95 protein-coding genes, 1 tRNA gene and 3 pseudogenes (1 of these 99 running past the window's edge) are annotated in these 115,343 nt (G+C 54.4%); 48 read left to right on the forward strand and 51 right to left on the reverse strand.

Annotated features, from left to right (window positions below):
• Positions 1-78 precede the first annotated feature (78 nt).
• The 4 genes from ABDK74_RS02165 to ABDK74_RS02180 form a co-directional block, all read right to left on the reverse strand.
• On the reverse strand, positions 79-1,533 hold the full coding sequence (locus ABDK74_RS02165; RefSeq protein WP_346002519.1) for a M20/M25/M40 family metallo-hydrolase: 1,455 nt from the start codon (positions 1,531-1,533) through the stop codon (positions 79-81).
• 77 nt (positions 1,534-1,610) lie between these two features.
• Positions 1,611-2,144 (reverse strand): Rid family hydrolase, encoded by a 534-nt coding sequence (locus ABDK74_RS02170; protein WP_346004136.1) that lies wholly within the window; start codon positions 2,142-2,144, stop codon positions 1,611-1,613.
• Positions 2,119-3,522 (reverse strand): cytosine permease, encoded by a 1,404-nt coding sequence (locus ABDK74_RS02175; RefSeq protein WP_346002520.1) that lies wholly within the window; start codon positions 3,520-3,522, stop codon positions 2,119-2,121. The genes ABDK74_RS02170 and ABDK74_RS02175 overlap by 26 nt, the downstream gene beginning before the upstream one ends.
• The gene (locus tag ABDK74_RS02180; protein ID WP_408874453.1) at positions 3,522-6,047 is read right to left on the reverse strand and encodes a TonB-dependent receptor domain-containing protein; all 2,526 of its coding nucleotides are present in this window, start codon (positions 6,045-6,047) and stop codon (positions 3,522-3,524) included. Before ABDK74_RS02180 ends, ABDK74_RS02175 begins: the two co-directional genes overlap by 1 nt.
• 402 nt (positions 6,048-6,449) lie before the next feature.
• Here ABDK74_RS02180 and ABDK74_RS02185 point away from each other — a divergent pair, with 402 nt between their 5' ends.
• Genes ABDK74_RS02185 through ABDK74_RS02195 form a run of 3 tightly spaced genes read left to right on the forward strand, consistent with a single transcriptional unit; the run spans position 6,450 to position 9,554 of the window.
• The gene (locus tag ABDK74_RS02185) at positions 6,450-7,604 is read left to right on the forward strand and encodes a histidinol-phosphate transaminase (protein ID WP_346002522.1); all 1,155 of its coding nucleotides are present in this window, start codon (positions 6,450-6,452) and stop codon (positions 7,602-7,604) included.
• A gap of 13 nt (positions 7,605-7,617) precedes the next feature.
• A complete protein-coding gene (locus tag ABDK74_RS02190) occupies positions 7,618-9,024 on the forward strand; it encodes an FAD-linked oxidase C-terminal domain-containing protein (RefSeq protein WP_346002523.1) in 1,407 nt (468 codons plus the stop codon).
• Positions 9,021-9,554, forward strand: a complete 534-nt coding sequence (locus tag ABDK74_RS02195; RefSeq protein ID WP_346002524.1) for a HutD family protein — start codon at positions 9,021-9,023, stop codon at positions 9,552-9,554. Before ABDK74_RS02190 ends, ABDK74_RS02195 begins: the two co-directional genes overlap by 4 nt.
• Here the strand turns inward: ABDK74_RS02195 and ABDK74_RS02200 are convergent.
• The 5 genes from ABDK74_RS02200 to ABDK74_RS02220 all read right to left on the reverse strand — a co-directional run bounded on the left by ABDK74_RS02200 (position 9,547) and on the right by ABDK74_RS02220 (position 16,240).
• Complete coding sequence (locus tag ABDK74_RS02200; protein ID WP_346002525.1) at positions 9,547-10,692, reverse strand: alpha-hydroxy acid oxidase; 1,146 nt, start codon at positions 10,690-10,692, stop codon at positions 9,547-9,549. The two genes, ABDK74_RS02195 and ABDK74_RS02200, sit on opposite strands and share 8 nt — an antisense overlap.
• A 22-nt stretch (positions 10,693-10,714) precedes the next feature.
• On the reverse strand, positions 10,715-12,262 hold the full coding sequence (gene hutH / locus ABDK74_RS02205; protein ID WP_346002526.1) for a histidine ammonia-lyase: 1,548 nt from the start codon (positions 12,260-12,262) through the stop codon (positions 10,715-10,717).
• A 7-nt stretch (positions 12,263-12,269) separates the two neighbouring features.
• Positions 12,270-13,955: a urocanate hydratase gene (hutU, locus tag ABDK74_RS02210; RefSeq protein ID WP_346002527.1), complete on the reverse strand. Its 1,686-nt coding sequence runs from the start codon at positions 13,953-13,955 to the stop codon at positions 12,270-12,272.
• 86 nt (positions 13,956-14,041) lie between these two features.
• The gene (hutG, locus tag ABDK74_RS02215; protein ID WP_346002528.1) at positions 14,042-14,857 is read right to left on the reverse strand and encodes an N-formylglutamate deformylase; all 816 of its coding nucleotides are present in this window, start codon (positions 14,855-14,857) and stop codon (positions 14,042-14,044) included.
• A gap of 21 nt (positions 14,858-14,878) precedes the next feature.
• Positions 14,879-16,240 (reverse strand): formimidoylglutamate deiminase, encoded by a 1,362-nt coding sequence (locus tag ABDK74_RS02220; protein ID WP_346002529.1) that lies wholly within the window; start codon positions 16,238-16,240, stop codon positions 14,879-14,881.
• A 128-nt stretch (positions 16,241-16,368) separates the two neighbouring features.
• On the opposite strand from ABDK74_RS02220, the gene hutI reads away from it, so the two are divergent.
• Together hutI and hutC are read left to right on the forward strand one after the other, a co-directional pair.
• The gene (gene hutI / locus ABDK74_RS02225; RefSeq protein ID WP_346002530.1) at positions 16,369-17,607 is read left to right on the forward strand and encodes an imidazolonepropionase; all 1,239 of its coding nucleotides are present in this window, start codon (positions 16,369-16,371) and stop codon (positions 17,605-17,607) included.
• Between the two features lie 99 nt (positions 17,608-17,706).
• Positions 17,707-18,447, forward strand: a complete 741-nt coding sequence (hutC, locus tag ABDK74_RS02230) for a histidine utilization repressor (protein ID WP_346002531.1) — start codon at positions 17,707-17,709, stop codon at positions 18,445-18,447.
• Positions 18,448-18,482: 35 nt separating this feature from the next.
• Here hutC and yghU read toward each other — a convergent pair whose 3' ends face one another.
• The 4 genes from yghU to ABDK74_RS02250 form a co-directional block, all read right to left on the reverse strand.
• The gene (yghU, locus tag ABDK74_RS02235) at positions 18,483-19,361 is read right to left on the reverse strand and encodes a glutathione-dependent disulfide-bond oxidoreductase (protein ID WP_346002532.1); all 879 of its coding nucleotides are present in this window, start codon (positions 19,359-19,361) and stop codon (positions 18,483-18,485) included.
• Positions 19,358-20,077, reverse strand: coding sequence for a glutathione S-transferase C-terminal domain-containing protein (locus tag ABDK74_RS02240; RefSeq protein WP_346002533.1), 720 nt, complete (start codon positions 20,075-20,077; stop codon positions 19,358-19,360). The genes yghU and ABDK74_RS02240 overlap by 4 nt, the downstream gene beginning before the upstream one ends.
• 96 nt (positions 20,078-20,173) lie before the next feature.
• Positions 20,174-20,851 (reverse strand): peroxiredoxin-like family protein, encoded by a 678-nt coding sequence (locus ABDK74_RS02245; protein ID WP_346002534.1) that lies wholly within the window; start codon positions 20,849-20,851, stop codon positions 20,174-20,176.
• A gap of 169 nt (positions 20,852-21,020) precedes the next feature.
• Entirely contained in the window at positions 21,021-21,656 is a 636-nt protein-coding gene (locus ABDK74_RS02250) for a glutathione S-transferase N-terminal domain-containing protein (protein WP_346002535.1), read from the reverse strand.
• A gap of 181 nt (positions 21,657-21,837) precedes the next feature.
• On the opposite strand from ABDK74_RS02250, the gene ABDK74_RS02255 reads away from it, so the two are divergent.
• Positions 21,838-22,734 carry a LysR family transcriptional regulator gene (locus tag ABDK74_RS02255; protein ID WP_346002536.1) on the forward strand — a complete coding sequence of 299 codons (897 nt, stop codon included), beginning with the start codon at positions 21,838-21,840 and terminating at the stop codon, positions 22,732-22,734.
• Between the two features lie 123 nt (positions 22,735-22,857).
• Here the strand turns inward: ABDK74_RS02255 and ABDK74_RS02260 are convergent, their stop codons facing one another.
• Positions 22,858-23,463, reverse strand: a complete 606-nt coding sequence (locus ABDK74_RS02260; RefSeq protein WP_346002537.1) for a DUF1826 domain-containing protein — start codon at positions 23,461-23,463, stop codon at positions 22,858-22,860.
• Between the two features lie 89 nt (positions 23,464-23,552).
• Here ABDK74_RS02260 and zigA point away from each other — a divergent pair, with 89 nt between their 5' ends.
• Positions 23,553-24,755, forward strand: a complete 1,203-nt coding sequence (zigA, locus tag ABDK74_RS02265; protein ID WP_346002538.1) for a zinc metallochaperone GTPase ZigA — start codon at positions 23,553-23,555, stop codon at positions 24,753-24,755.
• Between the two features lie 131 nt (positions 24,756-24,886).
• Here zigA and ABDK74_RS02270 read toward each other — a convergent pair whose 3' ends face one another.
• From ABDK74_RS02270 to ABDK74_RS02285, 4 genes and pseudogenes are all read right to left on the reverse strand, one after another.
• A complete protein-coding gene (locus tag ABDK74_RS02270; RefSeq protein WP_346002539.1) occupies positions 24,887-25,099 on the reverse strand; it encodes an MFS transporter in 213 nt (70 codons plus the stop codon).
• Between the two features lie 165 nt (positions 25,100-25,264).
• Positions 25,265-25,384: pseudogene (locus ABDK74_RS02275) on the reverse strand (LysR family transcriptional regulator); the annotation flags it as partial.
• Positions 25,385-25,760: 376 nt separating this feature from the next.
• Complete coding sequence (locus ABDK74_RS02280) at positions 25,761-26,306, reverse strand: SgcJ/EcaC family oxidoreductase (protein WP_346002540.1); 546 nt, start codon at positions 26,304-26,306, stop codon at positions 25,761-25,763.
• Positions 26,284-27,030, reverse strand: coding sequence for an SDR family oxidoreductase (locus ABDK74_RS02285; RefSeq protein WP_346002541.1), 747 nt, complete (start codon positions 27,028-27,030; stop codon positions 26,284-26,286). The genes ABDK74_RS02280 and ABDK74_RS02285 overlap by 23 nt, the downstream gene beginning before the upstream one ends.
• A 245-nt stretch (positions 27,031-27,275) precedes the next feature.
• On the opposite strand from ABDK74_RS02285, the gene ABDK74_RS02290 reads away from it, so the two are divergent.
• The 3 genes from ABDK74_RS02290 (at position 27,276) to ABDK74_RS02300 (ending at position 29,835) form a co-directional block, all read left to right on the forward strand.
• On the forward strand, positions 27,276-28,091 hold the full coding sequence (locus ABDK74_RS02290) for a DJ-1/PfpI family protein (RefSeq protein ID WP_346002542.1): 816 nt from the start codon (positions 27,276-27,278) through the stop codon (positions 28,089-28,091).
• 154 nt (positions 28,092-28,245) lie between these two features.
• The gene (locus ABDK74_RS02295) at positions 28,246-28,728 is read left to right on the forward strand and encodes a DUF4440 domain-containing protein (RefSeq protein ID WP_346002543.1); all 483 of its coding nucleotides are present in this window, start codon (positions 28,246-28,248) and stop codon (positions 28,726-28,728) included.
• Positions 28,729-28,755: 27 nt separating this feature from the next.
• A complete protein-coding gene (locus ABDK74_RS02300; RefSeq protein ID WP_346002544.1) occupies positions 28,756-29,835 on the forward strand; it encodes an NAD(P)H-dependent oxidoreductase in 1,080 nt (359 codons plus the stop codon).
• A gap of 105 nt (positions 29,836-29,940) precedes the next feature.
• Here the strand turns inward: ABDK74_RS02300 and ABDK74_RS02305 are convergent, their stop codons facing one another.
• The gene (locus ABDK74_RS02305) at positions 29,941-30,555 is read right to left on the reverse strand and encodes a carotenoid oxygenase family protein (protein WP_346002545.1); all 615 of its coding nucleotides are present in this window, start codon (positions 30,553-30,555) and stop codon (positions 29,941-29,943) included.
• Between ABDK74_RS02305 and ABDK74_RS02310 the strand changes: the two genes are divergently transcribed.
• Positions 30,554-31,909: an IS1380-like element IS1247 family transposase gene (locus ABDK74_RS02310; RefSeq protein ID WP_006473457.1), complete on the forward strand. Its 1,356-nt coding sequence runs from the start codon at positions 30,554-30,556 to the stop codon at positions 31,907-31,909. The two genes, ABDK74_RS02305 and ABDK74_RS02310, sit on opposite strands and share 2 nt — an antisense overlap.
• A gap of 13 nt (positions 31,910-31,922) precedes the next feature.
• On the opposite strand, the gene ABDK74_RS02315 is transcribed toward ABDK74_RS02310, so the two are convergent.
• Positions 31,923-32,993 carry a carotenoid oxygenase family protein gene (locus ABDK74_RS02315; RefSeq protein ID WP_346002546.1) on the reverse strand — a complete coding sequence of 357 codons (1,071 nt, stop codon included), beginning with the start codon at positions 32,991-32,993 and terminating at the stop codon, positions 31,923-31,925.
• Between the two features lie 76 nt (positions 32,994-33,069).
• Between ABDK74_RS02315 and ABDK74_RS02320 the strand changes: the two genes are divergently transcribed.
• Complete coding sequence (locus ABDK74_RS02320) at positions 33,070-33,645, forward strand: TetR/AcrR family transcriptional regulator (protein WP_194255568.1); 576 nt, start codon at positions 33,070-33,072, stop codon at positions 33,643-33,645.
• Between the two features lie 20 nt (positions 33,646-33,665).
• On the opposite strand, the gene ABDK74_RS02325 is transcribed toward ABDK74_RS02320, so the two are convergent.
• From ABDK74_RS02325 to ABDK74_RS02345, 5 genes are all read right to left on the reverse strand, one after another.
• Positions 33,666-34,613, reverse strand: a complete 948-nt coding sequence (locus ABDK74_RS02325) for a helix-turn-helix domain-containing protein (RefSeq protein WP_346002547.1) — start codon at positions 34,611-34,613, stop codon at positions 33,666-33,668.
• A 150-nt stretch (positions 34,614-34,763) separates the two neighbouring features.
• Complete coding sequence (locus ABDK74_RS02330) at positions 34,764-36,011, reverse strand: SLC13 family permease (protein WP_346002548.1); 1,248 nt, start codon at positions 36,009-36,011, stop codon at positions 34,764-34,766.
• 68 nt (positions 36,012-36,079) lie between these two features.
• The gene (locus ABDK74_RS02335; protein ID WP_346002549.1) at positions 36,080-36,916 is read right to left on the reverse strand and encodes a polyphosphate kinase 2 family protein; all 837 of its coding nucleotides are present in this window, start codon (positions 36,914-36,916) and stop codon (positions 36,080-36,082) included.
• Positions 36,917-36,945: 29 nt separating this feature from the next.
• Positions 36,946-39,570 (reverse strand): plasma-membrane proton-efflux P-type ATPase, encoded by a 2,625-nt coding sequence (locus ABDK74_RS02340; protein ID WP_346002550.1) that lies wholly within the window; start codon positions 39,568-39,570, stop codon positions 36,946-36,948.
• 382 nt (positions 39,571-39,952) lie between these two features.
• A protein-coding gene (locus ABDK74_RS02345; protein ID WP_346002506.1) for an IS5 family transposase occupies positions 39,953-40,716 on the reverse strand; the annotation gives its coding sequence in 2 pieces (ribosomal slippage) (positions 39,953-40,383 and positions 40,383-40,716; 765 coding nt in all).
• A 790-nt stretch (positions 40,717-41,506) separates the two neighbouring features.
• Here ABDK74_RS02345 and ABDK74_RS02350 point away from each other — a divergent pair.
• The 3 genes from ABDK74_RS02350 (at position 41,507) to ABDK74_RS02360 (ending at position 43,910) form a co-directional block, all read left to right on the forward strand.
• The gene (locus ABDK74_RS02350) at positions 41,507-42,238 is read left to right on the forward strand and encodes an SDR family oxidoreductase (RefSeq protein WP_346002551.1); all 732 of its coding nucleotides are present in this window, start codon (positions 41,507-41,509) and stop codon (positions 42,236-42,238) included.
• Positions 42,239-42,297: 59 nt separating this feature from the next.
• The gene (locus ABDK74_RS02355; RefSeq protein ID WP_346002552.1) at positions 42,298-42,957 is read left to right on the forward strand and encodes an MBL fold metallo-hydrolase; all 660 of its coding nucleotides are present in this window, start codon (positions 42,298-42,300) and stop codon (positions 42,955-42,957) included.
• Positions 42,958-43,028: 71 nt separating this feature from the next.
• A complete protein-coding gene (locus ABDK74_RS02360) occupies positions 43,029-43,910 on the forward strand; it encodes an SDR family oxidoreductase (protein ID WP_346002553.1) in 882 nt (293 codons plus the stop codon).
• A gap of 130 nt (positions 43,911-44,040) precedes the next feature.
• Here ABDK74_RS02360 and ABDK74_RS02365 read toward each other — a convergent pair whose 3' ends face one another.
• From ABDK74_RS02365 to ABDK74_RS02415, 11 genes are all read right to left on the reverse strand, one after another.
• A complete protein-coding gene (locus ABDK74_RS02365; RefSeq protein ID WP_346002554.1) occupies positions 44,041-44,895 on the reverse strand; it encodes a TonB family protein in 855 nt (284 codons plus the stop codon).
• Positions 44,892-45,377: a TonB system transport protein ExbD gene (gene exbD, locus ABDK74_RS02370; protein WP_346002555.1), complete on the reverse strand. Its 486-nt coding sequence runs from the start codon at positions 45,375-45,377 to the stop codon at positions 44,892-44,894. Before exbD ends, ABDK74_RS02365 begins: the two co-directional genes overlap by 4 nt.
• Positions 45,378-45,383: 6 nt before the next feature.
• On the reverse strand, positions 45,384-46,088 hold the full coding sequence (exbB, locus tag ABDK74_RS02375; RefSeq protein ID WP_346002556.1) for a tonB-system energizer ExbB: 705 nt from the start codon (positions 46,086-46,088) through the stop codon (positions 45,384-45,386).
• An 89-nt stretch (positions 46,089-46,177) separates the two neighbouring features.
• Positions 46,178-46,471 carry a DUF3325 family protein gene (locus ABDK74_RS02380; RefSeq protein ID WP_346002557.1) on the reverse strand — a complete coding sequence of 98 codons (294 nt, stop codon included), beginning with the start codon at positions 46,469-46,471 and terminating at the stop codon, positions 46,178-46,180.
• Positions 46,468-48,069 carry a PepSY-associated TM helix domain-containing protein gene (locus ABDK74_RS02385; protein WP_346002558.1) on the reverse strand — a complete coding sequence of 534 codons (1,602 nt, stop codon included), beginning with the start codon at positions 48,067-48,069 and terminating at the stop codon, positions 46,468-46,470. Before ABDK74_RS02385 ends, ABDK74_RS02380 begins: the two co-directional genes overlap by 4 nt.
• 295 nt (positions 48,070-48,364) lie before the next feature.
• Positions 48,365-49,048 carry a Fe2+-dependent dioxygenase gene (locus tag ABDK74_RS02390; protein ID WP_346002559.1) on the reverse strand — a complete coding sequence of 228 codons (684 nt, stop codon included), beginning with the start codon at positions 49,046-49,048 and terminating at the stop codon, positions 48,365-48,367.
• A gap of 6 nt (positions 49,049-49,054) precedes the next feature.
• Positions 49,055-51,376, reverse strand: a complete 2,322-nt coding sequence (locus tag ABDK74_RS02395; RefSeq protein ID WP_346002560.1) for a TonB-dependent siderophore receptor — start codon at positions 51,374-51,376, stop codon at positions 49,055-49,057.
• Complete coding sequence (locus ABDK74_RS02400) at positions 51,373-52,392, reverse strand: tetratricopeptide repeat protein (RefSeq protein ID WP_346002561.1); 1,020 nt, start codon at positions 52,390-52,392, stop codon at positions 51,373-51,375. Before ABDK74_RS02400 ends, ABDK74_RS02395 begins: the two co-directional genes overlap by 4 nt.
• Before the next feature lie 379 nt (positions 52,393-52,771).
• Complete coding sequence (locus tag ABDK74_RS02405; RefSeq protein WP_346002562.1) at positions 52,772-53,578, reverse strand: helix-turn-helix transcriptional regulator; 807 nt, start codon at positions 53,576-53,578, stop codon at positions 52,772-52,774.
• Positions 53,579-54,083: 505 nt separating this feature from the next.
• Positions 54,084-55,295 (reverse strand): FAD-dependent monooxygenase, encoded by a 1,212-nt coding sequence (locus ABDK74_RS02410; protein WP_346002563.1) that lies wholly within the window; start codon positions 55,293-55,295, stop codon positions 54,084-54,086.
• A gap of 373 nt (positions 55,296-55,668) precedes the next feature.
• Positions 55,669-56,478, reverse strand: a complete 810-nt coding sequence (locus tag ABDK74_RS02415) for a helix-turn-helix transcriptional regulator (RefSeq protein WP_346002564.1) — start codon at positions 56,476-56,478, stop codon at positions 55,669-55,671.
• Between the two features lie 229 nt (positions 56,479-56,707).
• On the opposite strand from ABDK74_RS02415, the gene ABDK74_RS02420 reads away from it, so the two are divergent.
• From ABDK74_RS02420 to ABDK74_RS02435, 4 genes and pseudogenes are all read left to right on the forward strand, one after another.
• On the forward strand, positions 56,708-57,163 hold the full coding sequence (locus ABDK74_RS02420) for a MarR family winged helix-turn-helix transcriptional regulator (RefSeq protein ID WP_346002565.1): 456 nt from the start codon (positions 56,708-56,710) through the stop codon (positions 57,161-57,163).
• Between the two features lie 130 nt (positions 57,164-57,293).
• Positions 57,294-58,372: pseudogene (locus tag ABDK74_RS02425) on the forward strand (IS5 family transposase).
• 570 nt (positions 58,373-58,942) lie between these two features.
• Entirely contained in the window at positions 58,943-61,333 is a 2,391-nt protein-coding gene (locus ABDK74_RS02430) for a TonB-dependent receptor domain-containing protein (protein ID WP_346002566.1), read from the forward strand.
• A 29-nt stretch (positions 61,334-61,362) separates the two neighbouring features.
• A complete protein-coding gene (locus ABDK74_RS02435) occupies positions 61,363-63,378 on the forward strand; it encodes a phosphocholine-specific phospholipase C (RefSeq protein ID WP_346002567.1) in 2,016 nt (671 codons plus the stop codon).
• Between the two features lie 454 nt (positions 63,379-63,832).
• Here ABDK74_RS02435 and ABDK74_RS02440 read toward each other — a convergent pair.
• Positions 63,833-64,191: pseudogene (locus tag ABDK74_RS02440) on the reverse strand (MFS transporter); the annotation flags it as partial.
• Positions 64,187-64,753 (reverse strand): hydrolase, encoded by a 567-nt coding sequence (locus ABDK74_RS02445; RefSeq protein ID WP_346002568.1) that lies wholly within the window; start codon positions 64,751-64,753, stop codon positions 64,187-64,189. The pseudogene ABDK74_RS02440 and the gene ABDK74_RS02445, both read right to left, overlap by 5 nt.
• A gap of 107 nt (positions 64,754-64,860) precedes the next feature.
• Between ABDK74_RS02445 and ABDK74_RS02450 the strand changes: the two genes are divergently transcribed.
• Positions 64,861-65,517 carry a TetR/AcrR family transcriptional regulator gene (locus ABDK74_RS02450; RefSeq protein ID WP_346002569.1) on the forward strand — a complete coding sequence of 219 codons (657 nt, stop codon included), beginning with the start codon at positions 64,861-64,863 and terminating at the stop codon, positions 65,515-65,517.
• Positions 65,518-66,369: 852 nt separating this feature from the next.
• Here the strand turns inward: ABDK74_RS02450 and ABDK74_RS02455 are convergent.
• On the reverse strand, positions 66,370-67,881 hold the full coding sequence (locus ABDK74_RS02455; RefSeq protein WP_346002570.1) for an FAD-dependent oxidoreductase: 1,512 nt from the start codon (positions 67,879-67,881) through the stop codon (positions 66,370-66,372).
• A 67-nt stretch (positions 67,882-67,948) separates the two neighbouring features.
• Here ABDK74_RS02455 and ABDK74_RS02460 point away from each other — a divergent pair, with 67 nt between their 5' ends.
• The gene (locus tag ABDK74_RS02460; protein WP_346002571.1) at positions 67,949-68,401 is read left to right on the forward strand and encodes a MarR family transcriptional regulator; all 453 of its coding nucleotides are present in this window, start codon (positions 67,949-67,951) and stop codon (positions 68,399-68,401) included.
• A gap of 129 nt (positions 68,402-68,530) precedes the next feature.
• A complete protein-coding gene (locus tag ABDK74_RS02465; protein WP_346002572.1) occupies positions 68,531-68,707 on the forward strand; it encodes a DUF2256 domain-containing protein in 177 nt (58 codons plus the stop codon).
• Here ABDK74_RS02465 and ABDK74_RS02470 read toward each other — a convergent pair.
• Positions 68,650-69,225, reverse strand: a complete 576-nt coding sequence (locus ABDK74_RS02470; protein ID WP_346002573.1) for a phosphate-starvation-inducible PsiE family protein — start codon at positions 69,223-69,225, stop codon at positions 68,650-68,652. The genes ABDK74_RS02465 and ABDK74_RS02470 overlap by 58 nt on opposite strands.
• Positions 69,226-69,402: 177 nt before the next feature.
• Between ABDK74_RS02470 and ABDK74_RS02475 the strand changes: the two genes are divergently transcribed.
• A complete protein-coding gene (locus ABDK74_RS02475) occupies positions 69,403-70,188 on the forward strand; it encodes an SDR family oxidoreductase (RefSeq protein ID WP_346002574.1) in 786 nt (261 codons plus the stop codon).
• Between the two features lie 255 nt (positions 70,189-70,443).
• On the opposite strand, the gene ABDK74_RS02480 is transcribed toward ABDK74_RS02475, so the two are convergent.
• Positions 70,444-70,518 (reverse strand) — tRNA-Val (locus tag ABDK74_RS02480).
• A gap of 74 nt (positions 70,519-70,592) precedes the next feature.
• On the opposite strand from ABDK74_RS02480, the gene ABDK74_RS02485 reads away from it, so the two are divergent.
• The 11 genes from ABDK74_RS02485 (at position 70,593) to ABDK74_RS02535 (ending at position 83,083) form a co-directional block, all read left to right on the forward strand.
• Positions 70,593-71,462 carry an N-formylglutamate amidohydrolase gene (locus tag ABDK74_RS02485; RefSeq protein ID WP_346002575.1) on the forward strand — a complete coding sequence of 290 codons (870 nt, stop codon included), beginning with the start codon at positions 70,593-70,595 and terminating at the stop codon, positions 71,460-71,462.
• Positions 71,463-71,914: 452 nt separating this feature from the next.
• Positions 71,915-73,561, forward strand: coding sequence for an FGGY-family carbohydrate kinase (locus ABDK74_RS02490; RefSeq protein WP_346004137.1), 1,647 nt, complete (start codon positions 71,915-71,917; stop codon positions 73,559-73,561).
• 74 nt (positions 73,562-73,635) lie between these two features.
• Positions 73,636-74,964, forward strand: coding sequence for a sugar ABC transporter substrate-binding protein (locus ABDK74_RS02495; RefSeq protein ID WP_346002576.1), 1,329 nt, complete (start codon positions 73,636-73,638; stop codon positions 74,962-74,964).
• A gap of 26 nt (positions 74,965-74,990) precedes the next feature.
• On the forward strand, positions 74,991-75,899 hold the full coding sequence (locus ABDK74_RS02500; RefSeq protein WP_194255662.1) for a carbohydrate ABC transporter permease: 909 nt from the start codon (positions 74,991-74,993) through the stop codon (positions 75,897-75,899).
• 1 nt (position 75,900) lies between these two features.
• Positions 75,901-76,728: a carbohydrate ABC transporter permease gene (locus ABDK74_RS02505; protein ID WP_211564215.1), complete on the forward strand. Its 828-nt coding sequence runs from the start codon at positions 75,901-75,903 to the stop codon at positions 76,726-76,728.
• 53 nt (positions 76,729-76,781) lie between these two features.
• Positions 76,782-77,885, forward strand: a complete 1,104-nt coding sequence (locus tag ABDK74_RS02510; RefSeq protein ID WP_346002577.1) for a sn-glycerol-3-phosphate ABC transporter ATP-binding protein UgpC — start codon at positions 76,782-76,784, stop codon at positions 77,883-77,885.
• 18 nt (positions 77,886-77,903) lie between these two features.
• A complete protein-coding gene (locus ABDK74_RS02515) occupies positions 77,904-78,677 on the forward strand; it encodes an SDR family oxidoreductase (RefSeq protein ID WP_346002578.1) in 774 nt (257 codons plus the stop codon).
• Positions 78,678-78,860: 183 nt separating this feature from the next.
• Positions 78,861-81,056: a TonB-dependent siderophore receptor gene (locus ABDK74_RS02520; protein WP_346002579.1), complete on the forward strand. Its 2,196-nt coding sequence runs from the start codon at positions 78,861-78,863 to the stop codon at positions 81,054-81,056.
• Complete coding sequence (locus tag ABDK74_RS02525) at positions 81,040-81,342, forward strand: hypothetical protein (RefSeq protein WP_346002580.1); 303 nt, start codon at positions 81,040-81,042, stop codon at positions 81,340-81,342. The genes ABDK74_RS02520 and ABDK74_RS02525 overlap by 17 nt, the downstream gene beginning before the upstream one ends.
• Positions 81,339-82,802 carry a PepSY-associated TM helix domain-containing protein gene (locus ABDK74_RS02530; protein WP_346002581.1) on the forward strand — a complete coding sequence of 488 codons (1,464 nt, stop codon included), beginning with the start codon at positions 81,339-81,341 and terminating at the stop codon, positions 82,800-82,802. The genes ABDK74_RS02525 and ABDK74_RS02530 overlap by 4 nt, the downstream gene beginning before the upstream one ends.
• 8 nt (positions 82,803-82,810) lie before the next feature.
• Positions 82,811-83,083, forward strand: a complete 273-nt coding sequence (locus ABDK74_RS02535; protein WP_346002582.1) for a hypothetical protein — start codon at positions 82,811-82,813, stop codon at positions 83,081-83,083.
• 13 nt (positions 83,084-83,096) lie between these two features.
• Here ABDK74_RS02535 and ABDK74_RS02540 read toward each other — a convergent pair whose 3' ends face one another.
• Both ABDK74_RS02540 and ABDK74_RS02545 read right to left on the reverse strand, forming a co-directional pair.
• Positions 83,097-85,580: a phosphocholine-specific phospholipase C gene (locus tag ABDK74_RS02540; RefSeq protein WP_346002583.1), complete on the reverse strand. Its 2,484-nt coding sequence runs from the start codon at positions 85,578-85,580 to the stop codon at positions 83,097-83,099.
• 141 nt (positions 85,581-85,721) lie between these two features.
• The gene (locus ABDK74_RS02545) at positions 85,722-85,889 is read right to left on the reverse strand and encodes a hypothetical protein (protein WP_194255671.1); all 168 of its coding nucleotides are present in this window, start codon (positions 85,887-85,889) and stop codon (positions 85,722-85,724) included.
• A gap of 351 nt (positions 85,890-86,240) precedes the next feature.
• On the opposite strand from ABDK74_RS02545, the gene ABDK74_RS02550 reads away from it, so the two are divergent.
• Positions 86,241-87,866, forward strand: coding sequence for an inorganic phosphate transporter (locus ABDK74_RS02550; protein ID WP_408874454.1), 1,626 nt, complete (start codon positions 86,241-86,243; stop codon positions 87,864-87,866).
• Between the two features lie 50 nt (positions 87,867-87,916).
• Here ABDK74_RS02550 and ABDK74_RS02555 read toward each other — a convergent pair whose 3' ends face one another.
• The gene (locus tag ABDK74_RS02555) at positions 87,917-89,182 is read right to left on the reverse strand and encodes a glycerate kinase (RefSeq protein ID WP_346002584.1); all 1,266 of its coding nucleotides are present in this window, start codon (positions 89,180-89,182) and stop codon (positions 87,917-87,919) included.
• Between the two features lie 375 nt (positions 89,183-89,557).
• On the opposite strand from ABDK74_RS02555, the gene ABDK74_RS02560 reads away from it, so the two are divergent.
• Positions 89,558-89,764 (forward strand): cold-shock protein, encoded by a 207-nt coding sequence (locus ABDK74_RS02560; protein ID WP_024717199.1) that lies wholly within the window; start codon positions 89,558-89,560, stop codon positions 89,762-89,764.
• Positions 89,765-89,818: 54 nt separating this feature from the next.
• On the opposite strand, the gene ABDK74_RS02565 is transcribed toward ABDK74_RS02560, so the two are convergent.
• Positions 89,819-90,724, reverse strand: coding sequence for a LysR family transcriptional regulator (locus tag ABDK74_RS02565; protein ID WP_346002585.1), 906 nt, complete (start codon positions 90,722-90,724; stop codon positions 89,819-89,821).
• A 109-nt stretch (positions 90,725-90,833) separates the two neighbouring features.
• Here ABDK74_RS02565 and ABDK74_RS02570 point away from each other — a divergent pair, with 109 nt between their 5' ends.
• Positions 90,834-91,880 carry a putative sulfate exporter family transporter gene (locus ABDK74_RS02570; RefSeq protein WP_346002586.1) on the forward strand — a complete coding sequence of 349 codons (1,047 nt, stop codon included), beginning with the start codon at positions 90,834-90,836 and terminating at the stop codon, positions 91,878-91,880.
• Positions 91,881-91,887: 7 nt separating this feature from the next.
• Here the strand turns inward: ABDK74_RS02570 and ABDK74_RS02575 are convergent, their stop codons facing one another.
• A complete protein-coding gene (locus ABDK74_RS02575; RefSeq protein WP_346002587.1) occupies positions 91,888-92,955 on the reverse strand; it encodes a saccharopine dehydrogenase C-terminal domain-containing protein in 1,068 nt (355 codons plus the stop codon).
• Positions 92,956-93,075: 120 nt separating this feature from the next.
• Here ABDK74_RS02575 and ABDK74_RS02580 point away from each other — a divergent pair, with 120 nt between their 5' ends.
• On the forward strand, positions 93,076-93,504 hold the full coding sequence (locus ABDK74_RS02580; protein WP_194255991.1) for an Lrp/AsnC family transcriptional regulator: 429 nt from the start codon (positions 93,076-93,078) through the stop codon (positions 93,502-93,504).
• A 4-nt stretch (positions 93,505-93,508) separates the two neighbouring features.
• Here the strand turns inward: ABDK74_RS02580 and ABDK74_RS02585 are convergent, their stop codons facing one another.
• Positions 93,509-95,038, reverse strand: coding sequence for a carbohydrate porin (locus tag ABDK74_RS02585; protein WP_346002588.1), 1,530 nt, complete (start codon positions 95,036-95,038; stop codon positions 93,509-93,511).
• 207 nt (positions 95,039-95,245) lie between these two features.
• Here ABDK74_RS02585 and ABDK74_RS02590 point away from each other — a divergent pair, with 207 nt between their 5' ends.
• The 3 genes from ABDK74_RS02590 to ABDK74_RS02600 are packed head-to-tail and all read left to right on the forward strand — an operon-like array spanning position 95,246 to position 97,873.
• Positions 95,246-96,226, forward strand: a complete 981-nt coding sequence (locus ABDK74_RS02590) for an ABC transporter ATP-binding protein (RefSeq protein ID WP_346002589.1) — start codon at positions 95,246-95,248, stop codon at positions 96,224-96,226.
• Positions 96,223-97,047, forward strand: a complete 825-nt coding sequence (locus ABDK74_RS02595) for an ABC-2 family transporter protein (RefSeq protein WP_346002590.1) — start codon at positions 96,223-96,225, stop codon at positions 97,045-97,047. Before ABDK74_RS02590 ends, ABDK74_RS02595 begins: the two co-directional genes overlap by 4 nt.
• Before the next feature lies 1 nt (position 97,048).
• On the forward strand, positions 97,049-97,873 hold the full coding sequence (locus ABDK74_RS02600; protein WP_346002591.1) for an ABC-2 family transporter protein: 825 nt from the start codon (positions 97,049-97,051) through the stop codon (positions 97,871-97,873).
• A 9-nt stretch (positions 97,874-97,882) separates the two neighbouring features.
• Here ABDK74_RS02600 and hpxZ read toward each other — a convergent pair whose 3' ends face one another.
• Positions 97,883-98,284, reverse strand: a complete 402-nt coding sequence (gene hpxZ / locus ABDK74_RS02605) for an oxalurate catabolism protein HpxZ (protein ID WP_346004139.1) — start codon at positions 98,282-98,284, stop codon at positions 97,883-97,885.
• 280 nt (positions 98,285-98,564) lie between these two features.
• Between hpxZ and ABDK74_RS02610 the strand changes: the two genes are divergently transcribed.
• From ABDK74_RS02610 to ABDK74_RS02640, 7 genes are all read left to right on the forward strand, one after another.
• Positions 98,565-101,789 carry an efflux RND transporter permease subunit gene (locus ABDK74_RS02610; RefSeq protein WP_346002592.1) on the forward strand — a complete coding sequence of 1,075 codons (3,225 nt, stop codon included), beginning with the start codon at positions 98,565-98,567 and terminating at the stop codon, positions 101,787-101,789.
• Positions 101,789-102,973, forward strand: a complete 1,185-nt coding sequence (locus tag ABDK74_RS02615; RefSeq protein ID WP_346002593.1) for an efflux RND transporter periplasmic adaptor subunit — start codon at positions 101,789-101,791, stop codon at positions 102,971-102,973. The genes ABDK74_RS02610 and ABDK74_RS02615 overlap by 1 nt, the downstream gene beginning before the upstream one ends.
• Position 102,974: 1 nt before the next feature.
• On the forward strand, positions 102,975-104,549 hold the full coding sequence (locus ABDK74_RS02620) for an efflux transporter outer membrane subunit (RefSeq protein WP_346002594.1): 1,575 nt from the start codon (positions 102,975-102,977) through the stop codon (positions 104,547-104,549).
• 143 nt (positions 104,550-104,692) lie between these two features.
• A complete protein-coding gene (locus tag ABDK74_RS02625; protein ID WP_346002595.1) occupies positions 104,693-105,025 on the forward strand; it encodes a hypothetical protein in 333 nt (110 codons plus the stop codon).
• A 56-nt stretch (positions 105,026-105,081) separates the two neighbouring features.
• Positions 105,082-105,465: a VOC family protein gene (locus tag ABDK74_RS02630; RefSeq protein ID WP_346002596.1), complete on the forward strand. Its 384-nt coding sequence runs from the start codon at positions 105,082-105,084 to the stop codon at positions 105,463-105,465.
• 91 nt (positions 105,466-105,556) lie between these two features.
• Positions 105,557-106,567, forward strand: a complete 1,011-nt coding sequence (locus ABDK74_RS02635; protein WP_346002597.1) for an MYG1 family protein — start codon at positions 105,557-105,559, stop codon at positions 106,565-106,567.
• Between the two features lie 116 nt (positions 106,568-106,683).
• The gene (locus tag ABDK74_RS02640; protein ID WP_346002598.1) at positions 106,684-108,327 is read left to right on the forward strand and encodes an alkaline phosphatase family protein; all 1,644 of its coding nucleotides are present in this window, start codon (positions 106,684-106,686) and stop codon (positions 108,325-108,327) included.
• Positions 108,328-108,409: 82 nt separating this feature from the next.
• Here ABDK74_RS02640 and ABDK74_RS02645 read toward each other — a convergent pair whose 3' ends face one another.
• From ABDK74_RS02645 to ABDK74_RS02655, 3 genes are all read right to left on the reverse strand, one after another.
• Positions 108,410-109,762, reverse strand: coding sequence for an inorganic phosphate transporter (locus ABDK74_RS02645; RefSeq protein ID WP_346002599.1), 1,353 nt, complete (start codon positions 109,760-109,762; stop codon positions 108,410-108,412).
• Between the two features lie 145 nt (positions 109,763-109,907).
• Positions 109,908-110,729, reverse strand: coding sequence for a DNA/RNA non-specific endonuclease (locus tag ABDK74_RS02650; protein ID WP_346002600.1), 822 nt, complete (start codon positions 110,727-110,729; stop codon positions 109,908-109,910).
• Between the two features lie 125 nt (positions 110,730-110,854).
• Positions 110,855-115,343 carry the 3' portion of a GH36-type glycosyl hydrolase domain-containing protein gene (locus ABDK74_RS02655; protein WP_346002601.1) on the reverse strand. Its footprint extends 4,097 nt past the window's final position, so only the last 4,489 of its 8,586 coding nucleotides appear in the window; the start codon falls outside the window, past its right edge; it ends in the stop codon at positions 110,855-110,857.

Here is a 115,343-nt window from a genome sequence, read left to right on the forward strand (position 1 = left end):
GTCTCAGGGTAAACGAACAGCCTGTGTGGATCACAAGATCAAACAAATGCCTACCCTTTCACGATATGCGTATTGCTCTCAGTCAGATAGGTCCGGTATTAGAACCAGTAGGTTTTCCAGAGCCGGTGCAATGCTGGATACAGGCGTGCGTTCGTTCAGGCCATGCATGAAGGAGTCTGAGTTCTTGATGAAAATCGGACTGATCCCATAGCTCGGCACACCGTGATGACGAAACCACATGCTGTCACTGGCTCCCGCTGACAGTGCTGGGAAAACAGCCACTCCCGGATAGGCAACCTGCATTGCGTGCTCAATAGCTTTGACGATATCCGGCCGCATCGGAGACGCAGCAGTCTGGACTGAACCTTCTGTTACATCCTCTATCTTCATCGAGGGATCCTGTGCGGCCTGCTGCAACTCCTCCATGATGCTTGGACGCGGATGGCCTGGAAAAATCCTGCAATTGATATTGGCCGTAACCTTTTGCGGCAGTGCATTAAGCGCATGGCCACCGTCGATCATGGTCACAACACATGTTGTCCCTATTCGACCAATATAGGACGGATCTTCAGACAGGATGTGAATGGCTTTTTCGTCCGCAGGATTTTGAGCGAAAGCCTTCATAGCGGCAGCCATTTCAGGCTTCTGCCAGCGGGCGGCATTCAGAAAATAGCTGCGGCTCAGCTCATTCACCTCTGGCTTGAAACGATGTTGCTGAATGCGCAGAAGGTCTGCCGCAAGTTCATCAATCGCATTCACCGGGCGCGGTTCAGAAGAATGCCCCCCTGGATTGGTCACAGTCAGGCGGAAATCTGCATAATTCTTTTCCGCTCCTTCCCAGGTGAAATAATCCGGCTTGCCCGTTTTCTCGTTGAGTGTCCCGTTTGCGCCATCCATATTCAGAACCAGCTCGGCATTGGAGAGCTTGTCCGCAATGATGGCGCCCGTCGCCATCGTCGTTTCCTCATCCCCGGAAAACTCAAGGATGATATCCCGTCGCGGCTTGTAACCTTCGCGTTTGAGTTCCAGAAGCGCAGCAATGGCCAGCGTGTCATCCAACTTCATGTCCGTTGAGCCCCGGCCCAGAAGATAGCCGTTTTCAATCTGTGGCTTGAACGGATCATGCGTCCAGTCCGAGGCCTTGGCTTCGACGACATCCATATGTCCCGAAATCACCAGCGGCTTGAGGGATGGGTCCTGACCGGGCCAGCGGGCGATCAGATAGGCCGTATCCTTGTAAGGGGTGATGGTAATGTCCGATGGCGCAAAGCCGCCTTTGATCAGCGCATCACGGAACAATGCGGCCACGTCTGGCGTCTGGTTTCCCGGCCCTGCCACTGAACGCAGCGCAATGGATTTTTCAGCCAGATCCAGAGCCTGATCGGCTGCGACCTGATGGATGGCGGTATGATTTTCAGGTGCACCCAGCGCCTGCTCGAGCGTCAGATCGCCAGCCAGCAGCAGAAAGCCGCTTTTCAGCACGGCCTTGCCAATCCGCTTCCGGGAAAGCTGCGTCCGTTTGATTACGTTCATGCTTTACTCCTGTTGATTGCCTGAAAATTCAAAGTCAAAACCACGATCCGGCGACATTTTAAAATCGCGCCAGAACATCATTCCGTAGGAATTTTTTTATTTTTTGCATCGCTTCTGGATGCAATCACGTCCACCTCGACAAGCCAGTGAGGATTACTCAGATGCGGAACCTCAATGACGGTCCGTGCAGGAAAAGCGCTTCGGAACCGGGCCCGATAGGCCTGCATCATGCCGTCGAAATCCATATGTCCCAGCCGTGGATCAGCGACCAGATAGACATGCATCTGCACGATATCCTGAAACGTCATCCCGTAATGTTGCAGTGCCGCCGAGATCTGATCCAATGCGCTTTGCATCTGCTCAGCGGTCGTGGTGCCAGATATCCTGTCCGCCGCGGGACCCAGCCCTGAGACATAAACTGTTGCTGATCCGGCCGGGACCTGAACAGCCGCCGAAATCGGAAAATCATCTTTCGGATCAGAATAACGCTGAACTGACTGCGCAGACGCGTCCTGTCCGCCCGCAGCGACCCCGGCAACAAGCAGACCGAACTGACACCATCGGCGCCAGCCGCCTCGTGACATATCAGCAGGAAGACGTGCGGGAGACATCACCGATGCTGCTCCTTCGAGATACGAATGCATAAAACAGAGTGGTCACAATCAGACTGACCAGCCAGGAAACGTCCACCTTGTGAACATAAGGAACCAAAAACCCAGTAAAGAATTCATTCTTGAGAAAAGGGATTTCAACCAGAACACCCAGAACATAACTTCCAACAGCGGCCCAGTTTACATAACCATATATGCCGCCGTCTTTCTGAAAGAACGACTCAACATCATAATCGCCATGACGCAAAACATAGTAATCATACAGATTGATCGCAGTCCACGGCACCATGACGGCCATGAGTATATCCAGAAAAGCGGCATAGGACTTCATGAAGCTGTCCGCCATTCCCAGTGCGAAGAAAAGAGATAATCCAAGCAGCGCGCATGTCAGTATCACCCGGCTTCTTAATGCGGCGCGCCATTCGGGCAGAAAAGTCTGAATGATCGTGATACTCGACAGTGCCCCGCAATAGACACTCATCGCATTGGCCAGAGCGATCGATACGGACAGAACGACCAGAACCGGAGCCCCCCACGCCCCCGCCAGATGTTCCAAGGACTGCACAACGCTCTCTCCGGGCCACTGCAAAACCAGAAAGGCCCCCAGAACCATCGGCAAAATCGTCCCCAGAACCGTGCCCCCATAACTCGCCCAGAATGTGTTCCTGACGGACAGGCTATCTTCAGGCAGATACCGTGAAGAGTCTGAAACATAAGGCGCATAAGCGATCTGCCAGAGCGCCGAGATCGAAAACATGCCGAAGAAACCAGCGATCGAGCCGTGCATTTCTGTCAGAAGTGTGACCGGCATATGCCAGAACCCCACGATCAGACAGTACATGACCGCAATTCCGGACAGCCATGTCACGACCTTTGAACAGGCATGGATGGCACCATATCCCAAAATACACGGGACAAGACTGATAAACGCCAGCAGAAGAACTGCGGGAATGCGCCCGAGCAAAGGGAGTGCGTCGTCCAGCGCTTCGCCGCCTACGACACAGTTCGAGGCCGCAAAGCCGATATACATCAGCACGACCAGAACGATAATGGGCACTGCACCCCAGACACCAAACTGTCCCCGGCTCTGCACCATCTGCGGCACACCGAGCACTGGCCCCTGCGCGGCATGAAGTGCCATGAAAACCGCGCCGACCAGATTACCCGCTATAACCGCCACAATCGCCCAGATCAGGGACAGATCAAAAATCTTTGGCCCTAACGCCCCCGTCACGATGGTCAGGAGCGTCATGTTCGTACTGAACCAGACCGTAAACAGGTCGCGGACACGTCCATGCCGGTGTTCCGTCGGAATCCGGTAGATCGTATGGACTTCGACGGACGGGTTGAATTCAGCCCTGCGACCCTGTGTTATCATCAGAATTCAGCCTTGAGCGTGCCATAATACTGGCGCGGCGCGCCAACGAGAAACGACTGATAGTCACCGGACATCGGAATTCCTGTCTCTCCCATCGTAGAAATATATTTCGTATTCGTCAGGTTATAGACGTTGAACTCGAACGTCAGGTTCTGCACAAAATTCAGGCTTTTGGAATATTTTCCAAGATTGCCGAAGCGATACCGGGCACCCAACGTTTCGATCCAGTAAGAGGGAATTTTCATATCCCCTGTATAGCTATAATTGCGTGTCCCGAGGAACTGGGTATCGAGATGTGCTGAAAAATTCTGCCACTCGTAAGCCAGGCTGGCTTTGTACATGAAGCGCGGATAGGCAACGATCTGCTGGCCTTTGATGTGATAGGTCGTTCCGGTTTCCGTAACGTTATTGTCATAGGTCGCATGATTGTAACTGATACTGTTATACAGCGAGAGTCCCTTAACGGGCATCACTGTGAGTCCGGCATCTACACCATTCATGGTCACACCGCCGACATTTGCAACCGTGGAAACCGGATTGACGATCGATCCTGACGTCACCTGCTGCAAGCGGTTGTGAAAGTTCGTCCTATACGCATAAACGGATGCCAACGCATATTTGTGCGTGAAACGATATCCGACCGCAAAATTCCAGTCCGTTTCTGGCTTCAGGCCACCATTCTGCAACATTTGGTTATATGCGGACTGCGAGACGGAAAAGGGTGAGGCTCCTTCCTTGAACGCCTGGACAGGATAGGATTTTACGTTTTCAGCAATATCGAAAAACAGCTCGTGATGCTTCAGGAAATGCCAGTCCCCACTGAAATGCGGCAGGAACGCCCGGGCTGTCGTGATGCTGCCACTGGCAATCTGCCCAACGCCCGTATAGCTCTCGTCGTTGGCGTATTGTCCGCCCCTCACCGTCTGAAGAAGTGACTTGAAACCAAAATGCAGGGAAAGATTGGGAAGGACATGGTACGTGTCCTGTACAAAAGCCGTAAAGCTGTTCGAATTGAAGTTCTGCCCCCATAACGTAGCGTATGGATCGGGAAGTTCTCCTACTGAATTGACAGGTTTGGCCTTGCCGGCTTCCACATCCGAAAGCAATGGTTCCTCGTAGGCAAAACGCCCGACGTCCGTATGAAAATTTTCGTACCAGACGCCACTGCTGATATCATTATGTGCGATCTGGTAATGAAGGGCAGACGTAAAACCGAAACGTTGGGAGTGAGTTACGGTCGCCTGATCGATCAGCGGCGCTCCATTGGGGGATGAAACATAAGGGTTCGCCCAGGTCCCGCGCAAATACTGCCCGTGCCCATAAACGACACTTTCCCAGCGCAGACGATCCGTCAGAGCCAAATTGGCCTTCAGCCCCCCCAGATAGTCACGCTCGACCAATGCACCATCGTAATAGGATGCATCCCAAGGATCGGACATTTTTGAGTAACCCGGCGGCAACGCCCCTCCCGGCAGACCATTTGCCGAAAGCGCGGACAAATACGCTTTCCTGTAGGCGTTGGGTGTTCCGTAGAAATTATCGATCCTGTATCCGCCATTCTTCAGCATATCAAAGGACATGTCCTGATACAGGTAACTCTGTGTCAGGTTATAATCGAAGAAAGACGAAATACTGCTGCGCTCACCAATAGGTTGAACGAATTTTGCATTAACCTGCTGACCAAACTGGTCGCCACCACCTTTCCATTTATCCTGCGCGTTACGCATGTAGGAGATGTAAAATCGCGTACCGCTCTTGTTCAGGTCACCACTGTCCATCCGCAAAAACGTATGAAAACCGCTATTTGAGCCAAATGTCTGTGACGCAAGACCGCCAGCTTTGTGCTTGGGGTCGGAAGAAATATATTCGACAGCGCCCCCCAGATTACTAGTGCTGGCGACGGATTCAGCTCCGGCTCCCATGGAAACATCCAGGCGTCCAACATTTTCGGCCGAGATCGCATTGACGGCGTTTAGACCATTGAACGTGTGAAATTCCTGATCGCCCAGTGGGATGCCATCCAGTGTCATGCCGATCTGATTTTGTAGAAAGCCGTGCATGTAAAACTGGGTAGACCAGGTATCCACACCCTGCGGATCATCGGACTGGAACATCACGCCTGGCTGACGTGCCAGGATCTTGAGTGGGTTGGTCCCAGGTACAGCGTCTGCCAATACTGCCGCTGATACCGTTGTGACGGCACCACGGGGCACATGACGGGCCGTCACCTGCATATTCTCGCTTTCCAGCGCTTCGTGGGCTGTGGCGCGGCGGGGCCGTATAGCTTTTGGGCGGATGGAACTCGCTGGGGGTGTCGTGCCTGCTGCATGATGGGTAACAGAACGGGTCTGCTTTTTGGGATCTGCAGCCTGAGCTGAGTAGCAGGAAAACGCAGTCGTTGCGAGTATCCAGACAAGAAAGGAAGATGCTCCCTTTCGTTTTGTGTCCGATGTAAATCCGATTCCTGAAGCGGGAAAACAACAGGTACTCTGATTTGATAATGAAACGTTATTTTTCGGTACCATATTCCCGCACTTTCCCAAAGCAGTCGTTGAGGAGACACCATCAGCCGCTGACAGGCTACAGAGGAAACTGAGAGGCATTTTGCCTTTCCGGGATAAACCATGTCATTACAAAAAACGGTTGTCTATGTCTATTCTGATATCGAATTGGTTTTTTGGCGTTTGCAACGTCATGGATGCCATTTTAACAAACAAGAATATCCTATGAAATCTTCTGTAAAACCTCATTTAATCAATACCTTATCCTTTGCCTATCCAGCCTGATCCTTCTCCATTCCAGTCTGTTTGAAGTGCCGTACAAAAGATTGGAAAAATATCCTCATACCTCTTTGGAGCTCTGGATATCGTAAAGAATCTATGGTTGTATTTACAAGTCGGAACGCATTCCTTCCGTGGAGCTTTTGCATGACTGTCACTCCTGATCACCGGATATCCCCCCTCTCCCTGGCTCGGGCTGAAGTCCGTCAACTGCCTGTCTATAATGCTGGCTTGTCGGAAGGTGCTGTTAAGGAAAGATACGGCATTTCTCAGGTTACCAAACTGGGAAGTAACGAAAATCCTTACGGCCCATCTCCATTTGCTCTGGACCATTGGAAAGAAATTGCTTCCAGCCTGTTCCGCTATCCGGATGCGTCAGCCGAGGCGCTTCGTGGAGAGCTGTCTCGTCAGACCGGGATCGACACGGATCGGATCGTTATCGGAAATGGATCTGAACAGATCATTCGGATGATTTGCGAGGCGTTCCTGGGCCCCGGAGATCGCCTCGTTACGGTTCTACCTTCCTTCGGGCTGCATCTGATCTGGCCGCAGATGATGGGAGCCCAGGCAGAGGCGATCCCAATGACGCCAGACGCCCGTTTCGATCTTCCTGCTCTGTATGAGGCTGTGACATCTGCTCCCCTCAAAGTCCTAATGTTCTCGAACCCTTCCAATCCCGTCGGGTGCATGATGACAGGCGATGCCATGCAGACACTGATCAATGCCTGTCCGAAAGACACGTTGATCGTCATTGACGAAGCCTACTGGGAATATGCACGTTTCAGTCAAGATTATGCCGACAGTCTGTCCATTCTCGAAAAACAGTCCCGCCCTTGGATGGTTCTGAGAACCTTCTCGAAGGCTTACGGTCTGGCCGGGCTGCGGGTCGGTTATGCCCTCACATCGGATGCCGGACTTACCGCCGTCATGACGCGGGTCCGCGATCCGTTCAATAGCAACGGTGCAGCGCTGGAAATGGCCCGGTTGAGCCTGCTCGACCAAGACCACATGCTCAGGACGGTGGACGCAACCCTGATCGAAGGTCGTGTCCTGAAATCAGCTTTGGAAAATCGCGGCTATTTCGTCGCGCAGTCCTTCGCTAACTTCTTGTTCTTCGACGCACGAGAATCTGCTTTAGACTTGGCTGAACGCCTGCTCGAACACGGGGTTATCGTCAAACCCTGGAAGGAGAAAGGCTACGAAAGCTGGATCCGGGTCAGCATTGCGCGCTCCGAAGATAGTCATGCTTTCCTGCAGGCCTTCGACCATGTCCGCCAGCCCCTCAATTCTCCCACAGTTTGAAAAGGAAAGCGCCATGACCGGTTCTTCCGCCGCCGAACGCGCCGCCCGGCGTCTCGCTCCTCTTTTCGGAGATCGCCTGACGGCCAACGCGACAGTCCGGGCGCATCATGCTCATGGCGAAGGGTGGCGTCACCCGGATCAGACCCTCCTGCCGGCTTATGTTCTGTTTGCCTGCACCACACAGGACGTGTCCGACGCTCTGAAAATTTGTCATGAGGAGAATGTTCCCGTCATTCCCTTCGGCGGCGGAACGTCCCTTGAAGGACAGCTTACTCCTGTTCCGGAGTGCATCAGCCTCGATCTGTCGATGATGATAGACATTCTTGATGTCTCACCGGAAAACCTGACATGTCGTGTTCAGGCGGGTGTGACGCGGCAGGATCTGAACCTCCATCTGCGAACACAAGGCCTTTTCTTCCCGGTCGATCCCGGCGGAGAGGCAACCTTTGGCGGAATGTGCGCCACCCGGGCGTCCGGCACCGGTGCCATGCGGTATGGCACCATGCGTGCGAATGTTCTGGGTTTGACGGCTGTTCTAGCCGACGGACGCATCCTTCGCACGGGAGGCGCCGTCCGCAAAGCCGCTACAGGCTATGATCTGACAGGGCTACTGATCGGCTCGGAAGGCACACTGGCCGTGATTACGGAAGTGCAGGCGCAACTCCATCCCATCCCCGAGGCCGTGGGCGCTGCGGTCTGCCAGTTTCCAACACTGGCCAGCGCTGTGGAGACGGCCGTTCTTGTTATCCAGTGCGGTCTGACGGTCGGACGGATGGAACTGCTCGACGATGTCCAGATGGATGCCTGCATTCAGTATTCCCATCTTGATGGCTATGAAGCCCTCCCCACAATGTTCTTCGAACTGACAGGTTCGCCCGCCAGTGTTGCGGAACAGGAAACTGTGCTGCGCGATCTCGTGGAAGGACAGGGTGGACAGTCTTTCCGTTGGGCCACCGCCACCGAAGAGCGTAACATTCTCTGGAAAGCACGCCATGATGCTTTCTGGGCCTGCATGGCTTATCGCCCCGGTTACCGAGGTATCACGACCGACGCCATCGTCCCCATTGCTGCGCTGACAGAACTCATGACCGGCGCCAGAGCCGATATTGATGCTTCCGGCCTGCTGGCTCCCATTGTCGGCCATGTCGGCGACGGTAATTTTCACACGGTCATTCTGATCCCGCCCAATGACGTGGATGCGGAAAGACGTGCTCTCGAACTGGATCATAAAATCATCCGTCGCGCCCTCTCGCTCGGGGGTTCTGCAAGTGGCGAACATGGGATCGGCCTCGCAAAACAGCTCTTCATGACAGAAGAACACGACCCCGCAACCCTCTCCGTCATGCGCGCCATTAAAACCGCTCTGGACCCGAAGAATATTCTCAACCCTGGAAAACTCGTTCCCGCAGACGCCCCATGACCCTCCGTCATATCCGTCTGAACAGCGTTCCCTGTACACTCTGGAAGAACGGCGCGGGCACGACCCGACTGCTGATTGAACAGCCTGAATGGCGTCTTAGCGTCGCCACCATAAGCCGGGCTGCACCATTCTCCAGCTTTCCGGGTCTGTTCAGACAGATGGGACTTCTGACGGGAGATGGTGTTCGGCTTCTTCCCCCAACAGGCGCCCTCCCCCTTCTACTGAATCAGCCCGGTGATCTTCTTCAGTTCAGCGGCGACCTTCCGCTGACTGGCACGCCTCTGAATGGTTCCGTCAATGTTTTGAATCTGATGCGCTCTTGTGACAGATCAGGTCCAAACCTGATTAGCATCACACAGGATACGCTTCCTTCAAATATCCTGTTAGGTTTTATGCCCGTAGAAGGGCAATGGGACGTCATGAGAGGCGGTCGGCACTACACGCTTGCGCCTGGCGACATGCTTCTCGACGAAGCCTCCTTTGAACTCAGCATCCTGAAACCGGGTCAGATCGCATACGGTATCAGCTGACAGGCCGAAGCATCGCCCTGCCCTGAGACCGAAGCGACGCAAGATCGACCATCCCGCCCAGACGCAGGATATCGCGGATCTCATCGCCTAATCCGCTTACCAGACTGTTAATCCCTTTCTCGCCACCGGCGGCCAGCGCCCAGGCCCAGGGACGCCCGATCCCTACGGCCTGAGCACCCAGCGCCAAAGCGATGACAACATCCCCGCCCCAGCGGACACCCCCATCAAGAATGATCTCGGTCTCGCCCTTCAGGGCTTCGGCAATGTCCGGCAGGACGGAAAGCGATGACGGGGCCGGGTCCATCTGCCGCCCCCCATGATTGGAGATGATGACGGTCTGCGCGCCCGCTTTCTGACAGGCCAGCGCATCGCCCGCATCCATGATTCCCTTGACAGCAAGATGCCCCGGCCAGACAGACCGCAGCCACTCTAGATCCTTCCAGGTCAGGGTTGGATCAATCTGGGACGCCGCATTTCTTGCCTGTTCCATCAGCGTGTTTCCCATGCCGTAGGGCGCCAGATTGCCGATTTTCGGCATCCCGTTCCTCAGCATCCCCGCTGTCCAGCGCGGATGCGTGGCCATGGACAGGATATGCCGCAGGGACGGACGCGTCAGATTGCGAAAACCATTGCGGACGTCGCGCAGCCGGAGCGGCGTGATCGGCGTATCAACCGTCAGGATGATGGTCCGGATGCCGCAGTCCTCCGCCCGACGCAGCATGTCGCGGGTAATCCCCCGGTCGCGAAAGACATAAATCTGTGCCGCGAGCGTTACCCCCGGCACCCGGGAGAGCGTCTCCAGCGACTGGATGGCGAATGTGGACACTGCCATCGGCAAACCCGCCGAAGCCGCGACCCGTGCAGCCCGGAGTTCACCGTCCGGACACATGAGGCCGCCAAATCCCAGCGGTGCAAACATGAAGGGAAGCCGGTGCGTGCTTCCCAGAAAAGGCGTGGACAGATCGCAGGCTGAAACATCAACCAGACATTTCGGAACAACCGCCCAGCGGTCAAAGGCCAGACGATTGGCGCGGACGGTACGCTCCGAATGAGAACCGCCATTTACATAATCACAAAAAATACGGGGAAGAACCCTATCAGCCCGACGATGCAGCGCCGCGATGCCATGATGGTTCATCCCCGCTATTCTCCCGATCTGATCAGTCTTCAAAAACAGGCAGGGGGACACCCGACCCGACACAGTCTTTCAGAGCGCCGTCGATAATAAGCGTACGGGCCGCTTCCATATCCGGCGTAAACAGGCGGTCCTGCGCAAAGAAAGGCACAGCTTTCCGCAATGTCTTCGCGACGGCAAGCAGTGGCGAAGATGTTTCAAGGGGGGCCAGGAAATCAAGCCCCTGTACGGCCGCCAGATATTCAACCGCAATGATCGTCCGGACATTATCCACGATATCGCCGACACGACGCGCGGCAAACGTCGCCATGGAGACGTGATCCTCCTGATTGGCCGACGTCGGCAGACTGTCCACGCTCGCCGGATGGGCCAGAGTCTTGTTTTCGGACGCCAGAGCCGCAGCCGTGACCTGTGCGATCATGAAGCCCGAATTCAACCCGCTGTCCTGCACCAGAAATGGCGGAAGGCCACTCATCTGCGCATCGACCAGCAGCGCCAGACGCCGCTCTGCAATCGCGCCCACTTCGGACACGGCAATCGCCATGAGATCCGCAACTATGGCCACAGGCTCGGCATGGAAATTACCACCCGAAATCATTTCGTCCGTATCCGGGAAGTGGATCGGATTGTCCGAAACCGCATTCGCCTCGATCACCAGAACCCGCGCCGCCTGACGCAGATTGTCCAGACACGCTCCCATGACCTGGGGCTGACACCGCAGGCAGTATGGGTCCTGAACGCGCTCGTCATCTTCAAGATGCGACGCGCGGATGGCAGAGCCTTGCATCAGCGAACGATAAACCGCGGCGCACTCGATCTGTCCCCTCTGTCCGCGCAGTTCATGCAAACGTGGATCGAACGGCGCATCCGTGCCGCGCGCCGCATCAAGCGTCAGGCCGCCTGTAATGAGAGCCGCGTGAAACAGACGCTCGGCATCCAGAAGTGCTGCAATTGCCAGCGCCGTAGAGGCCTGCGTGCCATTCAGAAGAGCCAGACCTTCCTTGGCTCCCAGAACCAGAGGTTCAAGTCCGGCAGCTTTCAGGGCCTCGTCACCCTTCAGGCGCTGCCCCTCATAAAATGCCTCACCCTCGCCGATCACTACGGCCGACATATGCGCCAGCGGAGCCAGATCGCCCGAAGCCCCGACCGATCCCTTTTCCGGAATGACAGGCACAACCCCCCGGTTCAGCATGTCCAGCAGAAGCTGCACGATCTGCGGACGCACACCCGAATAGCCGCGCGCCAGTCCATTGGCCTTGAGCAGCAGGATGAGCCGGACCACACGCTCCGGCATCGGCTGGCCGATCCCTGCAGCATGGCTCAGCACCAGATTGCGCTGTAAATCCCGCAGGCGGTCATCGGGAATGCGGGTTTTTGCGAGTTTTCCGAAACCGGTATTCACCCCATAAACCGGCTCGCCACGCCCGACGATACGCTCCACGGATTCCGCTGCACGTTGCAGAACCTCGAAGGTCGCATCGTTAAGGTGGACATCCATCTGGCCGAAATAGAAATCCCGTAGGTTGTTGAGTGCAATCTTGCCGGGGGTGAGTGTAAAAATGCTGGTCGTCATGATGGTCTCAGGCTCCGCGCGTGATCATGGGAAGGTCGAGGCCCTTCTCGCGGGCGCAATCTGTTGCAATATCGTAACCGGCATCCGCATGTCGCATGACCCCCGTAGCCGGGTCGTTCCACAACACCCGCTCCAGACGCCGCGTCGCATCGGGTGTACCATCCGCCACGATCACCATGCCGGAATGCTGGGAGAAGCCCATACCGACGCCGCCGCCATGATGCAGCGACACCCAGGTCGCGCCCGATGCCGTATTCAGAAGCGCATTCAGCAGTGGCCAATCGGATACGGCATCCGATCCGTCGCGCATGCTCTCGGTCTCACGGTTCGGACTGGCCACCGAACCACTGTCCAGATGATCACGGCCGATCACGATCGGGCCCTTGAGTTCACCACTGGCAACCATTTCGTTGAACGCCAGCCCGAGGCGGTGACGGTCCCCTAGGCCAACCCAGCAGATACGCGAAGGCAGTCCCTGAAAGTGGATTTTTTCCCGCGCCATATCGAGCCAGTTATGAAGATGCCTGTCGTCTGGTAGCAGCTCTTTGACTTTCTGGTCCGTCTTGAAAATATCCTCTGGATCGCCCGAAAGCGCAGCCCAGCGGAACGGACCGATACCCCGACAGAACAGCGGGCGGATATAGGCCGGAACGAAGCCCGGAAAGGCGAAGGCGTCTTCCAGGCCCTCATCAAAAGCCATCTGGCGGATGTTGTTGCCGTAATCGAAGGTTGGAATACCCTGCCGGTGGAATGCCACCATGGCCTCAACCTGAAGCCGCATGGACTCCCGTGCTGCCTTCTCGACCGCTGCCGGATTGGTGATCCGCATTTTCTCGGCCTGTTCCATCGACCATCCCGCAGGCAGATAGCCGTTCAGCGGATCATGCGCGGAGGTCTGATCCGTCACGCCATCCGGACGAATGCCGCGCCGCACCAGTTCGGGGAAGACTTCCGCGGCATTTCCAAGAAGCCCCACGGAAACCGCCTCACCCTTCGCACAGGCATCCTGAATGATCTTCAGAGCCTCATCGAGCGTGTCGACCTGACGATCCAGATATCCCGTCTCCAGACGCTTGCGGATACGGGACGGCTCGCATTCAACCGCCAGCATGGACGCACCGGCCATGACAGCCGCCAGAGGCTGCGCACCACTCATGCCGCCAAGACCACCCGTCAGAATCCAGCGCCCTTTCAGGCTGCCGCCATAATACTGGCGTCCCATTTCCACGAAAGTCTCGTATGTCCCCTGAACGATGCCCTGCGAGCCGATATAGATCCACGACCCCGCCGTCATCTGCCCGTACATCATGAGCCCGGCCCGATCGAGTTCGTTGAACTTCTCCCAGGTGGCCCAATGCGGCACAAGATTCGAGTTCGCGATCAGCACACGCGGCGCATCCGCATGCGTCCGGAACACGCCAACCGGTTTACCTGACTGCACCAGAAGCGTCTGATCGTCTTCCAGATCGCGCAGCGCCTCGACAATTCTGTCGTAACAGTCCCAGTTTCGGGCAGCTCGGCCGATACCGCCATAAACGACGAGTTCGGATGGCTTTTCCGCGACCTCGGGATCCAGATTATTCATCAGCATTCTGAGTGCCGCTTCCGTCTGCCAGCTCTTTGCCGAGCGTTCAGGGCCAATCGGGGCGCGGATGACACGATCATTCGAAAGGCGGTTGCCGGGATCACTCATGGGCTTCATCCTGTATGAACTTGTATATACCAATAGTCAGATCGCATCGCGAAATTGTCAATGCATTTATGAAATGATATCAGGATTTATTTTCGCGAGCTTGCTGCCTTCGGCCGCCAGCACAGTGCGGTTTCAAGAAGACTGTCGATCATCCGGGACAAACGCGTCGCTTTTTGCAGGTCGATCGGCCAGGGCGTTTCTTCGCTCCGCAGATAAGTGGATTGTGCAATTTCAAGCTGGATGGCATGGATTCCACGCTCGGGCTGCCCGTAGTGCCGCGTCGTATATCCGCCTTTGAAGCGACCGTTGACGACATGACTGAAGGCCACGCTTGCTTCCAGCTGGGCGCCGAGCAGCGTTTGCAGATCTCCATCACAGGACTGCCCGTTGTTTGTTCCCAGATTGAGGTCCGGCAGGACACCTTCAAACAGCCGGGGAATAACTGACTTGATGGAATGCCCATCCCACAGAACTGCCCACCCCCATTTCTGGCGCAATCTCTCAAGCTCTCCTGCAACAGCCTCATGATAAGGGCGCCAGTAAGTCTCCCGACGCTCGGCGATCTCGCTTTCGTTAGGCTCCTGCCCAGCCCGATAAATGGGCTGCCCGTCAAATGTCAGTGATGGCACAAGCCCTGTGCTGGGGCGCCCTGGATAAAGCGCCGCATCATCTGCGCCGCGGTTCAGATCCACCACATAACGGGAATGATTGGCTTTCAGCACGCCCATGCCTTTCGATAGCGCGCCCGCATAGAGATGTTCCATATACCAGTCGGTATCAGGCAACTGACGTCCTTGCGCAGTCATGCGCCTTTCCATACCGGGCGCCAGATGGGAGCCGGAATGAGGGAGCGTCACCAATACGGGCATCGTGCCGCGAATAAAGGAAAAAATATCCGTCATGATCAGGATTTCCTTGTAAGATCAGAGATCGAGAAGGGTACGTACGGTGCGCCTGAAGGCAGTCGTCACTATTTCCTGTTTTAAGTGTCGGCCATTGCGAACCTGCCATTGGCCAGCGCACAGCACATCCTTCACGGGAGGTTGACGCGATCCGAAAATAGCCGCGTCAAGAACAGCATCACCCTGAAGGTCTGGCAGTGGCAGCAGGTCCTCGTCCAACACGCAGAGATCAGCCCGCGCTCCGACAACCAGCCCCCAGGACTCCAACCCACAGGCACGACGCCCGCCATCCAGCGCTTGCCGATATAGCCATCCACCCGTAGATCCCAGCGCCTTCGTCGGGAGAGCCGCGCATCGCGTCTGCGTAAAAAGTCTCTGACCGTATTCCAGAGTACGCAACTCTTCCCAGGGGCTGATCAGCACATTGCTGTCGCTCCCGATTCCGAAACGGCCTCTCGCATTAATATAAGGTGCCAGCGGGAACAGGCCGTCTCCCAGATTAGCTTCCGTAATCGGACAGAGCCCCGCCACAGCTCCGGAACGCGCCATATCCACAACTTCGGAAGATGACAAATGGGTCGCATGAACGAGGCACCACCGCTCACCCACATCCGCCTGAGACAAAAGATATTCCACAGGCCGCGCGCCGACGGCGGCAATGCATTCCTCCACTTCCTTCTGTTGCTCGGCGACATGAATATGTACCGGCCCTGTCTGCGCAGACAGAAGATCTGCAACCGTCTTCAGATCAACCGCACGCAGCGAATGCAGTCCCAGCCCTACAGAAAGTAGCGACGTTTCCGACCAAGCCGACCGGGTCTCGCTGATGATCTTCTCAATGAGTTCAGGCGTCGTCGCGAAACGCTCCTGTGCCTCCTGTAAAGGACGACCATCAAAGCCGCCGCGCTCGTAAAGCGTCGGCAAAAGCATCAGGCCAATCCCAACCGCATGCGCCGCCCCGCCTAACCGCAAAGACATTTCCGCCACCTGCCCATAGGATGCGCCACCCTGTGCATGATGCAGATAATGAAATTCCGCGACCTGCGTATATCCTGCTGTCAGCATTTCCATATACAGGTAACTTGCGATATCCTGCATCTGCTCAGGCGAGATACGATGTGCGAGCTGATACATCAGCCGGCGCCAGGTCCAGAACGTATCCGATGGATTCTGGCGGCTTTCCGCCAGCCCCGCCATGCCACGCTGAAACGCATGGGAATGAAGGCTTAACTGTGATGGAACGACAACTGCTTTACGCTCTATCCCGGCAGGCGCATCGAAATCTGGGGTGATCGCGTCAAATCGTCCGTCAGGAGCAACGGAAATTCGCACATTTCTGTGCCAGCCGTCCGGCAGAAGCGCCTGCTCAGCAAACAGTTCCATAACTTCAACGCTCCTTCCCTTGGTGTGCGGAAAGTCTTTGCTTTTCCCGTTGGTTGCGTGATGATAATGGAATTATAAGACTTGTATATACCATAACAACGGATTTGATGCCGCAAGGAAGAAAGCGAATGTGGGATACGCTCTGGACAGACATTCATGTTGCAACTGCCGATCCGGCACGCATGTCGGAAAAGGACGGTTATGGCTGCATCCACAACGCTGCTATTGGTATTGAAAATGGAAAAATTTGTTGGATTGGTGCGGCCAAGGCCCTTCCTGAGGTTTCGCAGCCTCTGGCGCGCAACATTTGTTCAGGGCATGGCCTCTGGATGACGCCAGGTCTTGTGGATGCTCACACCCATGTCATTTATGCTGGAGATCGCAGTCTGGAGTTTGCGGAGCGCCTCAAAGGCGTTTCCTATGCGGAAATTGCGCGTAAAGGTGGTGGTATTCTCTCGACAGTCAACGCTACGCGCACTGTCTCCGAGAACGAATTGTTTGACATGACTGTGCAGCGCGTTCTGCGTATGATCGCTGAAGGCACGACCACAATCGAAATGAAATCCGGATATGGTCTGACCCTAAAGGACGAGCTCAAGCAACTCCGGGTTGCCTGTGCCATTGGCGCAGCCTTGCCTGTGCGGGTTCACACAACCTTTCTTGGCGCCCACGCGCTTCCGCCAGAGTTCAAGGACCGGCAGGACGACTATGTCTCGCATCTCATCAAAGATATTCTACCGCAGGCCGCAGAAGAAAAGCTGATCGACAGTATTGATGGCTTCTGCGAAAATATTGCATTCACCACTGATCAGATTGAAAGGCTCTTTATTGCCGCATCTGCGTTTAAAATTCCTGTCCGTCTGCATTCCGAGCAGCTCTCCAACACTGGTGGAACCAGACTGGCTGCACGTTACGGCGCTCTTTCGACCGACCATCTGGAATACGTCGTGGAAGACGATGTTATTGAGCTTGCTGATGCGGGCACGGTAGCCATGTTGCTTCCGGGAGCCTTCTATTTCATTCGTGAAACACAAATGCCTCCCATCAATCTGTTCCGAAAGCATAATGTTCCAATGGGTCTTGCCACAGATTGCAACCCTGGCACATCCCCAAGTGTAAGTCTGACAGGCATAATGAATATGGCCTGCACCCTGTTTCGTATGACACCCGAAGAGACCTTTTCGGCCGTGACGCGGATTGGCGCCCAGGCCTTGGGCCTTCAGAACGTCACTGGCACCCTCACGATTGGACGGGCCGCAGACATGCTTCTGTGGGATATTGCCGGGCCGCACGAACTTTCATACTGGATCGGCGGCAGGAGGCCCATTCAGCGAATTTTTGACGGTAAACCGCTTCCTGTGGTATAAATTCTTATAGTCTTATCCATACAACTTCTTGTCTAAATAACAGTTTCGTCAGGATGTTTTTTTGGATTGCCGCTTCTTAGCTGAAGGACAAGCCGCGACGTGAAAATAGACGTCTCCCGGGAGCGCTCTCCCGCTCGGTACGAACAGGTCAAGCTCCACATTACCGAGCGTATTCTGGGCGGAGAATGGGAAGAAGGTCAGAGACTTCCTTCAGAAAGCGAGCTGGTTGATCTTCTCGGCGTTTCACGCATGACGGTCCATCGGGCTCTTCGGGAACTGATGACCGAAGGGATCGTGATCCGGGCACAGGGGGTGGGAACATTCGTTGCCCCCCCTTCCCCGAAAGCAGATCTGTTGGAGCTTCATGACATTGCTGACGATATTCTCAGCTCCGGCCACGCCCATACGGCCCGTGTTATTACGCTGGAAGCCATCCGCGCCGACGTCAATCTGGCATTTTCCTTCGATATGCGACCCGGCAGCAAGCTGTTTCATTCGGTAATCGTGCATTTTGAAGACGATATCCCCCTTCAGGTGGAAGAACGTTTTGTCTCTCCTGCATTCGCCCCAGAATACCTTCAGCAAGACTTTACCCTGACGCATCCACATCGGCATCTGTATCATATATCGGGCCCAGATGAGATCGAGCATGTCGTGTTTGCCGTCTCGCCTACGCCTGAACTTCAGGCCCTGTTGGACATTACCCCGCACGAACCCTGTCTCCAGCTGGTACGTCGTACATGGGTCAAGGGCCGGGTTGTCATGAAAGGTATCTTCACATATCCGGGAAACCGATACAGCCTCGGTGGTCGCCGCAAATCTTCATCAGAAGGTTTTTAGCCAAATTTTCCAAAATCCGTTGTGCGAATTCGGGATTAATCTTTGCTGACCAGCCGATCCTGTGTCTTAGTCTCGAAATCAGAAGCGTCATGACGTTCATGAAGCTGGCTGGAAAGTTCTCCTGACGTTCGGTTGACCATCCGTCCACGCTGCACGGTAGGCCGTTTCATAAGTCGGTCGGCCCATGCCTTGAGATGGGGATAGTCCTGTACGTTCAGGAACGTGGCCGCATCATTATAAAGCCAGCCTTCCACAACCCCTCCATACCACGGGAAAATGGCCATATCGGCAATCGTATATTCCGGCCCGGCTATGAACGGACTTTCCGCCAAGCGCTGATCAAGCACATCCAGTTGTCGTTTGGCCTCCATGGCAAAACGGTTGATCGCATACTCGATTTTCTCGGGTGCATAGGCGTAGAAATGCCCAAAGCCGCCGCCAAGGTAAGGCGCGCTGCCAACCTGCCAGAAAAGCCAGTTCAGGCAGGCTGTCCGGTGAGCGATATCCTTCGGGAGGAAAGCGCCGAATTTCTCAGCCAGATACAGAAGGATAGAACCTGATTCAAAGACTGCCAGAGGCTCGTCACCGCTATGGTCGACAAGGGCCGGAATTTTGGAATTCGGATTGATTTCCGTAAAGCCAGATCCGAACTGATCCCCTTCTCCAATGCAAATAAGCCACGCGTCATATTCGGCCTGTGTGTGTCCTGCAGCAAGGAGTTCCTCAAGCAGGATCGTGACTTTTACACCGTTAGGTGTGCCCAGAGAGTAGAGCTGCAGGGGATGACGGCCAACCGGAAGTTTCTGCTCATGGGTAGCCCCCGCAGTGGGGCGGTTTGTGCTGGCGAACTTGCCGCCACTCGGGGTCGTCCATGTCCAGATTTTGGGGGGTACGTACTCTGAGGTTCCGCTCATGACACTCTCTCTTTTGAGGTAGTGGAAAAACTGGTCGGGTACATGGCCTGACGCGCATCGGCGTCCATAACGGTTTTGAATGTGTGCCTGCTCATGATGGCATGTGCACGATCGACTGCCGGACGGGCGTTCATCATCTGCATGAAACGAGCAAGATTGGGCCAGCGTTCCAGCGGTCTGTCTTCGTCTTTCATGACCCGTGTTGCCCGACCAAGCCAGCCCCATGCTGACATGTCCACAATCGTATAACGATCACCGACAATGAAAGATCGGCCTTCCAGATGAGAATTCAGGACCTGATAATGTCGTTCCGCTTCGCGGCGGTATCGGGTGGTCGCATAATCCAGACCTTCCGGCGCCGCATGCTGGAAGTGCACAGCCTGCCCCGAAAAGGGTCCGAGGCCTGTTGCAATGAACATAAGCCAGGATAGAAGTTCAGGACGATCCTGCGCTCTAGCTAAAAAATGTCCCGTTTTTTCGGCCAGATAAAGAAGGATGGCCGTGGAATCGAATAGCGTTGCGCTGCTGCCCTGCGGACCATCTGTATCCACAAGAGCAGGAACTTTACCATTGGGATTGATGGTCCGGAATGCGGCATCATGCTGCGCGCCGCGATAGGTATCGACGGGAATGGCTTCAAAAGGCATTCCCGTTTCAGCCAGAAACAAGGCAATTTTTTCCGGGTTCGGGCCGGGACCATAGTAAAAGTGAATCACGTGTCACTTCCCTCGCTTCAACGCAGGAAAACTTTTGCTTGATGGCGACCGGACTGATCCTGCTCCAGAAGTGTCCGACCGCCATAGCATCGATGCTCAGCTGGCGAACGACTGCGCTGCTTTCCGAAGTGCCGGAAGCATGTCTTGCGGTTCCGGGCGGCGGGTATAGTCTGGATTAACCTCGGCGTAGAGGATCACTCCGTCCTGCCCGATGACGAAACGGCCAGGCATCGGCAGAGTCCAGCTGTCATCTCCGTTGAAGGACGGAAGATCGTTTTTCAGGTTGCTGTAGAGTTCTACAAGATAGTCCGGCAGTGCGAAACGCAGACCGAACGCTGCTGCAACGTCGTTGTGCGTATCTGAAAGAATTGGGAAGTCGAGATGGTTCTGACGGACTGACTTGCGACTGTTCACGGCTGTCTGCGGCGAGATGGCAATCAGATTAGCACCGAATTCCCGGAAGGATGGAAGCGCGGCCTCAAGAGCCTGAAGCTCCATGTTGCAGTATGGGCACCACACGCCGCGATAAAAGCTGATGACCAGCGGGCCTTTGGCCAACAGATCGGCGCTGGACAAGGGATGACCGTCTGGATCGTTCAGGGTGAACGACGGAGCCTTGTCACCAGCCTTAAGCGTATTCTCTGCTGCACCTGAAGCGACCAGTTCAGCGGTTGCACGATGCATGACCTCGATCACTGAAGCCGGAACGCGATAGGGCGGCTTCCCCGCTTCGAAGTCGGCTTTGAAAGCATCAAGTTTTGCCTGAAGGGACATGGGTTATTTCCTTAATTTGCGGAAGTCCGAGGTTAGACTGGCTGGAACGGCCTGGGATGACACGAAGAAGGACTATTGCTCATTCCGTGCCGGAATGGTCGTCAGTCGGAGCATTGAGTGCGTGGGTCTTGGGTGTAGCCATATGCGCCTCTGCCCTGACGGATATATCTCAGTCCTGGGGGACAAGAGCTTCGATACGGGCGATACCGCGTTGCACGGCACCCCGGCTCTCGATGTCTGCATACCAGCGAGCAACGTGGGGTGTGTCGTCGAGGGTGATGTTGGGAAAGTTGCGACGCCACAGCCAGCCAAAATGAGCGATATCGGCGATGGTGAACTCTTCCCCTGCTACAAACCAGCTTTTTGCCAGAATTGTATCGAGTACGTGGAGCGTGCGTTTTGCTTCGGTCGAGAAACGCTCAAGAGCAATCGGCTCAGGCGATGCCGCAAATTTCTGGAAAAACCCCGACTGTCCAAAAGCCGGGCTAAGACCGGAGGCGTGAAAGAAAAGCTGCTCGAAAACCCGGGTCCGGGCTTGAGCCCCAGTCGGAAGAAGCTGGCCTGTTTTCTCGGCAAGAAATACAAGAATGGCCGCCGATTCCGTTAAGACGAACATGCGTCGCGCTTCATCCGTTTCCACGAGAACGGGCACCTTGCCATTGGGATTTAAGGCCAGAAACTCCGGGGTCTTCTGCTCCCTTTTGCGAATATTCACGCCATGAAGCGTGTAAGGAAGGTCCAGTTCTTCCAGTGCGATTGTGACCTTGACGCTGTTGGGCGTCGCGAAAGCATAGATGTCAAGCATCGTCAATTCTTCCCTGGCTTGTAGAAGACGGGTAGGAAATGATCCGTTCAAGAAGGGCTTCGGCAATTTCTTTTCCGTCTTCGCTCCGGCCTGTCCGGAGTTTGTGCCCAAGAGATGCCTCTTCCGCGCTCGACAGAGCAGATGTCTTGAGGCGATAAAGGTCATTCCCTGGAGGAATGTCATGGATCGTTATCAGGCAATGGCCACGTTCATACGCGTGGTAGATACAGGATCGTTTTCAGCCGCCGCCCGACATCTCGGTGTAGGGCAACCAGCGGTGTCCAAGACCATCGCGCAGCTTGAAGCGCACCTTCAGGTCAGTCTTCTCATCCGCTCCACACATGGCCTGACTCCGACCGAAGCCGGGCAGAATTTTTACGACCGGGCACGAAACGCCATTCAGGAGACAGATGAGGCGGAACTTGCCGCCAAGGGAGCGGGAGCTGCCCTGTCGGGACGGTTGCGGGTTTCAGCGGCAACAACGTTCGCAAGACTACATATCATTCCGGAATTGCCGCGCTTTCTGGAGGAACATCCTCATCTGACAGTCGAAATTCTCCTTGATGACCGGATGATCGACCTCGTGGCAGAAGGCGTCGATATTTCCCTTCGTATGGGGACGCTTGCGGATTCCACTGCAATCACCCGGAAGATTGCAGTGGGACGACGCTCGGTCCTCGCCACACCTGCCTACCTGAATCAGGCCGGGACCCTCCACTCTCCGGCAGATCTGCCGAACCATGAAGCGATTATATACAGCCAACTGCCGACTGTATGGTCGTTCCTACGAGACGGCGCTGCGATATCGGTTTCGGTAAGCGGACGACTTAGGGTTAGTGCAGCCGAGGGCCTCAGGGCTGCTGTTCTGGCAAATATGGGATTAACCATCGCGTCCGACTGGATGTTTGTACCAGAGCTCGAAGATGGCACTATCGTTCGTGTTCTTGATGCCTGGTCTTTGCCTTCGATCGATCTGTGGGCAGTCTTTCCCGCCGGACGGATGATAACGGCAAAAGCACGCCAGTTTGCGGCTTTCGTAGAGAACGTGATGAAAACAGTACACGCTCCCTCGTCCTAAAAGCGAAAGGGAGTATCAAATCCGGAAAAAGCTACGATACGTGTAAGGATCTGGATGGCGTCTTTGATGATGCTTTCCTTCTGGTTGGACATGTGTGGCCGGTTTTCTAGAGCCAAATGCAAATCAGGTGGTCATGTCGAAAGGTGCATCAGGACAAGCATTCACTTCGTCGATGGTCAGGAGGAGTCTGATACGTTCTTCGACGGGGCGGCATGATAAAGGCGGCGAGCGGTGGAGAATTTTCTCCGCCTCGTCCCACCCCGGAAAATGCTTCCCTTTGAGGAAGACAACAGCCCCCGTCGGGGCTTCCTGTACGGTCCGCCCCTCGTCAGCGGTCCACTGCACGCCCGGCCCGACATAAGCCCGAAGCAGCCGCAGGTCTACACAGTCCACGTGGAATTTCCGGCAACTGTCCGTGGTGATCTTCTCCAGCCGCACACGCAGGTTTCGGTGTCCGGAAACCACACTGTAAAGTTCCGCAAGCTCAAGCATATCCGGGATTAGAAGCAGCGCAGGTTCCGGACAACGGGAAGCAAGCTGCGCCGCTATTTCCGACAGTGCCCCCTTTGCCATGAGCAGACGCGGACCCGTCCCAAGATATGCTGACGCTGCCGTCGTCAGGGCTGAGGACATGTCCATCCGATGTAGCTCAAGACTGCGATGTGCAGACAGGATGCCGCCGAACGGCAACTGACGCTCCAGAAAGCAGCGTGTCGGACATGCAGACATGACGAAAAATACCCCTTATTGTTGATATGTTATAACATATCTAATAATAGAAGCACATCAACCCGCCTCACATCCCAAGGATCTCCCCCATGTCGGATACCCGATTGCCCGTGACTGTCCTTTCCGGCTTCCTGGGCGCTGGCAAGACAACACTCCTCAATTATGTCCTCAATAACCGTGCAGGCCTAAAGGTCGCAGTCATCGTCAACGACATGAGCGATGTGAATATCGATGCAGACCTCGTCCGCAATGGCGGCAGCAATCTGTCGCGAACAGACGAAAAACTGGTCGAGATGACCAACGGATGTATCTGTTGCACTCTACGCGACGACCTTCTGACGGAAGTGAACCGGCTGGCACAGGAAAAGCGGTTCGATTATCTCCTGATCGAGTCCACTGGAATTGCCGAGCCTCTTCCCGTGGCCGCAACATTCGAATTCCGCGATGAAGCCGGTCGTAGCCTGAGCGATATCGCGCGCCTCGATACGATGGTTACAGTCGTGGATGCCGTAAACCTGCTTCGGGACTATGGCTCGACCGATTTTCTGCGGGACAGGGGTGAAGTGGCGGGAGAGGACGATGAACGCGCACTTGTGGATCTCTTCGTCGATCAGATTGAGTTTGCGGATGTCATTATCCTCAACAAGATGGATACAGCCTCCCTTGAGGAGGCTGAGGCGGCCCGGCTGATCATCCGCTCCCTGAACGCCGATGCGAAGCTCATCGAAACACAGCAGAGTCAGGTTTCACCAGACCAGATCCTGAATACAGGTCTTTTCGACTTCGACCGTGCGCACCAGCACCCGACCTGGTTCCGGGAATTGCACGGACATGCCGATCATCGTCCCGAGACAGAGGAATATGGCATCACCAGTTTCGTCTATCGTGCCCGACGCCCTTTCGACCCGAAAGCCTTTGCCGCCTTCATCGAAAAATCATGGGAGGGTGTCGTCCGGGTCAAAGGCTATTTCTGGCTCGCGACACGGCCAGACTGGGTCGGTGATCTGAGTATCGCAGGCGCCCTGGCCCGCCATCAGGCTGCCGGACGCTGGTGGGCCAGCGTCCCACATCAAAACTGGCCGGACGATGAAGCCTGGCGCGCTACTCTCGCGGGGTATTGGGATGATGTTTATGGAGACCGCCGACAGGAACTCGTTTTTATCGGCGCTGGAATGGATGAAACCGCTCTTCGCACGGCTCTGGACGACTGCCTTGTCCCTCCCTCACAAAACGAGGTATTTATGCCTTGGCATTACGACAACCTAGCCGATCCTTTTCCTCAGTGGGCATAGAGGAACATCTAGCAGCATCCGTTTGCAAACAGGTAGTTTTCCGATCCCGTTTGCAAAAGGACCATTCATTTTTCCATAAAAACAATGTAATTTTTCTTATTGTGACACGCTCAAATTATATTCCATAATTTTCATAGAATGAGGCTGAGCATCTGCCAGACGAAAACAATAACAGCAACCGGTACTACGCAGAAAAAAGCACCACGCCAGCCTATCAGATTCCCTAGAAAACTGCCCGCAGGCGCAGCAATCACTGTCGCTAACGCATTTCCGCCATCCAGGATCGCCAACGCGCGTGGAATATGATGCTCTTCGACAAGACGCATCGCTGTGGCGGCAAACATCGATCAGAAACCACCAATCACGACGTCGATCATCCATCGCCCGGCCAAGCATGAAGATGACGGAGTTCGGCGTCAGCGAAACAACCGTTCCTGAAACAATCATCATGCTCATCAGTGCCAATAATAGTGTTTTGCGATTTATTCCTTTGGTGAATGAAGCGATAACCGGATTGTATGGCTCAGTGCGGACTGTGAGACACCGAGCTTTGCTGCAGCACACGTAAAGCTTTTCTCTCGAGCAACAGCCAGAAATGCGATCAGGTCATTAAAATTTTCGCGAGACATATATGAACCCTGTTCATCAGCATAGTCCGATTATTTTAGGAAGCCTTTTCGCCCTCGTCGAAGCACGATCTGCAAACAAAGAACAGTTAGTTTCGAAATAATCATCACACACCCGCATCGGAGATGCCGACGTTTCGGTTTAGGCGCTGGCGAATTGGTTGCGATAATATAGGCATCATGCCCCCTATCGAAAGCCTGAAAAATGCCCAATGCTTGTTGATGAATCGGGGTTATGCAGCCGATAGGCGTTGTGAAGTTCTAAAGGCGGAAGTGATCAGGGCGTGTATTTACACCCGAAAATCCAGCGTTCTTCCCTTCCAATACGATAAACGGCGTTATAAACGCCGCAACCGTACCAAGGTCCTGTTCGGTAAGCTCAAGGACTGGTGGGTGAATTATCTGACCACATATCCCGATGAATTTTCCATTTTCCATCCTGTTTGAGCAAAACGATCGTCTGTTTGCCGTGCTCAATAACCTGTCCTTTGGGATCAAGCATTCTGATTTGAGAGAGGCTGATCGCGGATGCTTCGCCACCATAGATCTCGTAGTCATCGAATGTGGCACCGCCGACGAGATCTGGCCGCAGAGTTTTCTCAAAATAGGCGAGGATTGCAGCACGGCCGGAAATCGGGTCTGCGTTGGGGGGCAGCAGCTTGGCATCATCGGTGTAGAGACGCGAAATCGCCTTGAGATCACCTTTGGCAAGGTCCGCAGCAAACTCTTCGGTCACCCCTTTCACGGCGTCCGCATCTGGCGATTGCGTATTGGCCGCCAGAGCAGGAGTGCATTGCAGGGCAAGTGCCATAGAGGCGGCCAAAAAACAGGAGAGCGGTTTTGTAAATGTCATAATGGTTGTCCCTGTGATGGAAGGTCGTTGAGGCGGTCGGATTGATGCTTTAAAGCTGTGAACAACCACCATCGACGACCAGTTCTGTGCCGACGACGTATCGGGATTCGTCGCTTGCGAGGTAGAGAACGGCGGCGGCAATTTCTTCGGCCTGGCCCATTCGCCCAAGAGGGACGCTCGCAGCGAACTGGGTTTTGAAGTTTTCCACTTCCGCTTCTGAGAGACCGATCTTGCTCAAGAGCGGTGTTTCGATACCGCCGGGGGCAACAGCGTTGACGCGGATTTTGCGGTCAAGAAACTCATAGGACCAACTGCGTGCGAATGACCGAACCGCCGCTTTGGCAGCGGCAACCAGCGACAGACCATGCTTGCCGGTCTGGTCAATGAACGAAGTCGTCAAAATAACGGATGATCCCTCACGTAGCACAGGGAGTGCCGCCTGCATCGTGAACACAGCGCCTTTGACACTGACATCCATAACGTCGTCATACTGATGTTCATTAATTGATTGTAATGGTGTCGGAATGACGTAACCGGCATTCACAAACAGAATATCGAGGCCACCAAATGATTTCTGAACCTTGTCCACAACGGATTTCATATCTTCGATAGACCGCACGTCAGCAGCAAGAACCAGCGCCTCGCCGCCGAGTTCTGCATGCACATCGGCAAACCGGGTTTCGTCACGGCCAGTCACGGCAACGCGGGCACCTTCTGCAATGAATCTCTTTGCGGTCGCAAGGCCGATACCGCTCGTACCACCCGTGATAAGGGCAGTTTTTCCCGAAAGTCTCATATCAGATCCTCATATTAGAGAAACGTGACGAGCGTTCTGGACGCTGATCATCGTTCTCGTTGATCCTAGCCAAAAGATTTGCGACCTAAAGGACATATTTCCCTCTTTTCGAGACACGATAATTCGCGACTTAGGTTGTGGCGTAAAATAAGGGAAATAGGTCCTTTGGGAAATTATCGTGGGGGACTACGTCTCAAGACCGTCCGATAACAAGCCTTAGAGGCAGAAGAAACGAGGAGGCAGAGATGCCAGAAATATTCGATGAAACGACCTTGGAAGAGTTGAGCGAGGCAGGGAGTGCACGGCGGCGCATGATGTTAATCGGGAGCGCTGCGATTGCCGCAGCGGCGGCAACGCGCCTTCTGCCGCAAAGCGCACGGGCGGCTGTGCTGGGGACAGCCGAAAAGCCTATCGATTTTCTGTTTGCGATTTATCCGAACGGGACACTTCTCGATTTTGCCGGTCCCAACGAAATCCTGTCTCGCATTCCCAACACGAATGTTCGTTTTGCCAGTCCTGAGGGCGGTTTCGTCACGCTGGAAAAAGGCATTGTTTTCGGGCCGACGGAGAAACTTTCCGATATCGACAAGGTCGATGTCATTTGCGTGCCTGGCGCCCTAAATCTTTCGGCCATGATGAAGCCCGAGATACTGGGGCATGTCCGGCGTCTGTCTGAGACAGCGAGATATGTGACCTCCGTCTGTACCGGATCGATTATCCTCGCAGCTTCAGGGGTTCTGAAGGGACGTCGAAGTGCCTGTCATTGGGCATTCCTGAACGTACTCAAGGAGTATGGAGCCATTCCGGATTCCGCACGTATCGTGAAAGATGGCCGTTTCATGAGTGGTGGTGGGGTGACGGCCGGTATTGATTTCGGTCTGGCGATCGCGGCTGAACTCCGTGGGGCGCAGGCCGCGCAGGAAGTGCAGCTTCTTGTGCAGTATGATCCGCAGCCGCCATTTCATGCCGGAAGCCCTGCTGAGGCGCCACCCAAAATCCGCGACACTGTTTATAAAATGTTGCCCGGATCCAAAGACGGTTTAATGCGCCCAATTCTTTAATTGGGTGAGCAGATCTCGGAGATTTCTGATCCTAAAAACAAGCGATTATTTATTGCAAGATCCGATAAATAATCGTGCGGCATAACAGGAAACCAACCTGTCAGTGGTCTCCAGACATTTTTAAATTACCTAGAGGGCTCCCTGAGCAATTCATATGAAATTAGTTCTTACTAAGATCGCTCCTTTTTGTATCGTTGCAAGCGTCACTATCACTCCGATTGCAGCTTATGCTGATCGTCCTCAAAAATCTGTAGAGACAGCTATCAAAGCTGAAAACAATCGTTGGGCCGATGCTTTTAAGCGGGGCGATTATCAGGCTATTGGTCGTCTTTATACTGAAGATGGAACACTGCTACAGCCCGGCGGCAAGCGGATTGCTGGCGCTGCAGCAATTTCGAAATATTTTACGGACGGATATGCGGGGACAGAACCGGATACGGTGACGTTCAATAGTTTTGAGTTCTACGGAAATGATAAAGTTGTAACCGAAGTTTCGAATTCGATTGTTCGGGATCATGACGGAAAATTAAAGTCCCGTGGCAAGCAAATTCTTATTTTTTTAAAGCAGAGCAATGGCTGGAAACTTCATCGCGATATTTGGAACGACGATGGTCCATTAAAGTCAGATGAACGCTGATTCAAGAATTTTACTATTGGGTGCCCCATGCGTAAAAATGTTCTTATTCTCTACGCGCATCATGATCCGAATTCATTCGCCAAAGCAATGTTGGATTGCGCTCTTAAAGCCCTTGCTCAGCAGGGGTATAACACGCGCGTATCTGACCTGCATGCCATGAAGTTCAAAGCCGTCGCAGATGACGCTGACTTTATCACGCCTCGGCCGGGTGGCGGACCGGGTTCGGGTACTGACTACCAGTCACGCCAGCGGGTTGCTTCAATCAATGCGGGATACACCCCCGACATTCTTGACGAGCTGAACAAGCTGGCTTGGGCCGATGCAGTTATTTTTTTATTCCCGCTGTACTGGTTCCACGTTCCGGCAATTCTTAAGGGCTGGTTCGACAGGGTATTTGCGTATGACCGGATATATAGCAATGAACACCCAAGTCTCGGTGCTTACGGGAAAGGTGGTCTGAAAGGCAAGCGTGCCTTGATCGGCACGACCCTTGGTGCCTCTGAACCGCGTCAGGGAGCGGTCCCAAGCAGGCAATCCGAGCGGTTTGAGGCAATCCAGAATGGCTTGCTGGCTTACGCAGGGTTCGATGTAATGCCTCCCTTCTACGTCTGGTCCGTTGCGCATGTCAGCTCGGACCGTCGCGTCGACTACTTGAATGCGTGGAAGAAGCGCGTCCTCGGGCTGTTCACTGATATTCCTGAACTTCTTGCCGCCGATGGCCCCTCACCCCAACCAAGTGCACTGAAGGGCCGGGTGCGGAAACCGAATGAAAAGATCTGGCCTTACGGAGGCGACCAGACTATCGCGGACTTCGCAGTGGTGCGGATATTAAAGGCAAAGCCCGGTCAAGCATCGACACTGTTGCAAAAGCTCAAACCGCTGGTCAGGGCAGCCAGCGCAGATAATAAGATTCGAATCTGCGCCTTGTTAAAGTCACTGGATGACAAAGATGATATATGGATGATCCAGACTTTCGAAGATATGGACGCGTGCAAACGGGATGAAAGTATAGCATCAATGTCCACGCTTCTTGAGGAAATCTCTCCACTACTGTCGAGACCATATGAGGCTATTTCTCTAGTCCCTAAACTCGCAAAAGGTCTGTAGACAGAAATAAATATTTTGCAAATTACGATTGAGCTGTTTCCCGTTTCTGGTGTCGATAATGAGGGGAAATCTTGCTCCCCTCTCCCGACAACCAGAAACTCGAAGTCAATCTGTCGCGGACATAGTGGCGCGATCCGCGACCCATTCTCCGTGAAAACCAAACGGAACCCGGACTGGCAGGCGTATAGTAGCGACAGGCTCTCCGGTAAAATCCTGAGCATCCAGAATGACGACGTCACTCAGATTTCGGGCTGCATCGTATACGTAAGACATGATCCAACCCTCATCTTCGGCAAGTGCCTCTGGCTTGCGCACGAAGATGGGCTCCAGCGTCATTCGGTCCGGGCCATAGTGATGTATTTCTGTACTTCCCCGCAGCATGTCATGTTTCATGGCCGGTCCGAAGCGCACGTCCTGGCCCCAATGGGCTGTGTAGCCGAAGCGATAGGACTGGCCACCGAACCGCTCATTGATGCGTGGAAACTCAGTTCCGTGATCGTCAAGGAGCGTCTCGCTCAAGCGTCCGGAACGCCGGTTGAGCGTCCAGCGTACAAGTTTGGGCGCACCTTCGTTCGGGCCATTATGATCGCACTCGAACATGCGGGGATGACTGGCGAGATCAATCCCACATTTCCCAAGTAAGGCGCTGATTTCGCTGTCCTGACCATTATATTTCCTATATAAAACATGGTGTTGAAGGCTGCGAGGGGCGCGTTTCATGGATCACCCAGAGGGTGCGGGCTTGCAACGGGCAGATCGGGTGGATTTCGACCCTCGCGTGCGGCTGGAATTTCGCGGCACGCAGCTCAGTTCCGACGGCGGCCTTCTGGTGATGCGCGAGCTTGATGACGCGCTCGGGTTGTCCGATTTGGCGTCAGCGGCGCTGCGCGATACTCGCTCTGGCAAGAACACGGTCCATCGGCTCGACGGCCTGTTCCGGCAATCAGTCTTTGGGCGGCTGGCCGGATACGAGGATGTCAACGACGCCAACCGTCTCGCCTGCGATCCGGTCATGCGCCAAGTTGTCGGCGGCAGAGCGGTCGATGCACAAGCGGCCTCGGCATCGCAGATGGGACGGTTCGAGACCGAGACGCTGGCTCTGGCCGGGAACCGTGCCGCGCTGGCCGACCTGAACGGGCAATGGATCGACCGGTTCCATGACCGTAACGGGCTGAAGTACATCGTTCTGGACATGGACAGCTCGGTCAGCCCGACCCATGGCGACCAGGAAGGGTCCGCCTGGAATGGCCATTTCGACTGTAGCTGCTATCACCCCAACTTTCTGTTCAACCAGTTCGGGATGCTGGAACGCTGCGCCCTGCGCCATGGCAACGTCCACAGCGCCGATGGCTGGCGTGATGTTCTCGACCCCGTCATTGCGCGCTACGCGGAGCGCGACCTTGGTGGCAGGTTCTTCCGGGCCGATGCTGCCTACGCGATCCCGGCGATCTATGAGCGATTGGAAGAAGCGCGGTTCTTCTACGCCATCCGGCTGCCCGCAAACGCGGTCCTCAAGGACAAGATCGCGCATCGGCTAACGCGCCCTGTCGGGCGGCCGTCACTGACCAAGGTCAAGCGGTTCTTCGAGGAATTCGAGTATCAGGCGGCGTCCTGGGACAAGGAACGCCGGGTGATCGCCAAGATCGAATGGCATCCGGGCGAACTGTTCCCGCGTGTCGGCTTCATCGTCACCAACCTGCCGATGGAGCCGGACTGGGTGGTGCGGTTCTACAACCAGCGCGGCACCGCCGAGCAGCACATCAAAGAGGGCAAATACGCCTTTCGCTGGACGCGGCTGTCGTGCCGGAAGTTCCGCGACAATGAGGTGCGGCTGCAACTGCACGCCCTGGCGTACAACCTGGCCACCTTCTTGCGCTGCATCGAGCTGCCCGAGGCCATGGCCGACTGGTCGTTGACCAGCCTGCAACTGAAGCTGATCAAGATCGGGGCACGTGTGGTCCGTCACGCCCGCACCATCACCTTCCAGCTGGCCGAGGTCGCTGTCACCGGCACGATGGTACGCGCCATCCTCGCCGCTATCCGCCGATTGCGAGCGCCACCGCTATGCGCATGATCGCGATCCACGCTCAAACTGAACGAAAGCGGCTGGACAGATCTGTCCGCTGCGCTGAAAAACGCCGCCCCTGGGCAAGGAAACAGCGGCTTCGCGGTCTGATCCGTCCAGATCCAGCAGTCTGCGCGACCGCAGGTGCCGCTTGCGGCAGAAAATCCTTGTCTAGCGCTCGGATACAGGCGATCTTCACCTCAAACGCCACGCCACTTGGGGAATGCAGGTCAATGAGGGTCAGGTGGCCATCGTCATAAGCATTCATGAAATGGAAAACAAAGCAGCGTGGGGCTTCGAACCATTGGATGTTCGTGACGTCTCCGTTGCGGGGCAACAACCCAATCCGCGCATCCCGTCGCTCATCCCAGAGCCAGGGGAATTTCGCCTTCGCATGCTCGGGCTGAAACGTGACAGGCAGATCGGGTATGACGACGAACGACGAGGTAAATGCCATATCGTGGATCAGTGGAATATGGGGCAAATCAATCCGCGCTTTCGTCGTGGCATATCCGTTCTGCCCGAGCGAAACATAGCGAACAGGCTGTCCGGGTTCATAGGCGAGAGCGTGCTGTTCGCCGGTTATGGGATCGAATTTTGGATGGCCGGTGAAGCCGGCTTCAAGAGTCCCATTGAAATCTGCACGCGCGATGCTGTCCAACTCGTAGTTTAGTTCGACTGGAAGGCTGCCTGCTTCGACAACGGCATAGAGTTTTCCTCCAACACTGGTAAAATTCGTGTTCACGCTGCCATCACGCAGACCGGCACCAGGCCCTCCGAGCGGGGGCAATTTCAGAGCGGCAACCACAGACGCATCCCTGACATAACGGCTGCGATACCACTCTGCCCTTCCCTCCCTCAGGCGCAGACCATGGGCCATGCCTGATCCTGAAAACCAGTGATATCGTGCGGGGTCTGGAATACTGGCGGGGTTGGGACCGATACGGAGCAGACGGCCATTCAGAGCCTCGGGAATATGGCCGATGACTTCCAGATCGAAAGTGGTCGTTTCGGCTTCGATCGGTTTGAAATTATTGGCGAGATAAGATGCACCTGAATGTTTGGGAATGGAGGAATTTGGTGTCAGCGGCATAATGGTCTCCAATGTGATACACCATCACATTGTCATGCATTGATCCAGTGTCAACTTAAATGTTATACGTCATCACATGAAGCACAGCGCAGGCGCAAAATCCTCCGGTTCTCGTAAAACCTATCATCATGGCGCTCTGCGGAAGGTGTTGCTCGATGCAGCGCGGGCGGAAATCGCCGCTCATGGGGCGCGGGGTCTTTCCATGGCATCACTGGCACGCAGGGCTGGCGTGGCGCAGTCGGCGCCCTACCGTCATTTTAGCGACCGTGAAGACCTGCTTTTCTCCGTTGCGACAGATGGGTTCGAGCGATTTACCGAAGCTCTTCTCGAAGCCGCGTCGGACGGAGACGATATGAGCGCGCTGAGCAGGATGGCGGCTGCCTATCTTGTGTTCGGGGAACGGAATGTAGAGCTTTACCGCCTTATGTTTGCATCGGGTCTGGTTCCGGGGGCTGCATCCGACAGCCCCCTCAAACGCGCAGCGAGCGCAAGTTTTCAGCCGCTTCTTGATCGCGTTACGGCTTTGGATTCGCCGACATCACATCTGTCCGCGCATGTCAGATGGGGGCAACTCCACGGTCTGGTCATGCTCAAGGCTGATGGGTTCATTCATGATTCGGTGGAGGCACTGATGGGCGTCATATCTTTTTAAGATCATGGCGATGTCGTCATTTAGAGCGAGTTGTCCTGACGACCGGCGCGACGGATTGCCTGAGGTGGATGACCGTGCAGCTTGACGAACGCGCGGCGCATGCGCTCCGGATCGGAAAACCCCACGGATTTTGCGATCTGCTCAATCGGTTCCGACCCGCTTTGCAGGCGGCCACAGGCCGCTTCCACGCGTAGGCGTTCCACTGCTCTGGCCGGTGTCTCCCCAGTCTGACTGCGAAAAGCACGTCCGAACTGGCGGACGCTTAACCGGGCGGCTTCCGCTAAACGTTCGATAGGGAGCGGTTCGACCAGATGATCCCGTGCGAAGGCAAGAGCCATGCGGATACGGTCTGATTCCGGCTCCATCTGGGACATGGCCGAGAACTGCGACTGTCCGCCGGAGCGGCGATAAGGAACAACAAGTTCTCGAGCCACGTCGCGTGCGATTGCGATGCCGTGGTCAGTTTCGATGAGGGCCAGTGCCAGATCGATCCCTGCCGAAATGCCTGCGGAAGTCCATACGTTGTGGTCTGAGATGAAAATACGATCCGCAACGACCCTGATCTGGGGATAACGCTGTTGCAGTTCCGGTGCGAGACGCCAATGGGTTGTTGCGCGGCGACCATCGAGCAGTCCGGTCTGTGCAAGAAGGAAGGCGCCTGTACACACGCTCGCGACGCGGACAGTGTTTACCGTGAGATTTTTTGCTGCTGCGACTACGTCAGGACTTTGAAAAGGGTCGATATCTCCGCCTATGAAGAGAACCGTATCAAACGCCGCGTTACGGGAAGACTGAGTATGGATGGGGACCCCCGAACTCCCTACAACGACGCCTCCGCACTCAGAAATTACCGTTAAACGGTAGGCCTCCCCCTCAATGAGAATATTCGCTTCTTCGAAAGCGCCTAAGGGGCCCGCAAGGTCGAGGATGCGGTGGTTCTGGCAAACAAAAAATCCGATATGATGCATGGTCTGAATTTAAGGGAAAGCCGAAATTCACGCCATGATTTTTTTTCGAAATGCCTGCTCTTAAGTTTTGACTGTCAGATTTTGCAAACGGCTCCCAAGAAACACAACAATAATTAGGGGAAAATAGCAGGATCTTTATTGTCCTATTAATTAAGATCTCATAAGAAAAAAGATCCAGACCACTGCCATCAACATACAAATTATAGAAACTGGAGCGCCCACGCGCGTAAATGTTTTAAATGAAATCTTCACTCCACAAAGAGCGGCCTGTTCAACAACGATAATACCTGCAAGACTTCCGAAAATTATTAGGTTACTAAAAAAACCAGTTCCTAAAGCAATGGCTGAACCCATAGCGTTAACATGTGTTCCAGGATTTAAAAATGGAACGAGCAACATAACAGTCGGATTGTTTCCAATAATATTACTTAAAGTAGCGCTGGTTAAAAACAATGCTATGGGGTTATTTAAATCAACACCGACTGTGTGAAGATGTGACAAAATATTTTGTGGCAATCCTGTATTAGACAAGGCTGCGTTTACAATAAATAATCCAGATATCAACAGCAAAAGATTAGCATCGACCCTATGAAGAACATCTTTAGAAGAAATTTTACGATTTAACAACAAGATTGCGGCAGCAGTTAGAGAAACTAATTCTTTTGGCCAAAAATCCAAAACGAATATAATAATAACAGCAACGGTAATGATGGCTGCCTTGCAAGTTTCCTGAATATTTAAAGGCGTTATTACAGGATTCGTTGTTGATACGCAGCTGGAAGTATCTGATTTATTTAAGTCGAAATTTCCCCGATACATCCAGGCAACAACGCCCCATACAACCGGCAGCGATAACAAAGCAGGTATTCCAGCTGCAGATAAAAATCCTGTAAATGAAATCCCGAGCTCTTGTGCCGCGATCATATTTTGTGGACTGCCGATTAAAGTTCCGGCTGATCCGGTGTTGGCTGCAAAACAAAAAGCGAGTAAAAATGGTACAGGATTAAGTCCTCGAGCCAAAGTGACTGATACTAAAAGAGGCGTCATAGCGACGACAACAACATCGTTTGTTAAAAGTGCAGAGAGACAACCAGAAACAGCAACAAAGACGGCCAAAAGCGTTACTGGCCCGACAGATAAAGTAGCGACTTTACGTGCTGCCCATTCATAAAAACCAGATTCAGCAAACGCACCTGATACGACCATCAAGCCAAAAAGCATGCCAATCGTTCGATAATCTACCGCCACCCAAGCTGCTTTAGCGCCAATACTACCTACAGCCATCATAGCCATGGCGCCAATCATGGCCGCCCCGGTACGATCGACTTTGAAGCCAGGCAATTTGCCTAGCCCCATCGCCAAATAAACCATTAAGAAAATAAAAAGAGTTACATTCATGAATCGTGCCAGTCAAAACATCAAGAGCATTAAAGCTCAAGCCGGAAGAACGGTCTTAACCGATTAAATTAAAGATTCTTCTCCTTAGCCTGATGATACTCTTCTCTGATTTTTTCAATATCAACAGTAGGCTCTGGGAAAGCCAGATTCATATCCTGAAGGGTCTTCCATATAATATTGGATACAGCGAGATTCCTAAACCATTTGTTATTTGACGGAATGATGTACCAAGGCGCGTGTTTTGTTGAACATTTTTCCATCATGTCCTGATATGCGTCGGTATATTTATCCCAATACTCCCGCTCTTTATAATCAGAATCACTGATTTTCCATTGTCTGGCAGGATCATCCAGACGTTGACGAAAGCGTTCCAATTGCTCTTCTGGGGTAATATAAAGAAAGAATTTCAGAATAGTCACATTGTTCGCGACCAGCATTTTTTCAAAATCATTGATGAGATCATATCGATTTGACCAGATTTTTTTTGGAACAAGGTCATGCACTCTTGTTACCAATACATCTTCGTAATGTGATCGATTAAAAACTCCGACTTGTCCTCGGCCAGGTGTGTGTGGATGGACACGCCACAAGAAGTCATGAAGCTTTTCTTCTTCTGTCGGTTGCTTGAAACCCTGTATGGATGTTCCTTGAGGATTCATTGCTTTCATGACATGCCAGCAAGTGCCGTCTTTTCCGGCAGCATCAATGCCTTGAAGAACAATTAAAAGAGCGTGCTTCTTTTCAGCATATAGTTTCTGCTGGTGCTCCCCGACACGAGCCTGATGATTTTCAATGTCCTTTTCAGCTTCATATTCTGATTTGTAGTGAGCATGGTAAGAAGCATCGACATTTTTCAGGCGAACGATTGTTCTTGGTTTGACGATGAGTTTACGACGTAAATCCATGACATACATTCCTTAATGATTATTGTTAGTTACTTTTCGGAAATAGGGTGAGATAATTTCTGGCTATTTTTTTCACGTTTCGTCATTTGCGAATTAGTGAAAATCTTAATTCCGTCAATAATTACCATCCAAACAAGAGCATATGCCCAAACAACAGCAATCATGATCCAAGGTAACGCTGGAACAAGAATACCGAATACGCAGAGCAAAACTGCCACAATCTGTGTTCCAACCACTGCAAGAAAGAGCGGGCGGCTAGGATAAGGAGGTCTAAAAATCGTATGCCGCGTTCGCACGACTAACAGAAGCAGATGGCCACCGGCAGCAAGCTGGAGGAAGATCATTGTCTGGAGATGAGCGGTTGTTAGCGGAACTATTTCCATCAACCATGGCGTATGCATCCAAGCAATACCAAGAAGTAGCAGACCAAAACTTTCGGCTAAAGACGCAATCCCCATAATTGAAGAAAAGGAAATAATGCGATGCATGTCCCAGCGCACGGGTTGAGGAGACGTCACAACATTATCGTATGCAATCGTCATAATCGGGATATCGTCAAGAAGAGCCAACACCACAATCATAATGGCCGTCAAAGGCTGAAAGCCAAAAACAAGATAAGAGGCGACAACCAAGAACATAATATCGATCGTCATTGCGATACGATAATAAATGTATGATGTGATACGTTCGAAAATTGCTCGAGCTTCCACTATCGCATTTACGATCGTTGATAATCCCGGTGCTGTCAGTACAAGTGCTGCTGCGGAACGTGCTGCATCAGTAGCTCCACTCACAGCAACACCGCAATCTGCCTGTTTTAAAGCCGGAGCATCATTAACACCATCTCCTGTCATGGCGACGATATGACCGCGTTCCTGCAGAGCTTTAACAATTTCAAATTTATGTTCAGGGAAGACCCGCCCAAACCCATCTGCAGCTTCAACCGCGCGCGCCGCATCAACCGGAATTTTATTTGGGTTCATATCAGGTGAAAATATGTCACTTGCCTTAAGCAGGTGCTCCCCCAACCCTAATTGATGTGCAATTTCCGAACCAATCGCGACATCGTCACCTGTGACCATTTTCACGGATAGCCCAAGCTTTTTTGCTTGGGCAATTGTAGCCGCTGCGTCAGGACGCGGAGGGTCCAGCATAGGCAGAAGCCCTAACAAGACCCAAGTCTTCCCGTCGTCGTGAGAAACAGCCACGCCCAAAGATCTGGTTCCGTGACTGGCTAACTCGGAAACCTTGCCAAAATATTCGGTTGTTGGAGTACTATCATTCGAGCTGATTACTCCTTCCGTCAGCCCGCATAACTTCGCAATAACCTGCGGTGCTCCCTTGGCATAACGAAGGTTATGTCCCGTAACATCCTGCACAATTCCGACTGTTTTCTTATTAACAGGATCAAACGGAATAAAGTCCACGCGCTTATAGGTGCCAAGCGGATTATTTTCTGGAAGCGCTTTAAGAACAGCAAGGTCAATTGCATCCGTACTTTCCGTTTGCGTTGCCAAAGCGGCCGCGATGACCAAATCATCTGCCTTTGCAGTTCCAAATGGAATCGGCGCCTGTAATGTCAGCTTGTTTTGGGTAAGTGTTCCTGTCTTATCCGAACACAGCACATCTACGCCCGCCAGTTCTTCAATAGCTGACAGACGGGATACAATGGCTTTTTGTCGCGAAAGAGCGAGCGCTCCAAGTGCCATTGTAACCGACATAACTGCGGGCATGGCCACCGGCACGGAGGCTACAAGAAGAACTAGGACAAACTGGGCAATAGCCCCTGCTTCACTCCAATGCCAGATAGCGTTATGAGCTAAATCGCGCCAGAGTTGCGCTCCAACCAACACAACAGCAAGTGCTGCGGCAAGAATAATCAGGAAGTCGCCGATACGCAGAACAGCCTGTTCTGCATGCGACTTGCTACCTGCAGATGCTACCAACTTGGCCGTACGACCAAAAAAAGTATTATTACCTGTCGCTGTAACCAAACCAATCATGGATCCTTGCCGCGCAATGGATCCAGAATATGCCCCGTCACCAATTTTTTTAGAAACAGGTAAAGATTCGCCCGTTAAAGCAGCCTGATCAACTGAAAGATATTTTCCGTCAATTAACAGAAGGTCTGCAGGAATAATTTCTCCTGCGGCAACTGTTACAACATCTCCTGTCACAAGATCGGTTGCCGTAATCGAAATCCAAGCCCCATCGCGGCAGACGGAGGCTTTGAGAGCCAAACCTTTTTTTAAGGCCGCGAGAGCGTTTGCGGCTTTATTATCCTGCCAGAACCCGATAGCAGCATTGTAAAGAAGCAGACCAGCTATAACAAAAAAATCTGGCCAGTCGGCGCGTAAAAATGAAATAACCGCCGCAATCTCGATCATCCAGGGAATTGGTCCCCAAAAATAACCCAGAAGTTTCTTCCAACGACTCTCTTCGTGCGCCTGAATTGCATTTGGACCATCTTTCGCGAGACGATCCTGAGCTTCTATAGAAGTCAAACCTTTAGGCGATGTTTTTAATTCAGAAAATTTACTCTGAATTTCTGTTGAATTTAAAGTATCTAAATTAAGATTTGAATCTGTGTTTTTTGTTTTAATTTGCCCCGTGGGCCGTGAAGGAGATACCTCCTCCACAGAAGAAGATGACATAATAGTCTCCGAAAATACGTATAAACTTTTTTTACAATAAGCAAAAAAAATATAAATTAACTAAAATTATTTATTAAATAAAATAGAATATTATCACAATATGCGGCAATAAATTATTTTATGGAACTTTTCTTTCTGATGTGAAGATAGATAAGGTTTCATTAATTTAAATATTTTTATTCTACATATTGAGCTGTATTTGTTTGGAAAGATATATTTTTTTTGATTATTGCCCGCTTGGCACCGCTTCGTCAGAGACCGGCGTTGGAATAAAACTGGCAAGCGGGTCTTGAACAATCGTCCGCCCCGTATCTGGAAGGTCGGGGTGACAAGGCATAACGCAGAACTTGCCCGACCTATACCTCAGGCCTAGGCTCAGGACTCATTCTTTGAGGTAGAAGATGAAGGTTGCTGCGATATGGATTGCGGACATGAAGATATGAGCGCATCGGTCGTATCTGGTCGCAATACGTCGCCAGTCTTTGAGTTTCGCGAACATGTTTTCGATGAGGTGGCGCTTTTTATACAGATGCCAGTCGTAAGGCAGCTTTGATTTCCGGTTCTTTTTCGGGGGAATACAGGCAGTGATATTGCGTTCTGCAAGCGATAACCTGATCCGGTTGCTGTCATAGCCTCTGTCCCCGATGACTTCTTCTGTCTCTTCGGGGAGATCTGCCAGCAGCACGTCTGCGCCTTTGAAGTCACTGACTTGTCCTGCTGTCAGATAGAGGCGAACAGGCCTGCCCTGACTATCGCACACGGCATGGAGTTTTGAGTTCAGGCCGCCTTTTGTCCGTCCGATATGGCGGGGAAAAGCCCCTTTTTGAGTAGAGACGCCGCCGTTCTGTGTGCCTTGAGGTGTGTTGCATCGATCATCAGGCGCTTTGAACGGCCAGCCTGTTCTGTCAGGGCGACAAAGATCCGGTCGAAGACACCCAGGCGGCTCCAGCGAATAAAACGATTGTATAAAGTCTTGTGCGGGCCATACGCTTTCGGAGCGTCTTTCCACTGAAGCCCGTTGCGGATCACGTAAACGATTCCGCTCAAAACACGCCGGTCATCCACACGGGGCACTCCATGCGGCAGAGGAAAAAACGGCTCAATCCGCTCCATCTGGCGTTCAGACAGCAAAAATACGTCACTCACAGCCTTACCTCCATCGGTAAGCCTGTGAATCACAACGTCTCGCTCAGTTCAATATTTTAATAGGTCCTGAGCCTGGTTGAACCGGGAGATCACAAAAACCTCCAGTCCATGGGAGCAAGTTCGGATGCGCCCCTCCCCCTATGACCGGGTACATCAATTCATCGGGGCCACGCAGTCGATACTCCCCGACGCCAGAGAATCTACTCCCCCGATGTTGAGCTAATCTTTCCGGTTTCAAGTCAGCGCCACCCAAAGGTACGACTTTTCCTAGACAGCAGATACTATACTCGAAGAGACGGCAGGTCATAGTGCAAGAGAACGAATGGGCGCATGACCACTCGTTTTTATGTCGATGATGGTCGGCGCCTTTTTGCGCCCCGCAGGTCCGCTCCGTCAAGACAAAAAAGCCCTCGCGCCGCCATTGCAACCTTGCCTGCCAGCGTGATCAGGCCATCCTTGATCGCATATCTTGTTCACGGCTGAAATATTGCTCTCATTACGGATGTAAGTACGTTCTTCAGCAGGTATCCTAACTCTGGTCCGTCAAAGTAGCGCTAGTTAGGGAAAACCTGTTCCGTAAGATCATTCCGGTCTCAAATAAGATCGTACTTCATATTTTTTGCTGAAAATCGGGACTACGTCTCCTGTCCCTGGCATGCATGTATCACAACCACCACATTTAAACTTCAACCTATGTCACTTCCTTCTCGACGATTCCTATCTTATGATAGCTATAATCTCCTCATATCGTTTGAGATTATCGTAAGTCAAAAACCAAGGAAGTTGGAACATGCGGATATCAGGCTCAATTGCTATCGTTACCGGTGCATCTTCGGGTATTGGAGCAGCAACGGCCCGGCTGTTGTCCGCTGCAGGGGCAAAAGTAATTTTGCTTGCTCGCCGCGAGGAACGGATCAAAAAGCTGGCTGGGGAACTTAACGATGCTGTCGCGATCCGCTGCGATGTAACGGATCGCGACCAAGTCGACCAAGCAGTTAAGGAAACTCTCAAAATCCACGGGCGCATCGACATTTTGATCAACAATGCGGGACAGGCGCTTCAGGCCCCTATTGAGCAGATTAATATCGATGACTTCCGCGATATTTTCGAGCTGAATGTCTTGGCACCTCTCGTTATAATGCAACATGTCCTTCCCGCCATGCACAAGCGGGGCGCAGGAAGCATCGTTAATGTGAGTTCCGGTATCTGGTTCCACCCACTTGCGGAAAGCGCTGCCTACAGCGCAACCAAAGCGGCGTTGAGCACCATATCGGGGGTGGCGCGAGCCGAACTCGAAAAAACCAACATTGCGGTATCCGTAATTTACCCTTTCATTACCGAGACAGAACTGGTCGCATCAATCAAAGCTGGAGCAGAATCAGCCAAGAAACTGGAGGCTCCCATTTCTGCGGAGCGTCAGCGTCCTGAACAGGTTGCAGAAAAAATCCTCGAACTCGTGCGATCGGGCGAAAAACAGGCAGATTTGGTACCGGTGCAATACGGCGGCACTTACGAAGGCTGAATGATGATGCGTCGTAGGAGGATGTCTTCGATGTGCCTATTTCTCGTTTGGATTAAGAAATGATTCGTGAAGTCTCGAACAAGGATATTTCGCTGCCGAGTCTCTTTGTCACGGAGGCTGGAGACCTACCCTTCATGCAAGGCGTCGAGGTGCGATCCTATCTGATCAAAACAGATAAAGGATTTACTGCAATCTATAATTCGCCAGGTCTTTCCAAAGACAAAAATGCGATCGTTGAGCTGGGCAGGCCCTCTGCTCTCCTTATGAGCCATTGGCATGAGGCCATGTATAAAGCACCTGAGCTGGGCATAGCTGCATATGTTGCCGCTGCTGACCTCTCTCAAACCAAAGCTTCCATGTCAGGAGCTGTAGATTTAGCAACTTATCTGAGCAGCGATAATACGATCGAGATTATTTCTACACCAGGACACACAGCGGGATTTTCCATGTTCCTCTGGACGTGTGGTAATCATCGAGTGCTGTTCAGCGGTGACATGATCTGGTCCCACCATAACCGGTGGGAAGCAGTTGTTCTGGATGAAAGCAACCGTCAGAAATATATCTCAAGTCTGGAGACCATTGCGGGACTGGACTTCGATGTCTTGGTACCGTGGGTTTCTATGCGTGGCGAACAGTATCCGATCCTGAGCGACAGGCCTTCAGCACGTAATAAAATATTGAGAATCATAGAGCGCCTTAAAGGCGGTGAAGTGACTTGAATTGGTGCTTATTGATCACCCCATGAAAAATCACTCTCCAAATTGATACGAACTGAGTAAGGGAAACACTTATGAAAGTATTCATTACCGGCGCAAATGGCTTCATTGGCTCCGCTGTCGTTTCCGAACTTCTTTCCACAGGCCACGAAGTGCTAGGGTTAGCCAGATCCGAGGAAGCGGCCCGTGCCCTTCACGCTGCTGGTGCCGAAGTTCAGCGCGGCTCGCTCGACAATCATGAAAGCCTGCGTATCGGTTCAGGAAAAGCCGATGCTATTATTCATCTTGCTTTCAATCCTGATTTTACGGCCTTTCAGGAATCATGTGAGCTTGACAGGAACGCTATCGAAATAATCGGCGCTTCCCTTTTTGGTACCCAAAAACCGTTACTCGTGCCTAATGGAATAGGCGGATTGGCACCGGGACGGATCGTAACAGAAGACGATAACGTCCCGGCAACCTACAGGCTTCCACGCGTGTCCGAGCAAACAGCATTACGCCTGGCTTCACAAGGCGTAATCGCCTCGGTCATCCGCCTATCGCAGGTGCACAATGTGAACAAACAAGGACTTGTAAGTACTCTGATTGATATCGCACGAGCGACCGGAATATCCGCCTATATAAATGATGGAAGCAATCGGTGGCCCGCTGCGCATGTTTCAGATGTGGCTCACCTCTTCCTGATGACACTGGAAAGCCCCAAAGCCGGAGTAAAATATCATGCGGTTGCCGAAGAAGGCATTGAGATGCGGGCCATTGCCACAACAATCAGTCGCCGTCTTGGGATTCCAGTAAAATCGCTTAATGCCGAGGAGGCGCAAGACCATTTTGGGTCCTTGGCACCCTTCGTGGCTATGGATATGCCCGCATCGTACAATGAGACGATAAAGCGAACAGGTTGGCATCCCACGGGCCCGGCCCTTTTGGTTGATGTCGAGAAGGTTAGCCGATCTTGACGTAGTACGAAGATAGGGTCCGGAATATCACCTTTTTTATCTTAACGAGGATAATGGGTGCTCCTCAAACGTGACGATCTGCTAAGCATGACAGTAGTTCTATTACAAACTGACAGAATAAACGGCAAGTTTAGTCCTGCGATTGATGGATGTAAAACTCGATCGGCACGGTGAGTGTGATCGGATCGCCCACCATCGTGTCGGGCGGGATAGGGAGAGGCTGGGCACGCGTCGGCAATGCCATTGCTTCCTGATCTAACAGCGTACGACCAGAACTTCTGGCAAGCGTGACTGACAGCACATGCCCCCTACGGTCCATAGAGAAAGTTACTATCGGCACGCCTTCCTGATGATCTTCCATGCTATCGGCCGGGTATCGTTTAAACTTCTCCAAACGCTCCAGAAGTGCGCCCTGCCAAGTTGTCCTGTCACGAGAGGGGGATGACGATGACACCCCCGATGCGGGGGTAGCCTGAGTTTGGGCACGTGGTGCATCTGATGATGGCGGCGCTGTAGTGGTTTCCGCAGACAAAACCTTGTCCGGAACCTTTTTTCTTACCGGTGGCGAAGATTTATTTTTCTTCAATATCTTATGGGGCTTTTCCATTTTGGCAACCGGCGCCGGAGGATTGGGGGATGAAGATGGAGGCGCAGTCATCTTTGACGGGTTAACAGCCGCAGGATCGGAAATGGATTGTGTTTGCTGTTTTCCCGGAGGCACGTCGACCGGTGGCATAAGTGTGGAAACCGGCTCCGGGACCATGTCTATAACGATTGCAGCAAGAGGGGGCGCACTTACGGCTTCTGAAGCGGTCGGCAAATGCATTATCCAGCATAAAACACTGCCTGTGGAGGTGATTACGACCAGAAAAGAAATGCTCCATCGCAGCACTTCCTCTCGTCGCGCAAAACACACCTGTCTTTTCTGCCAGCCGACGAACGTGCTGGCCATAGCAGCGTGATTGATCTTAGCGATACGGTTCATGGTCTGCTGGTGCCAAACACCGGAACCATTGCCGGCGATGATGACGTCGTTTCAGATGCGCTACCTTCCCTTTGTTGCTGGAGGTTGACGAGCGCGATTTTGAGATATCCGGCAGAACGAAGCTGATCCATAACCCCCATCAATGTGCCATAATCCAATGTCTTGTCAGCTCGTAGAAATATCCGTTCATCCTTATTGCCTTTAGTTACAATTTGGAGTGCCGATGCCAGATTTCCTTTTATGATATCTTCCTCTCCCAGCACGAGACCATGATCAGCCTTGATAGTCAGAAAGACCGGAATGTCAGGACGTGGAGCTGGTTTTTCAGTTGAAGAAGGCAAATCGACCGGTACATTGACTGTGGTGAGTGGCGCCGTAACCATAAAGATAACCAACAACACGAGCATCACATCAATGAACGGCGTGACATTAATCTCGCTGGCTTCATACGGACTTTCATCTACGTGGCGAATGCGGATCACGATACGTTACTTCGCAATGGCAGCATGTATATCGAACCGTGCGAGCTTCTTCGTCTCAGCCGATAGATCCCGCGACACCTGTCGCATGACCAAAGAGGTCAAATCCGCAACTTGTGCACGACAGGACGCACATTGCCGCATAAGGTGGTTATAAATCACGACTGCTGGAATGGCGGCGACCAGCCCCAACGCAGTAGCCAGTAGCGCCTCGGCAATACCGGGCGCCACTACAGCAAGACTGGCCGCCTTGCTAGCCGCAATCCCAGTAAATGACGTCATAATCCCCCACACAGTACCGAATAGACCGACAAAAGGCGCTGTCGCACCAATTGTGGCCAGTAAGCCGGTTCCCCTCATCAGGCGCCTCCCCTCACCTGCTTCAAGACGCTCCAGATGTAATACGATCCGCTCTTTCAAACCTTCTCGATCCTCAAGAATTCCTTGCGATCGCCTGCGTTCTTCTAAAGCCGCCATAATCAACATGTGGGCGATACTAGGATTTCCACGCGTCCATTCCTCACTCAGGTTGAATGTGTCTGCGTCTTGCAAAGTGTGCTCTGCCTTTTTTAAAGCCGACCGGACACGCACAAACTCCAAGGATTTGGCAATAAAAATCGTCCATGTCAGGAGGCTTGCCGACATGAGTATAAGCATAACTATGCGGACCAATGGGCCTGCAGAGACAAACATTGTCCATAGAGAAACGGACATGAAGCACCTATTCGATTGAAGGTCTGAAGAAAACAAGAAAATCTTGTGAGTACCGAATTCCGAAAACCACCTAGGCATAAACTGTATGTCTAAAAAAAATTCTCGACATCAGGAGGACTGTTTTTTTTCTCGAAGGAGCTCGTTCCACTGAGTAAAGCAACAACAAGAAAAGCCGCAAGTGCAGCAAGGCACAGCCAACCGACAACTCCGTCTGCAATCCCCCACGCGCCGCAAAGATGAACAAAGGAAAAAGTAAGTATTGTTGCGCCTGCTACTCGAAATACGAATATCTTCCGTACCGAACACAGATTTTTGCGATGTCGCTGCATAGTTTTTGCCAGAGCTATAAAACCAACAATTGCCAGCATAAAAGACAACATCATCGCCTCCGGCACTCCGAAACATTTGATTGTGATCCGTATTTTCCTGTCGAATATGGACCGAGCGATTGGACGCGGTAGAAGGCCGCCGCGGCAAATAATATGCCAATAATAAGAAATATTATGTCAAACCAGATGTATAATGTGTCGCCAGTCATCAGATGAGCGAATGTGCCGCGTGGAGCCGTTAGCGCATTCAAAATAGGCAATGCCAGAAAGAGGAATGCCGCGACACTGCATATCTCGAACCATACCCGATGCCGAGACCGGAAAAACGTCCAGACCAAGAGCAGCCCCCAAAAACTGAATTCACAAAGTACCTCAGTCTCTGCACGTGACGCGAGCGATACCGGAAGTAATCTGTTGGCCCAGAAATAGGCTGCCGTCGCAGCAGGATAGCCTGCTATTACTCCGACATTCAGTGTATCCACCAAACGAAATCCTCTCCCGTTATAATCGGGATCTAGCAACTTTCTTCGACGCTTCGTGGTCCAGAGCAGCAAGCCGGTGGCAGTCATACAAGTACCCATGGAACCACACAGAAACAGGATTGCTCGCAGCGCTGGAGAGGCAAATTGTGCCTGATGCAGACCGAAAACCATAAACCCCGCAAAGGCCGCACTGTTTCGTGTCGAGGATGCGTGAACAAGCGCCCCCGTTACGCCGTTGAAAAAGAGACTATCCCCCACGGTGTTCTCGATAGGATTAAACGGTTGGCGCTCAATCTCGATTGTGGCTGAAGTATCCATTGGATTAGTAACGTGGATAAGATGTGCATGCCCGACATGCCATAACAACTCAGATTTTTTCAGGACTGACGAGAGCTGAACTAACGTTGCCGCCTGTCCGGTAGGTAAAGGTGGTGTCCATAGTGCACGCACCTCCGAGGACCATATCTGCGGATGAGCATAGTTCGCAATGATGCCCCAAGGCATTAGGAAAAATGCGCCTATGGTAACACCAGTATAAGTTATCATAATATGAAACGGGAGAGGCAGCACAGCAAAGACGGTATGAGCGTCAAGCCAGGATCCAGCTCCATTTCTAGGGCGGAATGTAAAAAATTGCGCAAAAATCCTGCGATGAATAATAATTCCGGTTGTCAGCGCTACCATGAGCCCGATGCCTACTAACATCACGAGACATAAGCCTAGAAACTGAGGCAGATAATGAAGAGCATAATGAAATTGGAGGAAATAATCGCCCCCTTCAGTTGCTCGGGTCATGACGGGCAGACCGTCGGCAGCAATAAACGCTTGCTGTCCAGCGCGAGAATGTCGGTTATCATCATCCTGTTCTGAAGCTTCACCCGGTTTGTGCTTCAGGCTCCAGCTCACCTGGGCTACCGGATTACGATGATCAGGAAGATTGATTGTCCAACTCGCCGCATCCGGCGCATGGGCCTTCAGAAAGGATTCTGCACCGCTAAGAGATGTCGCAGGATCAAAGCCAGCAGTAATCTCCGGCTTCATCCAGACGGTAATTTCGTTACGGAAATAGGCAATCGACCCATTGAAGAAGATCAGGAAAATAATCCAGCCAGCCGTAACGCCAGTCCAAGTATGCAACCACCTCATGGAAGCTCTGAATGTATCATTCACAGTCGTCCTCCTATCCGGATGGATCCGCACACCGCCAACGCTGAAAGGGCCGTCACAATTCCAATTCCAAACCAACCACGAGCAGGCGATCTCGCGGTAAATACCCAGAGTATTGCCGAAAGATACAAAAGCGGAGCCAGTAGAATAGCGACGGCGGTTGCAGGCGCTTCAGAAATAGGCAGAAGACGTGCAATGAGCATGCTCACAGCAGATGCCACGACATATCCACCAATGAAAGCGGCACAAACACGCGAGGCGACATCGCGATAACGCGATTGCTTACCTTTTTCATGTCTCATAACTCTACCGTACGACGCAGCAGGTTATGGTAGACACCTGTCAGCGCAAGCGTCGCAGTCGTATCGGCCGCCAGACACCGACGGATCTCCATAATATTTCGATCGAGATCATAGAGGAGAGTCCGCAGCCCATCATCTTTCACCATCGACTGAGTCCAGAAAAATGATGCCCAGCGAGTCCCTCGTATGATTGGATTTACACTGTGCAAACTGCTGGCCGGGTAAAGGATCATGTGCCCTGCTGGTAACTTGATCTCATGGACACCGTAAGTGTCTTCGATCACAAGTTCACCCCCGTCATAATCTTCAGGCTCTGTCAGAAAGAGGGTGGAGGATAAGTCAGCACGCATTCTGATACCTGCGCCTGGCACCGCACGGACTGCCCCATCGACATGAGCGTCAAATCTCATGCCCATGTCATAGCGACTGAAGAGAGGTGGCAAGACACGAAATGGCAACGCCGCGCTGTTGAAAGCTGCATTTCGACCAAGTGCGCGCAGAATAATCTCCCCGGCCTGTCGCGCTTCGGGAGAATCTTCGGCCAGTTGAAGATTGTGCTTGGCTCGCGCTGCCATTTCGCCAGCCGTCGTGCGACCGTCGACCATTTCGGTCGCTTTGATTGTAGCGCAGATCGAAGCTACTTCTTCCGACGAGAGTATATGGGGAATCTCTATCAACATGGCAGATCAGAAGTTGAGACCGACAGTCGCGATGACCGTCCGTCCCGCAACTGGGGTGGCATAACCATTCGCGAACGCTGAACTGTATGCCAAAGTGTTGTTAAGATTTTGAACATTAACGGCCGCGTGATAGCGCTTGATGTCATAGGAAATCATAGCATCCGCTGTGACGGCTGCCGGGATACGCAATGACATTGCATTATCAAGATAATATTGAGAACGATAATTGAAGCCACCACCGACGAGAAGGTGACCAGGCATTCCTTGCAGGAAACTCGTAACATCATAGGTCGTCCAGACAGACAACCCATGTCTGGAAACATAAGGCACTCGATTACCTTTTGCCGGACGTGGCGAAAATTGAGTAATCGACGAACTGAGAATGTTGCTATCCATATAGGTATAGGACGCCTGTATATCCCAATGAGGAGTGATCTTACCGGTCGCGCCAAATTCAAACCCTTGGACGCGATCACGATCACCTGTCGCCGATTGGATGCCTGTAATCTGATCAGTATAACGGGCGTTATTTTTTTCGACCCGAAACGCTGCAGCCGTCAGCCCCAGCCGATCGTGCAGAAGGCTGAATTTTGCTCCAACCTCGTAGCTGTAACTGGTTTCAGGCGTGAGAGCCGAGGCGTTACCACCACCTTGAATACCGTTACTGGTACTGAGAGATGTGATGTTGCTTGCTGGTGGCGTAAATGCACGAGAAAAATTGAAATAATACGTCTGGTGCTTTGTGGGCTCCCAGATCAGAGCCGCCTTGGGGCTGGCAAGTTGCGTCGTAGAATGCACGCGCGGTCCCTCCGCAACGCCATCGACGTGATAATGATCCCACCTGACACCCCCCATGATCGAAAGGGTTTTCAGCAACCATACGCGATCGTTAATGAAAGGGCCGACATCCCAACTCGTTGCATTGATACTGCTACCGGAAAGGCCGACTGTCCTGAAACCGGGAGAATTGTTATAAATCGGATGAAGAAGCGTTCCGGCAGGTTCTGGTCCTACAGGCCCATAAAAATTTAAGGATGCATTCTGTGAATAGACATCCACTCCTGAAATAAGCTCATGGCGCAAACCGAAAGTATTAAATTTTGCGATGGCCGTGGTGACGTTTTCGCCGCCATAGCTTGTCTGGGAGTTTCCTCCGACTTGCCAGATCATGTAATGTGTATTCAAATTTCCTCTTGCCGCGTCACGACCGCAAGTGCTGCCAAATCCGTTCAGACACAGAGACGGTGTAAATCGCATGTCACTCGAATAGACGCCAAAACGGCTATCATTGGTGATTGTCAGCCAATTATTGATTTTTCCCGTGTAAAGAAGACTTATGATATCAGCATCCTGACGTGCATGGTCACTTTCACGCCCATAATAATTGGAGCGCGGGACGCCATATTCCGTTACTGGCTCAGTTGGCGCAGCAGGGTTCCCTGTGCTGGGCATAGGAACACCAAAATCGGGCCGACGATTGCTGTATTGATGAAGATAGTTGAGGGTCACAGAATGATCAGTTCCAAGCCCAAAGCCTAATGATGCGAGAACGCCCCAGCGATTGCTGTAAACATGGTCACGATCAACAATATCCTGACCATGCAGCATACCAGCGACGCGGAAAGCTGTGGTCTTGCCAACCTGTTTGTTGATGTCGAGCACACCACGTCCGTAAGGACCGGAGCCACCTGATATATCTGCAGTATTTTTATCGCCCAGATGTGCTTTTTTACTCTCAAGTTCAATAACGCCTCCCGAAGAACCGTTACCAAAACTCTGTGAGGAGGGCCCCTTCAGAACTTCGACATTCTCGGTTGCGAAGTCATCACGGACATACGATCCAAAATCACGCAAACCATCGACATACATATCCCCTGACGCATCGAACCCGCGAATACGAAACTGATCGCCGTTTATACCTCCGTTGCCTTCGCCTGTAGCGACGGTAACACCCGGCACATATTGCAGCACCTGATCGAGTGTCGTCGCCTGCTGCTGCTCGATCATGATATGCGGGATAACGGTAATTGTCTGCGGCGTGCTTTGTAGCGTGTCCGGCATACGGCTTATGCCCGTAGTCGCTTGCAGTTCGTTAGTGGTTTGACTCGCTTGGCCACCCACCTTGACCGCAGGCAACAGAATTACTGAAGCGGATCCATTTGTATGTTCATCCGTATGCGTTGCAGCATCACCAGCCGCTGGTTGCGGCGCTGGAAGCATGTCTTGCGCATCAGCTTCATCAGCTACAATGAAGAACAAACCGCCTGCGAGACTGGCAGAAGTTGCCAGACCAGAGACTAGAGGGCGGAGCGACTTGATCGAGCTCATAACGTAGCTTTCAATAGAATTAAATGTGACATTTTTCGGGAAAACGTGCCTAGAGCATCTGAAAGACGATTTAGGGTGCAATATCCATCGCGGTGTCTAACGTGGACTTTGGCTTGGGCGTGCCCCAGACTTGCTGCCTGTCTGATGAACCGCATGCCTGCTTTGGTATCCGAAGTTCCGGCGACACCATTATCGAGCGCCAGTCCATAAGCCCAAAGATCTTCAATCGCCCCACTCTCAGCACAGAATGCAAGCGCATTGAGTCCATGCTGACGCACGGATAATTCGGTCCGCCCCAGCAATAACGGCGCAATTCGTCTACGAAACCCATTATCGCTGATCGCTACAGCGCTCGCCAGCCATCGTTCAGCTTCTTGCTGCTCACCACAAGCCAACAAAATAGTCGCCAGATTATATTGCGCCCAATGATCCCCAAGGTTGGCTGCCTTCAGATACCAAAAAGCAGCTTGCTTAGGATCAGTCTTTCCTGCCCATCCCTCTTCCAGAAAACGTGCGAGGGAATTCATGGCCTTAAGTCTGGCTTTTCCCGTTCCCTGTTCGGCAACTTTTTTAAACAGTTCGAAGCATCTCTGATGATCGGCGGCTTTTCCCGAACGCATCAACATCTGCGCCAGATTGACCTGTCCCCACAGATGGCCTGCATATGCTGCATCTGCGAAATATTCAGTTGCCCGTCGAGCATTGGGAGCGATACCCCATCCCTGTTCGTAGCACCGACCAACCATGTTCTTTGCTTCGATATCACCGCCATTAGCAGCCTTCACGAACCAACCAAAGGCTGCCGCTGCATCACGCGACACACCGCGGCCTTCCAGAAGCATTTGCCCCCAGACGATCTGGGCCGGCGCCATACCTGCTTTGGCTGCAGTTTCGATCCAGCGTGCCGCATCACCTAAATTACGGCTGAGCATATCCCGCAATTCGCCAGACGTGACGCGTACAGGTTTGATATGAACCACAAAACATGATTGAAAACTGGAAAGGCTGACACTCATTTTGCGTCCAGGCTCAGAGCGTCTCTGTCGGCATCTAAGACACACCATTCAACATGTATCTTCATAAGAATTCTGCCTTTCAACACATTTATATGCGACTGATTCGCATTAGAAATATGTTGCCGGACTAAAAAGTGAAATGCTGAAATCTCGCCAATTTGTTGTTCAATCACGCACGCCACAGCTACCACAAAGCTTTCGGCAACAAATTTTTAAGGAGTGAGAATGATTAATTCAATGTATTAATGAAAATTATTTCATATAATAATATTGATAAGAAAATATATTATATTCAATTTTCTTATTAAAATAAATATCAATAAGATTAATAATTATATTTTATGAAAATAAATATTTACAAAAAATAAATTATTATTTTCTAATTTTTAATACGTCCTGCTATATACTTTGTAGGTGAAACGCCCAGTGCTTTACGGAACATCGTGGTAAAGTTGCCGACATTCTCATAACCAAGATCACAAGCAATCTGCTTTACTGATACGCCGTTCGCCAACCATTGTACCGATAGTAAGATACTCAATCGCTGGCGCCATTTTCCAAAACTCATCCCTGTTTCGGTGGCTATCAACCGTTCCAAGGAACGAACACTTAATCCGACGCGCTTTGCCCAGAATTCAAGAGTCCCTCTATGAGAAGGATTGGCCACTAGGTCATGAAAGATAGACCGAAGCTTTGGATCAATCGGCATCGGCAAATGGAGATTTCCAACGGGAGCATTGGAAATCTCGTGAAGAAGTAAAGATGCAATATTTGATTCCAGTTCTTGCTCATGATTTTCCAGAGAAAAATATGCGCTTCTAATAATCAATTCACGCAGCAGCGACGTCACGTCGATAGTGCAGCTTAGAATAGGGAGCTTTGCGGCAGCATGAGGGGGAATAAATGTCGTATAACTCTCAATGTTACCTGACGCCCTGACCCGATGTGTTACGCCAGCAGGAACCCAAAGCGCACTTTGCGGAGGTACAATCCAGATACCTCCGTCAACTTCACAACGAAAAGTACCCGAAAGACATAGGAGAAGCTCCGCTTTAAGGTGGGAATGATGATCAAGCTCCAATTCTAGGGCGACCATCTTTACACCAACAGTCGCGATATCTTGAGATGTTGAATTCACGCCTGTCATAACATCGGCAAGATCAGCCCAGTCTCGTAGGAATGGCATAGACAACGTCCCTCAGGATTATGAAAAACTAATACCGAACTAGCATAACGAATTATTTGCATCGATATTTTTAATGATTAATTTCGGATATTTAATGTTTGTAAATAGAAACAATCTCATAATACCGTTACATAGCTTAGTAAGTAACTAAGGCTTTTGAAGACAATTAATAACAAATATTAATCTTAGATCTATGATTATTACATTTGTATCAGTATTTCGATTAATCTATTTGCACATCAAACGATGTTATTCGCAGTTGTTAATCCCTTTCGTAAATGGTCCTCTGGAAATATAGAATTTCCACCAAGATTAGTTACATACACATTTGCGATGGTCACATCGTAAAAAATAATCTATCAATCAGGATATTGGAAAGTATTACCATAGAATACAATTACGCCTACGCAAAAATATCTAAAATCAGATAATAAAATATGAATGTAATTCGAATATATTACATTAATGATATTTTTTATTCATACTTATCTGTAAAATTAGAATTTTATTCTTTTTTATAATCAGGAAAAACAAAATCATCTGTAATCTTTTTTTTGCTTCTAGCAGCATTGCCTCTTAAAAGAAACTGCATCTGGCGACTTGCGCAGAAACGCAAGATAGACCGCAATATCCACTGCCCTGGGGCGGATTGAGGGTGCATCATACGGATAATACGCGGACTCAGCTTGGCCTGTGATTTCTCGACATAGGGGCGTAAAAGTGCCTCATAGGTATCAAATGCTTGAGTATGGCTCATACTCTGCCTGATTTCACTAGCCAGAAGGTATGCCCCGACAAGCGATAGAGCTGTTCCTTCACCCGTGAATGGGGTCGGGCAATAGGCCGCATCACCTAACATCACAAACCGCCCTTTCGACCAGCGTGACGCTTTTACCTGCATCATCTGACCAAAGTAGAAATCATTTACCTGTCCAAGATCGCCTCTCACACGATCCGCTATTATGCCGCGTCCCTTCAATGCCTCCTGCAACATGGATATCCGCACAGTGTCTTGATTTTTCCAAATATTCTTATCTGGCTTTTTACTCAGGAAAGTCATGAGGACCGTGGTCATCTGGTTATCACCAGGTCGTAGGGTGATTGTCGTTCCTTGGTTCGGCACAATCGATTGAGCCCAGCAATCATCCCCTGACTGCTTAGGAATTTTGAAAAAAGCCATGTATGCCCCAAGATAACGAAAGCGCGTTTCCGTAGAGAGAACCATTTTGCGGCTGGAAGAGCCAACTCCCTCTGCGCAGATCACAAATTCGAAATCCTCGATCGTTCCATCGTTAAATTTAACAGAAATATAACCTGCTTTTTCATCCAAGGCTGTAACATAGCTTCCAAAGCGATAATCACATTTATCCTTCACAGCCTCGTAAAGGATAAGTGAAAAATTACCACGCAATATTTCGAAATCAGCGGTCAACCCACCAAAGGCTCCTTTGGGGTAGGTTGCAGCGATATACCCATCAGGGTCAAAAAACTTTACGCCGCATTCTCCTGTATTTTGATCCTCAACAGCCTCCTTCAAACCCATCATTTTGATGATTTGTTGTCCAGCACCCTTAATATCAACATTCTGACCGCCCTCTCGAAGTTCTTTCGATTTCTCTACAATAACTACTGAATAACCGTATTTATGCAGCCAATAGGCACAAACAGGGCCGGCGACACCACCTCCACAGATTAGGATTTTCCTACTAATTTTCATGCATCCTCGCGAAAGCTAATGACCTGCTTGGGTAACAATATACTGGCTACAGCCAGGAAATTTCCAAAACAGGATCCACGTGAATTAACAGGATAAACGTAACCGGTATGATCGGGATGGGCCGTTCCCGCCACTTAGTTTTGCAATACCGCCAATCTCTTCTTCTGCCTTCAATCTAGATCCTGAGCGAAAAAGCACGAGGCATAATTCTTCTGTCTTTTGCTCACAACCTGCAGATGCATCGCCGCAGTATTCCGACAAATCCGTGAATGTTTCCATTTTTCTTAATTGTATAATCCAAAGAACTAAAATTCATTCGTGTTTACATATGCGAATTATTTATCAATTAGATGTTCGCCACAATTTTTCTCAATTACCTCGATATCTTCGGAGAACGAGATGCCAGATATTTCGCCGGGGACTTGCCAAGCACTTTCCGAAACATAGTAATAAACGCGCTTGTACTTTCATAACCAAGATCAAAAGCCACGCTCTGCACTGCTTCTCCTGCGCCGAGCCTTTTCAGGGCAATAATAATATGACATTGTTGACGCCATCGCCCAAAACTCATCCCCATGTCACGTTGGATTAGGCGGAATAGCGTTCGTTCACTCACAGCTATTCGACGTGCCCAATCACTAATCGTAGCCCGATCAGCCGGGTTTTTTACAAAAGCATCAGCTATTTTTCGAAGCCTTGGATCGTTTGGTAAAGGAAGATGTAGGCTCTCCACCGGTGCTATCGTTAGTTGATCTAACATCGTTTGCGTAAGCCGCCCTTCCGCTCCTTCACAGTCATAAAGCACAGGGAGATTGGCGACCGCCAAAATCAGTTCGCGCAGCAGAGGTGATATTGATATCGTGCAGCACTCTTTTGGCATGCCCCTCGCCATATCCGGCTGCAAAAACAGAATAGAGAGAGTGACGACTCCAACGCCGCGCACGCGATGCTCCATTCCACCCGGGATCCATAGTGCGCACTGCGGGGGCACCATCCACATCCCCTTTGCAACCTCACAAATCACAAGTCCCCGCAGCGTTAGAATCAACTGTGTTTTGAGATGCGAATGTCGTGGCTGCTCAAAACTGTCGAATTCCATTTCACTACCAACGGCAAATACTGGTCGCGGAACTTCTTGTGGGTACAAAAATATATCATGATATACTGACAATACACGTCCCATCTTTGTCTATTTTTTTAGATTAATTTTATAAAACAAAAAATATTTCAATAACATTTTATATAACATAAATATATTGCGATTATTGTTGCGATAATTCAAAAATCTCTAATGCTCAAATCCTGCTTTACATGCTATAAATTAATTATGCCCGAAAGGCTCCATATGATTCATATTCATAATAAACTATCCAGCTTACAAAAATCTTCTATAACAGGTTAAATTACATACCATGACTGATGACGATAAGCAGAAACTTTATTTACTCGCTGATTTAATTCATGCGATCAGTCGGCAACTTACGACCCCAACAAACCTCAAACCCGCTACCTGCACTTCAGTCGAAATTCTGGTTATGCGGTATATTAGACAGAACCCAGGTGCATCCGCGCGGGATGCGGCCAAGGCAACGCTTTTACCGTCAAGCAATTTCAGTCGAATATTGCGAGGATTAACGGAGAAAGGCCTACTTCGGCAGGAAAAAGATACTCGCGATGCACGAGGGAAAAAACTCTATCTGACCGATGTTGCAAAGACTAATTTCAGTCGGATGCGAGAAGCATGGAGCAAGGATCTAGAAGGACTGATCGAGAACTCCGATCAAATCGATCTCGTAAATACAACGCTTAAAAATATTGAAACTAAGCTTCTAGCGCGACGACGAACTGATAATTCAGCCAGCGCGTGAGGCTAGGCTCCGCACTCATGACCAGAAGATAACGTTTGCTGCAAGACAGATGGAGGGTTCGAAAAACCCTCTGGTTTTGAGGGTTCCTCTGTGATTCCATTTCCTCTTAGTTGATTGGGGATGATGGAAGATGAAGCAGGCTTGTTTCTTTGATGTCGAAGAGCGGCTTGCTCGATTGAGCAGGCTCGGTGATCAGCTCGAAGCGTTTTACCGGACTGTGGATTTTGCAGCGTTCCGTCCTGATCTGGAAAAGGCCCTGGCGTATTTCGATGGAAGCAATGGCGGGCGACCGCCTTTTGATGCGGTGCTGATGTTCAAGATTTTGGTGATCCAGACGTTGAACAACCTGTCTGATGAACGGACAGAGTATCTGATCAACGACCGCCTCTCCTTCATGCGCTTCTTGGGTCTGGGGCTTTCAGATCGGGTGCCGGATGCCAAACACTCTGGCTGTTCCGCGAGCGTCTGACACAGGCGGGTGCGATCGATGGGCTGTTCAACCGCTTTGACGCAATCCTGCGCAGCGCCGGGTATTTGTCTATGTCCGGCCAGATCCTGGACACCACACTGGTGGCTGCGCCAAAGCAGCGCAATACGAACGCTGAGAAAGTCGATCTTCGGAAGGGACGGATCCCACAGGAATGGCAGGACAAACCGGCAAAGCTGTCGCACAAGGATCGTCATGCGCGCTGGATGCTGAAGTTCACGAAGGCGGAGCGACAGGATGATGGAACGATCCCCGCAACGAACCTCGCCATCCCGTTCTTTGGCTACAAGTCGCACATCTCCATCGACCGGAAGTTCCGGTTCATCCGCAAATGGGAAATGACGCATGCCGCCGCCAGTGATGGCGCCAAGCTGCGCGAGGACCTGCTGGATAAAACCAATACGGCCTCAACGGTTTGGGCTGACACGGCGTATCGCTCAAAAACCAATGAAGACTTCATGGAAAAGCACGGCTTTGTCTCAAAGGTTCACAGAAAAAAGCCGCATCTCAAACCTATGTCCCGGCATCTCCAGCGATCCAATGCAGGGAAGTTAGTGATCCGATCCCGCGTCGAGCATGTCTTTGCTGATCAGAAATCACAGACGGGATTGTTCATCCGAACTGTCGGCATCACCTGGGCCACTATGAGGATCGGACTGGCCAATATCGTCTACAACATGCGCCGTTTCCTCTTCCTGGAGCGGATCAGCGCGAGCGCGTAGTCATCCAGAGGGGGCAGTCCCCAATCTGCTCAAAACACAGATCAACAGAGACCCAAAGAACCGTCAATCAGAACGCCCAAAATCATAATCAAAGTACATCAACCAACGGTTCTTCGATCCCTCCACCTGTGTCCATAAGGCTATTATTAACGGACATAGTGTGTCTTTTCCATCTGACCACGAAATTTGTCGAAATCCTTTATTGAAGAAAATGATACTCTGGCGAGGCGCTGCAGCCGAAAGTGTCACCTTAGTCAGTTTAGCTGCATCAACAGGACCGTCTCGCAGGCGGCGAACCGCGCTCTATCATGCAGAACCAGCCACCAGAATAACGTCTGATAATCGGAAACGCTCGCAGTGATATCCGCTCTTTTTCACCCGCGTTTGAGGCGGAACTATACTCAAAATTGAAAAACGAAAACCTATTCTGAAAAATTATTTATTTATCCATCATATTTATGAAACATATTTGTCATGAAATTATTACACGACATTACAGATACGCAAACATAATGTTCGCCGCGTTATCACCGTCCAGATTTTATCTTCTTGATGTCGGGAAAACGCGAAATGAAAAAGAATGGTGTCCTGCTCACCACCTGTCTGAGTTCGTTGGTCTTCTACAGTGCCCATGCAGCTCCAGTTCCTACAAAAACATCCACTTCCGGAGACACTTCCCAGCACAGGACACCGCAGACGGCCCCGAAGAAACCTGTTGCAAAAAAGAACGTAATCCCTGACGCGACCATTTCCAGCAAATCAGAATCCATCGTCGTTCTCGGCTCCGGCGCCTCGCGCGAAACCCAGACGCTCTCCCATCTGGCGCTACAGGAAGTCGCTCCCGGCACCAGCCCTCTGAAGACGCTCTCGAAACTCCCCGGCGTCATGTTCACGTCTTCAGATCCGCTGGGGTCTTACGAATGGTCACAGCAGATCATCATCCGTGGCTTCGACCAGAGCCGTCTGGGCTTCACGATGGATGGAATTCCGCTCGGCAATCTCGCCTATGGCAACGATAACGGCCTGTCGATCGGCCGCGCCCTGCAAACCGAAAACAACGGTCCTGCAACGCTCGCCCAGGGGGCAGGATCAGTCGGCGTTGCCGCCTCGAACGATCTCGGTGGTGCTCTTGAATTCACGTCCATCGATCCCACCACGAAATATGGTGTGGACGTTGCCGGAACGGTCGGGTCCTACGGCACTTGGCGCACATTCGCCCGCGTCAATTCCGGCACGCTGCCGGGCGGCGGACGGCTTTACGTCTCTTATGATTATCAGGATGCCAACAAGTGGAAAGGCGACGGCATCCAGCAGCAGCAGCAGGCAAATGCCAAGTTCATCCAGCCGCTTGGTGAGAAGGTCAAACTGACCCTGTTCGGCGATTACAGCCAGCGCGCGGAAAATGATTATCAGGATCTGTCCCTGCAACTGATTCACACCCGCGGCTACAACGTCGATAACGTCACCAACGACTACGGACTGGCCAAGCAGATCGCCCGGGCCTACCAGAACGGCACGCCCTTCCCGCAGGGTATCACCAATCAGGATCAGTCCTATTACAACTCCGCTGGCCTGCGAAAGGACGCACTGGGCTATGGACGTCTGGACTTCGACATCACCAGCCGCCTCAAGGGCTACGCCACGGTCTACGGCCATACCAATACCGGCGAAGGCATTTACGCCACACCCTACGAACCCACGCCTGACTCACTCGGCGGCTCACCCCTTTCGGTGCGAACCACCGAATATGACATCCACCGCGAAGGTTTTATCGGCGGCCTGACCTACAAGATCGCCCATCATACGATCGACGGTGGATTCTGGTTCGAAAACAACGACTTCGAACAGGCACGCCGCTTTTATCCGCTTAGCGAAAGCGGCTATACAGGCAGTTCAGTCCACTGGTTCCGCAACAATCCGTTCGCCACGCAGTGGCAGAGCGCATTCAATACCAAGACGTATCAGTTCCATCTTCAGGACACCTGGCAGATCACTCCGGCCTTCAAGCTAAATTATGGCTTCAAGTCGCTGGTCGTCGACAACCACGCCCGCCAGCTCGAAGGTAACTACATGGGCACCCCGACGACCAACACCTATGCCGGAGGCTCCATTACATCCGCCAATGGCTTCCTGCCGCAGCTTGGCGGCAATTACCGGATCAATCGCCACAACGAAATCTTTGCCGATTTTGCCCGCAACATGGCCGCCTTTGACAATTCCACAACCGGCGCCACCAGCCCCTTCGCCATGACGACCGCAGCCTACGCGGCGGCCAAGAATTCGCTGCATCCTGAAATGTCCTACAGCGAAGAAATCGGCTACCGCTATCACGATCACCGCATTCAGGCGTCCCTGACCGGCTATTACATCGAGTTCGAAAACCGCCTCGCCTCCATCTCGCCCGTATCCAGTGGAACGAACGTTCAGGGTTACGCCAGCATCCTGAGCAATGTCGGCGGCGTCACGGCACGCGGCATCGACGCCGCATTCAATTACCATTTCACTGATAACTGGTCGATTTACGCCTCCTACGCCTATAACCAGTCCACCTATGACGACAACCTGACGACAGGCGGCGTGACATACGCCACCAAGGGCAAAAGCGTTGTCGCCATGCCGCGCAATCTGGCTAACGTACAGCTCAGCTACGACGACGGCTCGATCTGGGGCAATGTCGGCATGCAGTATCAGGGTCGCAGAACCTACACCTACACGAACGACCAGTGGATCAAGCCGAACGACATCTTCAACCTGAATGTCGGCTATCGCTTCCACAGCCATAACTGGGTGCTGCACGGTCTGGACGCCCAGATCAACGTCACCAACCTGTTCGACAAACGCTATGTCGCCACCGTCGGCAGCACCGGCTTTGCCGTTAGTGATCCGTCCGGCAGCCTCCAGACCCTTCAGGCGGGTGCTCCCCGCATGGTGTTCTTCACCCTGCGCAAGCACTTCTTCTGATCGCTGACCTTTTCACGGATGACGCCCTGATGCCACGTTCCCCCAACCGTCGACAATTTCTCCGGTTCGGCTCCGCCACCGCGGCGGCAGCCCTCCTGCCGGAGAACCTGAAGCGTGCCCTCGCCATCGCGCCGCATACCGTCACAGGCACGATTCAGGACGTGGAACATGTCGTCATCCTGATGCAGGAAAACCGGTCTTTCGACCACTATTTCGGCTGTCTTCAGGGAGTTCGCGGCTACGCAGACCCCCGCGCCGAACGCCTGCCGGATGGCAGCAGCGTCTTTGCCCAGCCGGACGGAAAGGGAGGCACAGTCCTCCCGTTCCTGTTCAACACGGCCCACACCTCCAGCGCCTGCCTCGCCAGTCTCGACCATAGCTGGAAAGGCACCCAGGCCGCATGGAACGACTGGAACACATGGATCTCCCACAAGGGGCCCATGACCATGGGTCATTTCACACGCTCTGAAATTCCCTATTACTACGCCCTCGCTGATGCTTTTACGATCTGTGACGCCTATCACGCCTCCATTTTCGGCCCAACAAATCCCAACCGTCTCTTCCTGTTTTCCGGAACGAGCGGTCTGGCCGTTGGCCATTCCGGCAAACAGGCCGTCGAGAACGTGGATGACGGGAACTGGTCGGCCGACATGACCCATGACCATCCCGATTTCACACCGTTCCGATGGGAGACTTATCCGGAAAGACTTCAGGACGCGGGCGTCTCTTGGCGCGTTTATCAGGAATACGACAATTTCGGCGATAACCCCCTCGCCTCCTTTGCACAGTTCCGCAACCTCGATCCGGCATCCTGGCAGTATCGCCGCGCACGACAGATCGTGCCCGGCTCCACTGAAGCCGATATGCACACGACCGAAGGCCGTTATCTCGTCGCTGAATTCGAACGCGACATCTCGGAAGGACGCCTACCGCAGGTCTCCTGGATCGTTCCGCCCACAGCCCTGAGCGAACACCCCAACGCCCCGCCCGGCTACGGCGAACATCTTATTTCCCAGCTCATGGACGTTTTCGTCCGCCATCCGGACGTTTGGTCACGCACCGTCTTCATTCTCAATTACGATGAAAATGACGGGTTTTTCGACCACGTCCCCGCCCCGGTCCCTGCACTGACACCAGAACAGGGCGGCGGGACGGTCTCAACACAGGGAGAGTCCTATCACGATGTTCCAGTCGGATTGGGCCCGCGCGTCCCAGCCATCATCGTCTCGCCCTGGACAAAGGGCGGCTGGGTCAATTCGCAGGTGTTCGACCACACCTCCGTTCTACGATTTCTCGAAGTACGCTTCGGCGTCAAATGCCCGAACATCACGCCGTGGCGCCGCAGCGTGTGCGGTGATCTGACATCCGTGTTCGACTTCGCACAGACAGACCGAACATGGACCGCGAGCCTCCCGAACACAGACGACTACCTCCCCGAAACGCGTCGCTCCTGCCAGCTTCCGCACCCTGCCGTCCCAACGGTTCAGAAACTGCCTCGGCAGGAAGCAGGTCAACGCCCTGCACGCGCCCTGCCCTATCATTTACAGGCAGATTTCCTCGCACCCGAAACACTCAGGCTAACCAATACGGGTACACAGGGCGCCGTCTTCCGCGTTCGTACCCACGGCACCACACGGCATTATACCCTCGACGCCCGCTCAAGCCTCTCCCTTCCGGTACGTTCCTCCGATCAGAACGCCATCACAGTCCATGGTCCCAATGGCTTCTATCGCTCCCTGAGCGGAGAGACGCTACCCGAAACCACACTCCAGCATGATCCGCAACATGATGTCCTGCTCCTGTCACTTCGCAACACAACGCCCAATCTCCAGACCTTCCACATCACGGAAAAACACAGCCATAACGAGCGTACGATTTCCCTGCCACACGGCGAAACCCTGACAACCTCATTGGCCATTGCCCCGGCTTCATACTGGTACGATCTGAACATCCGCTCGGCCGAACGGCCTCACACAGTACTGCAACTGGCAGGGCACATCGAAACCGGACGACCAAGCCTGACAGAACCTCAATCGGAATCATAACCCCAGTTCATCAAGATCCTCCGGCTCTGTTGCAAAATTTGCGCTCATGCCTACAGGTTCCACTATAAGAAATTACCTTTCTCGTACGTTAAGACCGGACGAATAGGGAAATATTGCCAATTTTAAACTCAGGTCTCATAGGAAGAAGACAGTCAGGCATCTGTCGTAGCAAGTTGCGAGCCGCCGCCACTACTTGAACCTTCCGAACCTGATCTTGATGCGATTGCTGCGTTTGTGTTTCTGCCTATCGTATTTGACGGGTTTTCAGGAGGACCTCAGTTCTAGAATGGAAAGTTTTACGCTTTTCTCTTCCAAATCGTCCATGAACCATGTCGCCGCCATAACGCCGGTCTCCCAGTATCAATTGTGCAGAATGATTTCAAAGCGCGTGGCGTAGGCCAAGCTTGTCTGAGTGGCTTTTATTCTCTTAGGCGAGCATCAATGTCCGACAGGTTCAGGCCAGTTCGAACTGGCGCTTCTTTTCAGAGGGCTTGATGAAGCGCGTGGCAAGCAACAGAGTGCCGTGACATAAAGCAAGCAATCCAAATGTCTCGCCATAAGCGTCTGAGGCGACATGGGACGGGCCGATTGTCGTAAGCCGCCGCCACGCAACAACAATGCTATGGTCAGCAGGGCGACGTTCAGGTCGCCATAGGCGAGCACCACCAAAATCACTGTGCCGACCAACGACAAAAGAGCCCCGCAACCGGTCAGACCGCGCGCGTCAAACCGGTCAATCAGACGTCCAATGAGCGGATAGACGCACATCATCCCCAAACCCAAAGGCACCGTGAAAAGCCCGGCCCGTTTAGGCCTCCAGCGCAATCGCCTCACTCGTCGTCACGCGCCCAAGAAGGGGGAAAATCTCCTCGCAGGCAAAGCGTTGCATCTCGTTCGTGAATGTAGACATGACATCCGTGGCAAGCACGACGTTGTATCCATGCTCGTGCGCCGCTCTGGCAGTCGATTCCACGCCCAGATTGGTGGCGATTCCGCCGAGCACGATGGTCGTGATACCACGTCGCCGTAATTGAAGATCGAGATCCGTGCCGTAGAAGGCACCCCATTGTCGTTTCGTGACACGCAGATCGGTCGGTTCGGCAAGCCCCTCGACCAATTCCGCCCAGTCCGCCGCGAAGCCTCCGGGCGGAGAAAAGGAATGATCGACAACCGCATGCACGGCATCGGCGAAATCTGGCGCGAACGCTACATTCACCAGAATGACCGGAGCCCCAGCAGCCCGGAAACGCGTTGCGAGTTCTATCGATTTCTTGACAATCTCAGCACCCGGTGTCGGAGCCAAAGGAAGCCCTGTAATGCCCTTCTGGAGATCAATCAGAACGAGGGCCGTTCTGCTGGCTGGAAGCGAAATCATGGCAAAGCCTTCCTATCGGCGTTAGAACCGCCATCCCGAACCGTTGTCGGGAACATGCGAAACGTGAATAAGTTGAGCATACACTCAAGCAGGAGCATTATTTGAGGATGAACTCAAATTCGTCAAGAGGTAAACGGACGTCTCTTCAGCCCATGCGCGCGGCTGGGCGTCAGCGCGTCGAGGAATTACTGGAGGCCGCGTCCGACCTCATGGCGGAACGAGGGTACAAGGCGACGACCATGGCAGAGATTGCCGCGCTCGCCGGGGCGAAGATTGGCTCGCTCTATCGGTTCTTTCCAAACAAAGAGGCGGTGGCGGACGCTTTGGTGCAGCGGCATATCGTCGTTCTGGAAGACGAATACGCGGCACTTGCCAAACGTGCCGCTACGCTGTCCCCGAACGCTCTGGCGGACGTTCTGATCGAGCTGCTTGTCACGCTTCATCCCCGTGTGAAATCCCTCTCCGCACTGATGGAGGCGCAGACTGACAAGATGGAGATCCGTGATCTTGCGCGAGGACATGCCATAGCCGGAATTGCGGCAGCGTTGCGTGTCTGTGCACCAGGATTAAATGAGACACTCGCGAAAGACATCGCAGCAGTCGTTTTGAATACCATGAAAGTCTTGCGTGGCATGCTCGCGCAAGACTCGCCCACTACGCCAGGCGCGCCTGACGAATTGCGGCGGATGCACCGTCTTTACCTAGCGGACCGGCTGGAGCCGTTTCGGCATGCTCCAAACAGCATAACGGACGCAGAGCCATAATTTCGTGGATTGAGGTAGTGTTCGACACACGATCTGAGAACCTTGGGGCCGTACCCGGAGAGCGAGATGCCGTGGGAGCTTGCGCCTAAACCCCGGTCAAGAGCAAGCGCCCCATAATTTCGGAAACTGGACATCATTCGTGATTTGAGTACTAGCCAGTACAGAGGATGACAGCGTCTTTCCTTTATAGCTGATGTCCCTGTATATCATGTTCTACATAGACTATTATAGCGAGCCAAAAAGCGCGTTCTGTAGGATATTTTCCCGTTTCTTCCTCGCGTCGAAAATCGTACAAAATCGCTGCATCAGTCCAGCGTGCCAGTGTTAAATCATCCCATGTCAACCAGATTCGAGCATTATCAAGGAGGTGTCTTCTGTAAGGGCTATAATGCCTGCAAAACGAGGCAAGACATTCAAGAAGATTATCTCCCTCCGTATCCCAATCTTGGCCTAATATACCAATTCCAAGATGCCATACTCCCGGGTAATTATCGTGAATTTTTTTACTGATCAACGAATACTCGGAAGCTGAACCCGCTTCAGTCATTATAGTCGTCTTTCTTTAAAAAGATTATCATTTTTTTACCTACCCGTTGCTCAGAATAGGATTAAATGACAATCATACCAATATTACTTGGAAAAGAATATTCGCCATCTGCCCGGAAAAATTCCCCACGATTGACAAGGCAATTGCTGATATGGCCGCTGCTCGCGCGACGAGTTCTGTCATTGTCAGTGATGTGTCGCCACTCCAAAGCGCACGACCTCTCGTAGCGATCTCGTGATTTGCAACGGCGCCTCCCAATATCTTCGTGACGCCTATTGGCTCAGGCGCAAGAAAAAAGCCCGGCCTCACGACGAGGCAACGTATGTCTGACGAGATGGCAGCAAGTGCGCAAAGTAGCGCGAAAGCTCCGTCTCTAGCCCGTCAGAGGAGAAAATTCCGGCAATGTAACCGTCCGGACGCACGAGCACCCAGTGATCGGGTTCGATCCCGTACGCTTCGGCGATATGGCCATCATCATCGACGAGTTCATGCCCCGCGCCGACGGCGACGATACGAACACCCGCGATGGCCGACGACCGGCCACGCACCTCATAGCCAAGCAGGGTCCAGTGAGTCCCTTGAAAAACCGTAAACAGCCGTGTCCGCTGCCCGGCCTGTCCGCGACAGGGCGCATCAGGAGCGCGATCGCCCGCCTGCACTTTGCCGCTTACCGAACCGGGCACGCTCAACGATGAACCGCGATAGCCAAGGTCGAGCTGACGCGCTTCGCGATCGCGCCGCATGGTGCCCTGTTTGGCTTCCCCGAGCAGCCGCGTTGAAAGACGCAGCATGTTCGCTGCGATTGGTCGACGCTCTGCCTCGTAGCTGTCGAGCAGCGCTTCCGGCGCTCCCGCGAGCACGGACGCCAGCTTCCAACCAAGATTATAGACGTCCTGAACGCTGGTATTGAGGCCCTGACCGCCGGTTGGCGGGTGAACATGCGCCGCATCTCCCGCAATGAAGATGCGTCCGATCCGGTAGCGATCAGCCAGACGCGCACTCATTGTATAAACCGACGACCACGACACCGAACGGACCGTAATGTCCCCTCTGCCAGTCCGGGCTTCGACGAGCGCGGTCAGCCCGGCCGGAGACAGGTCAACCTCTCCGTCCAGAGCCACAGGGGCCTGAATCTGGAACAGGTCCGTCCCAGCTAGCGGGCAAATCATTACCTGCGTCGTCGGTGAATCGAACTGGAAACGATGCCAGACGGACCGATCCAACCCCTCCAGCCGCACATCGGCAACAATCGCACGCACGCCCAGTGCTTCTCCCGGAAAATCGATCGCCAATGCATGACGCACAAAACTGCGGCCACCATCGGTTCCAACAAGGAACCGGGCACGGACAACCTGTTCGCCGTTTTTCTGTTCGATCCTCGCTGTAACGCCATGGGCGTCCTGTTCAAATCCCGTCAGTCGTGTCCCAAAATGTGAATGATGGCCCAGCTCGGCAAGCCGCTCCCGCATGACAGCTTCGGTTGCGAACTGCGGCAGCATCAGTGGCGCGGCATAGGGCTCGGCTGTGGTCGGAAAAACGTCCGCTTCCGTCAGAAGCGACATTTTATGGGTTCCATCAGGACGATACTGACAGAGCGGCGGATAGGGTCCGCCTGCCGCCGCTACACGATCGACGAAACCGAGATCCTCGAAGATTTCCATCGTCCGGGGCTGGATGCCCTTTCCGCGCGACCCGCTGAACGGCTGCGTGTTCTGCTCGATCAGTTGGAACGAAACCCCGCGTCGGGCGAGGTCGATGGCAAGTGTCAGGCCTGCGGCCCCCGCACCCACGATCAAGACGTCTATATCGACAGACACTGGCAACTCCGCGAATAAATGTGTAATATTCACGTATCTGAAAGTGACATCGAAAGCAACGAAAAACGTGAATAATGCACACGATCCTGATATCCTGCGCGGACTCCATGCCGCGATCATTGATCTGGTCGATGAAATCAACCGGCCACGTCGGGATGATCGCCTGATTGTGGAGGCCGGCATTCCTTTGGATCGCGCCTTGTTTCCACTTCTGGCGCGGGTATGGCGTTACGGTCCGATCGGCGTTGTCGAACTCGCGGACCGTACAGGGCGTGATCATACGACCATCAGCCGACAGATGAGCAAGCTGGAAGAGCTGGATCTTATTGAGCGCAAATCGTCCCTAACGGACAGGCGCGTTCGCGAAGCGACAGTAACTGGAAAGGGGCAGGAAATGGTCGACGTGCTGAACGCGGCTCGCGAGAGGCTGGCGAACCGTATTCTTGTCGACTGGACCGATACTGACCTCAATCAGTTACACACGCTTCTGCGACGCTTCGCTGACGACCTGATGCGGTGATAAACCCAGTAAAATATCTGCCACTAGAATCAGACCGTTTGCTCCGGCCTGGCTCACGTTGACGGAGCAATTTATCGACAGGCAGAAGCGGGAAATTGAGTGCCTGAAGAAGAGAGTTGGAGATACAGCGTGGCTCGAGGAAAGGGTAAGATTTCTCCTAAGCCTGCCAAGCAGCATCTTCCGTCGAAGGTCTGTCCGGTCTGCGATCGACCGTTCACTTGGCGCAAGAAATGGGCGAAGGACTGGGATCAGGTTCGGTATTGTTCTGAAGCCTGTAAGGGCATGCCGAAAGTACGACGGTTGTGAAAAGCCGCCTCGAAGGACGGCTTTTTGAGCAGTTCTTCGGAGACTGAAAGCAGGCCACCTGTGCCATCTACCAATGGCGGCGTCACTTTCCCCCGCACAAGCCAGTAGACAGTGCCCAAAGCCAGTACAGCGCCCGATAGTGCCGCCATTTCCTGTACGTTCACGCCATTCAGATCAAGGACGATGAATTTCCGAACCGTCGCCATCATGCCGATCAGCAGGACAGATCGCATGCGGGCCATACTGTGTGCTTGGCCACCCGGCATAACCAGAATGGAGTGTTTGAACTCCAGCGCAATCAGCACAGTGAAAAACATGCCGAAAATGGCCTGAAGCAAAACCGGACTGGTCGGATCAAGTCCTGTATCCAAAACCATGCGGATGACTGCCACAACAACATGCAGCAGACCCACGCATGCAACGACGGTAATACATAAAGTCAGAATGACCATGGCCGCTTCTTCGAACAGGTCGAAAGCGCGTGCCAGTTTGAGAAAACCTGGAATATTCTTGATCATGGCCAACAACACATCTCCGTAATTGATGGAGGATCGTACTGTTATGTGGCGATTTCGAGAAGAGTGCTGGGTGTTTGCGAGGATGACGGTTCGTCGTCAGGCAGACTGAGTGTCTTATTGTTGCAACCATCCGGCACGACGAGGCTTTATCTCCTGAACTGTGCAGGGGAAGCATTCATGTCTATCCACGGATTGTCACGTTTTCAGGGTAAAAAGATTCTCGTTGCGGGTGCCGCCTCAGGAATTGGCCACGCCACAGCGCTTCGGTTTCTTGACGAGGGCGCTCATGTCATCCTCGTTGATCGAGACAAGGCGAAGCTTGATGACGTTACAAAGGCGCTGGACCCGAAATATGCCGTGCCATCCTTGACGGATATTTCCGTCCCGGAACAGGTTGAGGCTCTCTGTAAATTTGTCGAGGAACATTTCGGGACGCTTGATGTTCTGGTGAATAACGCTGGTGTGACGGCTATGGGCACCGTTCTGGATTGCGATCTGGCAACTTGGAGCACCGTCTGCGCGACCACCCTCACCGGCACTCTGAACGTCAGCCGCACATTTCTTCCCATGCTGATCAAAGCGAAAGGCAACATCGTCAACACCGCTTCGGTTTCCGGTATGCGAGGAGATTGGAATACGGCGTATTACGATGTCGCGAAAGGCGGCGTAGTGAACCTGACCCGTGTGATGGCAATGGACCACGGCAAGAGTGGCGTGCGCGTCAATGCAATCTGCCCCTCGGTCACGCGTACGGCCATGACGGCAGAGGCGGTCAAAGACAAGGCATTTGTCAAAAGCGTGGAAGATCGGGTGCCATTACAGCGCTTGGGAGAGCCAGAAGACATGGCCGCTGCCATTACATTTTTGGCAAGCGCGGATGCGTCCTACATCACAGGCCTTATTATGCCTGTGGATGGTGGCGTGACTGCTTCCAACGGCCAGCCACCATTCCCGATGTCATAAAATCAAAGTGCCCTCTCTGGCTGGTCTGCTGCGTCCGTGTCTCCCGTCACGATCAGTCAGGATATCGCGGGCGTTTAGGTAGATATGACGAAGGTCGGTATCGTGAGCGTCACAGGAGTGCAGCACTGAACAGCGGACTAGGCCGTCCGGTTTGGGTCGATAGATATCGACACTATGCGGAAGCAAGAGATGTCGGATAAATTCCAAATTTTCTCTTAAAAACTGAGATTTTATTGGATTTTTTACCGGACCGAGTGGTGGGCGCAACAGGGATTGAACCTGTGACCCCTACCATGTCAAGGTAGTGCTCTACCGCTGAGCTATGCGCCCCCGATCCGGTGAAGCGCTGTTTAGCCCTCCCCAGCGCCCCTTGCAACCCCCTTTGCGGCAGAATATGAAAAATTATGGAAATTCTTTCGCCTCTGCCGTCGTTTAAGATAGGTTATCCTCGGAATACCGCCATTCCTCTCGTCATATCTTCCCCTCACTCCGGTCGCTACTACCCTCCTGATTTTCTTAACACTGCAGCTTTGCCTCTTCACGAACTGCAGCGGAGTGAAGATCGGTTTATGGATCAATTGATGGAGGATGCTCCTGATTTTGGAGCGACCCTATTGAGCACGGAGTTTTCTCGCTCTTGGTGTGATGTAAATCGGGACTGGCGTGAAGTAGACCCCGAAATGTTCAAGCAAAAAATACCCAAAAATGATTTTATTTCTACTTCAAAAGTAAAATCAGGATTTGGTGTTATTCCTCGCTGCATCTCACATGGAAAGAAAATACATAGTAATCTTTTAGAAATATCCGAAATAATGAAAAGAATTTCCATATCATGGCTTCCTTATCACGAAGCACTTTCTATGATTTTAAACGACATCCAACTACATTTTGGTTATGTGATTCTTTTGGAAATGCATTCCATGCCCAAATTACCTTATGCGCACTCATGCGACATTGTTCTTGGCGACATACATGGAAAAAGTTGTAGACCAGAAATAAGCGATGAGATTGAAAATATATTGAAACGAAAATCGTATTCAATAAGGCGTAATACACCTTATTCAGGGGGATACATTACACAACATTACGGAAGGCCAGATAAAAAAATTCATGCTATTCAAATAGAAATATGTCGTTCACTTTATTTGAATGCTGCAACACTTAAGCCCGGGAATGGATTTGAGAAAACAAAACTCAATATGAGGCATCTCATTTCCGATTTTTCTAATTGGATTTCTAAAGAAAATGGATCACTTCGCTTCCTATCGCAATAATTAAAGCACCAAAAAACGACATCTAGAGAATCATTCAAAATAAAATATTTTTCATTTTCTCCATACACTAAAAAAACATCATATTTGTATCAAAATTAATTGGCAATATCGACCCATTAATACCTCTATGAAGAAGTCTATTATGGTTTTTACTTCAAAAAGTTTACTGCCGAAGTAGCGGAATAATTAACAGAGCGATCTGGTCGGCCCCCTCATAAAAATCTTTGAGCAAACAGGCTCATTTTCAGGACTGCGGCTTTAACCATCACGTTTACCTTTTTGAGAAAAATATCTCACAGCCTTCTGGACACCAATACCGTTATATGTAACATAAATAAAGATAGTTCTTGCGATCATAGTGTGACGTTCAATCACAATACGGATCAGATGGAACCTCCGGCATGACTGATCCGTCATGCCTGCTTTCTGCTTCATATGGTCTGGGTGTCGTTATGGATCTGGTTTTTGGAATTGATGTCGGGACAGGTAGCGCCCGGGCTGGTCTCTTCACCCTCGATGGGCAGAAGAAAGCGTCTTTCGTCCAGAAGATCCAGACATGGACACCGCGTGCTGGTTACGCCCAGCAATCTTCCGCCAATATCTGGTCGGCCATTTGTGAGGCCACCCGTAACGCGCTGGCAATGCTTAACGGGCCTTATCGCATTATCGGAATTGGTTTCGACGCAACCTGCTCTCTTGTTGTCCTTGATAAGGATGGCAATGCCTTGTCGATAGATCCGGACGGAACACCGGAGCAGAACATCATTCTCTGGGCGGACCACCGTGCCCTTGAGGAAGCGCAGGACATCAATCGCGGCGGTCATGATGTGCTTCGTTATGTCGGCGGCACGATTTCCCTTGAAATGGAAACGCCAAAGCTGCTCTGGCTGAAGCGGCACCTTCCCCATATCTACGATCAGGCCGCCCATTTCTTTGATCTGCCGGACTTTCTGACATGGCGGGCAACAGGGTCCTTCTCCCGATCTGCCTGTTCGACGGCCTGCAAATGGACCTATCTCGCTCACGAAAACCGCTGGGACGAAGGATATTTTCAGTCTGTCGGTCTGGGAGATCTTGCGTCTGACAATTTCAGCCGGATTGGAAATGATGTGCGTCCGTTGGGCGGTACTCTGGATTCTGGCTTGAGCGCTAAAGCCGCTTCTGAAATGGGACTGACACCCGGCATCCCCGTGGGCGTCTCTGCCATTGATGCCCATGCTGGTGGCATTGGTCTGTTCGGACTCAATACGGAAGGGTCTTTGTCAGATGAGCAACTTGAGCGCTCAATTTCCCTGATCTGCGGGACTTCGAGCTGCCATATGGCGGTCTCGAAAGAAGCACGTTTCGTCTCGGGTGTTTGGGGGCCCTACTGGAACGCCATGATCCCCGGAATGTGGCTCAATGAGGCCGGTCAGTCGTCAACAGGCTCGCTGATCGACTTTATTATCTCCAGCCATCGTCTTGGCGCTTCCCTCAGGCAGGAAGCCGAAAAAGCCGGAACAAGCGTATATGCGCTGCTGAACGCGCGGATTGAGACGCTTGAAGCCAAGGCACTGCCGGGAACGATCACGTCCGACCTGCATGTCTTTCCGGATTTTCACGGAAACCGCTCGCCCCATGCTGATCCAGCTCTGAAAGGCATGATCAGCGGTCTGACGCTCTCTGATACGCTCGATGATCTGGCGCGGCTCTATCTCGCCACAGTGCAGGGTCTCGCTTACGGCACGAAAGATATCATCGACGCCCTGAATGCCAAGGGCTACCGGATTGACACGATCCTTGCGACCGGCGGCAGCACCAAGAACCCCGTTTTCCTGCGCGAACACGCCAATGCAACCGGGTGTCGCATTCTGCTCCCCGCAGAGCCTGATTCCGTTCTTTTGGGAGCCGCTATTCTCGGGGCTGTCGCAAGCGGGGCCTACCCTGACCTGCGACAGGCTATGGCGCGGATGAGCCATGCGGGAGACGAGATCGTCCCGGATTACCGCACCGCCACATATCACGCTGCCAAACGCAGTATCGCGCACGACATGCTCACGAACCAGATCACCTGGCGTCAGCAGATGCGCGACGTTCTGGAAAAGGAGGCCGCCGCCTGAGGACAGGTCCCGCCGTTCTTCTTCAGTCCTTTATTCGCAATCTGCCAGAACCCTTTTCCAGAGGTCCAACGTCCATGCTTCGTCTGAAATCCACCCGTACAGTTCTCTGCACCCTTGGCGCCCTGCTCGCAGGCTCTGTTCTCTCCAACGCACAAGCCGCTGGAACACTCACGATTGCCACCGTGAACAACGGCGACATGATTGTCATGCGCCAGCTTTCGACGGAATTCGAAAAAGCCCATCCAGACATTCACCTGAACTGGGTCACGCTTGAAGAAAACGTCCTGCGCCAGCGCGTCACGACCGATATCGCCATGAAAACCGGTCAGTTCGATGTCGTGACCATCGGCAATTATGAAGTGCCGATCTGGGCCAAACAGGGCTGGCTCACCGAAATCAAACCGGATGACGCCTATGATATGAACGACATCCTGCCGTCCGTACGCGAGAGCCTCACAGCAGACGGCAAGCTCTACGCCCTGCCCTTTTATGCCGAGAGCGTCATAACCTATTACCGCAAGGACCTGTTCCAGAAAGCGGGTCTGACGATGCCTGCACAGCCCACCTACGACCAGATCCGCCAGTTCGCGGATAAAATCACGGACAAGCCCAATCAGGTCTATGGCATCTGTCTGCGCGGCAAGCCCGGCTGGGGCGAAAACATGGCGTATATTTCCTCGCTCGCCAACACGTTCGGCGCGCAGTGGTTCGATATGTCATGGAAGCCCACCATGACATCCGACGCCTGGAAAGCGACCCTCAACTGGTACGTCTCTGCCCTTAAGGCTGACGGTCCTCCGGGCGCGACGTCCAATGGTTTTAACGAAAACCTCGCCCTGTTCGCCAGCGGTCATTGCGGCATCTGGATTGACTCCACGGTCGCAGGCGGCCTGCTGTTCGACCCCAAGCAGTCGCAGGTCGCAGACAAGGTCGGCTTCGCACCTGCCCCCAAAGGCCCTTACGGCAAAGGCCCAACATGGCTGTGGAGCTGGAGCCTTGCCGTTCCGGTCAGTTCCCATCAGAGCGCAGACGCCCAAACCTTCATCACATGGGCCACATCCAAAGATTATGTGAAGCTGGTGGCTGCACAGAAAGGCTGGGTCGCAGCCCCTCCGGGAACGCGCGCCTCGACCTATGCAGCGCCCGAATATCTCAAGGCCGCCCCCTTTGCGTCTTTCGTCCTGAACGCCATCAAGACTGCTGATCCCAACGGCCCGACCGCACAGCCCCGTCCCTACACAGGCGCTCAGTTCGTCGCGATCCCCGAGTTCCAGTCCATCGGCACTCAGGTCGGTCAGACGGTCGCAGCAACCCTGTCCGACCAGATGACGGTCGATCAGGCACTGACATCTGCTCAGGCTTCGATCACCCGCGCACTCCGTCAGTCCGGCCGCGCGCGATAACGCCGTCCGATCAAGGTTAAGATACCATGCAGGCCGTTCTTGAACACAGCCCGCCCGCAGGGGCGACAGTACAGACCGCGAAGAGGACAGGATTCCTGCTCCTCTCTCCGTCCGTTCTGATCCTTCTGGTCTGGTCGATCGTCCCACTCGTCATGACGCTGTGGTACTCGGTGCAGAACTACAACCTCGTCGATCCCACGCTGCACGGCTTCGCGGGGATCGATAATTACTGGTACCTGCTGACCGATCCTGATTTTCTGCACGCCCTGCTCAACACGCTCGTCCTCGTTGCCGGCGTCCTGCTGATCAGCATTGGCGGCGGAACCCTGCTGGCCGTTCTGTACGATCAGGAATTTTTCGGCCGCGGCATTGCCCGCATCATGGTCATTTCGCCGTTCTTCATCATGCCCACGGTCTCCGCATTGTTGTGGAAGAACCTGATGCTGCACCCGATCTATGGCGTCTATTCCGCCATGATGCGGGCCGTGGGCCTCACCCCGATCGACTGGCTGGCACGGTTTCCGCTCATGACGGTGATGATGATCGTCGCCTGGGAATGGCTGCCATTCGCGGTTCTGATCCTGCTCACCGCCGTGCAATCGCTGGACGGAGAACAGCGTGAAGCCGCCCGGATGGACGGTGCAGGGCCGATCGCCCGCTTCCGCTACATCATCCTGCCGCATCTGGGCCGCGCCATCAGTGTCGTGGTCATGATCGAGACGATCTATCTGCTGACGATCTTCGCCGAAATCTCTGTCACCACAGCGGGCGGACCCGGCGTGGCCTCCACCAACCTCGCTTATCTGATCTACTCCCGCGCCTTGCTTCAGTTCGACGTGGGTGGCGCTTCAGCGGGTGGTGTCGTCGCAATCGTCATCGCCAATATCGTTGCAATTTTTCTGGTGCGCGCCGTAGCCCGCAATCTGGAGGCCTGACATGGCGCTCAAGACAAAAACCAGCACCCGGATCGGCGTAACCATTCTTGGATGGGGAATAGCCCTCTGGCTGTTCTTCCCGATTTTCTGGATGATTTTGACGAGCTTCAAAAGCGAAGTTCAGGCCATCTCCACGCCGCCAAAGCTGTTCTTCATGCCGACGCTCAGCAGCTACGCCGAGGTGTTCGAGCGCGCCAATTACTGGCACTTCGCATTGAATACCGTGATCGTCTCGGTCGGAGCAACAGCCGTCGCCATCGCGCTGGCTGTTCCCGCCGCCTATTCGATGGCGTTCATGCCCTCAAAGCGCACTCGCGGAACATTGCTCTGGATGCTCTCGACCCGGATGCTGCCACCCGTGGGTGTTCTGGTGCCGATCTACATTCTGGCCCGTAACACGCATCTGCTCGACACCTGCACCGGGCTGGCGATCGTGGACATGCTCACGAACCTGCCGATCATCGTATGGATGCTCTACACGTTCTTCCGCGAGGTTCCTGCACCTATTCTCGAAGCGGGCCGCATGGATGGTGCTACACGCTGGCAGGAAATGACCATGGTGCTCCTGCCGCTTGCCCTGCCTGGCATCGCGTCCACAGCACTCCTGTCGCTCATCCTGTGCTGGAACGAAGCGTTCTGGTCTCTGAACCTGACATCCTCCCATGCAGCCCCGCTGACAGCCTTCATCGCGTCTTTTTCATCGCCAGAGGGACTGTTTTTCGGCAAGCTCTCGGCAGCCTCAACCCTTGCCGTTGCCCCGATCCTCGTTTTCGGCTGGATCAGCCAGAAACAGCTCGTCCGCGGCCTGACCTTCGGAGCCGTCAAATGACTCTGATCCCGGCTCACTCCCTTCACTCTTTCTGCACGAACGGGGCCTGACCCATGGCGACTGTCGAACTCAAAAACCTCCGCAAGACGTATCTTACGGAAGAAATCATCAAGGGCATTTCTCTGTCGATCGAAGAACGCGAGTTCGTGGTCTTCGTTGGCCCGTCAGGCTGCGGAAAATCCACGCTCCTGCGCATGATCGCGGGGCTTGAGGACATCACCTCCGGCGATCTGCTCATTGACGGCCAGCGCGTCAACGACGTGGAGCCCGGCAAGCGCGGTCTGGCGATGGTCTTTCAATCCTATGCGCTCTACCCGCATATGAACGTCTATAAGAACATGGAATTCGGCCTGAAGCTCTCCGGCATGCCGGAGGCGGAACGACGCGCAAAAATCGAACATGTCGCCCGCACGCTCCAGCTCGAACCCTATCTGAATCACAAACCCGGACAGCTCTCCGGTGGCCAGCGCCAGCGCGTCGCCATCGGACGCGCCATTGTGCGTAACCCGAAAGTGTTCCTGTTCGATGAGCCGCTTTCCAACCTCGACGCAGCTCTGCGCGGCCAGATGCGCGTGGAACTCTCGGCCCTGCATCGCAAGCTCGGCGCCACTACGATCTATGTGACGCATGATCAGGTCGAAGCCATGACCATGGCGGACAAGATCGTCGTCCTGCAGAAAGGCGTGGTCGAACAGATCGGCTCCCCGCTCGAACTGTACCATCACCCGCGTAACCTGTTCGTGGCCCGCTTCATCGGCTCCCCTCCGATGAACTTCTTCTCGGCCATTTTCCAAGGTGGCGACGCCGCGGGATCAAGCGTGCAACTCCGGGACGGATCGATCCTCTACGTCCCAGTCACGTCCCCCGGCCTCCTGCCCGGAACAAAAGTGACGGTCGGCATCCGCCCCGAACACGTCGAACTGGCGTCTTCAGGCCCCAATAGCGGCGTCGTTGAGGTCATCGAACGCCTCGGCGCCATCACCCTCGTTCATGTCCGTATGCCAGATGGCGAAATCATTGTCGTGCAGACGGACGGCACCGTGCTCACGGAGGTGGACACCCGCGTCAGCCTCACCCTGCCCCCGCGGAACTGTCATCTTTTTGCTCCCGACGGTCTGGCCTTCGAAGCCTGTCACCGTCACCCCCTCGCAGCCTGATTTTCTGGATCATTCACAATGTACATGGAAAAACTCCGCCTCGATAACCGCGTCGCCATCGTCACCGGCGGCGCGCAGAACATCGGTCTGGCCTGCGTGACGGCCCTTGCAGAAGCAGGCGCCCGCGTCGTCATCGCAGATCTCGACGAAACCCTCGCAGCGCAGGCCGTCCGGGATCTTCGCGATCAGGGCTATGATGTCAGCAGCGTTCCAATGGACGTCACAAAAACGGAAAGCGTGCAGAACGCCGTCAGCAGTGTACATAAAAAAGAAGGCCGTCTGGACATTCTGGTCGCTTGTGCAGGGATCTGCATTTCCGAGGTCAAGGCCGAGGACATGACGGATGGACAGTGGCTCAAACAGGTCGACATCAACCTCAACGGCATGTTCCGCTCTTGTCAGGCCGCTGGCCGCATCATGCTTGAACAGAAAAAAGGTGTGATCGTCGCCATCGGCTCCATGTCCGGCCTGATCGTCAACCGCCCGCAGCAGCAGGCTGCTTACAACGCATCCAAGGCGGGTGTTCACCAGTACATCCGCTCGCTGGCCGCCGAATGGGCACCTCATGGCATCCGCGCCAATGCGGTCGCCCCCACCTATATTGAAACCACCCTCACGCGCTTCGGCATGGAGAAGCCGGAACTTTACGACGCCTGGATTGCCGGAACCCCGATGGGACGTGTCGGCCAGCCCGACGAAGTCGCCTCGGTTGTGCAGTTCCTTGCCTCTGACGCCGCAAGCCTCATGACGGGCGCAATCGTGAGCGTGGATGCAGGATTTACCGTCTGGTGAATTTTCCCATCCGGGCGGCAGAAAACTGCCCGGATTTCTCTTCCGCGCAAGGGCCGTAACACTTCGTTTCCATGATAAAATCTTTCAGAGCCTTATTTTAAATCCTTCTACTTGCAACTAACTCGCAATAGCGATACCAGCCTCTGATCACGCACCAGCATGAACAGTCATTTGAGGTCGGGTATGCACCGCAACAGGATTTTTTACGCGATACCCCTCTCCCTCGTCATGAGTGGAGAAGTCTTCGCAGCCGACCAGAATGTCACACAGGAACACCCCCAGCGCTCCGGGACAAAAAAAACCGATACCGTCGGAACACAGGCTAAAACGGTAGAGACGCTTAAGGTCCGCGCCCGTCGCGCCTCGACGATTGCATCCTCCGCAACCAAATCGGACACACCGCTCGTCGAAACCGCCCAATCGGTCACGGTCATCACCCGCAACGAAATGGATATCCGCAACGTCCTGAACCTCAATCAGGCCGTCCGCTACACCGCAGGCATTACGGCGGACCTTCGGGGCGGAGGCGTCGGAACGCGCTATGACCAGTTCGCCCTGCGCGGATTTTCGGCTCCGACATTCCTCGATGGCCTGAAACTTCAGGACAGCCCGACCGGTTACGCCACCGCCCAGACCGACACGTCACGTCTGGATCGTATCGAAATCCTCAAAGGCCCAGCATCGGCCCTTTACGGCCAGTCCAGCCCGGGTGGTCTCGTCGCCCTCTCCAGCAGACTGCCGACGGACCAGCGCTCCTATGGCAGCGTCAACGCAACCGGCGGCATGTTCGATCTGTATCGCGTGGACGCCGATGTCGGCGGCTTCGTGACGAAAAACGGTTTCGTCCGCTACCGCCTCGACGGCACCATCAACGGCCAGCACAGCCAGCTGGCCCGAACCGGCAGCCGCCGCTTCTCGATCAGCCCGTCCTTCACGTTTGGCGGCGATGGCCCGACCACGCTGACAATCCTCGGCAATTATCAGTACGATCCCGAAAACGGCACCTATGGTGGCGTTCCGCTGGTCGGTTCTCTCAAACGCGCACCTTTCGGCTATTTGCCGCGCAATTTCTATGACGGCGATACATCGTTCGAAAAATACAACCGCCGCCACGGCGCCATCACCTACATCTTCAATCATCGTTTCAACGATGACTGGAGCTTCAGCACGCGCGGCCGCTACGACGACATCAAAACCCAATATCGCAGCGTCTATGACAGCGGCTATTACGTTACGGGGCAGGACGATACGCTGGCCCGCTCAGCCATTGCCACAAACGAACACACGCATAATCTGACCTTTGACAGCGCATTCAAAGGCAAGGTCCGGACCGGACCGCTGCGTCACACCATGATGTTCGGCTTCGACTACATGCAGCAGAGCGCTTCCGAAGTCGGCTTCTATGACGATGCCCCCCCTATGAACGTTTTCCATCCCGATTATCAGATGGCCATTGCTCCCCTGAGTCCTTGGGTGAACTACAATACTGACTCTCATCAGGCTGGCATTTATGGTCAGGACGAAATCCACTGGAAACGTCTGATCCTGACCGGGAGCCTGCGTAACGACTGGTACCGCTCCCACCAGACCGACAACATGTCCCACACCACCACCAACCAGAGCCCAAGCCAGATCACATGGCGCGCTTCTGGCCTGTATCATTTCGATTTTGGTCTCTCGCCTTACATCAGCTACTCGACATCCTTCCAGCCTCAGTCCGGAAATGTATCGACGGATAGTGGAAAGACCGTACATCAGGCCAGCCCGTCTGTCGGCAAGCAGCTTGAAGGCGGTCTGAAATACCAGCTTCCGGGCACATCGCTGCTTCTTACCGCCGCAGGTTTCCATATTGAACAGACAAATGTTCTCGTCGGGATCGGCAGCACGGGCTACAGTGCCCAAAGTGGACTGGTCCATTCGGATGGTTTCGAGTTTGAAGCCCATGCCGAACCGTTCCACAACCTCGTGCTGACCGCGGCTGTCAGCATCCAGAAAGTCCACGATGACTCAACCGGAAAGCCCCTGATCCAATCCGGAAAAGGCAATGCCTCGCTGTTCGCTTTTTACACGATGCCTTCTGGTCCGGCGAAGGGTCTCGGCTTCGGCGGCGGCATGCGCTACTCCAACAAATCCTATGGCGGCGAAGCGTCTTACGGGAGTGTCTGGGTGCCACAATATGCCGTGTTCGACGCGTCGGTGCGCTATGACCTCTCCAACCTGTCGCACAGCCTTCATGGCTGGAACGTCGGCGCGAGCGTCCGTAACCTCTTTGACAAGAACTTCATCGCCAACTGCCTGAGCTATGCCTCTTACGGTCAGGAATTCTGCTATTACGGAGAGCGCCGCAACGCGCAGGCCAATATTGGCTTCAGCTGGTAAACCGCTGATCGGGCATTCCCGACGCTACGATACGATCCTGCGTTTTGTCGTAGCGCTTCCGGGCGGATACATCATATCTGCGCTGGGAGGAGTGTGCATCGCATTCTGGCTACCTCTTTCCAGAGCGGATAACGCCATGGCCGGAATTCTGTTTGGCCTGCTGTTATGGCCAGTCGTCTTCATCGCGGCCTTCGGGGTCCCAAATATCAGACGACTGGCCGCCATGACTGGTGTTCTGACTTTTGTCTTGGCCGTTTTCGTCTTCAGCAGCAGCTGGCATCCATGAAAAACACCTTCCGTGCCTCTATGGCCCTCGTCCATACTACTCTGGGCCTCGTAACAGGCTGGGTTCTGTTCGCCATTGCCCTCTCCGGTGCCCTGAGCGTGTTCCGACAGGATATCAATCTCTGGGCCAGACCAGAATTACCCGCTACTGCCTCCGATCCGGTTGTGGTGAACGCGCAGGCGCTGGACTGGCTGAGCCATAATGCCCCTGCCGCCAGCGCATGGTACGTTGCCAGCGCAAACGCCCTTCAGCCTTTTGCAACGGCCCTGTGGCCGGATGCAAAAGGAAACTACATCCAGCGCGCCCTTGATCCCATCACTGGCAGCCCGGACGGCATCCGGGACACGCTCGGCGGTGAATTCTTCTACCGCTTCCATTTCGAGCTCCAGCTTCCCTATCCGCTGGGTCGACTGATCGCAGCCCTTGCGGCGCTTGCGCTGGTTGTCGGACTGATCACTGGTGTCATCATCCACCGACGCATTTTCGCCGATTTCTTCACTTTCCGGCCTTCACGCGGGCAGAGAAGCTGGCTGGACATGCACAACCTGCTCGGTGTCGCAGTCCTGCCCTTTCACTTGATGATTTCTTTCACCGGCGCCGTCACACTCGGCACGCTACTCCTGCCATGGAGTACACAAGCGCTTTATCGCAATGACCTGACGGCGTCTTATACCGAACTCAACCCGGCTCTCTATTCCCGTCCCGCCACGGGCCATCCCGCCCATCTCGCACCTTTTCTGCCGATGCTGCGCGAGGCAGAAAGCAAATTCGGCGGCGCGGGACTGGAACAGATCTATGTGTTCAATCCGTCCGATCAGGCCTCTCTCGTCACCATGATCGCCGGCAACGGTCATACTGTCACCACGTCCTCACAAATCATCACTTTCGATGGTCCTTCAGGGCGTACCATCCAACAACACATCGAACACCGCCCCGTTCTCAAAGCCTATACCTTCTTGTATGGCCTGCATGTCGCCCGCTTCGCCCCCGGCCTAACACGCTGGCTCTACTTCCTGTCCGGTCTTGCCCTCGCAGCCTTGATCGGCAGCGGCATGCATCTGTGGACGATCAAACGCCTGCGTCGTCCCCATCATCGCGGACACCGGATCGTTGCCCGACTGAATGTCGGTATGCTGGCCGGTACGCCTCTCGCTTTCGCATCTTTTTTCATTGCGAACCGCCTTATCGGCTCTACGACGCCGCACCGAGCCGGGTATGAAGTGATAATTCTCTTCGTCGTCTGGGGCCTTACCCTGCTTTACGCACTGGCCCGTCGGCCCGAGCGAGCATGGCCAGAGCTCTTAGGTGGCAGCGCCGTTACGTGCCTTGTGGTCTCGTTGCTCAGCCTGCCATGGTACACATCCGTTATGGCTGGCGTCAGTGTAACGGGCGCGCTCTTGTCTGCGTCATTCGCTTTTGCAGCCTTTCGCACTCTGCAAAAAACGGCCCTCCCGGCATGAACGGGATCATGTCGCTGCTCCTCGGACAGGGCGCGATGCTGGTGCTCGTTACGGCCTCAGTGCGCGGAAATCGCGTCCTGTGTCGGGACAGCCTGACAGAACTTCAACGGACCATTCTGAAATCCTGCGCCGCTGCCAGCTTGAGTGCCAGCCTCACGCTTCAAGCCATCTCCAGCGATTTCGTCGTTCTGAATATCATCGAATGGATCCTGCTCGCAGGCCCGGAAATCATGATCGCAACGCTGTTCTGCTCTTGGCGGGAACAGCGTTCACGATCATGACGCTCAAAAACGCTTAACTGGAGAACGCCGCCGCAGGATCGGTAATCGTGGGCTGCCCTGTTTCCATGCGGCCGCCCAGCACTTGCCTGAAATCGGCGTCATCCAGAGAGGTCAACGTCACGTCATACCACTGATGCGTGGCTGACAGATCCAGTCTGATGTCCTTATGAACACCGGGCTTCAGAACAATCGTTTGCAACGGTGCAGTCTCTCCAGTGTGGCACTGGATAGTCACTGGAACCTTGCCGCCATTGCTAAGCGAAAGAAGCAGTGCTGCGCCCTTCCCCTTCGCGCCGCTTTCATAGCGACATGCCGAGCGCAGCAGAACGCGATCTATATGCCCCCGATAGGCCCGATAAAAGCCATTGGGTGCATGAACCGCCACATCATACAGCCCTTCCACAGCAGGAAGTGCCACGTCCATGTCATCACCAGCCGCAACAGCATAGGTTCCCACCTGCATGTCCCGACCGTCATTGCGATAATCATAGACATTGAACGGCGCCCCCACAGACCGCCCTCCGTGAACGCTACGTCCTGCCCGGAATTTCAGACCGACACGCTCTTCTCCTGCCACCACACCGCCATCGCAATAGAGTTCATACGGCAGCGCACAGGCGGGGCGGGTTCCTGCTTCCTGCCGAACGGTTTCCCGCAACAGATCCGGCTGCGCCCTCAGCGTTGCCGTCTCGGAGGCGGACAGAGAGCGAAAGCCACCCGGCAAAGGACGGTTTTTCGCATCTTCAATCGCTCGCAGATGCGTGTTCCGGTCCAGATAGTTCAGGGACGGCGCAGCCTCTTCGGAGGACTGAAAGCAGGACGTCAGATCGCCACAGATTGCACGACGCCAGGGAGAAATATTTGTCTCCCGAACAGGTGTTCCAAATTTTTGTTCAACGAAGTGTTCGAGAAACTGCAATGTCGAACTGTGGTCGAAAAGCTGCGAATTGACCCGTCCGCCACGGCTCCAGGGAGAGGCAACCACCATCGGCACCCGGAACCCAAGTCCGATAGGGCCGCTACGGGCCAATCGCTCGGGAACGCCAAGGCGCATTTCATCATCCGCCGTCGTATATTCCAACCCGTCCGGCCCAATCGTCTCGGAAGACCGCCCGGTTTCAGGGCGCTTAGGATCAGGAGCGGCGTAAGAGCAGCCGTGGTCGAAATACCCATCATTTTCATCGTAGGTCAGGATGAAAATGGTCTTTTTCCAGACATCGGGGTTTTCGGTCAGAATGTTCATGACCTCCGAGACATACCAAGCCCCGTACCAGGCCGATGTCGGATGGTCCGAGAAATGCTCCGGTGCCGCGAGCCACGAAACGGCGGGAAGATTGCCTGTCCGCGTATCCGCGCGAAACTGATGCAGCACATCGCCCTTCGGTGCCTTCATACCCTTCGCGTCCGGATCATCCGCAAACGCCAGCGTCTCCAGTGAATGATAATCAGGATCAGCCTTGTTCGTCACGAATGCGCTCGTGAAAAGCGCGCGCTCCGCAGGTGTCAGAGCCTCATATCCCTTTGCGGATTTCTGACGCCGACGCAGAACCTCCATCAAAGCCTTTGCCTCGACAAGCTGCTCGCCGTGCTCGCCCGACACCAGCATCTCAAGTTTCTCAAGCCGATTGATATGGTCGGAGCATTCCTGAATCCGCTCATCAATCCAGTCTCCAAACCCCGGATTGGAACTGACATTGAAGTTGTCAAAACACTCCAGAACATTACATCCGAAATTTGACAGCCAGGAGCGTTCCGCCGAGGACATCCCTCCCGTCTGGCTGAGTTCGTTCTGATAGAATTTCCAGGAAACCCCGATCTTTTCCAGTCGCTCTGGAAAGGTCGTCCAGGTCATGCCGCCTTCAAGGATTTCCGGGTTCCGCATATACACATTCGACGTTGCGCTTTGCTGGTCCCGCACAGTCCCCGTCCAGAAGATCAGACGATTTGGGGTCGTACTTGTCATCGCCCCGCAGTAATTCTGATCACATACCGTAAAGGCATCGGCCAATGCATAATAAAATGGCAGATCCTCACGGGTATAATAACCCATCGTCAGAGGATATTGTTTATAGTCCTTTTTGTAGGGACGCTTGGCATCAATCCAGTCATCATGATGCCCTCCATTCCAGGCATCGACCTGACTGTCCCGGGAATGCGGGATTGAGCCCATCCATGTGACTTTGGTATCATGAATATTGAGACGCCAGGGCGCATAAGTCTCACCCCCCTTTCCCGACTGTACGAAAACGGAATTGCCGTTTTTCTGCCGGATAGCGCGCCTGTCATTAAAGCCACGAACCCCAGCGAGCGTACCAAACATATGATCGAAAGACCGGTTTTCCTGCATGAGAATAACAACATGCTCGGCATTCAGATATGTCGTTCCCGGATCAGGCGCTATGGCGTAAGCGCGGCGGATGGCGGCCGGCAGCCCTTCTGTCGCTGCGGCCGCCCCACCAAACAGGGCATATTTGAGAAAAGTTCTGCGAGAGGACATGTGATCTTTGCCTGAAACCAGAAAGCGTTTGTAGCGCCAGAAGAAGGTGTATCAGGACAGTCCTAAACATTTCACAGAACGGCTTCATCCCCCGTTTTTGTAATTTAATAAAGATTTCACCACCAAAAGCCGTGGTGAGGATCAGTTTCCAAGAGAGCGATCAACCGAACGCCCTGCTTTCTCAATCGGACCCTTCGGCGGATCGACTGTATCGCGAACCTTCTCACCAAACGTCCGATGTTGCTCACAGGCCGTCAGCGTGACGCAGGACACCGAAAGCGCCAGAAGAAGCAGGATTGATTTTCGCATACGTGTGTTCCTTCGAAAATACGGTTTGACACAGCAGAACGCCAAAACTTCTCTCCAGTTGCTTTCAGAAAGTGGAAACGATCTGCGACCAGATTAATCTGGTCTTCGACCATCCCTCGATCGCACAAAGAGCCAATTCTGATATTGAAATAAAAATTTCAATCCAATCAGTCAAAATAAAAACAACAAAAATCATTGTATCCGTTATGTAAAAATAACACGCCGCATCTCAGAATAAATCTGAATAATTTTAAGTTACATCAACTGTCGCAAAACGGTCATGTTTCAATAGTCGCATCTCCATGCCGACTGCCATAAATTGCGAAAAGGTAAACAACTCATGGATCGGTGATGTCTGAAACGACAATAGGCTCCAGCACGGAAATCCAGTCCTCTTCGCGTCCCAACATGAGCGGGGGCAACAAGCCCCTTCATGTTATACTCTTTTTTACGGTATTGATCGGCGCATTGGGATTTGCCGCATTCAGTATCCTGCGGGATATGCATTCCGTGGGCGAAGGAGCCCTCGCGACGGGCACGTTTGTGATGCTTGGCATCGCGCTGATTATCGCTCTGGCTTTCGAATTCGTTAACGGCTTCCACGACACGGCCAACGCAGTCGCAACCGTTATCTACACACGCAGCCTACCCCCGCTCGTTGCCGTCATCTGGTCCGGGTTCTGGAACTTTCTCGGGGTTGCACTCTCAACCGGCGCAGTTGCTTACAGCATCGTTACCCTTCTACCGGTGGAACTGATCCTTCAGGCCGGAAGTGGCGCGGGCTACGCCATGATCTTTGCCCTGCTGATTGCCGCCATTGTCTGGAATCTTGTGACGTGGGCATTCGGCATTCCGAACAGTTCATCCCATGCCCTCGTGGGATCGATCATGGGCGTCGGTCTGGCCAACCAGTTGATGTCACCGACAGGTGCCGCAACGCAGGGCGTTGACTGGAGCCAGGTCGAAAAGGTCTTTACCTCATTACTGTTCAGTCCCGTCATCGGTTTCCTCATGGCCGGGGCCCTGCTTCTCGTCATGAAATTCCTGATCCGCAACAAAGCCCTTTATCAAGCCCCCAAAGGCAACACCCCGCCGCCTCTGTGGATCCGTTCACTCCTTATCTTTACCTGCACCGGTGTCTCGTTCGCTCATGGCGGCAATGACGGTCAGAAAGGCATGGGGCTGATCATGCTGATCCTGATTGGCGCAGCCCCGACGGCCTACGCCCTGAACAGGGCAATGCCGGAAAGCGCCATGCCAGCCTTTTTCCAGTCTTCTGCAGATGCCGAAAAGATCTTCCTGAGCCACACCCCAACCCCATCCACCACGCTCACCGCAGAAAACGCCCGTGAGATTGTGGGCGCTGGCCTGCGCGCCAAGTCCATCACCACTCCCCAGACCTATGATGCTCTGGCCGTTCTCAGCAATGACATCTCTACCTCGGTCAAAACCTATGGTTCCATGAAGGCCGTCCCTGCGGCAGCCGTTCCGAACGTTCGTACGGACATGTATCTGGTCGCAGACGCCATCCGTGTCATGGGAGAGGCAAAGGATTTCACCCCAGCAGAGAAGCATTCGCTGCAAACCTTTCAGTCCGAACTTTACCACGGCACGCGTTTCATTCCGCTCTGGGTCAAGATTTCCGTCGCCATTGCGCTGGGCCTTGGTACGATGGTCGGATGGAAGCGCATCGTCGTGACCGTCGGTGAAAAGATCGGCAAGACCCATATGACCTACGCGGAGGGAGCCTCGGCGGAACTCGTGGCAATGACGACCATCGGTCTGGCCGAAAGATACGGCCTGCCTGTCTCAACGACACACATCCTGTCTGGCGGCGTGGCCGGAACAATGGCGGCCAACGGTTCAGGCATCCAGGGCGCCACTCTGCGATCCATGGCTCTAGCCTGGGTCACGACCCTGCCAGCCGCCATGGCGATTGCAGGCACCCTGTACGTCCTGTTTCGCCAGATTTTCTGATCGGACGCTGACACCTTGTGCAGATTTGATATCCGCACAAGGTTGAGGCTCTATTCCTGACGGATCAGGATAGCCCTGAAATCGTTGACGTTTGTCCCTGTCGGTCCCGGCACGAACAGATCGCCCAGAGCCTCGAAAGCTGTATAGGCGTCATTTTCCATCAGAAGATCGACAGGACTGAACCCCTTTTCCCGCAGCCGTTCCATGCTGCCACCATCGGCGAACGCCCCGGCATTATCTTCTGACCCATCAATCCCATCAGTATCCGCCGCAAGAGCAGCAAACGGCAATCCTTCCGCCGCAAGGGCAAAAGCCAGAAGAAACTCTGTATTCCGACCACCACGCCCCTGCCCGCGTATCGTCACCGTGGTTTCACCGCCGGACAGAATGACAACCGGTCGACGGAAAGGCCGATCCCTCAGAACGATTTCTCGCACCAGTGCAGCATGGACCTTCCCGACATCCCGGGCCTCCCCTTCGATCGCATCGGACAGGATCACAGGCTGGAGTCCGGCCTGTCGTACTTTTTCCGCAGCAGCTTCCAAAGACAGATGCGCCGAAGCAATTACGCGGACAATGTTCCCGTTGAAGGCCGGGTCGGTCGCCAGTGGTGCCTGACCTTCTTCTCCATCCAACCATGACTGGATCTTCTCCGGCAGCCGAAGCTTCCACGTCTTGGCGAGACGGCGCGCTTCCTCGCGCGTGCTCATATCGGGCACAGTCGGGCCAGATGCGACTTGCGCCGGATCGTCGAACGGAACGTCGGAAACTACCAGAGACACCACCTTCGCCGGAGCAGCTGCCGCAGCAAGACGACCACCCTTGATACCGGAGACCTGCTTGCGGATGCTGTTCATAACCGAAATTGGCGCCCCGGATGCCAGCAGAATACGGTTCAGTTCGGCCTCATCCGCAAGCGTCATCCCCGGTGGTGGGCACGGAAGCAGGGCGGACCCGCCGCCACAGATCAGCGCCACCACGAGATCATCCGGTCCCAATCCTTTGACGGCATCAAAAAGCGCTTCCGTTGCTTTCAGACCTGCTTCGTCCGGCACGGGGTGCGATGCTTCCAGCACACGGATAAACCGCGTTGGACACACATTCCCGTAACGGGTGACAACCACACCGCTCAGCGGGCCCGTCCAGACACGCTCAAAAGCCGCTGCAAGCTGGGCAGCTCCCTTTCCGGCCCCGATTACAACCGTTCGTCCTTTCGGAAGCTCGGGGAGATGCGCTGACAGAATCTGATCTGGCTCCGCGGCATCAACAGCAGCCTCAAAAAGTTCTGTCAGGAATGCGCGATCCTGAAACATCATTGTCTGTTCCTGTCTGTCCATCTTGCACAAAAGCTGTTGAGCATCTTGTCGTCACAATCAAATATTATTGCTTATCAATCATTTTTTTGAATCTGAAATCTTCAAGCTGAATGATATTTTATTCCAAACACAAAAATTATGGTTATCTGAAAATAAATTCACGGAAATTCTGCATTTAATATTTGGCCGCGTTACAATTTAAATCTCTTTCAGAAATTTTTTCCCTTGCATTTTTGAACAACATGGCGCCTAACTAGAGATGGCAGGTGCTCTTGAGTGAGTTTTCGGCGCGTGTTGCGCCATTCGTTCTCCTTAAGTGTTATGATTTCGTGTGTATCTTGTACACGACTGCTATTGTTAAAAAGGAGCCTCGTTATGGCAACAGGCACCGTAAAATGGTTTAACTCCACCAAGGGCTTTGGCTTTATCCAGCCTGACAACGGTGGTCAGGACGCGTTCGTTCACATCTCTGAACTCGAGCGCGCCGGAATGCACACTCTGAACGAAGGCCAGCACGTCTCTTACGAGCTCGAATCTGGCCGTAACGGCAAGACATCGGCAGTGAGCATCAAGGCAATCTAATTGCTCTGATGTGCACTTCGGTGTACAGAAAGCCGCCCGTCAGGGCGGCTTTTTTTATGTCTGATTTTCCGATGTGTCGCAAGAAACCTCAATACACGCGAGCATACCAAGCAGGGCGTTAGCGATCGGGCTCTCATAACGCTCCTTATGACGCATCCCATAAAAAAAACGGCTCTCAGGAATCTGCAGGATTGCATGCAGCGTCCCTGCACGTAACGCCGGCGCCACCACCAGAGACGATAATGCCCCGATGCCGGCACCAGCCTCTATGGCAGTCCGCACACCTTCATTTGAAGGCAGCACAAGACCAATATTCAGATCTTTCGTAAGGATATCACGCGCGCCCAGATACTGTTCAAGAGTTGAACGTGTCCCGGACCCGGCTTCGCGCATGACCCAATCCTGTTTGCGCAGCCAGACGTCATCAACCTGCGCCGGGAGCAGAGAACTGGCCTGCACAAGAATGAGATGGTCTTTCCCCACCGGCCATTGAGCCAGTGCAGGATCGTCAACAACGGCTTCTACAATCCCGACCTCGGCCTCCCCTTCCCGAACCATACGGGCGGCCTCCTCCGTGTTGCTGATCGCCAGTTCGACCTCGATTTTGGGATATTTCTGTCGAAACGCTGCAAGGATTCGAGGAAGCCAGTATGCGGCAATGGTCTGACTAGCAACAGCTCTCAGCGTACCCCGCTTCAGACCGCTGATGTCCCTCAGGACATTTTCAGCGACGGCTGCCTGAGCAACCACCGCCCTCGCCTCGGGCAGAAACAGACGTCCTGCATCGGTCAGACTAATCCCTCGACCGACCCTATGGAAAAGCTTGATCCCATAACGCGCTTCCAGAGCCGCAATGGCAGCCGAAACAGCAGACTGGGTCACGTTCATGGCCTGACTTGCGGCCGTAACATGCTCGCGTTCCGCAACTGCGATGAAAAGACGAAGCTGATCGAGTGTCATAGAGTTCTTCTAACATAATCAATCTGATTTTCCGATTGAAACCAGAAAAATTACTCGTTGGAATGATGTATTCTCTCCAGCCTAGATGTCTCCGGCAAGGGAGATCATCATGCACATATCCTGCTTCAGAAACCGTCCGATCTTCATACTCTCCGGTATCGTGGGCGCAAAACTGCCTGGCATCGCTCTTTGTGCGGGCATTACCGTGCTGGCTTTCGAGGCGGAGAAAATCGAACAGGCATTTCTGCAGAAGGCTTGGCTTGAAATGCTCAATCTGGCCCTTGTCATTGGCGTCTGCCTCCGCTCGGTGTCCCATCGAAGCCGGATTTTTGATTCAGGGATCAGGTTTTGTTCAAAATCCCTTCTTGATGTTGCCATCGTTCTTCTCGGAACCGGCTTCAGCATGGCAGGGATTATCTCGGCAGGCCCCGTCATGATTGCCTGTGTTTTCGGGATTGTCAGCTTCAGCCTGGCCTTGACCGTTCTGATCGGACGAATGGCCGGCCTTTCCCGTTCACAAACCCTGCTCGTAGCCTGTGGTAATTCGATCTGCGGAAATTCTGCCATCATGGCGGTCGCACCCGTCATTCATGCCCGCGACGAAGAGATTGGTGCAACTCTCGCCTTCACTGCCGCAGGTGGCCTTGCCGTCGTTCTCGGGTTGCCGCTTCTTCTGCCGTTCCTCCATTTATCCGATATCGCGGAAGGCAATGTTGCCGGACTGACTGTTTATGCCGTTCCACAGGTCATGGCAGCAGCGTCACCTTTTGGGGCTGCTGCCTTGCATACCGGGACACTGGTCAAGCTCATGCGCGTCCTGACACTAGGACCAGTATGCATTGTCCTGTCGTTTCTATTTACCCGCAGAGAGGGTCCGTCAGTGACGCGTTCAAACCCATGTCGTCTCGTTCCGTGGTACATCACGGGATTTCTGATGATGATGATCTGCCGGTCTTTCAGTCTTATTCCCGAAGCAGTCCTGCCCATCCTCAACAGCTTCGCCACAGCCCTGACCGTTATGGCAATGGCAGCCTTGGGGATGAGCATTGATATCCGGTCCGTCTTCAAGGCCAGCGGACCATTGATGCTTACGGTCGTGTTGTCTCTGGTCGGTCTTGTCAGCGCCAGTCTGATGCTGGTGAAGGTCCTGACCTGACGCAGTCCTACCGGTAGATTTTCCCGTATCGGTTGGCCAGATAATCGGCCAGCGGAATATCTTCCTGGCGTACAAAACCCTTCGTTGGGATTTTTCCTTCTGCCAGCAGATCCAGAACGGCGCAGATGGACCCGGCCGTCGTGAGCTGGATTGCCGTACGGAATCCTCCCATGAAATCCTGAGACTCAATGGAACGGGCGACCGTTTCCTGCTGGAGTTTCCCGTCCTTAAGGCCGGTCACGATAACGGAAAGAACGACCAGATCCTGTGTTGTTCCTGGTATGGCGTGCGTGAAAATATCCTGAAGGATATGTCGCCGCTCCGACAGACGCAGATCCGACAGCAGAACCTTCATGATATCCCGGTGCCCCGGATAGCGCATGGTGCGATAATTAAGTTCGCGCACTTTTCCTTCATAGGTCTCGCACAAGGAGCCTAGACCGCCCGACGTATTGAAGGCTTCATAAGTTACGCCATCGACGCCCAGCGTCTCAACACCGTCCAGAGCGGGAACGACAACGCGCCGCCCGTCCACGATCGCCTCGCATGGCTCAATATATTCGTTAATCAGACCTTCCGTGCTCCAGGTCAGGTTATAACCCAGCGCGTTGGACGGAAAACGTGGAAGGGCCCCGACCCGTAGCCGGATCGTCTCGACCTCATCGAAATGCTGTGCCAGATCATGCGCGGCAATAGACACAAAGCCCGGCGCCAGACCACATTGTGGAATGAATACGCTGGACGCCCCTTCGGCCAGCGCCCGCACATCTTTCGTGGAGGCGACGTCTTCCGTCAGATCGAGATAATGCGTGCCTGCCGCAGCGGCCGCTTTTGCGATACTCCGCGTCAGATGAAAGGGCAGCGCAGAGAGAACAGCGAACTGGCCCTCCAGCAGCGCTGGATCCAGTCCTTTTGCAATATCCACCGTTCTGCGCCTGATACCTTTCGGCAGGACAAGCGCCTGAAGGTGGTCCGCATGACAGTCCAGCAGCGTAACGCCATAGCCTCCATGATGGAGAAGCTCCCCAATGGCTGAACCGATCTTTCCTGCGCCTGCAACCGTAACCTGCTTCATGATCATATCCTGTTTCGGAAGTGTTATGACAGCATCACGATCAGAGCAGACGGATCTCAAGTGGCATCCAGACGATGAAATGCAGTTTCCATCGGCAGATTGCCGGTTATAACTGGCAGAATGACGGATTCACTGGATCAGGCCCTGCTCGACATCCTGCGTCGCAATGCACGCACGCCCACAGCTGCGCTGGCGCGTAGGCTCGGGATTTCACGCACAACCCTTCAGGGACGCATGGAACGTCTGGAACGACAGGGCCACATCCGCGGCTACACACTTGTGGAGAATACTGACGACGACCTGCTTCGCGCGCATGTCTCGATCGTCATCACGCCGCGCCATAGCCAGAAGGTGGAGCGCGACCTGAAAACACTGCCCGAACTCCGGGAATTACACGCAGTCAGCGGCGCTTCGGACCTGATTGCCATACTGGGCGCGGCCACCACAGAGGCCATCAACCGTGCCATTGATGATATCGGTCAGATGGAAGGTGTGGAGAGGACGGTATCCGCCATCATCCTCTCCACACGCTTTCGCAAAGGGAACTGATCCCTCAGAGAGCGGCGTTGAAAACCATTCCCAGAACCGCCGCGTCCTTATAACGGGTCGTTCCACCAAGGCGGTTAAAATACTGGAAGTCCGGCTGTAGCGTCAGACCATTCATGATGTGGAAACTATAGAAAAACTCATAAACGTTCTCATGCGACTGAACACCGTGCGGAACACCGAAATTGGTGGACTGGAACGGCAGACCATTATCAAGCGACGCTTCCTGTTGCAGGATCGCAGCCCGGCTGAAGTTCATCCACTGATACGCAATACCCCACGTATCCAAAGGACGGCCCCAGAGCTTGCCAGTATCGAGCAGAGAGCCAACCAGATGATGGTTCATCGCGGATGTCTGACCCGAGGCATATGAATAGTATCCCGCCAGCATGAGGCCGTTCATCGGGCCATCGCCATGCCGGATCAGCATTTGATCCATCAGCACCCAGACGGACGTCTGACCGCTCTGATAGCGCGGATTGCGGCCACTCAACACCCAGGCCTGCCCTGATCCGTCATCATACAGATCGTGATAGCGCGAGTTATCGTACATGGCGCCGACCTTGTAATGGCCGATCAGCTTGTCCTTGCCAAACTCCGGAATCCAGCCCAGTTCGACCTCGGTGGAGAGCTTACCAAGCCCGCTCTGCGCCCAGGACCAGCCGGAAATGCCGCCATTATACGAATGGGGAGATACGGCAAACAAGCCGCCCATCAGGTAGAGATGCGGGCTCGGCATCAGACGCAGAACGGTACCCATATTGCCCGACGGCCAGTCACGTCCGCCATTGAGGTACTTGGTCGGCGTGACGTTGCCGCACATGGAGACGTTCGCGAAACTGCAAAGCCAGGGAGAATTATTGAAGAACGTGCCGGTCGGGATCCAGCCCGCTGCCAGATCCACCTTCCGGTTGAACCACGCTTTTTCTCCGTATGCCCAGACGAGATGCGCCACGACATTGCCACGCGCACCATAGATCTGCTGAGCCTGCGTGACGTTATCGCCGATATCACCGCTCAGATTCCGGCCATGCCCGTTCACCATGAGCGTATGCAGCCACAGATCCTTCGACCAGTCGCCACCCAAAATCTGATGCCAGTCCAGATCAACCGTCACGCCGACCTGCCCGGCATTGGTCTCGGTCTGGTGACGGCCGCCCGTCACATTGCCCATAAGACTTTCATACACATCCACCGCAACATAGATGCCATGCTTCTGAAGCCAAGGCTGCACCCCTCCCCAGGTCCCGAACATATGGGTCGTGCCGTAAGGCGCACCAAAGGACGGCGGTCCGTATGGAGACTGGAGGAAACCCGGAATGGTCGTGGACAGCGGAGGAACCGGCTGCGTCTCCGACCCCATGGGGGCAGGATTCGTCAGATCTTCCGAACTGGCCTTGCTCTTGCTGCTCTGCGCCTCGGCAGTACCGGCCCCCATCGTGAGCACCCCCAACCCGCAGGCAAAAGCGAACGACAGAGCGGAACCGGACCGACGATAAGCCGTACCAGCAGAAACCAACGTCAGGAATTTACTCACATGCCTCAAACCGACATCCCCTTACAGAGCCAAAAAAAATGCGAAAGACAGGGATGCCATGATCGGCACCCTTAAGTAAAATTCACTTTACAGAAAGAGCTTTGTTGCAGGAAGGCACAAAACAGTGAGACAATTGAAACAATAAGACTTTATTTTATGAAATAAGATCACGTTTGTTTTCGTTACCCCTCCCATCCCGGAACCCTCATGCAGCCTCCCTTCCCCGCTCCAGATGCCATTACCGTCAAAAACCTGCGGAAAACCTATACAGTCCGCGAAGGTGGAAGCTGGCGCGGGAAGACGCGCGAGATCGTGGCGCTGGACGGAATTTCCTTTTCCGTCCCCAAGGGCCAGATCGCCGGTTTCATCGGCCCGAACGGCGCAGGAAAATCGACAGCCATCAAAATCCTGTCCGGAATCCTGCGTCCCACCTCCGGCGAAGTGCAGGTGAACGGGTTGGTGCCATGGACAAACCGTGTGGCCCATGTCGCGCGGATCGGGGTCGTCTTCGGCCAGCGGACCCAACTCTGGTGGGATCTGTCGGTCAGCGAAGGTCTGGCGCTCCTGCGGGACATTTACGGCGTCGAACCGGAACGCTTCGCCCGCAACCGTGCTCGTCTGGCCGATGCACTTGATCTGGGCGGAATCATGGACCAGTCCGTCCGCCAGCTTTCGCTCGGACAGAGAATGCGCGCCGAAATCGCCGCCTCCCTCATCCACGACCCCGACATCCTGATCCTCGATGAGCCCACCATCGGTCTGGACGCTCCGTCAAAACTCGCCGTCCGGGCATTTGTCCATGAACTCTGCCGGGACCGCGGCACGACCGTCCTGCTCACCACCCATGACATGCATGATATCGAGGCGCTGGCCGAACGCGTGATCGTCATCGGGCATGGCCGCATCCTCGCGGACAGCCCGTTCGAGGACCTGCGCATGACAACTCTGTCCGAGCGCATTCTCGAACTGGACTTTCACGGTACGCCGCCCGAACTGGCGCTCCCGGCCGGAGCGGTCGAAACCGCCCGCGCGCCCCACAGCCTCACCATTACGTTCGATCCGCGCCAGATCCCAGCCCCTACTCTCGTCGCCCATGTCGGACATCTGCAAGGGCTGGACGATCTGCGGATCAGCCGCCCCTCGATCGACGAGATCATCACACGCTTTTATGCGGACCACGCTGCATGACACTCCGCCCCTATCTCACGGCCTTCGGGCTGCAATGGAAGATCGGTCTGCGATACCGTATCGCGGTCGTGGCCGGGCTGGTGGCGCAAATGTGGTTCGGCGCCGTGACATTGATGGCTTATGCCTCCGTCTATCACGCCGCCCCAGACGTTCAAGCTCCGCTCTCGCTGCGACAGGCCATGACCTACACCTGGATCCAGCAGTCCCTCTTCACGCTCCTGCCGCTGGGCTGCCTGCCCGCCATCGGAGACGCCGCCAAAACAGGCGCGATCGTCTATGATCTGCTCCGCCCGGTTGATATGTGGAACTGGTGGTTGTCGGCCAGTCTAGCGCGCCTTCTGGGCAATGCCGTACCCCGAGCAGTCCTGCTGTCCTGCGTGGCAGGACCGCTGGCCATGCTGGTCGGTCTCGGCGCATGGAGCCTCGCACCGCCAGCGGATTTTGCTGCGGCGGCTCTGTCGCTGCTGTCCATCACGCTTGGCGCACTGCTCTCGGCTACCATCGTCATGTGGTGGAACATCCTGACGGCCCGCACGCTCTCACCGCTCGGCAGCTACGCCGTCGGAACGCCACTGGCCGTGCTGCTGTCGGGAATGCTCCTGCCGCTGCCGCTCTATCCCGACTGGATCCGCCCCTTCCTGCTCGCACAGCCCTTTGCCGGAATTACCGACATTCCCATCCGGATCTATCTGGGCACGCCCATTCCGGGCGGTACCGTAACCGGGCTGGGTCTTCAGCTTTTCTGGCTGACGACACTCACCCTTCTCGGACGCCTGTGGATGCGCCAGACGGTCAACCGACTGGAGGTGCAGGGTGCCTGACATGACACAGTCCGCTGCCCGCACACTCAGCGCCATTGGGCTTTACCGCCGCATGGCAAGTGCCTCGATCGTCGCACAACTCCGCTACCCCGGCACATTCGCCATTCAGGCCATCGGCAATTTCGTCACAACCCTGCTCGGCTTCTTCGGCATCTGGAGCCTGTTCAGACGCTTCGGTAGCATTGCCGACTGGGATATCGGCACGGTCGCCGTTCTTTATGGCCTTGTGAACGTGGCATTTGCCGTGGCCGAAACGCTGGGGCGTGGCTTTGAGGTTTTTGGCGGCGAGTACGTCCGCACCGGCAGCTTCGACCGCCTGCTCCTGCGGCCACGCTCAACCCTGCTTCTACTTCTGGGCCACGAACTGCGCCTGCGCCCTGTTGGCCGTTTCCTTCAGGGCGCGTTCGTTCTCATCGCCGGATTATGGCTTGCCCCACACGTCCAGTGGAGCGCCGTTCTGGTTCTGCCGCTCGCCATCGCAGGCGGCGCAGCCATGTTCCTCGGCGTCCTGATCGGACAGGCCGCACTGTGCTTCATCACGGTCGAGGGGCTGGAAGTCGTAAATGTCCTGACATACGGCGGCGTCGAGGCCGGGCAATATCCGCTGACCATGTTCGGCCGTTGGCTCCGGCGGTTCATAACGTTCGTCCTGCCACTCGCAGCAGTCTGCTACTATCCGGCTCTGTTCAGTCTCAACCATCCAGACCCGCTGGATATGCCGATATGGATCGGCGCCCTGTCTCCGCTTGCAGGTTTCGCGTTTCTCGGCGTCATGGTCTTGATATGGAACCGCGCAGTTGCAGGCTACGTCTCCAGCGGAAGCTGACTGCCGCGCTTAAGATCCCGTGCCCATCAGCGACACATGCGCGGCAATGATCTTCCATCCATCGGGCGTGCGGAACCAGGTCTGGCTCTGACGCCCGATCTTCTCAGCCCCGATGCGCCGGAACTCCAGATCCACCGTCGCCACGTCCTGTCCCACAGCCGTAATGACACGACGCAGGACCTCCCGCGGCGGTGACCCTCCCGTCCGCGCCCGGCGGAAGGCCTGGATTTCCTCAAACCCGTAGAGGTTCTCCCCCACACCGTAACGAACCGTTTCCGCACCTTCGTAAAAAAATGCGTCCAGTTCGTGCAGGATATTCTCGCCCAACGCCTTTTCATAACGATCGGACATCGCAGTCATCTCTGCACAAACCTGAGGATCATTCAGCGCAGGAAAAAACTTCAGCGTCATCATTATGTCTCCGGCAGGCCTGTCAGAAAGAGTTTTTCCGTCCACACAGAACATATCACTCCACAGAAAAATCTCCATCTAAGGAGATGTCGGAAAATAACGGAAGTCTATATTAATTTTTATAAATATAGATTCATCCATTCAAATCATAAAAATTTTTTAACAGATTCTGAAAAGTAAAAAACAATCCATAAATCACGATTTAAAAGACGTTATATTTCATCCCTCCTATTGTCCCGGTTTCCCTTCCTTGCTCAAAATCTGTTGGGAACCGAGCTGAATGAATGCCATCGTCGTCACCGCGCTAAGGCGACCGCTCACCTTTGTCGTCCTGTCGATCATGATCGTGCTGCTTGGCGTGATGTCGATCTTCAAGACGCCGACCGATGTTTTTCCAAACATCAAGGTTCCGGTAGTCGCGGCAATCTGGACCTATCCGGGGCTCCTGCCTCAGGAATTTGCAGGCCGTATCACCTATAACTTCGAACTGGCCGTTACCACGACCGTTCAGAACATCGAGCATATGGAGTCCAGCTCCTATTACGGCCGCTCGATCGTCAATCTCTATTTCCAGCCCGGAACATCGGTCGGCACCGCCGAAGCCGAAGTGTCGGCCATCGCACAGACCGTGCTGCTCGGGCTCCCGCCCAAGGTGCCGGCGCCGATGATCGTGGCCCTGAACCCGTCACAGGTTCCGGTCATTGCGCTTCAGATGACGTCTGACAAACAGACGCCCTCCGATCTCTTCAAGCTCGGTGTCATTCGCGTTCGTCCGCTCCTTGCCACGGTTCCCGGCGCCATCGTCGCCCATCCTTATGGCGGCATGGACAGCTTCGTCATGGTCTCCCTGGACCAGAAGCAGCTTCAGGCTCACCACCTCTCCGCCGCAGACGTTCAGGCCGCCCTGACCGCCCAGAACATCGTTCTGCCAGCAGGTGACCAGAAGATCGACGCAACGGACTGGATGGTCCAGACCAACGCCGCTCCTGAATCCATGGACGATATCGCCAATATTCCGGTCAAGCGCGTTGGCAATGCGGTCATCTATGTGCGCGATGTGGCCTCGGTCTATCGCGGTGGCCATCCCCAGACGAACCTCGTGCTGGTCAAAGGCCGCCAGGGCGTCGAGATGATCACCCAGAAGGGCGGCACGGCTTCCACGCTCGATGTGGTCGCGGCTACCAAGGCCCTGCTTCCGCGCCTGAAAGCGATCCTGCCTCCTGACGTCCATATCTCCATCCTGTCCGACGCTTCCATCATGGTGAAGGATCAGATCAAGGATGTGGTTCAGGAAATGATCACCGCGTCGTTCCTGACCGGGATCGTGGTTCTGCTCTTCCTCGGCTCCTGGCGTTCGACAGTCATCATCGCGACTTCAATTCCCCTCGCCATCCTTTGCTCGATCATAGCGCTTGGCTGGGCCGGTCAGTCGATCAACGTCATGACACTCGGCGGTCTGGCACTCGCAGTCGGCATCCTCGTGGACGATGCTACGGTGATGATCGAGAACATCGACGTTCACCTTGAAATGGGCAAGGATCTCGAAACCGCCATCATCGATGCGGCAAACCAGATCGTTATCGCGACTTTCGTTTCCACGACCTGCATCTGCATCGTCTGGCTGCCGCTGTTCGAACTGGATGGCGTCGCAGGCTATCTCTTTATGCCGATGGCCCTTGCCATCATGTTTGCGATGATCGCGTCCTTCATCCTGTCGCGAACTCTCGTTCCGACCATGGCGAAGTACCTTCTCGCAGGCCATGTGCATCACCCCGTCGGCGCGCCCGGCCCCGATGAAGACCCGCACGGTATCCATGACTCTGCGATCGACATCCCGAACCCGCATGCAACCCAGCGCCCGCCATCCGGCTTCTTCAGCCGCTTCCAAAAGGGCTTTGAAGCGCGCTTCACCAGCTTCCGTGAAGGATACAATACGGTCCTCACACGCTGCGTGGCGCGCCGTGGCGCCTTTGTCGGCATCTTCATGGTGCTCTCCATCGCGTCCATGGGGCTTTATTTCGTCGCTGGACGGGACTTCTTCCCCGAAGTGAAATCCGATGCCCTTCAGATGCACATGCGCGCGCCGCTCGGAACACGTATTGAAGTTGCAGGCCGTATCGCCGCACTCGTGGACGATCGCATCAACCAGCTTCTGCCAGGCAAGGTCGAGAACATCATCTCGAATTGCGGCCTTCCCGAAGGACCGCATAACCAGGCCTTCATCCCGACCCCATCCATCGGGACGCAAGATTGCGATCTGACGATCGCCCTGAAGAATGCTCAGTCCCCCGTCTGGGATTACCGCGCCCTTCTGCGCAAGGACCTCTCCAAGCGCTTCCCGGGAACGGTCTTCACCTTCCAACCTGCGGATCTGACGAACAAGATCCTGAACTTCGGTTCTGCCGCCCCCATCGACATCCAGCTTTCCGGCCCGGATGCCATGGAGAACTACAACTACGCCAAGCACCTGATCGGGCTGATCCGCCAGATCCCGGGCACGGCAGACGTGAACATCCAGCAGACGATGTCCACACCAACACTGATGGTGAATGGCAACCGAACCTTCAGCCAGGCAACCGGTGTGACGGAAAACGATCTTGCAACCAACGAACTGCTGACACTTGCCGGTTCCGGCGTCGTCGATCCGCAGTTCTGGCTCGATCCGGTCGACAACGTCACCTTCCCGCTCAACGTCTACACGTCACAGGATCAGCTCACCCATCTCAATGACCTGCTGACCATCCCGGTCGACAAGGGAGACGGCGATCCCAACGACAAAACCCAGCTTCTGGGCGCCATTGCCAATGTCGTGGCAGCCGGCACCCCGGGCGAAGTCTCGCACTACAACTCGATGTCTGAAATCGACATCTATGTGAACATCGAAGGCACCGATATGGGTTCCGTGCTGGACAAGGTGCGTCAGGTCGTCGCCCACGACGATCATAACAAGCCGACCTCCGCCGAAGTCGATATCCACGGTCAGGCCACAACGATGGCAAGCGCCTACAAGCAGCTTATCATCGGTCTCGCGATCTCGATCGTCCTGATCTATCTGCTGATCGTGGTGAACTTCCAGTCCTGGCTGGACCCGTTCATCATCATCACAGCCCTTCCGGGCGCACTTGGCGGCATCGCATGGGCGCTGTTCCTCACGCAGACACGCCTGTCCGTCCCGGCCCTCACGGGCGCCATCATGTGCATGGGAACCGCAACCGCGAACTCGATCCTCGTGGTGTCCTTTGCCCGTGAACGCCTCGAAATCCACGGCGATGCGCTTAAAGCCGCTATTGAAGCCGGTTATGGCCGTATCCGCCCGGTCATCATGACCGCGCTGGCCATGGTTGTGGGCATGATCCCGATGGCCATATCGAACTCGACCAACGCGCCTCTCGGTCGCGCCGTGATCGGCGGACTGATCGTCGCAACGATCTCGACCCTCCTCTTTGTTCCCTGCGTCTATGCAATCCTCCACAACCGCACATCGCGTCAGAAGGAAATCGCCTGATGGCTACCTCCCCCAAACTCATCGCCGCTGCGGGAGGGTGCCTCCTCGCGCTCTATGTCGGCTATATCGTCGTTGACCGTATCCATGTCTCTGCTGCCCTTGCAGCAGAGACGAAGGAAAACGCTCTCCCCGACGTTGCCGTCGTCAAGCCGATCCAGTCCCCCAAAAAGGTCGCCCTGACGCTGCCCGGCAACATCGATGCCTGGTATCAGGCGCCGATCTATCCGCAGGTCTCAGGCTATGTGAAGATGTGGTACAAGGACTACGGTGCCCGCGTGAAGCAGGGTGACGTTCTGGCCGAGATCAATGCCCCGGCGCTGGACGCACAATATGCACAGGCGAAGGCCGATCTCGCGTCGATCATGGCAAAGTACAACCTGTCCAATGTCACGCTCCAGCGCTGGCAGGCCATGGGCCGTTCCCAGTCAGTCTCGGGGCAGTCTGTTTCTGTCGCACAGGCTGACCAGCAGTCCGCCAAGGCGCAGGTTGAAGCTGCCGAACGCAATGTTGCGCACTTCGAAGCGCTCGAACGCTTCAAGACGATCGTAGCGCCCTTCGATGGCATCGTGACCTCGCGTGACATCAACGTCGGCGACTATGTCCATGACGGCGGCGGCAACCTCAACGCTGCGGGCGCGGCCTCCGAGCTTTTCACCGTGGCAGACGTGCACAAGCTGCGTCTGTTCGTCTCCGTGCCGGAAGTCTTCCAGTATGTCCTTCAGCCGGACATCACGGCCGAAGTCACCGTTCCGCAGTTTAAGGACCGCAAGTTCACGGCGAACTTCCTGACGACCGCACGCGGCTATGATCCGAACACCCGGACCTCCACCACAGAATTCGAAATGGACAATCCGAACGAAGTCCTGTGGCCGGGCACCTTTGCTTCGGTGGAGCTCAAGGCGAACAACGAGAACTCGCATCTCTACGAAGTTCCCACCAGTGCTCTGGTCTTTCAGGAAAAGGGCATGCAGCTCGCAGTTGTGCGGGACGACAACACAGTCCATTTCCAGAGCGTGACGGTCGGACGCATGGCCGATACGGCAACGGAAATTCAGGCTGGCATCGGCCCGAACGACCGCGTGATCGCCAACCCGCCCGCAGACGTGCTCGAAGGCGACAAAGTCAACGTGACCGTGCCGCAGCGCGGCTACAATCAGTCCGGCTTCGGAAAAGAGAACGAGTAAGATGATCCCATCCTTCTCCCGCCTCCGCCGCACCGGTCTGGTCTGCGGTACCGCCCTGTCGCTGCTCGGTCTGTCCGCATGCGATCTGGCGCCCACCTACAAGGCTCCGAACCTTGTCGTCCCTGCCTCATGGCAGGGTCAGGCGCCGTTCGCCGTCGCCACACCCGCGGATACGGCACTTCCCACCAACTGGTGGACCATGTTTCAGGACCCGTTGCTGAACGATCTTGAAGCCCGCGCCACATCGGATAACGGCGACATTCAGGCCGCAGCCGAACGCTTCATTCAGGCCCGCGCCCTCGTTGTAGCCGCACGTTCGGAATTGCTGCCGCATGTCAGCCTCGAAGCCGGGGCGTCGGACAACAAGCAGTCCGCTGACCGTCTGTTCCGCAACGGTGCGACCCTGACCCAGACCGAAGAGGAATATGGTGGTCTGGCGTCATGGGAACCTGACTTCTGGTCATCCATCCGCAACCGCGTTCGCGAACAGAAACAGTTCGCCCAGCAGCGCGCGGCCGATTTTGCGATGGCCCGCCTGAGCACACAGGCTGAGCTTGCCCGCGACTATATCCAGCTTCGCGGCTATGACGCGCAGGACGCGATCTATGCGCAGTCTATCGGGTACTACGAACGCGCCGTCCGCATTACGGAGAACCAGCTCCAGAATCAGGCGGCTCCTCGCCTCGATCTGGCACGCGCACAGGCGCAGCTCTACACCACACAGGCGGCGCGTCTGGATATTCAGGCCGCAAGACAGGTTACGGAACATGCCATCGCGGTGCTGACAAACAGTTCACCGTCGAGCTTCCATATCCCGGCCAGCCCACAGTTCCATTTTATTCAGCCGACGATCCCTACGGACGTTCCCTCCACTCTCCTCCAGCGTCGTCCGGACATCGCCTCCTCCGAGCGCGAAATGGCACAGGCCAATCGTGAAATCGGCATTGCGCGTGCGGCCTTCTATCCGCATATCGCCCTGCGCCTGAATGGTGGGTTCTCCGCCAATGGCTTCGATCTGGCCAATCTGGCCAACTCGTTGTGGACCTATGGCGCGACGCTCGACATGCCGCTCTTTGATGGTGGACTGCGCCGGGCGGAGCTTCAGAGAACATGGTCGGCCTATCGGGAAACGCGCGACGGCTATCGCATGAAAGTTCTGTCGGCCTTCCGTGAAGTGGAAGACGGACTGTCCCTGACCGAACGTCTGACCAAGGAAAACGCGGCGCTGGAACAGGCTGTCAAAGCCAACCTAGCCACGCAGAACATGACCATGACGCTCTATCAGGGCGGCGTCGGAACCTATCTTGAGGCCATTTTCAGTCAGGAAAACACACTGGAAAGCCGCATCCATCAGGTCGAGATCGCAACCCGTCTGTACCATGCGGACGTGGACCTGATCCGCAGCCTCGGCGGCGGCTGGACTGTCCGTGACCTGCCCACAATGGACCAGACCCTGTCCATTACGCCACTGCAGTATGATAATCTGCATCACCCAAAACCCGTCGGGGACGTCACGACGTCCCAGCATTCAGAGCAGTTCGAGAACCTGACGACTGGTCTGCCAGCAACACGGTAAATAAATATTTGGTCCTGACCGATGTCATTCCGGTCAGGACCAAACAGGGCATTGACCTTTTCGCAAGGAGCGATCCAATAAGCACTCAGGTTCTACCGGGCCTATGCTTTATCCCGTTCCCTGCCACGAGTAGGCTCTGCTTTATGCGTTACGTTCTTCTTTCCAGCGTTCTTCTGCTTGCCTCCTGTTCTTCTGCCCCGTGGGTCACAGGACATACCGACAGCAAATGCATCCGCGAACAGATGGTGAGCGGGGCCAACGGCAATGCCCGCCCCTTTGCCCCAGCCGCAGAATTCTGTGCTGCTGCCATCCGCAAGGAAAACAAGGGACATGGCCGCCCGCTGGACGTGCGTGACGACATGACCCTTCAGGCGATGGCGGAAAACCCGGATTACAATACCACCGGGCTCTCATTCGTACCGCGCAATTCCAAGACGAAAATTCCTGGCGGAATCCGCAATATCAATATCGACTGATCCTGTGGAGAAACAGTTTCGTCTTCCCGCAACCCGTCACCAAGGAAAGTCTTTTCATGTTCAGCCATATCACGCTGGGTAGCAACGACATCGCCCGTTCCAAAGCATTCTATGACGCAACGCTTGGCGTCATCGGCTGTACGCCCGCCGAACCCGATGCCAAGGGTCGGCTTGTCTATGCCCATTCCGGTGGACGTCTGATCATCACGAAGCCCCTGAACGGCGAACCTGCAACCGGTGCCAATGGCGGAACGGTCGGCTTTGCCATGAGCAGCCCCGAACAGGCTGACGCCTGGCACAAGGCCGGCGTTGAAAACGGTGGCGAGGCCATCGAAAACCCGCCCGGCATCCGCCGCACAGCGACAGGCGACCTCTACCTTGCCTATCTGCGCGATCCGGATGGCAACAAGCTTTGCGCCGTGCATCGGCGGGTCGGCTGAAACGAACTCTGGCAGGAAGGTTGTCTGCCGGGCTGGCCTGCGGCATGAAAGGGGCCAACACGTCCCTTTTCCCTGTCGGCAGGTTCCCAAGATGTCTAACCATACCCCCATTGGTCTCGAAAACGGCTCTGCGCCTGTCACGGCACTCACCCATTCGGGCAATTTCCATGTCGACGAGACCATGGGCTATGTCATTCTACACTATGCCCTTGCGCCCCAGGGGGATCTCCGCGCTCGTGTTCTGGAAGAAAAATCCGCCGATCGCCTGACGTTTATCCGGACCCGCAATCCGGACGTCATCAAATCTGCCGATATCGTTTTCGACGTAGGCGGCCTCTACGATCCGCCGCATGGCCGTTATGACCATCACATGAAAGACAAGCCCCTTCGTGAAGACAGCACGCCCTATAGCGCGGCTGGCCTTCTGTGGAAGGATTATGGACACGCGGCTATTCGCAACATTCTGAGCGCTCCGGTCGATGACGCCACCGTGGATCTGATCTGGCAGAGCCTCGACAAGTCCCTGATTCTGCCAATCGACCAGGATGACAATGGTGTGGTCAAGATGGGCAAGCTCTCGCTGGCCGACATCGTCTCGGCGTGCAGCCCGCCATGGGATACGGCTGAACTTTACGGCAAGCAGGAGGCCCGCGCACGGGAATCCCTCGGTTTCGCCAATGCCGCCACAGCTGTCGCCGCGCATCTGGTCAATGTCGTGGACCGCATCCGTGCCAGTCTCAAGGCAACAGATCGCGTGATCGCGGCTTATGAGAGCGCCGAAGACAAGCGCATTCTCGTCATGGAAACAGGCATGCCGACAGAAAAGGTCATTTTCGAGCGTGACCTGCCGGTTGTGTATGTCGTCTCTCCAGCAGGTCCGGAGCAGTGGAACGTCAAGGCCGTTCCACCCGTGCGTGGCGATTTCGGCCAGCGTGTTTCCCTGCCGGAAGCCTGGGGTGGTCTGGAGCGGGACAAGCTGGCTGCCGTTTCTGGTGTGTCTGATGCCGTATTTGCCCATCCTGCCCGCTTCATCTGCGGCGCAACAAGCCGCGAAGGTGCCCTCCGCATGGCTCAACTGTCTCTGCAGATCGCCGGGGTCTGAGACGAAGACGTCTCAGGTCAGAGCGTTGATCTTCAAATAAGTTTCTTCATCGGAAGTCGGTGTTGCCGCTAGGAAAGCTCCGAATTCCGGATTTTTCAGCGGCGGATCACTTTTTGATGACGAACCTTCCTTTACGTATTCCTGTTGCGGCGATCGGTCTGTGCCTGACATGGCCGTTTGCCATTCATGCAGCCGATACGTCCCCTCCGACCAAGACACCCATTAAACATCTGGTCGTGATCTATCAGGAAAACGTCTCTTTCGATCACTACTTCGGAACATACCCGAAGGCTGCCAACCTTGCCGGCGAGCCCGAATTCCATGCCCTAGCGGAGACACCGCGTGTCGATACGCTCGCTACGGCAGATCTGCTGAGACACAATCCCAACACGATCCTGGGCAATGGCCGGGACGCCTCACTGCCCTTCCGACTGGATCGCACACAGGCCGCTACAGCTGACCAGAACCACGGCTACACGGCCGAACAGCGGGCCTACGATCATGGACGATCCGACCTGTTCCCACGCTATACCGGTCGCGGACTGCCTGGTGGCGTTGGTGCATTTGGCACCAGAGGGGAAGTTATGGGTTATTTCGACGGCAACACCGTCACGGCAATGTGGCGCTATGCACAGCGCTTTGCCATGAGCGATGCGGCCTATACGGACACATACGGTCCCTCCACGCCCGGCGCGCTGGAAGTGGTGTCCGGCCAGACCAACGGTCTCCAGATCAAAACCACGACGCAGAAGCCTTCAACACTGCATGCCGCATCGCCTTATGTCGGAGACGGACAGGGCGGCTGGACCATGATCAATGACATTGATCCCGCCGACGATGTCTGCTCTACCCCGAACAATCAGGTCCGGATGACCGGGCCGAATATCGGGGATCTGCTCAACAGGCATGGAATTACCTGGGGTGGCTTCATGGGGGGATTCGACCTTTCACTCCACAATTCCGATGGCTCGACAGGGTGCCAGCGGCAGACTCTCTCCCCGACCGTCAGCCAGACTGTGGCGGATTACATCCCGCACCATAACTGGTTCCAGTATTACGCCAGCACGGCCAATCCGACCCATGCACGGCCATCTTCCGTAGCTGCCATCGGACACAGTGTGCGCCCCGACAACGGCCAACCGGACCCCGCCAACCACGAATACGATCTTCAGGATTTCTTTGCTGCAACGAAAGCAGGAAACCTTCCGGCCGTTTCTTTCGTGAAGATGCCCGCCTGGCAGGACGGTCATGCGGGCTATTCGGACCCGCTGGATGAGCAGAAGGGCGTCGTTGAACTCGTCAATTTCATCCAGACCCGACCGGAATGGCGCGATACCGCTATTTTCATCGCGTACGATGACTCAGATGGATGGTACGACCATGCCTTCGTCCCTCCCCGTCATGGCTCCACCGATCCCGAAGTTGATCAACTTGACGGGCCGGGACAGTGCGGAACTGCAGCACGCCCTCAAGGGGTTCGTGGCACTGAAGTGAATGGGCGGTGCGGGCCGGGGACACGAACTCCCCTGCTGGTACTCTCGCCCTGGGCGCGGACGAACTATGTCAGTCATGTCTTCCTGACCCAGTCCTCTATCCCCCGCTTCATTGAAGACAATTGGCTTCAGGGCGAGAGACTGGGCAAAGGCTCTTTCGATGCGGACGCGAATTCCCTCGAAGATCTGTTCGATTTCAATCGCAAGCCCAGACTGACCCCTCTGTTTCTCGATGCCGGAACGGGCGCTGTAAAACCGCAGCCCTGAAACGACAAAGGGGCGCGATAACACCGCGTCCCTTTGTCGTCATGGCCGAAGCATGAAAGCTCCGGCCTTTGATGAAGATATTTCAGGCGAGAAGGTAGAACACCGTCGCCGCCACACAGACCGTCACCGGCAGTGTCAGCAGCCAGGCCATCACGATCTTGCTCAGCATCTTTTTGTTGATGCCCGATCCCGCAGCCACCATCGTTCCAGCCACGCCGGATGTGATGATATGCGTTGTAGAAACCGGAAGACCTGTATAGCCCGCCGTCATGATCAGGCCCGCACCAACAACTTCCGAAGCCGCACCCTGTGCTGGCGTCAGATGCGTTGTTCCAATACCTTCACCCAGCGTCCGGACGATGCGCTTGTAGCCGACCATCGTGCCGATCCCGAGGCAGAGCGCACTCAGCAGACGCACCCAGGCCGGAGCGTATTCAACGGTCGGGCGGAGTTCGGATGCGAGACGGGCGGCCTGTTTCTTTTCAGCATCTGACGCAGCAGGGTTAGCGGCGACAGAGCGAAGGCCGGACAGAACCTGATACACATCACCGCGCAGTTCAGCGGGCACCTCGGAAGGGCCATCCGTCTGTGACAGACGGTTGATCGACGCGATGGCATCTTCCTTGAAGGAATACCGGTCATACTGCGTCACCAGCGGCAGAGCCTGCTGCGCGTCCTGACGGATCTGCTGGATGCTGACCGGAGCAGCCGGGTTCAGAGCAAAGGTCGCGGGCATGATGCCGATGATCGTCAGCATGATCAGGCCGATGCTCTTCTGACCGTCGTTGCTGCCATGCGAAAAGCTGACGAGCGTGCAGGTCAGAACCAGAACACCGCGTACGATCGGGTTCGGCTTCTGCTCGGGCGTCGGCGCCCTGTACATTTCCGGCATCTTCACGAGCGAACGGATGAGGAAATACAGCAGGAGCGCGCCCACAAACCCCAGCAGAGGCGACACGGCCAGTGCACGAAGCACTTTCCAGATCTGGCTCCAGTCCACGCTATGTCCCAGTTCACGAGCGTGAACGAAGGAATCACCGATGGCAATGCCGACCAGCGAGCCAATAACGCAATGCGAGGAAGAGTTCGGAATTCCGAACCACCATGTCATCAGGTTCCAGGCCAGAGCTGTGCCGAAAAGAGCCACCAGCATTGGAACAGCCGGATTTCCGCTCGGAGGCGAAAGCACATCCGGCGGGAGAAGCTCCACCAGCGCGTAAGCGACGGAAATGCCACCCAGAATCACACCCAGCAGGTTCATCAATCCGGACCAGACGACTGCTACAGTCGGCTTGAGCGAATTGGTATAGATGACGGTTGCAACAGCATTGGCCGTGTCATGAAAGCCATTGGCAAATTCAAACACACAGACCAGAACAAAGCAGAGGCATAGCGCAACGAGCGATACCGCCGAGGAGGGGTCAAAATGAAACATAAATCCCGGATTCCGTTATTCTGTCTCCTGCCTTAATCCATTTAATAAATTTTTAGTTATGACGTTTCTGCTTTTCATAAAATCTTCACAGTCATAGTCTGAAACACAACAGTATACGGCCCTGTTTTCAGGAGTAGTGTTTCAGTCAAGGCACAAGCGCTTTCACGAGAGCTTTGAGGGCTTTCTGTGCGGCTTTCGATCCCCATTCCCGCAAAAGTTCACGCGCCTGCGGCTGTTTCGAGAGCGATTCAGGCGTTTCCCGGATCGGGGGCATGGCGCTGACATGATCTTTGATGTTGGCAGGAAGTGCCGGGAAAGGATCAATATTTACCAACTGCGTCAGCAGCGCCACACTGGTAATCCGGCACGTCGGACGATGCGTGTTCAAACACACATATGCTCCCGTTCCGTTGACTGCGGGATCGTAAATGGCCTTCCACGTTACCGCAGGAACCGGAATACGCCCCTTCCCGATCGTCCGCACATCATCCGGATCGTAACCCGGCCCTGTGACGACAAAGATTTCACCTTCCTGCCGCGCCCAACCCCTGACAGCACTTTCAACGCCTTCCCACGGACCACGATTCAGCTCCGCTGTCTGCGGGACGATATTCGACAGCAGGAATGACTCCTGCTGCGCCATCAGCCCGGCTTCGTCACCACTGGGCGTCATATGCCCCCGGTCATAGCCTGACGACCGATAGTCGTTCAGAGTAGCCCGCATACTGAAGGAAAAACGCTCATCAGCAAGAAAGCTCCCCTGCCGACGCGTGCGATCCGCAATCTCCAGATTTTCTTCCGTTAGGTCCTCCGCAGACCAGAGCGGCCCCTTGGTCGCTTCTGAGACAAGAACGGCATACCCGGAGTTGCAAAGCTGAACCGTGCCGATCCGCGCCGTTTCCCGCAGGATCGATGGGGGCTGTCCCTCCGCGAACAGAGCCGGGCATGTCTCCGCTCCAGCCGACATGGAAAAAATAAGGGACAGAATGGGAAAGGACAGAAAATATTTCAAAAGCGGCCGGTCTCATGACGTCAGTTCCGGGAGCGGCCGGTGTTAATGGATCATCCCGCTCCGCGCAACTGACTGATTTTTCAATTTCTTTTCATGACAACCTCAATCAGGTGGACCGCTCCGTCATCTGTCAGAACAATTGGTTCTTCATTTCCCAAGAGGTTTCCGTTCTCCCGAACATCCAACATACCCCGGCTGATCTGATCCGGGTTGCTCACCTCGACCCGATAGGTGGCGGTCTTCCAGCGCAGCACCACTTCAAAGCCCGGCCACTCCGGCGGAATGCAGGGCGAGAGAAGCAGTTTGCCTTCCTCGACCCGCACACCAAGCAGAACTTCCGTTCCCACGCGCTGCATCCATCCCGCCGAACCTGTGTACCAGGACCATCCACCCCGCCCGACATGTGGTGCTGCGGAATAGACATCCGCCGCCACAACATACGGCTCCAGTCTATAACACCCGGCCGCTACCTCGTTCCGGGCGTGATGGACCGGATTGATGGTGGCGAACATCGCATGGGCAGCGGCGCCGTCTCCCAGCAGGGCTGTTGCCATGACGGTCCAGAGTGCCGCATGGGTGTATTGCCCGCCATTTTCCCGAACACCTGGCGGATAACCGCGGATATAGCCGGGGTCAGGCTCGGATTTATCGAAGGGCGGCGTGAGGACCATGATGATTCCGTCATCCAGCCTTACGAGTTGCTCCCGGACCGCCTGCATGGCCGATCTTGCCCGCTCGGAGTCTCCGATCCCTGAGATCACAGCCCATGACTGCGCGATCGCATCGATCCGCCCTTCCCGATTGAGATGGCTGCCCAGCGGCGATCCATCATCGAAATAGGCTCGGCAATACCACTCCCCGTCCCAGGCGTTCTCCAGCCCGATCTTGAGTTCCTCAAGCGCCCGATGCCATGTCTCCAGACGGGCCTGATCGCCACGGGCTTCCGCATGAGGAATAAACGCCTTAAGCGCCGAGGACAGGAACCAGCCGAGCCATACGCTTTCTCCCCGACCGGCTTCGCCGACACGGTTCATCCCGTCATTCCAGTCGCCAGTGCCCATGAGCGGCAGACCATGCGCACCCCATGTCAGACTGTGATCGAGCGCTAAAGCACAATGTTCGTAAAGCGAGGCCCGGTTTTCCGTCGTTGAGGGCTGAAGGAAGCGTTCATGCTCGTCATTCGCCAGCACAGGAGCATCAAGGAAAGACAGTTCTTCGTCCAGAACGCTCCGATCTCCACTGACACGCACATATTGCGCCACTGTAAAGGCCAGCCACGCACAGTCATCGGAGATGCGCGTCCGCACGCCGTTACCCTTTTGGGGCAGCCACCAATGTTGGACATCGCCTTCAACAAACTGCCGCGATGCTGCACGGAGCAGATGTTCCCTGACCAATGCAGGCGCAGAAGTCACAAGTGACATTCCGTCCTGAAGCTGATCGCGGAACCCATACGCACCGCTTGCCTGATAGAACCCGGCCCGCGACCAGATACGGCTCGACAGGGACTGATACAGCAGCCAGCCGTTGAGCATGATGTCCATCGCCCGGTCAGGCGTGCGGACCTGAATGGCTTCTGTAACAGAACGCCAGCTCTGCTTCACATCCTCCAGAACATCATCCAGATCTGCGGCCCGGTATTGCGCGATCAGTTTGCGGGCCTGCTCGAGATTCTGTCCCTGCCCCAGAAGGAAAACGATTTCCGTCTCCTCACCCGGCGCCAGAGTGATAACCGTCTGCAAGGCCACGCAGGGATCGACGCCTGCACCGACAAGACCCGGAAGATCACTTCCCAGCATAATCGCCCGAGGGGCGGACAGACTTCCGTAACGTCCAAGAAATGCCGTCCGGTCATCCATGCAGGAGGTCTGACGTCCCCCGAAATCCGCGAATGCAACACGGTCGCCGAACGTATCTCCCCATACATTCCGGGCGAATACGGCACCCGTTTCAGCATCGGTTTCCGAAAACACGAAAGGAGCCGCAGACATCCGGGCGCGACCAAGCACCCATTCCACATACGCCGTCATGCGCAGAGTCCGCGTCCGAGACGTCTGGTTCACCAGACGCAGCCTTGAAATCCTGATCGGATCTTCCCGTGGCACATACTGTATCAGCGTCGTGGCGATCCCATTCGCAACCCGTTCGAACCGACTGTAACCGCGGCCATGATACGCAACATGGACCGCCGCTTCATCAGGGTAAACCGCTGCCACAGGCGACCAGAAAACCCGGCTTTCCTCATCGCACAGATAAAAAGCCTCTCCCGGCGGATTGCTGACGGGGTCGTTGTTCCAAGGTGTGAGCTGGTTTTCACGGCTGTTTTCAGACCATGTATAGCCGCTTCCTTCTGCTGAGACCTGAAACCCGAAATGTGGATTTGAGATCACGTTGATCCACGGCGCCGGCGTGGTGCGGCGGCCCCGCAGGATCACGGCATATTCCGTCCCCCCGGCCGTAAATCCTCCATATCCATTTGAAAGTTCGAGTTCCGGAAGAGCAGGAGCCTCGCCTGTAGCCCGATAAGGCCGGAAGAGCGCCTCTTTCGTCAAAGCTGTCCTGTCATGCCGGATCGTTTCGGCGCGGGTGATCTGATATTGCAGACTCCCTCCCTTTCCGGGAAGGACCACACGCGCAGCAGAGTACAGAAGCTCCTTCACGACACCTGACATCAGGCTGCCCCGCAGCAGATGAACGCCTCCGGCCCCGCCGCCCACCGAGGAGGATCTGACGAGCGTTTCAAGCGCCTGCTGAAGATCCTGCGCATAGGATGTCGGATGTTCGTTCAGGATGACCACATCCACGGCCAATGCCTTGATCCGGAAATATTCCTGTGCTCTGAGCACCGTACGGGCAAGCTCGAAGTCCTCGCTTTCACTCACGACAAGCAGCAGGATCGGAAGATCGCCCGACAGACCCTGCCCCCACAGATCGGTCTGCCGCCCGGCTCCACGCCGGATCCGTTCAGGAGATGCCCGCAGTGTCGGGCCCGCGTAAAGCAGGAAGCTCGCCAGCTTCTGAAACAGATCTGCCTGAGTGGGACGGATGTCGAGATGCCGTAACTGGACCTGTGCATGCGTCCAGGCCAGCGTCAGCGCGCGCTCGAGATCCGCCGCATCCTGATGCCGCTCGATACTGTCCATCAACGCCGCCCGCGTCGAAGCGACGATCGTCCAGAACGACACCCGGCGTGTGGCCCGTGGTGGGACCGCCAGTCTGCACCTCACTGCAAAAGTCGCATCCAGCACCGTACCGGTACTACCCGAAAGTTCCGAAGCTCCCTGCAACGCGAGGGGCGCCCGAAGATTACGGCCCCTGCCTACAAACCGTGCGCGGTCCGTCTCGATGGAGAGAGTTCCGCCCCCCACAACCAGACATGCCGCCCAGATTTCCTGCTCCCCCGGACTACGGCGGCGGCGCGTGGCAATAATGGCGCGCTGTGAGGGAAGATATTCCGTCTGCACGAACATGCGGGCGAAAGCGGGATGGGCAAGGTCGGTTTCCGGCGGGCACAGCGCCAGCTCGACATAGGACGTCACCTCGATCTCAACAGTCGCCTGACCCGTATTCCTGACGGAAACACGACGCAGTTCCGCATCGTCCTCCGCAGAAACCAGCACATCCATCGTCGTCGTCAGCTCTCCATCCTGCCGCAGATACGTGGCGCGATCCTCGCGGAACTCAACGCTGCACTGATCTGCCGGAACCCCGCAGGGTTGAAAACCGGCGGACCATACACGGCCACGTCCGATATCCCGCAGATAGACATAAGATCCCCAGTTATCGAGCGTTCCATCCTCACGCCAGCGCGTCACCGCCTGCCCGTTCCAGCGGCTGTAGCCCGACCCAGCAGCGGTCAGCATGACACTGTAGCGACCATTGGACAGAAGATGCGTCACGGGAGGGGCATCCACGTCCAGCGTGATCTGCCGTCCGCCGGGAGCCTGTCCCGTAGAGGCCGGAGGCGGGAGCAGTTTCTCTTCCTTTAGCGGACGCGTTATGGCCCCGCCGATCGGCGCACGTTCCTGAAGCAGAAGCTCGGCAGCCCCCATCATGGGCTCCGCATGAAACCGCCTGCGCATGATTCCATCCAGAATGGTATCGGCAAACGCCAGAATGGACATGCCCTGATGATGCGCCATGTAGGAGCGGATGATCGCAGGATTTTCTCCGGGCCGCAGACGTTCTTTCGTGTAGTCCAGGGCCTCGTAAAAACCGAATGCCCCCTGGGCTCCGAGCGCCTTCAGGCGAACGAAATTCGCCACGGCTTTACGGGCATTGACCATAGCGGCAAGCGCCGTCGCATAGGGCGCGATCACGAGGTTCTGCGCAAGCCCCCGCTTCATCCCTAAACCCGGTACGCCGAAGTTGGAATACTGGTAATTATAGTCCAGATCCCGGGCGTTATAGGCTGATTCCGAGATGCCCCAAGGTGTTTCGCGCGCCTGTCCATATTCGATCTGACGCCTGACGATCTGTCGGCTGGTCCCCTCCAGAAGACTGTCGAACGGTGCCGCCATAACCAGAGAGGGCATGAGGTATTCGAACATGGAGCCCGACCACGAGACG

This window comes from Gluconobacter sp. OJB, assembly GCF_039638275.1.
Lineage (GTDB): Bacteria > Pseudomonadota > Alphaproteobacteria > Acetobacterales > Acetobacteraceae > Gluconobacter > Gluconobacter cerevisiae.

Coding starts and splice junctions, on each gene's coding strand:
- ABDK74_RS02165 (WP_346002519.1), bottom strand. CDS start 1,533: ATGAACGTAATCAAACGGACGCAGCTTTCCCGGAAGCGGATTGGCAAG.
- ABDK74_RS02170 (WP_346004136.1), bottom strand. CDS start 2,144: ATGTCTCCCGCACGTCTTCCTGCTGATATGTCACGAGGCGGCTGGCGC.
- ABDK74_RS02175 (WP_346002520.1), bottom strand. CDS start 3,522: ATGATAACACAGGGTCGCAGGGCTGAATTCAACCCGTCCGTCGAAGTC.
- ABDK74_RS02180 (WP_408874453.1), bottom strand. CDS start 6,047: ATGGTACCGAAAAATAACGTTTCATTATCAAATCAGAGTACCTGTTGT.
- ABDK74_RS02185 (WP_346002522.1), top strand. CDS start 6,450: ATGACTGTCACTCCTGATCACCGGATATCCCCCCTCTCCCTGGCTCGG.
- ABDK74_RS02190 (WP_346002523.1), top strand. CDS start 7,618: ATGACCGGTTCTTCCGCCGCCGAACGCGCCGCCCGGCGTCTCGCTCCT.
- ABDK74_RS02195 (WP_346002524.1), top strand. CDS start 9,021: ATGACCCTCCGTCATATCCGTCTGAACAGCGTTCCCTGTACACTCTGG.
- ABDK74_RS02200 (WP_346002525.1), bottom strand. CDS start 10,692: ATGAACCATCATGGCATCGCGGCGCTGCATCGTCGGGCTGATAGGGTT.
- hutH (WP_346002526.1), bottom strand. CDS start 12,262: ATGACGACCAGCATTTTTACACTCACCCCCGGCAAGATTGCACTCAAC.
- hutU (WP_346002527.1), bottom strand. CDS start 13,955: ATGAGTGATCCCGGCAACCGCCTTTCGAATGATCGTGTCATCCGCGCC.
- hutG (WP_346002528.1), bottom strand. CDS start 14,857: ATGACGGATATTTTTTCCTTTATTCGCGGCACGATGCCCGTATTGGTG.
- ABDK74_RS02220 (WP_346002529.1), bottom strand. CDS start 16,240: ATGGAACTGTTTGCTGAGCAGGCGCTTCTGCCGGACGGCTGGCACAGA.
- hutI (WP_346002530.1), top strand. CDS start 16,369: ATGTGGGATACGCTCTGGACAGACATTCATGTTGCAACTGCCGATCCG.
- yghU (WP_346002532.1), bottom strand. CDS start 19,361: ATGAGCGGAACCTCAGAGTACGTACCCCCCAAAATCTGGACATGGACG.
- ABDK74_RS02245 (WP_346002534.1), bottom strand. CDS start 20,851: ATGTCCCTTCAGGCAAAACTTGATGCTTTCAAAGCCGACTTCGAAGCG.
- ABDK74_RS02250 (WP_346002535.1), bottom strand. CDS start 21,656: ATGCTTGACATCTATGCTTTCGCGACGCCCAACAGCGTCAAGGTCACA.
- ABDK74_RS02255 (WP_346002536.1), top strand. CDS start 21,838: ATGGATCGTTATCAGGCAATGGCCACGTTCATACGCGTGGTAGATACA.
- ABDK74_RS02260 (WP_346002537.1), bottom strand. CDS start 23,463: ATGTCTGCATGTCCGACACGCTGCTTTCTGGAGCGTCAGTTGCCGTTC.
- zigA (WP_346002538.1), top strand. CDS start 23,553: ATGTCGGATACCCGATTGCCCGTGACTGTCCTTTCCGGCTTCCTGGGC.
- ABDK74_RS02270 (WP_346002539.1), bottom strand. CDS start 25,099: ATGTTTGCCGCCACAGCGATGCGTCTTGTCGAAGAGCATCATATTCCA.
- ABDK74_RS02280 (WP_346002540.1), bottom strand. CDS start 26,306: ATGGTGGTTGTTCACAGCTTTAAAGCATCAATCCGACCGCCTCAACGA.
- ABDK74_RS02285 (WP_346002541.1), bottom strand. CDS start 27,030: ATGAGACTTTCGGGAAAAACTGCCCTTATCACGGGTGGTACGAGCGGT.
- ABDK74_RS02290 (WP_346002542.1), top strand. CDS start 27,276: ATGCCAGAAATATTCGATGAAACGACCTTGGAAGAGTTGAGCGAGGCA.
- ABDK74_RS02295 (WP_346002543.1), top strand. CDS start 28,246: ATGAAATTAGTTCTTACTAAGATCGCTCCTTTTTGTATCGTTGCAAGC.
- ABDK74_RS02300 (WP_346002544.1), top strand. CDS start 28,756: ATGCGTAAAAATGTTCTTATTCTCTACGCGCATCATGATCCGAATTCA.
- ABDK74_RS02310 (WP_006473457.1), top strand. CDS start 30,554: ATGGATCACCCAGAGGGTGCGGGCTTGCAACGGGCAGATCGGGTGGAT.
- ABDK74_RS02305 (WP_346002545.1), bottom strand. CDS start 30,555: ATGAAACGCGCCCCTCGCAGCCTTCAACACCATGTTTTATATAGGAAA.
- ABDK74_RS02315 (WP_346002546.1), bottom strand. CDS start 32,993: ATGCCGCTGACACCAAATTCCTCCATTCCCAAACATTCAGGTGCATCT.
- ABDK74_RS02320 (WP_194255568.1), top strand. CDS start 33,070: ATGAAGCACAGCGCAGGCGCAAAATCCTCCGGTTCTCGTAAAACCTAT.
- ABDK74_RS02325 (WP_346002547.1), bottom strand. CDS start 34,613: ATGCATCATATCGGATTTTTTGTTTGCCAGAACCACCGCATCCTCGAC.
- ABDK74_RS02330 (WP_346002548.1), bottom strand. CDS start 36,011: ATGAATGTAACTCTTTTTATTTTCTTAATGGTTTATTTGGCGATGGGG.
- ABDK74_RS02335 (WP_346002549.1), bottom strand. CDS start 36,916: ATGGATTTACGTCGTAAACTCATCGTCAAACCAAGAACAATCGTTCGC.
- ABDK74_RS02340 (WP_346002550.1), bottom strand. CDS start 39,570: ATGTCATCTTCTTCTGTGGAGGAGGTATCTCCTTCACGGCCCACGGGG.
- ABDK74_RS02350 (WP_346002551.1), top strand. CDS start 41,507: ATGCGGATATCAGGCTCAATTGCTATCGTTACCGGTGCATCTTCGGGT.
- ABDK74_RS02355 (WP_346002552.1), top strand. CDS start 42,298: ATGATTCGTGAAGTCTCGAACAAGGATATTTCGCTGCCGAGTCTCTTT.
- ABDK74_RS02360 (WP_346002553.1), top strand. CDS start 43,029: ATGAAAGTATTCATTACCGGCGCAAATGGCTTCATTGGCTCCGCTGTC.
- ABDK74_RS02365 (WP_346002554.1), bottom strand. CDS start 44,895: ATGAACCGTATCGCTAAGATCAATCACGCTGCTATGGCCAGCACGTTC.
- exbB (WP_346002556.1), bottom strand. CDS start 46,088: ATGTCCGTTTCTCTATGGACAATGTTTGTCTCTGCAGGCCCATTGGTC.
- ABDK74_RS02380 (WP_346002557.1), bottom strand. CDS start 46,471: ATGATGTTGTCTTTTATGCTGGCAATTGTTGGTTTTATAGCTCTGGCA.
- ABDK74_RS02390 (WP_346002559.1), bottom strand. CDS start 49,048: ATGTTGATAGAGATTCCCCATATACTCTCGTCGGAAGAAGTAGCTTCG.
- ABDK74_RS02395 (WP_346002560.1), bottom strand. CDS start 51,376: ATGAGCTCGATCAAGTCGCTCCGCCCTCTAGTCTCTGGTCTGGCAACT.
- ABDK74_RS02400 (WP_346002561.1), bottom strand. CDS start 52,392: ATGAGTGTCAGCCTTTCCAGTTTTCAATCATGTTTTGTGGTTCATATC.
- ABDK74_RS02405 (WP_346002562.1), bottom strand. CDS start 53,578: ATGCCATTCCTACGAGACTGGGCTGATCTTGCCGATGTTATGACAGGC.
- ABDK74_RS02410 (WP_346002563.1), bottom strand. CDS start 55,295: ATGAAAATTAGTAGGAAAATCCTAATCTGTGGAGGTGGTGTCGCCGGC.
- ABDK74_RS02415 (WP_346002564.1), bottom strand. CDS start 56,478: ATGGGACGTGTATTGTCAGTATATCATGATATATTTTTGTACCCACAA.
- ABDK74_RS02420 (WP_346002565.1), top strand. CDS start 56,708: ATGACTGATGACGATAAGCAGAAACTTTATTTACTCGCTGATTTAATT.
- ABDK74_RS02430 (WP_346002566.1), top strand. CDS start 58,943: ATGAAAAAGAATGGTGTCCTGCTCACCACCTGTCTGAGTTCGTTGGTC.
- ABDK74_RS02435 (WP_346002567.1), top strand. CDS start 61,363: ATGCCACGTTCCCCCAACCGTCGACAATTTCTCCGGTTCGGCTCCGCC.
- ABDK74_RS02445 (WP_346002568.1), bottom strand. CDS start 64,753: ATGATTTCGCTTCCAGCCAGCAGAACGGCCCTCGTTCTGATTGATCTC.
- ABDK74_RS02450 (WP_346002569.1), top strand. CDS start 64,861: ATGAACTCAAATTCGTCAAGAGGTAAACGGACGTCTCTTCAGCCCATG.
- ABDK74_RS02470 (WP_346002573.1), bottom strand. CDS start 69,225: ATGATCAAGAATATTCCAGGTTTTCTCAAACTGGCACGCGCTTTCGAC.
- ABDK74_RS02475 (WP_346002574.1), top strand. CDS start 69,403: ATGTCTATCCACGGATTGTCACGTTTTCAGGGTAAAAAGATTCTCGTT.
- ABDK74_RS02485 (WP_346002575.1), top strand. CDS start 70,593: ATGGAAATTCTTTCGCCTCTGCCGTCGTTTAAGATAGGTTATCCTCGG.
- ABDK74_RS02490 (WP_346004137.1), top strand. CDS start 71,915: ATGGATCTGGTTTTTGGAATTGATGTCGGGACAGGTAGCGCCCGGGCT.
- ABDK74_RS02495 (WP_346002576.1), top strand. CDS start 73,636: ATGCTTCGTCTGAAATCCACCCGTACAGTTCTCTGCACCCTTGGCGCC.
- ABDK74_RS02500 (WP_194255662.1), top strand. CDS start 74,991: ATGCAGGCCGTTCTTGAACACAGCCCGCCCGCAGGGGCGACAGTACAG.
- ABDK74_RS02505 (WP_211564215.1), top strand. CDS start 75,901: ATGGCGCTCAAGACAAAAACCAGCACCCGGATCGGCGTAACCATTCTT.
- ABDK74_RS02510 (WP_346002577.1), top strand. CDS start 76,782: ATGGCGACTGTCGAACTCAAAAACCTCCGCAAGACGTATCTTACGGAA.
- ABDK74_RS02515 (WP_346002578.1), top strand. CDS start 77,904: ATGTACATGGAAAAACTCCGCCTCGATAACCGCGTCGCCATCGTCACC.
- ABDK74_RS02520 (WP_346002579.1), top strand. CDS start 78,861: ATGCACCGCAACAGGATTTTTTACGCGATACCCCTCTCCCTCGTCATG.
- ABDK74_RS02530 (WP_346002581.1), top strand. CDS start 81,339: ATGAAAAACACCTTCCGTGCCTCTATGGCCCTCGTCCATACTACTCTG.
- ABDK74_RS02535 (WP_346002582.1), top strand. CDS start 82,811: ATGTCGCTGCTCCTCGGACAGGGCGCGATGCTGGTGCTCGTTACGGCC.
- ABDK74_RS02540 (WP_346002583.1), bottom strand. CDS start 85,580: ATGTCCTCTCGCAGAACTTTTCTCAAATATGCCCTGTTTGGTGGGGCG.
- ABDK74_RS02545 (WP_194255671.1), bottom strand. CDS start 85,889: ATGCGAAAATCAATCCTGCTTCTTCTGGCGCTTTCGGTGTCCTGCGTC.
- ABDK74_RS02550 (WP_408874454.1), top strand. CDS start 86,241: ATGTCTGAAACGACAATAGGCTCCAGCACGGAAATCCAGTCCTCTTCG.
- ABDK74_RS02555 (WP_346002584.1), bottom strand. CDS start 89,182: ATGATGTTTCAGGATCGCGCATTCCTGACAGAACTTTTTGAGGCTGCT.
- ABDK74_RS02560 (WP_024717199.1), top strand. CDS start 89,558: ATGGCAACAGGCACCGTAAAATGGTTTAACTCCACCAAGGGCTTTGGC.
- ABDK74_RS02565 (WP_346002585.1), bottom strand. CDS start 90,724: ATGACACTCGATCAGCTTCGTCTTTTCATCGCAGTTGCGGAACGCGAG.
- ABDK74_RS02570 (WP_346002586.1), top strand. CDS start 90,834: ATGCACATATCCTGCTTCAGAAACCGTCCGATCTTCATACTCTCCGGT.
- ABDK74_RS02575 (WP_346002587.1), bottom strand. CDS start 92,955: ATGAAGCAGGTTACGGTTGCAGGCGCAGGAAAGATCGGTTCAGCCATT.
- ABDK74_RS02580 (WP_194255991.1), top strand. CDS start 93,076: ATGACGGATTCACTGGATCAGGCCCTGCTCGACATCCTGCGTCGCAAT.
- ABDK74_RS02590 (WP_346002589.1), top strand. CDS start 95,246: ATGCAGCCTCCCTTCCCCGCTCCAGATGCCATTACCGTCAAAAACCTG.
- ABDK74_RS02595 (WP_346002590.1), top strand. CDS start 96,223: ATGACACTCCGCCCCTATCTCACGGCCTTCGGGCTGCAATGGAAGATC.
- ABDK74_RS02600 (WP_346002591.1), top strand. CDS start 97,049: ATGACACAGTCCGCTGCCCGCACACTCAGCGCCATTGGGCTTTACCGC.
- hpxZ (WP_346004139.1), bottom strand. CDS start 98,284: ATGACGCTGAAGTTTTTTCCTGCGCTGAATGATCCTCAGGTTTGTGCA.
- ABDK74_RS02610 (WP_346002592.1), top strand. CDS start 98,565: ATGAATGCCATCGTCGTCACCGCGCTAAGGCGACCGCTCACCTTTGTC.
- ABDK74_RS02615 (WP_346002593.1), top strand. CDS start 101,789: ATGGCTACCTCCCCCAAACTCATCGCCGCTGCGGGAGGGTGCCTCCTC.
- ABDK74_RS02620 (WP_346002594.1), top strand. CDS start 102,975: ATGATCCCATCCTTCTCCCGCCTCCGCCGCACCGGTCTGGTCTGCGGT.
- ABDK74_RS02625 (WP_346002595.1), top strand. CDS start 104,693: ATGCGTTACGTTCTTCTTTCCAGCGTTCTTCTGCTTGCCTCCTGTTCT.
- ABDK74_RS02630 (WP_346002596.1), top strand. CDS start 105,082: ATGTTCAGCCATATCACGCTGGGTAGCAACGACATCGCCCGTTCCAAA.
- ABDK74_RS02635 (WP_346002597.1), top strand. CDS start 105,557: ATGTCTAACCATACCCCCATTGGTCTCGAAAACGGCTCTGCGCCTGTC.
- ABDK74_RS02640 (WP_346002598.1), top strand. CDS start 106,684: ATGACGAACCTTCCTTTACGTATTCCTGTTGCGGCGATCGGTCTGTGC.
- ABDK74_RS02645 (WP_346002599.1), bottom strand. CDS start 109,762: ATGTTTCATTTTGACCCCTCCTCGGCGGTATCGCTCGTTGCGCTATGC.
- ABDK74_RS02650 (WP_346002600.1), bottom strand. CDS start 110,729: ATGTCGGCTGGAGCGGAGACATGCCCGGCTCTGTTCGCGGAGGGACAG.